Origin of the sequence: Knoellia locipacati (assembly GCF_007992835.1) — a bacterium.
GTDB lineage: Bacteria > Actinomycetota > Actinomycetes > Actinomycetales > Dermatophilaceae > Knoellia > Knoellia locipacati.
In genome coordinates, this window is record NZ_BKBA01000008.1 from 448818 (window position 1) to 559589 (window position 110772).

Consider the following 110772-nt stretch of genomic DNA (forward strand, 5'->3'; position numbering starts at 1 on the left):
GCTTCGACGAGCGCGAGCTCGTCATCACGTCGGCCTACGTCGACGAGGGCGCGACGATGAAGCGTTTCCGTCCGCGCGCACAGGGTCGCGCATCACGCATCAACAAGCGCACGAGCCACATCACCGTGGTCGTCGCGCCCAAGCCCAGCAAGGGAGGCAACCGCTAATGGGTCAGAAGGTCAACCCGCACGGCTTCCGTCTGGGTATCACGTCCGAGCACCGCAGCCGCTGGTTCGCTGACTCCACCAAGGAGGGTCAGCGCTACCGCGACTACGTCAAGGAGGACGTCGCCATCCGCAAGCTCATGTCCGAGGGCATGGAGCGAGCCGGCATCTCCAAGGTCGAGATCGAGCGCACCCGTGACCGCGTCCGCGTGGACATCCACACGGCGCGTCCCGGCATCGTCATCGGTCGCCGTGGCGCCGAGGCCGACCGCATCCGCGGCGAGCTCGAGAAGCTCACGGGCAAGCAGGTGCAGCTGAACATCCTCGAGGTCAAGAACCCCGAGACCGATGCCCAGCTCGTCGCCCAGGGCGTCGCCGAGCAGCTCTCTGCTCGCGTCTCGTTCCGTCGCGCCATGCGCAAGAGCATGCAGTCGGCGACCCGCGCCGGTGCCAAGGGCATCCGCGTCCAGGTCTCCGGCCGTCTCGGCGGCGCCGAGATGTCCCGTACCGAGTTCTACCGCGAGGGTCGCGTGCCGCTGCACACCCTCCGCGCGAACATCGACGTGGGCTTCTACGAGGCCCGCACCACCTTCGGCCGCATCGGCGTGAAGGTCTGGATCTACAAGGGTGACCTCACCGCGCGTGAGCTCGCTGCCCAGCAGGCCACCGCGCCTCGCCAGGGTCGCGGCCCCCGTCGCGACGGTGCTGACCGTCCCGCCCGCGCTCGTCGCGGCGACCGTCAGGACGCCCCCCAGGCCCAGACCGCCGAGGCGCCCGCCGAGGCCCAGGCCCCGGCGACGACCCCAGAGGGAGCGTCCAGCTGATGTTGATTCCCCGTCGCGTCAAGCACCGCAAGCAGCACCACCCGGGTCGCTCGGGCGCTGCCAAGGGTGGGACGACCATCGCCTTCGGTGACTACGGCCTCCAGGCTCTCGAGCCGGCATACGTCACCAACCGACAGATCGAGTCCGCGCGTATCGCGATGACTCGCTACATGAAGCGTGGCGGCAAGGTGTGGATCAACATCTACCCCGACCGCCCGCTGACCAAGAAGCCGGCTGAGACCCGCATGGGTTCCGGTAAGGGTTCGCCCGAGTGGTGGATCGCCAACGTCAAGCCCGGACGCATCATGTTCGAGATCTCCGGTGTGTCCGAGGAGGTCGCGCGCGAAGCAATGCGCCTGGCCATGCACAAGCTGCCGATGAAGTGCCGCTTCGTCCAGCGTGAGGGTGGTGACTTCTGATGGCAGTCGGTTCCAAGGACCTGATCTCCAAGGAGCTTCGTGGTCTCGACGACGACCGTCTTGTCGACGAGCTGCGCAAGGCCAAGGAGGAGCTGTTCAACCTGCGGTTCCAGTCCGCAACCGGTCAGCTCGACAACCACGGTCGACTCCGCGCCGTCCGCAAGGACATCGCCCGGATCTACACCGAGATGCGTGAGCGCGAGCTCGGCATCGGTTCCGCCCCGGCGAAGTCGGAGGACACCAAGTGAGTGAGAACGTGAAGGACGAGAACGTGACTGCCGAGCAGACCGAGACCGCTCGGAACTACCGCAAGACCCGCCAGGGCTACGTCGTCAGCGACAAGATGGACAAGACCGTCGTCGTCGAGGTCGAGGACCGCGTCAAGCACGCCCTGTACGGCAAGGTCCTGCGTCGTTCCAGCAAGGTCAAGGCGCACGACGAGGAGAACGTCGCCGGCATCGGTGACCGCGTCCTCATCATGGAGACCCGTCCGCTCTCGGCGACCAAGCGCTGGCGCCTGGTCGAGGTCCTCGAGAAGGCCAAGTAAGCCCCAGTTCGGCCAGGCTCTGCCCTGACGCAGAGAACCAGCACGACGTATAGGAGACAGATAAGTGATCCAGCAGGAGTCGCGAGTGCGCGTCGCCGACAACACCGGTGCCAAGGAAATCTTGTGCATCCGTGTTCTCGGTGGCTCGGGTCGCCGGTATGCCGGTATTGGCGACACCATCGTCGCCACGGTGAAGGACGCCATCCCCGGTGGCAACGTCAAGAAGGGCGACGTCGTCAAGGCGGTCATCGTCCGCACCAAGAAGGAGCGCCGTCGCGCAGACGGTTCCTACATCAAGTTCGATGAGAACGCCGCAGTGATCCTCAAGACCGACGGTGACCCCCGTGGTACCCGCATCTTCGGCCCGGTGGGCCGTGAGCTTCGCGACAAGAAGTTCATGAAGATCATCTCGCTGGCGCCGGAGGTGCTCTGAGCCATGGCGAAGTTCCGCATCAAGAAGGGTGACACCGTCCAGGTGCTCACCGGCAAGGATAAGGGTTCGACCGGCAAGGTCATCGCGGTCTACCGCGAGAACGACCGTGTCCTCGTCGAGGGCGTCAACCGCGTCACCCGTCACACCAAGGCCGGCCAGACTGCCCGTGGCAGCCAGACCGGTGGCCTCGTCGTGCAGGAGGCGCCGATCCACGTGAGCAACGTGCAGGTCGTCGACCCGTCCGACAAGAAGCCGACCCGTACCAAGACCCGCGTCGAGACCGTCGAGCGTGACGGACGCCAGAAGGCCGTCCGGACCCGCGTCGGCGTGCGCTCGGGCAAGGACCTGTGAGCCTCATGACCGAAACCACCACCACGGCTTCGCCCCGCCTCAAGCAGCGCTACGCGGACGAGATCCGCTCGGCCCTGCTCGAGCAGTTCGGCTACGCCAACGTCATGCAGGTTCCCGGCGTCGTCAAGGTCGTCGTCAACATGGGTGTCGGCGACGCGGCCAAGGACAGCAAGCTCATCGAGGGCGCGGTTCGCGACCTCACGGCGATCACCGGCCAGAAGCCGGTCGTCACCAAGGCGCGCAAGTCCATCGCCCAGTTCAAGCTGCGTGAGGGCATGCCGATCGGCACGCACACCACGCTGCGTGGCGACCGCATGTGGGAGTTCCTCGACCGCCTCATCTCGGTCGCGCTTCCCCGCATCCGTGACTTCCGTGGCATGAGCCCCAAGCAGTTCGACGGTCGCGGCAACTACACCTTCGGCCTCACGGAGCAGTCGATGTTCCACGAGATCGACCAGGACAAGATCGACCGCGTGCGGGGCATGGACATCACCATCGTCACCACGGCGACGAACGACGACGAGGGACGCGCGCTGCTCAAGGCGCTCGGCATGCCCTTCAAGGAGAACTGACATGGCCAAGACCGCTCTTGTCAACAAGGCGAACAAGAAGCCGAAGTTCAAGGTGCGCGGCTACACGCGCTGCCAGCGCTGCGGCCGTCCCCACTCGGTCTACCGCAAGTTCGGCCTGTGCCGGATCTGCCTCCGGGAGATGGCCCACCGTGGCGAGCTTCCCGGTGTGACCAAGTCTTCCTGGTGACCCAGTTCCAGAACTGAACCGAGGTATGCCGCGGGGCCCTGTCCCGCTGCGATCCTCCCCCGCCGCAGCACGCGGCCTACCCCAAGACCATCTACATCGAAGGTCAGCCGGAGCAACAGCCCCGGATGAAACCACGGTGAGAAGGGCGGAGAAGCCCAATGACAATGACTGACCCGATTGCGGACATGCTGACCCGCGTCCGGAACGCCAACTCGGCGCACAAGGACACGGTTGCCATGCCGTTCAGCAAGCTCAAGTCGCACATCGCGGAGATCCTCGAGGCCGAGGGTTACATCGCCGGCTGGACCGTCGAGGACGCCGAGGTCGGCAAGACCTTGACGATCAACCTCAAGTACGGCCCCAACCGCGAGCGTTCCATCGCGGGTGTGCGCCGCGTGTCCAAGCCCGGACTGCGCGTCTACGCCAAGTCCACCAACCTGCCCAAGGTCCTCGGTGGTCTCGGTGTTGCCATCATCTCGACGTCGTCCGGTCTGCTCACTGACCGGCAGGCCGCTAGCAAGGGTGTGGGTGGGGAAGTCCTCGCCTACATCTGGTAAGGGGATCTGACATGTCGCGCATCGGACGTCTTCCGGTTGCCATCCCCTCCGGTGTCGAGATCAACGTCGAGGGCCAGACCGTCAAGGTCAAGGGTCCCAAGGGCGAGCTCGCACACACGGTGGCTCAGCCCATCACGGTTGAGAAAAGCGATGGCGAGGTCCAGGTGTCTCGGCCGAACGACGAGCGCGAGTCGCGCTCGCTGCACGGCCTGACCCGCTCGCTCATCAACAACATGGTTCTCGGTGTCACCGAGGGCTACGTCAAGAAGCTCGAGATCCACGGCACCGGTTACCGCGTGCAGAACAAGGGCGGTTCGCTCGAGTTCGCACTCGGCTACTCGCACTCGATCACGGTCGAGCCGCCGCAAGGCATCACCTTCACCGTCGAGAACCCCACCCGGTTCCAGGTCGAGGGCATCGACAAGCAGCTCGTCGGTGAGGTTGCCGCCAACATTCGCAAGCTCCGCAAGCCCGACCCGTACAAGGGCAAGGGCGTGCGCTACGCCGGCGAGCACATCCGCCGCAAGGTCGGAAAGGCTGGTAAGTAAGCCATGGCAATGATCATCAAGCGCGCCAAGGGCAAGGTCGCCGCACGCGGCCGTCGCCACATCCGTCTCCGCAAGCACGTCGCGGGCACGGCGGCTCGTCCCCGTCTCGTCGTCTCGCGCTCCTCGCGTCACGTCTTCGTCCAGGTCGTCGACGACACCGTGGGCAAGACCGTCGCGTCGGCGTCGACCATGGAGGCCGACGTCCGCTCGTTCGAGGGCGACAAGACCGCCAAGGCCAAGAAGGTCGGCGAGCTCGTCGCCGAGCGCGCCAAGGCAGCCGGTGTCGAGGCAGTCGTCTTCGACCGTGGTGGCAACAAGTACCACGGTCGCGTCGCGGCCATCGCCGACGGCGCCCGCGAGGGTGGGCTGTCGCTGTGACCCACATGCTTTCCCAGACCAGTGTTGAAATGAGGAACATCTGATGCCAGGACCCCAGCGTCGAGGCACCGGTCCCGCTTCTGCCGGCGGCGACAACCGCAGCGACAACCGTGGCGGCGACCGTCGCGGTGGCCGTGGCGACGACCGTCGCGGCGGTGGCCGCGAAGCCGAGAAGAGCCAGTATCTCGAGCGCGTCGTGACCATCAACCGTGTCTCCAAGGTCGTCAAGGGTGGTCGTCGCTTCAGCTTCACCGCTCTCGTCGTCGTCGGCGACGGTGACGGCACCGTGGGCGTCGGCTACGGCAAGGCCAAGGAAGTTCCCGCCGCGATCGCCAAGGGTGTCGAGGAGGCCAAGAAGGAGTTCTTCAAGGTCCCGCGCATCCAGGGCACCATCCCGCACCCCGTGCAGGGTGAGGCCGCAGCCGGTGTCGTCATGCTCCGTCCCGCCAGCCCCGGTACCGGTGTCATCGCCGGTGGCCCGGTGCGTGCGGTGCTCGAGTGTGCAGGCGTCCACGACGTGCTCTCGAAGAGCCTCGGTTCGTCCAACGCGATCAACATCGTCCACGCGACCGTTCAGGCTCTCAAGGAGCTCGAGCGTCCGGAGTCCGTGGCTGCCCGCCGCGGTCTGCCGGTGGACCAGGTTGCCCCCGCTGCGATGCTGCGTGCCCAGGCCGCCGGCATCGCCGAGGCCCGTGACGCAGCCAAGGCTGGTGCGTGATGGCTCGACTCAAGGTGACCCAGACCCGTTCGGAGATCGGCGGCAAGCAGAACCAGCGCGACACGCTGCGCAGCCTCGGTCTCAAGCGCATTGGCGACGTCGTCGTCAAGGAGGACCGTCCCGAGATCCGCGGGATGGTCAAGACGGTGACGCACCTCGTTGCCGTCGAGGAGGTTGAGTGATCATGGCTGATTCCAAGTCACAGCAGGCCAAGACCGAGGGCACCGCTCTCAAGGTCCACCACCTGCGTCCGGCCCCCGGCGCCAAGACCGCCAGGACCCGTGTCGGTCGTGGTGAGGGCTCCAAGGGCAAGACCGCCGGTCGCGGTACCAAGGGCTCCAAGGCCCGCTACCAGGTTCCGGAGCGCTTCGAGGGTGGCTCGACCCCCCTCCACATGCGTCTGCCGAAGCTGCGCGGCTTCAAGAACCCGTTCAAGACCGAGTACCAGGTCGTCAACCTCGACCGCCTCTCGGCTCTCTACCCCGACGGTGGCGACGTGACGGTCGAGGACCTCGTGTCCAAGGGCGCCGTCCGCGGCGGCCAGCTCGTCAAGGTGCTCGGCACCGGCGAGATCTCGGTGGCCGTCAACGTCACCGCCGACAAGTTCTCGGCGTCCGCCAAGGAGAAGATCGAGGCCGCTGGCGGCTCGACCAACCTGGGCGCGTCTGCCTGAAGCTGAACCGCATGGTTCGTGTGCCGCAGGGCGTGGTTCCGGAGGCTGACTTCGGAACTCGCCTTGCGGCATACGTCGTTTGACCCCCTGTACGGACCGGCGTCGCTGACTGCTGCTCGGGCCGGGGTATCTTTGTTCGTCGATTGCCACACTGATGCGGCTACAGCCGCCCACCTGGAGGACCTGTGCTCACCGCCTTCGGCCGCGCGTTCAAGACGCCCGACCTGCGCAGGAAGATCCTGTTCACCCTCGCGATCATCGCGGTCTACCGGCTCGGCGCCCACGTGCCGACGCCCGGAGTGAGCTACTCGCTCATCCAGGCCTGCCAAAAGGGTGCAGGCGACGCCAACGACCTCCTGGGTCTCGCGAACCTGTTCAGCGGTGGAGCCCTGCTCCAGCTGTCCATCTTCGCGCTCGGGATCATGCCCTACATCACCGCGAGCATCATCATCCAGCTGCTCACGGTGGTCATCCCGAAGTTCGAGGCCCTCAAGAAGGAGGGTCAGGCCGGGCAGTCGAAGATGACGCAGTACACGCGCTACCTCACGATCGCGCTGGCCGTCCTCCAGTCGGCCACGTTCATCACCTTCGCGCAGAACCCCTCGCAGCTGTTTGCGAACCCGGCGTGCACCAACATCCTCACGGACGACTCGATCGTCACGATCCTCATCATGGTGCTCACGATGACGGCCGGCACCGGCCTCGTCATGTGGCTTGGTGAGCTCGTCACCGACAAGGGTGTCGGCAACGGCATGTCGATCCTCATCTTCACGTCCATCGCCGCGACCTTCCCGGGCGCCCTGTGGGCCATCCAGCAGAAGGAGGGTCGCTGGGACATCTTCCTGGGGATCATCCTCATGGGGTTCGTCATCATCGCGCTCGTCGTCTACGTCGAGCAGAGCCAGCGCCGCATCCCGGTGCAGTACGCCAAGCGCATGGTCGGCCGTCGTGTCTACGGCGGCACGTCGACCTACATCCCGCTCAAGGTCAACATGGCCGGTGTCATCCCGGTGATCTTCGCGAGCTCGCTGCTCGCGCTGCCGACGCTGCTCGCGCAGTTCAACCGCAAGGCCGACGGCTCGAGCGCCGGCTGGGTCCAGTGGATCGACGCGAACTTCGCCGGTGGCGACACCTGGGAGTACGCGCTGACCTACATCGCGCTCATCCTCTTCTTCACGTTCTTCTACGTGTCGATCACGTTCAACCCCACCGAAGTCGCCGACAACATGAAGAAGTACGGCGGCTTCATCCCGGGTATCCGTGCCGGGCGACCCACGGCGGAGTACCTGCAGTACGTCCTCACCCGCATCACCGTCCCGGGTGCGATCTACCTCGCGCTGATCTCGATCATCCCGCTCATCGCCCTCGTGCTCGTCGGCGCCAACCAGAACTTCCCGTTCGGTGGCACCTCGATCCTCATCATCGTGGGCGTCGGTCTCGAGACCGTGAAGCAGATCGAGTCCCAGCTGCAGCAGCGTCACTACGAAGGGTTCCTCAAGTAATGACTTCTCAGGGCAGGCGCCTCATCATCCTCGGGCCTCCCGGAGCCGGCAAGGGCACGCAGGCCGCCCGCATCGCCGAGCACTTCGGGATCCCGGCGATCTCCACCGGAGACATCTTCCGGGCCAACATCAAGAACGGCACCGAGCTGGGCAAGCAGGTCCAGGAGATCACCGCCTCGGGCGGCTACGTCTCCGACGACATCACCAACGCGATCGTCGAGGACCGGCTCAACGAGGACGACGCCCGTGAGGGCTTCCTCCTCGACGGCTACCCCCGCACCACGGGTCAGGTCACCGCGCTCGACTGGATGCTCGGCAAGCACGACCACGGACTCGACAAGGTCCTCGCGCTCACCGTCGACGAGGACGCCGTGGTCTCCCGGCTCCTCAAGCGGGCCGAGACCGAGGGCCGCGCCGACGACACCGAGGACGTCATCCGCGAGCGTCAGGCGATCTACCGCCGCGAGACGGCCCCGCTCGTCGAGGTCTACGCCGAGCGTGGCCTCCTCGTCGAGGTCGACGGCCTCGGCGCGATGGACGAGGTCACCGAGCGGATCATCACCGCTCTGAGCTGAGCGCCGCGCACCCGTGCGCACCGCGTGAGATGGCCCCGACACCTCGTTGTCGGGGCCATCTCGCGTCCTCGGGGCGACCTGTGGCCCCGACGTCGCAGGATCCCGGCGACAACCGCGGGGGAGGAGCGCGCTCGGACGACCGCGGCGTGGCCGGGTCGTCAGAGGACGATGTACTGGCGCCCGTCGAGGAGCTCGCGCACCACGTCGAGCTGACCGGCGTGCGTCGCCGTCTCGACGACGACGTGCTGGACGACACTGCGGACGTCGGCGAAGCGCTCGGGCGGCCACTCCGGCTCGCGCCGCAGCGGTGCCGCCTCGAGCGAGACCCCGGCCAGGATCCGGTCGGACGCGGCGATGGCCGACCGGTAGGCCGCGACGACGTCCTGCGCCGACTCGTCGGCCCCCACGCGCCAGTCGCCGCGCTCGCCCTCGGGCCACCAGTCGAGTGGGCCGCCGGCGACGACGACCTCGAACCAGTAGCGCTCGTCCGAGAGCGTGAGGTGCCGGACCAGGCCCAGGCAGGTCCAGCCGGAGGGGAGGACGGGGCGCCGCAGGGCCTCGTCGTCGAGCCCTTCGAGCTGGTCGAGCACGTGGCGTCGGGCGCCGTCGAGGGCGCGCAGCAGGGTGGGGTCTTGGGCAGGCACGTCCCGAGCCTAGGTCGGGGAGGACGAGCCGGCCCGGACGAACCGGCGGCCGGAATCGGGAATGGGCGCACGGCATACCCTGTTCGTTGAACTGTGAACAATCTCAGCATCATCGTGTCCAGTACCCGCCCCGGCCGCATCGGCGACAAGGTCACCTCCTGGGTGAGCCAGCAGGCCGACCCCGAGCAGTGGCAGGTCACCGTCCTCGACCTCGCCGAGATCGACCTGCCGTTCTTCGACGAGGAGGACATGCCCAAGAACGGCAACTACGCCAAGCCGCACACGCAGGCGTGGGCCAGCGCGATCTTCGAGTCCGACGCCATCGTCGTCGTGACCCCGCAGTACAACCGCAGCTTCCCCGCGCCGATCAAGAACGCCGTCGACTACCTCTTCGCCGAGTGGGACAGCAAGCCGATCGGCATCGTCGGCTACGGCTGGACCGGTGCCGCCGACGCCCGCGCCGACCTCGCCAAGGTCCTCACCCACGTCCACGCCGACGTCGTGGGCGACCTCGGGCTGAGCTTCCCCGAGCAGCTCACCGTCGACGGCTCCGTCGTGGACGCCGGCGCGGAGGCGACCGGAGAGCTCACCGCGATGCTCGAGGCGCTCGCCGCCAAGGTCGGCGACCTCGCCGAGGCTCCCGCCGGCTCCTGACTCCCACCGACGCCTCCCGCTCCCCACGATTCGGGAGAGCGGGAGGCGTCGCCGTAGGCTGCCGTGCATGGGACTGTTCGGACGTGAGCGCATCGAGGCCAAGACCCACGAGCAGGTGGTGCTCATGCGCGCCGCCGGCCTCCTCGTCGGGCAGACCCTCGACCTCATGCGCTCGTCGGTGCGGCCCGGCATGACGACCAAGGAGCTCGACGCGCTCGCCGAGGCGCACATCCGCGACGGTGGCGGGACCCCGAGCTTCCTGGGCTACCACGGCTTCACCGGCACCCTCTGCACCTCGGTCAACGACGAGGTCGTCCACGGCATCCCGGGGTCGCGCGTGCTCGAGGAGGGCGACCTGCTCTCGATCGACTGCGGCGCGATCGTCGAGGGCTGGCACGGCGACGCGGCGATCTCCGTCATCGTCGGCGGTCGCGAGGCCGGGCGCCCCGAGGACCTCGAGCTCATCGACGACACCGAGGCCTCGATGTGGGCCGGGATCGCCGCCCTGGCGGTCGGCACGAGCCTGTATGCCGTGGGCGCGGCCGTCGAGGACAGCCTCACCCAGGCGGGGGAGCGGCGTGGACGTGAGTACGGCATCGTCGAGGACTACGTCGGTCACGGCATCGGCACCTCGATGCACATGGACCCGCAGGTGCCGAACTACCGCGTGAGTGGCAAGGGCCCGATCGTCGTCGACGCGACGACCGTGGCGATCGAGCCGATGGTCACGCTCGGCGACGAGGCCAACCGCGTCCTCGAGGACGACTGGACGGTCGTCACCAACGACGGCTCCCGTGCCAGCCACTGGGAGAACACCGTGGCCGCGACGTCGCGGGGGCTGTGGGTCCTCACCGCCGTCGACGGCGGCGAGGCGAAGCTGCGCGAGCTCGGCGCGACGTACGCCCCGCTCGCCTGACCGAACCCCTCACGTGCGCGCCACGTCGTAGACGAGCGCGACCGCGCCGGTGCCGAAGGTCCGCTGCTCGCGCAGCGCCAGCCCCGTCGTGACACCGGTGGGCAGCCACGGCAGCCCGCCGCCGGCGACGTGCGGCACGACGTAGGCGGTGACCTCGTCGACGAGCCCGGCCCTCAGTGCGTGTGCGGCGAGGGTCGGGCCGCCGATGCTCACGTCGGTGGGGCTGTCCCGGACCAGCGCGGCGAGGCGGTCGAGGTCGAGCGTCGGCCACAGCTGCGTGCGCGGCTCGGTCGGCGGGTCGAGGGTGGTGGAGACGACGACCTTGTCGGCCGCCCTCCACATCGCGGCGAAGTCGTGGTGCTCGGGAGCCGCGCCCGGCTCGTCGTCCGCGGGGGAGTCCTGCCACCAGCGCATGGTCTCCCACATGCCACGCCCGTAGACGAGGGTCCGGACGTCGCGCTCCTGGTCGTTGACGAAGCCGTGGAGCTCGTCGTCGGGGGTGGCCCAGTCGAACGAGCCGGACGCGTCACGCGCGTAGCCGTCGAGGGAGACGAGCATCCCGTAGCGCAGGCGTCCCATCAGTCGGCCCGGCGCGTGAAGGTCAGGTGGGTCACGCCGGAGGCGGGGGAGGAGACGGACTCGACGTCGAACTGCGACTCCACCCCCTCGAGGCCCTCCCACAGCGACTCCCCGCGCCCGAGCACGATCGGCACGACGACGACGTGCAGGACGTCGACGAGACCGGCACGCACGAACTGGCGCACCGTCGTGGCGCCGCCACCGATCCGCACGTCCTTGCCGCCGGCGGCCTCCTTCGCGCGCGCCACCGCCTCCTCGGGTGAGGCGTCGATGAAGTGGAACGTCGTGCCGCCCTCCATCTCGAGCGTCTCGTGCGGGTGGTGGGTCAGCACGAAGACGGGGGTGTGGAACGGCGGGTTCGGACCCCACCAGCCCTGCCAGTCCGGGTCGGTCCACTCGCCGGGGTAGGGCCAGAACTTGCGCCGACCCATGATCTCGGCGCCGACCGAGCCGTCCCAGCCGATGGCGCCCATGGCGGCGTCGACGCCGGTCGACACTCGCTCGCCACCCGGCTCGTCCTTGAACACCCAGTGGTGCAGACGGTGGCCGGCGTGACCGAACGGCTCCTCCAGGGTCTGGGTCTCGCCCGTGGCGAAGCCGTCGAGCGAGATGCTGAACTGGGTCACGAGGACGCGTGACATGGGTGCTCCTGGGTCGTCTCGAGCGGCTGCCAGGTGCAGCCGCCACCGGCCTCCATGCTGGTGGACCATGGCAAAGTGCGCCAGCCGTTCGGGCGCTCTTGTGTGCGCAAACTCTCGTCTGGCGCACGAGGGCCCGCCGGTAGGGTGACGAGAGGTCCGCAGACCTCCCGATGCAGGTGCGGACCGCACGGACAAGCCAAGAGGAGCGGTGGATGACGGTGGCCCCGAAGCGGCCCGCGGCGATGACGCTGGCGGCACACTTCCCGGAGCGCACGCAGGCGCAGTGGCGAGACCTCGCCGCGGCCGTGGTCAACAAGGGGCGTCCGGAGGGGCAGCACCTCGGTGCCGACGAGGCCGTCGCGTCGATGCGCAGCCACCTCGCCGGTGGGATCGAGGTCGAGCCGCTCTACACCCGGCCTGCCGACCCTGCCCCGCTCGGGGTCCCCGGTGCCATGCCGTTCACCCGCGGCCGGGCGCTACGCGACGCCGATGTCCCGTGGGACGTCCGGCAGGTCCACGACGACCCGGATGCCGCCGCCACGCGCAAGGCCGTCCTCGCCGACCTCGAGAACGGCGTCACCTCCGTCTGGCTCCACGTCGGCACCGACGGGCTCGCCCCCGGTGACGTCGCCGAGGCGCTCGCGGACGTCCGCCTCGACCTCGCACCGGTCGTCGTCTCGTCGTGGGACGAGCAGGCCGCTGCCGCGGAGGCGCTGTATGCCGTCCTCTCCGGTTCGCGTGCCAGCTCCGGCAACCTGGGCCACGACCCGCTCGGTGCCGCGGCACGGACCGGAGCGACCGCCGACCTCTCGCCGCTCGCCGACGCGGTGGCGCGACTGCACGACCACGGGGAGGTGCGGGCGATCACCGTCGACACCCGCGCTCACGCGGACGCCGGGGCCACCGTGCCCGACGAGGTCGCGTTCGCGCTCGCGACGGGCGTCGCCTACCTGCGCCACCTCGAGTCCGAGGGCGTCGACGTCGTCGAGGCGTTCCGGCACATCGAGTTCCGGGTGAGCGCGAGCGCCGACCAGTTCCTCACCGCCGCCGCCCTGCGCGCCCTGCGCCGGGCCTGGGCCCGCATCGGCGAGACGCTCGACGTCCCCGAGCGCTCGCGGGGTGCGTTCACGCACGCCGTGACCTCCGGTCGCATGTTCACCCGGGACGACGCCTGGACCAACATCCTGCGCAGCACGCTCGCGACCTTCGGCGCGAGCCTCGGCGGCGCCGACGCGATCACGGTCCTGCCGTTCGACACGGTGTCCGGGCTGTCGACGCCGTTCTCGCGCCGCGTCGCGCGCAACACCCAGATCCTGCTCGCCGAGGAGTCCAACGTCGCCCGGGTGACCGACCCCGCCGGCGGGGCATGGGCCGTCGAGGCCCTCACCGACGAGGTGGCGACCGCCGCCTGGTCGGTGTTCCAGGAGATCGAACGGGCCGGTGGGATGGCCGAGGCCCTCGCGAACGGTGCTGTCGCACAGCGCATCTCAGCCGGACGGGCCGAGCGCGACGCCGCACTCGCCACGCGGGCCCAGCCGATCACCGGCGTGAGCACCTTCCCGCTCGCCGGCGAGAAGCCGCTCGAGCGCGCACCACGCCGAGAGCTCCCCGTCCAGGCGAGCGCCCTTGTGCCACAGCGCGACTCGGCCGTCTTCGAGGCGCTCCGGGACCGCTCCACGGCATACGCGACCGAGCACGGACACGCGCCGCGCGTCGCCGTGGCGACCCTCGACGTCCCCCGCGCCGCCGACCGCCGGATCGACGCGGTGAACCTCCTCACCGTGGCGGGCATCTCCGCCGTCGAGGCCGACGCGGAGTCCGACGCCGTCCTCGCCACCACCGACACGGGCTACGCGGGCGTCGCCAAGGACATGGACGTGGTCGCCTTCCTCTCCGCCCTCCTCGACGAGACGGGAGCCCCCGCATGAGCACCCCACGAAGTTCCTCCCACGCAGAGCGTGGGACCCGCGCCGCTTCGCTCCCCCAGATACTTCGCGAGGACCCCGCATGAGCACCATCCCCGACTTCAGCCAGGTCGACCTCGGTGACGGCCGCCCGGCCGCCGGCGCCGAGCCGCCGGACCTGCACGCCGGCAGCCAGACGTGGACCACGCCCGAGCAGATCGAGGTGCTGCCGCTCTACACGGAGGCCGACCTCGAGGGCCTCGACTTCCTCGAGACGATCCCCGGCGCCCCGCCGTTCCTGCGCGGCCCGTACCCGACGATGTACGTCAACCAACCGTGGACGATCCGCCAGTACGCCGGGTTCTCGACGGCCGAGGAGTCCAACGCGTTCTACCGGCGCAACCTCGCCGCGGGGCAGAAGGGGCTGAGCGTCGCCTTCGACCTTGCCACCCACCGCGGCTACGACAGCGACCACCCGCGCGTCGAGGGCGACGTCGGCATGGCGGGTGTCGCGATCGACTCCATCTACGACATGCGCACGCTCTTCGACGGCATCCCGCTCGACCAGATGTCGGTGTCCATGACGATGAACGGCGCGGTCATCCCGATCCTCGCGCTCTTCGTCGTCGCGGCCGAGGAACAGGGCGTCGCGCCGGAGCTGCTCTCGGGGACCATCCAGAACGACATCCTCAAGGAGTTCATGGTCCGCAACACCTACATCTACCCGCCCGAGCCGTCGATGCGGATCATCAGCGACATCTTCGCGTTCACCTCTTCGACAATGCCGCGGTTCAACTCGATCTCGATCTCGGGCTACCACATGCAGGAGGCCGGGGCGACGCAGGACCTCGAGCTCGCCTACACGCTCGCCGACGGGGTCGAGTACCTCCGCGCGGGCAAGGCCGTCGGGCTCGACGTCGACCGGTTCGCGCCGCGGCTGTCGTTCTTCTGGGCCATCGGCATGAACTTCTTCATGGAGGTCGCCAAGATGCGGGCCGCCCGCCTGCTCTGGGCGCGGCTCGTCGAGCAGCAGGGCGCCAAGAACCCCAAGTCGCTCAGCCTGCGCACCCACTGCCAGACCAGCGGCTGGTCGCTCACTGCGCAGGACGTCTTCAACAACGTCGTGCGCACCTGCATCGAGGCGATGGCGGCGACGCAGGGCCACACGCAGAGCCTGCACACCAACGCCCTCGACGAGGCGATCGCGCTGCCGACCGACTTCAGCGCCCGCATTGCGCGCAACACCCAGCTCGTCATCCAGCAGGAGTCGGGCACGACCCGGACCATCGACCCGTGGGCCGGCTCGGCCTACGTCGAGCGCCTCACCCACGACATCGCCGAGCGGGCCTGGGCCCACATCGAGGAGGTCGAGGCGGCGGGCGGCATGGCCAAGGCCATCGAGGCGGGCATCCCCAAGATGCGCATCGAGGAGGCGGCCGCCCGCACCCAGGCGCGCATCGACTCCGGCCAGCAGCCCGTCATCGGCGTCAACCGCTACGTCCCCGACGTCGACGAGCCCATCGAGGTGCTCAAGGTCGACAACGCCGCCGTGCGGGCCAGCCAGATCGCCAAGCTCGAGCGGCTGCGCGCCGAGCGCGACGACGACGAGTGCCGCGAGGCCCTCGCCCGGCTCACGGCGGCGGCCAAGGGTGGCTCCGACGGCTCGCTCGACACCAACCTGCTCGCGCTCGCCATCGACGCCGCCCGGGCCAAGGCGACCGTCGGTGAGATGTCGCAGGCGATGGAGGAGGCGTTCGGGCGCTACACCGCGCAGATCCGTACGATCGGCGGTGTGTACTCCGACGAGGCCGGCTCCGACGCCAACGTGCGCAAGGCGCAGGACCTCGTCGAGGAGTTCGAGGAGGCCGAGGGCCGTCGACCCCGCATCCTCGTCGCCAAGATGGGCCAGGACGGTCACGACCGCGGCCAGAAGGTCATCGCCACCGCGTTCGCCGACCTCGGCTTCGACGTCGACGTGGGCCCGCTGTTCCAGACGCCGACCGAGGTCGCGCGCCAGGCCGTCGAGTCCGACGTGCACGTCGTCGGCGTCTCCTCGCTCGCCGCGGGTCACCTCACCCTCGTGCCGGCCTTGCGCAGGGAGCTCGACGCGCTCGGTCGCGACGACCTCATGATCGTCGTCGGCGGCGTCATCCCGACGCAGGACTTCGACGACCTGCGGGCCGCCGGAGCCGACGCGATCTATCCCCCCGGCACCGTCATCGCGACCGCGGCCATCTCCCTCATCGGGGACCTGCGCGCGCGGCTGCACGCCAGTGGGGCCCCCGCCGACGCCACGGGTGGCGCGTGACCGACGAGCTGTTCGACGGCCTCCGCGCGGGTGACCGTGCCGCGATCGCGCGCGCGATCACGCTCGTGGAGTCCTCGCGACCCGACCACCGCGAGCGGGCGGCCGCCCTGCTCACCGAGCTCACGGCATACACCGGTTCGGCCGTGCGGGTGGGGATCTCAGGCGTGCCCGGGGCCGGGAAGTCGACCTTCATCAACTCGATGGGCCTGCGGCTCATCGAGGCCGGGCACCGGGTCGCCGTCGTCGCGGTCGACCCCAGCTCGCGGCGCACCGGCGGGTCGATCCTCGGTGACCGCACCCGGATGGGCGACCTCAGCGCGAGCGACTCGGCGTTCGTGCGGCCGAGCCCCAGCGGACGCCACCTCGGGGGAGTGGCCCGTGCCACCCGCGAGTCGATGCTCGTCCTCGAGGCCGCGGGCCACGACGTCGTCATCGTCGAGACCGTCGGTGTCGGGCAGAACGAGATCGCCGTCTCCGAGATGGTGGACACGTTCCTGCTGCTCACCCTGGCGCGAGCCGGTGACCAGCTGCAGGGCATCAAGCGCGGCATCCTCGAGCTCGCCGACGTCATCGCGGTCAACAAGGCCGACGGCGACGGCGAGGTGCCGGCCCGCTCGGCGGCCAAGGACCTCACCGCCGCGATGCGGCTCATGCTCCCCGGCAAGGACGTCCGCCGGCCGCCGGTGCTCACCTGCTCGGCCCAGACGGGCGCGGGTCTCGACGAGGTGTGGGAGGCCGTGCTCGAGCACCGCGCGCACCTCGAGTCGGAGGGCTCGCTGGAGGCCCGGCGGGCCCGGCAGCAGCAGGACTGGATGTGGGCCCTGGTCGACGCCCACCTCGAGGACGCCGTCCGTTCGGCGCCCGCGGTGCGCGAGCATCGGGCGCGGATCGAGGCGGCGGTGCGCTCCGGCGAGCTCAGCGCCGTCGACGGCGCCGCGAAGATCCTCGACGCCTTTGGCCACTCCTCCAACTGATGGCCCCACGCCGAGGGGCGGGTGCCAGCGAGGCGCCCTCGGCCTGGGGCAATCAGTCGCGGAGGAGTCGGGGTCGGGTCAGCCGGTCGCGGGGGTGGCCCAGCCGGCCGGGGCGATGCCGCGTCGCCTCGCCAGTCGCAGCAGGACCGCCGTGACGACCACGGTGGCCACGACGTTCATCCCCGCCGACACGGGTGACCCCTGCGTGGAGCCGTCGACGTAGGACTCCTCGAGACCACCGAGCAGGATGCCGGTGACCATGATGAGGACGTTGTTGACGACGTGCAGCACGATGACCGCCTCGAGCCCTCCGGTGCGCCAGACGAGCCAGCAGCCGGCGGCCGCCAGCGACCCGAGCTCGATGACGACCCAGACGTCGGCCGACCCGTGGGCTGCGGCGAAGAACGCCGTCGACAGCACCGTGGTGACGACGAGCGCGACGACCGGTGAGTGGAACCACGCCCCCACGCCCTGCACGAGCCCGCCGCGGAAGGCGATCTCCTCGCCGGCCGCCTGCAGCGGAGTGGTGACGAGGGTGATGACGAGCAGCGCGACCCAGTGCTCGGGCCGGTCGAGCACATCCTGGTCGAAGACGAACCACGTCACCGCGAGGTAGGCCGCCCACAGCGGCGTCACGACGAGCAGGCACCACCCGAGCCAGCCCCACCGCAGCCGCCCGGTCACCGACAGCACCCGCCACGGGCTGCGGCGGAACCCCACCCACAGGCCGAGCAGCGTCGCCGGGACGAGCAGAGCGAGCACGAGGTTGAGCGAGACCGACGCCCACGGGTTGAGCGGGTTGCCCATCTCCTCCTCGGACTCGACGACGAGGAGGGCGGGCAGGGACACGACCAAGGCTCCGACCACCCACGTCCCTGCGGCGACGGCGAGCGCGACGAGCGGCCGCCACCAGCGGTGGCGCGGCCCGCGCATCTGCGAGACGTAGGTCCGCGGCTCCCGCTCGGACGCCTCGATCCTCGCGGCCTCGGCCGCGCGCTGCTCGCTGCGGAGCCGGTATGCCGCCCGCTCCCGCGCCTGCCCGACGAACAGCGCGGGCGGCTCGGTGGGGGAGACGAGGACCGGGACACCCGCGGCGTGTGCCTGCCACGCCGCCCGGCGCGCGCCCTCGGTCGCGAGGTCCTGCGGCCACGCCATGAGCCAGACCCCGTCGTAGCCCTCGAGGCTCTCCGCCCCGGGCTCGCCCGCGGTGAGGGGCTGCCACTCGAGGTCGGGGGCACCCTGCCTCGACAGGGCCCGGGCCTGGGCGAGCGACTGCTGGTCCTGGAGGTGGCCGGGGTTGCCCACGGCGGCGATGCGCACGGTCATGGGTGGAGTCTCCCCGAGCGGGCTGGACGCGGCATCGACCGGGCGTCTCGAACGGCATACGACCTTGGTCTGAGGGCCCCGGCGTCGATTTCGTGCTCAGCGCGGGCTCCCGTAGGATGGAGCGTCGGTCTCGTGTGCTCACGCATGCGCGACCACACTCCCATGGTTTCACTGGTGGCCCTCGTGCCGCACCCAGGGTGGGACCAGCAAAGGATTGAGAGGGTATGGCCAAGAAGGACGGCGTCATCGAGATCGAGGGCACCATCGTTGAGGCGCTCCCCAACGCGATGTTCCGCGTGGAGCTCACCAACGGGCACAAGGTGCTCGCGCACATCTCGGGCAAGATGCGTCAGCACTACATCCGGATCCTCCCCGAGGACCGCGTGGTGGTGGAGCTCAGCCCCTACGACCTGACCCGAGGCCGCATCGTCTTCCGCTACCGCTGACGGGCGCTCGCGTCCCAGCAGCAGCACGCTCCACCAGCACCACCCAGCACCACCGGGCGCGGCCACCGTCGCGTCAGGACGATCGACAAAGACAGCAGAGGCAATGAAGGTTCAGCCGAGCGTCAAGAAGATCTGTGACAAGTGCAAGGTGATCCGCCGCAACGGTCGGGTCATGGTCATCTGCGAGAACCCGCGCCACAAGCAGCGCCAGGGCTGACCAGATCACCAGCTCCGTCCTTGTGGACGCAGCACCTGCACGAGGCACGGCTTCGAGCACACGCACATTCATGATGAGAACGCAGCGCCCGACCCCCCTGACCGTCACCTGAAGAGGTGAGCAGGGGACGTCACCCTCGGCCCGGAGGCCGAGGACCGGGAACCACGACCGTGGAGCAAGCCCGGACCGGCGTTGCACCAGACCTCCGGAAACACAGAACAGGAACCATCACACGATGGCACGTCTCCAAGGAGTCGACCTCCCGCGCGAGAAGCGCGTCGAGATCGCACTGACCTACATCTTCGGTGTGGGCCGCTCCAGCTCGCAGAAGGCTCTCGCCGCCACCGGCGTCGACGCCAACACCCGCGTCAAGGACCTGACCGACGCCGACCTCGTCGCCCTGCGCGACTGGATCGACGAGAACCTCAAGGTCGAGGGTGACCTCCGCCGTGAGGTCCAGGCCGACATCCGCCGCAAGGTCGAGATCGGCTCGTACGAGGGTCGTCGTCACCGCTCGGGCCTGCCCGTTCGCGGTCAGCGGACCAAGACCAACGCGCGCACCCGCAAGGGTCCGAAGCGCACCGTCGCCGGCAAGAAGAAGGTTGGTAAGTAATGCCTCCCAAGGGCCGTTTGACCGGCGCCAAGAAGGTGCGCCGCAAGGAGAAGAAGAACATCGCCGTGGGCCAGGCCCACATCAAGTCGACGTTCAACAACACGATCATCTCGATCACCGACCCCACCGGTGCCGTCATCAGCTGGGCCTCGGCCGGCCAGGTCGGCTTCAAGGGCTCGCGCAAGTCCACCCCGTTCGCCGCGCAGACCGCCGCTGAGGCTGCTGCCCGTCGCGCCATGGACCACGGCATGCGCAAGGTCGACGTCTTCGTCAAGGGTCCCGGCTCCGGCCGCGAGACCGCGATCCGCTCGCTGACCGCTGCCGGTCTCGAGGTCGGTTCGATCCAGGACGTCACGCCCTCGCCGCACAACGGTGTCCGCCCGCCCAAGCGCCGCCGCGTCTGAGCGCCTGAGAAGACGGAAAAGAGAACTAGAACATGGCTCGTTACACCGGCCCCATCACCAAGAAGTCGCGTCGCCTCAAGGTCGACCTCGTCGGCGGCGACAAGAACTTCGACCTGCGTCCCTTCCCGCCCGGCCAGCACGGCCGTCGCCGGATGCAGGAGAAGGAGTACCTCACCCAGCTGCAGGAGAAGCAGAAGGCCCGCTTCACCTACGGCGTCATGGAGAAGCAGTTCCGCCGCTACTACAAGGAAGCGGCGAACCGCCCCGGCAAGACCGGTGAGAACATCCTGACGATCCTCGAGTCGCGACTCGACAACGTCATCTACCGCGCGGGCCTCGCCCGCACCCGTCGTGCGGCGCGTCAGCTCGTCACGCACGGCCACTTCGAGGTCAACGGCAAGCGCGTCGACGTCCCGTCCTACCGCGTCGAGCAGTACGACATCATCACCGTGCGCAAGCAGTCGACGGAGAAGCTGCCGATCCAGCTCGCTCGCGAGACCTTCGGTGACCGCCCGACCCCGGCCTGGATCCAGGTCGTCCCGGGCTCGCTGCAGATCCTGATCCACTCGCTCCCCGTGCGGGCGCAGATCGACTCGATCCTCACCGAGCAGCTCATCGTCGAGTTCTACTCGAAGAACTGAGCACCACCGACGTATTGCCCGTGCGGGACGACGAGCGTCAGCGAGTTGTCCCACACGGGCAATAGGTCGGAGCCGGACGCACGAAGGTGCGCACCCGGCATACCGCATGCGTGTCCCGGTCACAGACAGAGGTGGCCCGGGCGGCCGGGTCCACCCGGCAGTTTCACGAGGCGTCATATAGCGGTCGCCCGTGGGAAGGAACATCACCGTGCTCATCGCACAGCGTCCACTCCTCTCCGAGGACGTCATCTCCGAGAACCGGAGCCGGTTCGTCATCGAGCCCCTGGAGCCCGGCTTCGGCTACACGCTCGGCAACAGCCTGCGTCGCACCCTGCTCTCGAGCATCCCGGGTGCCGCGGTCACGAGCATCCGCATCGACGGCGTGCTCCACGAGTTCTCCACGATCCCCGGGGTCAAGGAAGACGTCACCGAGATCATCCTCAACATCAAGGGCCTCGTCGTCTCCTCGGAGCACGACGAGCCGGTCGTCATGTACCTGCGCAAGCAGGGTGCGGGCGCCGTCACCGCCGCGGACATCGCGCCCCCGGCCGGTGTCGAGGTCATCAACCCCGACCTGCACATCGCGACGCTCAACGACAAGGGCAGCATCGAGATGGAGCTGACCGTCGAGCGCGGCCGCGGCTACGTCTCCGCCGCCCAGAACAAGTCCGGTGACCAGGAGATCGGCCGCATCCCGGTCGACTCCATCTACAGCCCGGTCCTCAACGTCACCTACAAGGTCGAGCTGACCCGAGTCGAGCAGCGCACCGACTTCAACAGCCTCGTCCTCGACGTCGAGACCAAGCAGGCCGTCTCCCCGCGTGACGCGCTCGCCTCCGCCGGCAAGACCCTCGTCGAGCTCTTCGGCCTCGCCCGTGAGCTCAACGTCGAGGCCGAGGGCATCGACATGGGCCCGTCGCCGACGGACGCCGCGCTCGCCGCGGACCTCGCCCTGCCGATCGAGGACCTCGACCTCACGGTCCGTTCCTACAACTGCCTCAAGCGCGAGGGCATCCACACCGTGGGTGAGCTCGTCGGTCGCAGCGAGGCGGACCTGCTCGACATCCGCAACTTCGGTCAGAAGTCCATCGACGAGGTCAAGGCCAAGCTCCACGGCATGGGCCTGGCGCTCAAGGACAGCCCCGCCGGCTTCGACCCGAGCCAGATCGCTTCCTACGACGACGAGTTCAGCTTCTCCGACGCCGACGACGCCGAGGACGCGTCGTTCGCCGAGGACGAGCAGCTCTGACGCTGACCCACATCAAGGAGTAATGACATGCCTACCCCCACCAAGGGTCCCCGTCTCGGAGGCGGCCCGGCTCACGAGCGGCTCATCCTGGCCAACCTCGTGACCTCGCTGTTCGAGCACGACTCGATCACGACGACGGAGTCCAAGGCCAAGCGCCTTCGCCCCCTCGCCGAGCGCCTCATCACGTTCGCCAAGCGCGGCGACCTGCACGCCCGTCGCCGGGTCATGACGGTCGTCCGTGACAAGGGCGTCGTGCACCGCCTCTTCGTCGAGGTCGCCCCCGACATGGCCGAGCGCCAGGGTGGCTACACCCGCATCACGAAGATCGGCGCCCGCAAGGGCGACAACGCCCCCATGGCGGTCATCGAGCTCGTCCGCGAGCCCGTCGCCAAGAAGGCCACCGTCAAGGAGGCCGAGGGCGCGACCAAGCGCGCCGTCAAGGAGTCCAAGGCCGCTGAGGCCGAGACCTCGGAGGCTCCGGCCGCCGAGGCGACCGAGGCTGCTGCCGTGGTCGAGCTCCCCAAGGGCGCTGTCGCCGCGAACGAGGACGGCTCCGCTCCCGAGGGCTACTCGGTCAAGGGCAACGCCGACTCCGGCAAGTACCACGTCGAGGGTTCGCAGTGGTACGACCAGACCGAGGCCGAGTTCTGGTTCGCCTCGGCCGACGACGCCAAGGCTGCCGGCTTCGAGCCGGCCGGTGGCGAGGCCAAGCAGGCCGAGGGCGACGACGCCTGACCTGCTGCACCACGGCATACGCACAGGGCCGGTCACTTCCCGCGGGGGGTGACCGGCCCTGTCGTATGCCGTCCGCCGCGGGGCCGTGGGCTGCCGGTTCGTCGGTTGGGGCCATGGCTCCGTAGGCTGGCGGCATGGACTGGAACGCCTACGACGCTGCCCTTTTCGACCTCGACGGGGTACTGACGCCGACGGCGGAGGTGCACATGCGGGCCTGGGACGAGATGTTCAACGCCTACCTGTCGTCCAAGGGCGTCTCGCAGCCCTACACCGACCAGGACTACTTCGACCACGTCGACGGTCGGCCGCGCTACGACGGCGTGCGCGCGTTCCTCACGTCGCGCGGCATCGACCTGCCCGAGGGGGACCCGTCGGACGGCCCCGAGGCCGAGACGGTGAGTGGGCTGGGCAACCGCAAGAACGACGCGTTCAACGCGGTCCTCGCGCGTGACGGCGTGGAGGCGTATGCCGGCTCGCTGCGGCTGCTCGACGCCCTCGCCGAGCGCGGCACGAAGATGGCCGTGGTCTCGTCGTCCAAGAACGCACCTGCGGTGCTCGAGGCAGCCGGGATCGCCGACCGCTTCCCCGTGGTCGTCTCGGGCGCTGTCGCGGCCGAGCTCGGGCTCGCCGGCAAGCCATCGCCCGCGACATTCCTGCACGCGGCCGAGCAGCTCGGCGTCGACAAGGACCGGGCGGTCGTCCTCGAGGACGCCACCTCGGGTGTCAAGGCCGGGCGCGACGGGGAGTTCGGTCTCGTCGTCGGCGTGGACCGTGGCGCCGGTGCCGAGGGCCTCACCGACGCCGGTGCGGACGTCGTCGTGACCGACCTCGAGGAGCTCCTTCCGTGAGGCTCGACTTCGACGGCTCGGACCCGCTCGACCGCGAGCGCTTCCCGGTGGACGAGTGGCGGCTCGTCGAGGCCTTCCCGAGCGATGACGACCTCGGTCTCACCGAGACCCTCTTCGCGATCGGCAACGGCTACCTCGGCATGCGGGGCAACCCGCCCGAGGGCCGTCCCTCGGCGACGCACGGGACGTTCGTCAACGGCTTCCACGAGACGTGGGACATCCACCACGCCGAGCAGGCCTACGGGTTCGCCCACACCGGGCAGACGATCGTCAACGTGCCCGACAGCAAGGTCATGAAGCTCTACGTCGACGACGAGCCGCTGCTCCTGTCGACGGCCGACCTCATGGAGTACGAGCGCTCGGTCGACTTCCGCGACGGGATGCTCCGTCGGCACCTCATCTGGCGCACCCCGTCGGGCAAGATCGTCCAGGTCGACACGACCTGCATGATCTCGTTCACGGAGCGGCACCTCGCCATCATGACGATCAAGGTGACGATGCTCGGTGGCAGCGCCCCGGTCGTCATCTCGAGCCAGGTCCTCAACCGCCAGGACGGCGCGGACGAGTACCAGGACCGCGAGGCGATGGCCAAGAAGGAGGGCTGGGACCCGCGCAAGGCCGGCTCGTTCAGCTCGCGCGTCCTCGAGCCGCAGGGCCACTGGCACAGCGATCGGCGGATGATCCTGGGCTACAAGTGCGCCCGGTCGGGCATGACGCTGGCCGTCGGCGCCGACCACACCATCGAGACCGACAACGTCGTCGAGGAGCTCATCGACACGCAGCCCGACCTCGGCAAGAAGGTCTACCGGGTCGATGCCACCGAGGGCGAGACGATCACGATCACCAAGGCCGTGGCCTACCACTCGTCCCGTGGCGTGCCCGCGCGCGAGCTCTTCGACCGGTGCCGCCGCACCCTCGACCGTGTCCGCCGTGACGGCATCGCGCGCGAGCTCGACCAGCAGCGCGACTGGGTGCAGAAGTACTGGGACAACGCCGACGTCGAGGTCGAGGGCCACCCCGAGGTCCAGCAGGCCGTGCGGTGGAACCTCTTCCAGATCGCGCAGGCCTCGGCCCGGGCCGACCAGCTCGGTGTCGCGGCCAAGGGTGTGAGCGGCAGCGGCTACGAGGGCCACTACTTCTGGGACACCGAGATCTACGTCGTCCCGTTCCTGGCCTACACGTTCCCGACGGCTGCCAAGAACCTCCTGCGGTTCCGGGTCAACCTGCTTGACCACGCCCGGGCCCGTGCCCGCGAGCTCGCCCAGCGCGGTGCCCTCTTCCCGTGGCGCACGATCAACGGGCTCGAGGCCTCGGCCTACTACGCGGCCGGCACCGCGCAGTACCACATCGACGCCGACGTGGCGTATGCCGTGGCGCGCTACACCGACGCCACCGGTGACGAGGACTTCCTGCGCCGCGACGGTGCGGAGATCCTCGTCGAGACGGCCCGCATGTGGGCCGACCTCGGGTTCTGGCGCGTCGACGGTGGGCGCACGTTCCACATCCACGGGGTCACCGGACCCGACGAGTACACGACGGTCGTCAACAACAACCTCTTCACCAACGTCATGGCCCGCTTCAACCTCGAGCGGGCGGCCGCGGCGGTGCGCGAGATCCGCGAGGGTGACCCGACGGCATACGCGCGGCTGCGGTCCCGGCTCAACCTCCAGGACGAGGAGGTCCAGGAGTGGGAGGAGTGCGCCGCGCACATGGCGGTGCCGTTCGACGAGGGCCTGGGCATCCACCCGCAGGACGAGAACTTCCTCGACCGCGAGCTGTGGGACCTCTCGCGCACTCCCGCGGACAAGCGGCCGCTGCTGCTCAACTACCACCCGCTCGTCATCTACCGCTTCCAGGTGCTCAAGCAGGCCGACGTCGTGCTCGCCCTGCTGCTCCAGGGCGACCGGTTCTCGCTCGACGAGAAGCGGCGCAACTTCGAGTACTACGACCCGATCACGACGGGTGACTCCTCGCTCAGCGCGGTGGTGCAGTCGATCATCGCGGCCGAGGTCGGGCACCACAAGCTCGCGATGCACTACTTCCTGTCGGGGCTCTACGTCGACCTCGCCGACCTCCACGGCAACACCGCCGACGGGGTGCACATCGCCTCGGCCGGCGGGGTGTGGAACGCGCTCGTCTACGGGTTCGCCGGCATGCGCGACCACGGCAAGGGCCTCACCTTCGACCCGCGGCTGCCGGACACCTGGCCGCGCCTGTCGTTCCCGCTGCGGGTGCACGGGACGCGGCTGCGCATCGTGCTCGAGCAGGACGCCATCACCTTCACGGTGGTCGAGGGCGACCCGACCACGGTGAGCGTGCGCGGCGAGAGCCACGTCGTCGGCGGCGACGGGCCCGTGCGGGTCGAGCTCGACGGGCAGGGGCCGCGGCTCACGCACCTCGTGCCGCGCCAGCCGGCGCCGGTCGTGCGTGCCGACGGCACGGTCATCACCGCCGGCGTGCCCACCGACCCCGAGACGCTCGCCCAGGAGGCCGCCCTGCAGGCGGTCTCGGCGGCTCAGTCGAGCGCGACCGTCCCTCCGGCGCGCCAGTAGGTCCCGTCGCGCCGGTCGAGGAAGCCTTCCTCGACGAGGTAGCGCCGCAACGCCGCGTGGTCGGGGTGGCGGCGCTGCAGGATCTCGTTGACGGAGGCCTCGGGATAGATCTCACCCAGGGCGAAGTCCTGGGCGAGGAGGTCGAGCACGACGAGCCGCTTGGCGATCCGCGTCGGGATCGAGGAGAGCCGACCGTCGGCGCCCACGAAGGCGCGCAGCACGACGTCGCGCTGCTTGAGGGCGTCGGTGAGGGCGGGGCGGTCCATGCCGTCGAGCCTACGAACCGGGTGCGTCGGACGCGAGCGACTTCTCGTGCGGGGTGGCCGTCCGCCGCGCCGGGCCGGCGAAGTGGCGGGCGAGCGGGACGAGCGCCAGGACGAGGACGAGCGGCACGGCATACCCGATCCGCAGGTTGCCCGCGCCGATTGCTCCGGTGAGCACGGCACCGAGCAGCGCGCCGAGGTAGTTGAACTGGTTGAAGCGCGCGATGGTGGCGTCGACCCTCGCCCGTCGGGCTGCGTCGTCGCCGGTGCCGGGGTCGGTCGCGTCGCTCGCGATCCGGGCGGCGGCCGAGAACGCGAGGGGTGCGATGACCGCGACGCCGAGGCCGACGACGAAGAACCCGAGGATGGCGACCTGCCACGTCGAGCTCGGTGCGAACACGACGACGAGGAGCCCGGTGAAGGCGAGCACGGCGCCGACGCGCACGACCGCGGTCGGGCCGAAGCGGGCGGTGAGGCCGTCGCCGAGGAGCCGGGCCAGCAGGGTCGCCGCGAGGTAGGGGAGCGTGGCGAGCGCGAACATCGCGCTGCTCGTCGGTGGGTCGTCGAAAACGGTGTCGCTGCTGAGGTAGGTCGGACCCCACGCCGTGGCAGCGGTGTCGACCATGTAGAAGAGCACCAGCGCCACGCCGACGAGGGCGATCCGGCGCCACGGCAGCCCGAGCTCCTGCACCGAGGGCGGGGTGGTGCTGCTGGGGACGTCGCGCCGCAGGAGGGGCGTGGCGAGCACGGCGAGAGGGGCCAGCACGAGCAGCCAGGCCATGACGGGGAACGACACCGGGACGAACGCCAGACCCGTGGCCAGTAGGCCGCCGGCGGTCCAGGCGGCATGGAACGACGGCAGCACGGGGCGCCCGAGCCGGTGCTCGAGGGTGACGGCCTGCATGTTGCTCGCGGCGTCGTTGGCGCCCAGGCCCAGGCCGTAGCAGGCCACGCCCGCGACGAACGCCGCGAACGTGCCCTCGCCGCGGACGCCCACACCGATGACGACGAAGCCGAGGGCGATGAGCACCAGGGCGAGGCGGAGGGTGCTGGCGCTGTCCGTGCGGGCGGCGAGGCGCTCGGCGACGACCGAGCCGACGCCGGCGAGCAGCACGAGCATGAGCATGAGCCCTGAGAGCGCGAGCTCGGACAGCGCGAAGAGGTCGCGCACGACCGGCAGTCTCAGTGTGAGCGAGATGAAGAGCAGCCCCTGGACGAAGAAGGCTGCGCTGATCGCGGCTCGGGAGGGGCGCAGGTCCACCCGTGCAGCGTGCCACGCGTGGCGGGTGCGGGGGCGGTTTCCGCCGGGGCGCAACGAAGGTGCTCGGTGCAGGAGTGTCTGTGCTTCGCCCCGTGAGCCAAGGGCACCTCGAGAGCCTCACCCTGCGGTGCGGTCGCCAGGCGCCCGGCACCGAGCACCCGGGCCGGCGGGACGGCCCCTCCGGCTGGCTAGGCTGCGGAGCCATGACGTTGTTGCGGGTGCGGATCGACCTGGCCTACGACGGCACCGGCTTCTCGGGCTGGGCCGCGCAGCCGGGTCGTCGCACGGTCGAGGGAGAGCTGTCGGCCGCCCTGACGACGTTGCTCCGGTCGCCGGAACCGGTGCGGCTCACCGTGGCCGGGCGCACGGATGCCGGGGTCCACGCGCGCGGCCAGGTGGCCCACGCGGACGTCGACGCCACGGCATACGCCGCGGTGCCGGGCCGGTCCACCCGCTCACCGGAGGACGCGGCGCGCACCCGGCTGGCCGGCATCCTCCCTGCCGACATCGTCGTGCGGGAGGTGTCCCGCGCACCCGAGGGCTTCGACGCACGGTTCTCGGCGACGCAGCGGCGCTACCTCTACCGGATCTGTGACCGCATCGGCGGCCTCGACCCGCTGCGGCGGCACGACACCGTCGTCGTCAAGGACGAGCTCGACGTCGCCGCGATGGGCGAGGCCGCGACCCGGCTCGTGGGGCTCAACGACTTCGCGGCGTTCTGCAAGAAGCGCGAGGGTGCGACGACCGTCCGGACGCTGCTCGACTACTCGTGGAGCCGTGCGGCGGACGGGACCGTCGAGGGCTCCGTCGTCGCGGATGCGTTCTGCCACAGCATGGTTCGTGCGCTCGTCGGCTCCGTCGTGCCCGTGGGGCTGGGCCGGGCGCCGGTCGGCTTCCCGCTCGACGTCCTCACCGCGAGGGCGCGCGACCCGCGCGTCACGGTCATGCCCGCCCACGGCCTCTCGCTCGAGGAGGTCACCTACCCGGCCGACGCGGACCTCGCCGCGCGCGCCGAGGAGGCCCGGGCCACGCGTTCGCTCGACGACTGACGGGCCGTCAGCGCGCGCGATGCCTCACCGGCGGGCCTCAGGGCGAGACGGTGACCTCGGCGCCACGCAGGTGTGCGCGAAAACCGTTGGCCTGCACCGAGACCGACGTGAGGGCCATCCCCTGGGGGACGCCCTCGATCGTGTGCCGGATGGTGACGAGGCGTCGCACGATCGACGAGGCCGCAGAGTCGAGCCAGTCCGGACCGTCGAGGTCGATCGTCTGCGGCTCGATGACGAGCTGTCCGCCCTGGGCGCGGACGACACCGGTGGCCCGCACCTCGACGTTCTGGCCGAGGACGCTGACCTGCCGCCGCAGCCCGGCGAGACCGTCGGCGGCGGCGAAGAGCGTGACCCCGCCGCCGATCTGCGAGGCTGCCGTCGCGAACGGGAGCGAGGCGTCGATGTCGAGGCGGGAGGCGCGCAGCCCGTCGCCGGTGAGCGTCACGCCGGAGCCGATCGCGGTGACGTCCGTGAGACCGCCGTCACCGGTGACCACCTGGCTGCTCGTGAGCCGGACGTCACCGAGCCACGTCTCACCCTTGCCGAGGTCGGTCGGTGCCGTGGGCCGGGTCGTCGGTGCCGTCGTGGGCACGGCGACGTCGGCGCCGGACCCCGGGCTGCCCACCGACCAGACGAGGGCGAGGGCGGCGACGAGGAGCGCCACGAGCATGGTGACCGCACCGAGGAGGAACTGCTTCACACAGCCCATCCTGCCCTGCGCGGGCACCGTGACCGGGCGCGCCGTCCGCTCCCGGTCGCGGTGACGGCCCGCAGAGATGGTCCGGCTCCGGGCTTCATGTAAAACGTTTACGCAGATAGCCTCCAGCGCAGACCTTTCAGCCGCGAGCCGACGATGGCGCCGCGGGGAAGCCCCGGAGGAGCAACGATGCCCAGTCCACGCCGCCGCCTGTATGCCGTCGCAGCGGGTGCCGCTGTCGCCCTCGTCCCGGCGCTGGGGGCCTCGCTCCCCGCCTCGGCCGACACCACGACCGTCGCCCTCGTCGGGTCGCTGCAGTCCGAGATCGGCTGCCCCGAGGACTGGAAGCCCGAGTGCGCGGCCTCGGAGCTGACCCGGGTCGGGGACACGACGGCATACCGCAAGACGTTCACCGTGCCGGCCGGGACCTACGAGTACAAGGTCGCGCTCAACGACGGCTGGACCGAGAACTACGGCGCGGGTGGCGTCCTCGACGGCCCGAACATCCCGCTCGTCCTCGAGGGCCCGGCGAAGCTGGAGTTCACCTACGACCACGCGAGCCACGTGGTGAGCCTCGTGCCCAAGACGCTCGCGCGCAGCACCTCCCGCGACGACGCACGGCTGGCCGCCGACTCGCTGCGCTCCCCGCTCACCCGTGAGCGGTTCTACTTCCTCATGGCCGACCGGTTCGCCAACGGCCGCACCGACAACGACCGCGGTGGGCTCACCGGCGGGCCGCTCACCACCGGTTTCGACCCGACGCACAAGGGCTTCTACCACGGTGGCGACCTCAAGGGCGTCATGGACAAACTCGACTACATCAAGGGCATGGGCACGACGGCGATCTGGCTCACGCCGAGCTTCAAGAACAAGCCGGTGCAGGGCAAGCCGGGGGAGGAGAGCGCGGGCTACCACGGCTACTGGATCAACGACTTCACCCAGATCGACCCGCACCTCGGCACCAACGCGGAGATGAAGGCGCTCATCGCGGCCGCGCACAAGAAGGGGATGAAGGTCTTCTTCGACATCATCACCAACCACACGGCCGACGTCATCGACTACAAGGAGCAGCAGTACACCTACCGCTCCAAGAAGAACTACCCCTACAAGGACGCGTCCGGCGTCGCCTTCGACGACCGCGACTTCGTGAACAAGGCGTTCCCGGCGATGGACCCGTCGGTCTCCTTCCCCTACACGCCGTTCCTCCACGCGGGTGACGAGAAGGCGAAGACCCCGGCCTGGCTCAACGACCCGCTGATGTACCACAACCGCGGTGACTCGACCTTCGCCGGGGAGTCCTCGACCTACGGCGACTTCATCGGGCTCGACGACCTGTTCACCGAGCGGCCCGAGGTCGTCGACGGCATGGGCGAGATCTACAAGAAGTGGGTCGACTTCGGCATCGACGGGTTCCGCATCGACACCGTGAAGCACGTCAACCTCGAGTTCTGGCAGAAGTTCGTGCCGGCGATCCTCGGCGAGGCCAAGGCGGTCAAGAACGACGACTTCTTCGCGTTCGGCGAGGTCTACGACGGCAATCCCGCGGTGATGTCCGAGTACACGACGCGCGGCAAGCTCCAGGCGACGCTCGACTTCGGGTTCCAGCAGCAGGGCGTCGACTTCGCCAAGGGCAAGCCCGCGAACGTCCTCGCCGACTTCTTCAGCAAGGACGACTGGTACACCGACCAGGACTCCAACGCCTACCAGCTGCCGACGTTCCTCGGTAACCACGACATGGGCCGCGTCGCGATGTTCCTCAAGGAGGGCACCAAGAGCGAGGCCGAGCACCTGGCGCGGGTGAAGTTCGCCGAGTCACTGATGTTCGCCACGCGTGGCAACCCCGTCACCTACTACGGCGACGAGCAGGGCTTCATCGGCACCGGTGGCGACCAGCTCGCCCGCGAGGACATGTTCGCGAGCAAGGTCGACGTCTACAACACCGAGGACGTCCTCGCCGGACCCGAGGGGTCTCGCGACCGCTACGCCACGACGCACCCGCTCTACGAGCACATCAAGGCCCTGTCCGCCGTGCGGGCGAAGCACCCCGCGCTCGCGGACGGTGCCCAGGTGCAGCGCTTCGCGGCCGAGGGTGCGGGCATCTTCGCCGTCTCGCGGATCGACGCCAAGCAGAAGGTCGAGTACGTCGTGGCCGCCAACAACGCCACCACCGCGTCGCGGGCGACCATCCCGACCTGGAGCAAGGGCAAGGGCGTGGTGTTCACGCCGGTGTCCGGGGCCAGGCGTGCGGTCAAGGCCGCGGCGGACGGCTCGATCACCGTCACGGTGCCGCCGCTCTCGGTGAGCATCTGGCGCGCCAACAAGCCCGTCGACACCACCGGTGCGGCGCCGAAGGTCACCGTCTCGACCGGCGAGGCCCACACCGTCGCCGACCGCGCCGAGGTGTCGGCGGACGTCTCGGCGAGCACGTTCGCGCAGACGACGTTCCTCTACCGTCCGGTGGGGACGACGAAGTGGCGCACCATCGGGACCGACGACAACGCTCCCTTCCGCGTGTTCCACGACGTCTCCGGTATGCCGTTGGGCTCGCTCCTCGAGTACCGCGCGGTCGTGCGCGACGCGGCCGGCCGGGTGGCCGCCAGCGGGTCATGGGCCTCGGTGGTGGCGCCGAAGACCGGCGGCTCCGTCGAGGGCGAGATCGGTGACTCGCCGGCGACCCAGCCCACGACCGTCGGGACGACGGGCACCCACAACTCCGAGATGGGCTGCAGCAAGGACTGGGACGAGCTCTGCGACGCGTCGCAGCTCGCGCTCGACCCGGCCGACAAGATCTGGAAGAAGGCGTTCACGCTTCCGGCGGGTCCCTACTCGTACAAGGCGACGCTCGACAAGTCGTGGACCGAGAACTACGGCGAGAAGGGTGTGCGCGACGGCGGCAACATCTCGTTCGAGACCGCCGACGGCCAGGTGACGTTCTTCTACGACCCGACGACGCACTGGGCGACCTCGGACGAGGAGACCGAGATCATCACGGCGCCGGGCACCTTCCAGTCCGAGCTGAACTGCCCGGCGGACAACCGGGCGGACTGCATGCGTCCGTGGCTGCAGGACAAGGACGGTGACGGCGTCTTCACCTGGGCCACGACGAAGATCCCTGCGGGCACCTACACGTTCGTCATCGCGCACGACCGGTCGATGTCCGAGACCTACGGCGACGGTGGCGCAGCGGGTGGCGCGCCGATCACCCTCACGGTGCCGAGCGACGGGGCGCGGACGAACTTCGTCTACGACTCGGCGACCCACCGCACCACGGCGACGAGCGCGGTCGCTGCTCCCTGACACCCCACCCACCCGACAGCGTCTGCGGGGATGGTCGCTCTAGCGACCATCCCCGCAGACGCTGCGTCGGGGTCAGGCGACGGGCGCGGAGGCCGAGGCCTTGAGCGCGCGCTCGCGCCCCCGGGCGGGCAGGAAGCAGACGAAGCCCACGATGCTCACCACACCCGCCACGACCATGGCCGTCGAGATCGACGTGCGGGCGGCGAGCTGCCCCAGCAGGGGACCGGTGACCGCGCCGCCTGCCTGCATCACGAGGGAGCTCATCGACAGGACCGTGGCACGGTTCTTCGACGAGGCCTCCCGGTGCATGAGGCCCGTGTAGGCCGGGCTCGCCGCGCCGTGCATCGTGTAGGTGAAGAGGTAGGCGACGAGGAGCGCGGCCGGGCCGAGCACCAGACCCATGACCACGACGCCGAGCCCGTTGACGACCCGGCCGAGGATCGCGGCACGGACGAGGCCGAACCGGTCGGCGAGTCGGCCACCCAGCCAGGAGCCGAACGAGAACAGCGCCCAGCCGCCGGCAGCGGCGGGACCCATCCACACGCCCGCCCGGGTCTCGGAGCCCAGCAGCTCGGCCAGCCGCAGCGGCATGAGCGTCTCGTAGGCCATCATCCCCGTGACCCAGAACAGCTCGACGAGCACGAGGTTGCGCAGCACGGCGTTGGAGCGCAGGAGACCCAGGCCGTCACGGATGGCCGTCGGCGTCTCGCGCACCGAGGACGCCAGGCGGGTCCCGAGGCGCCCCTCGCTGCGGGGGGTCTCGTGGAGCAGCGCGAGGGTCGCCACGAGGTGGACGACGCACAGGGCCACGAAGACCTGGATCGGCAGCAGCAGCGCGCTGGACTGCGTGAACGGGTGCCACGCGACGAGGGCGCCGGACACGAGCGCCCCACCGCCCATGCCGACGCCGACGAGGACGCCCTGGATGGACATGGCGCGGTGGACGTCGGCGCCCGGCTCGCGCTCGTGGACGGTGTCGACGTACCACGCCTCGAGCGGGCCCGAGTCGAGCGCGCGGTAGACCCCCATGAGCCCCGCGGCGAGGGCGAACGTCCAGAACGACTGCGCGAAGAGGTAGGCGAACCCCGCGACGATGTTGACCAGACCTGCGGCGATGAGCACTGGTTTGCGGCCGAGGACGTCGGCGAACCCGCTCGTCGGCAGCTCGAGCAGGAAGACCATGATCCCCTGCGCGGTCATGTAGAGGGTGATCTGCTCGACGGAGAGGCCGCGCTCGCGGGCGACGAGGGTGAAGATCCCGACGACGAAGCCCACCGGGAGCCAGCGGGTGGTCGACAGGAGATAGAAGACGCGGCGTGCCGCGGTGGGGGAGAGGTGCGTGGTCATGCGTCCTCACCTCGCGGGATGCGGTCGAGGTCGAGCGGGTAGGTGACGCTGTAGACGGCGAGCCGCCGGGCAGCGGGGTTGCCCTGCCCCACACGGCGGTAGCGCGCGATGACGTCGTCGATCTCGGCCTTCATCTCCTGGAGCTGGGTCGGGGTGGCGATGACGTAGGAGTCGTTCATCCCGGCGGCGTCGCGCCACGGAGCCGGCCACGCGGCCTCGACGTCGAGCCACTTCTCGAACTGCTCCGCGAAGTGCCGGGTGTAGTCGCGCACGAGCCAGTTGAGCGCGGTCTCGGAGTCCTCGTCGCCCGCGAAGTCGCTCGGCTCGAACTGGTGGCTCTCGGTGGCGGCGCGCCAGAGCCGGCGCTTGCCCTCGCCCTCGCCGGTGTCGGCGACGAGGCCCACGGACTCGAGCTTGCGCAGGTGGTAGCTCGTCGCGCCCGAGTTCGTGCCGAGGGCGGTGGCGAGGTCGGTCGCGGTGGCCGGGCCGCCACGACGCAGCGCGGAGAGCAGGCGCGAACGCAGCGGGTGCGCGAGCACCTTGAGCGAGGCCGCGTCGAGCCGGATCCCGGTGAGGTGGTCCGCGGAGAGGGGGGTGTCAGGAGCCATGCGTGCACAATACCTCTGCACACTCTGTTTGCACAACTATTGTGTATGCCGTGTGCGCGAGTGCGTCCGCGCAGGTCAGGGGCGGTTTCTGGGTCCCTGGAGGCAGATTTGGGTGCGGGGCGGGTTCTCCGTAAACTTGAGGACTGTTGTGCCGTGCGCCCTTCCCGGGGTGGCCCGAGAGGTGAGAACCCTGGCGGGAGCACACGGCATACCCCCTGCGGTTGCGTCCTCGACGAGGCCGACAGGTCCTCCCGTTCCATTCACACGTTAGGCAACATCGTGCGTACCTTCACCCCGAAGCCGGGCGACATCACGCGGCAGTGGCACGTCATCGACGCCACCGACGTCGTGCTCGGTCGCCTCGCCAGCCAGGCTGCGACCCTCCTGCGCGGCAAGCACAAGGCGATCTTCGCCCCCCACGTCGACACCGGCGACTTCGTCATCATCATCAACGCCGAGAAGGTCGCCCTCACCGGCGCCAAGGCGGAGCAGAAGAAGGCCTACCGCCACTCCGGCTTCCCGGGTGGTCTGCGCAGCCGCAACTACGTCGAGATGCTCGACAAGTTCCCCGAGAAGGCCGTCGAGAAGGCCATCCGCGGCATGCTTCCCCGCACGTCCCTCGGCCGTCAGCAGCTGACGAAGCTCAAGGTCTACTCCGGCTCCGAGCACCCCCACGCTGCCCAGCAGCCCAAGCCCTTCGAGATCACCCAGGTGGCCCAGTAATGACCGAGAACACCAGCATCGACCAGGTCGAGGAGCTCGGCACCGACGCCGACGACCAGGAGATCTCCGAGTACACCTCGGAGTCCTCCGGCGAGACCGCCGGCGAGCCGGCCCGTCGCCCGTCCGCGTCCGCCCCCGGCGCCGCGACCGGTCGTCGCAAGCAGGCCGTGGCCCGCGTGCGCATCGTCCCCGGCACCGGTGAGTGGAAGATCAACGGCCGCACCCTCGAGGCCTACTTCCCCAACAAGGTCCACCAGCAGATCGTCAACGAGCCGCTCAAGGTCCTCGAGCTCGACGGCGCCTACGACGTGCTCGTCCGCGTGCACGGTGGTGGGCCCTCCGGCCAGGCCGGCGCCGTCCGTCTCGGTGTCGCCCGCTCGCTCAACGGGGTCGACGAGGAGCTGAACCGTCCGACGCTCAAGAAGGCCGGCTTCCTCACCCGTGACGCCCGCGTGCCCGAGCGCAAGAAGGCCGGTCTCAAGAAGGCCCGCAAGGCGCCCCAGTACAGCAAGCGCTGATCGCAGCCGCCCCTCACCGGGGCCCTGCACCGAAGGCGGCATCCCTCACGGGGTGCCGCCTTCGGCGTCCGGGGGATAGGTTGTCTCGTCGGCCTCTTCCGGAGCGCCACGCACGTCGCACACTCGAAGCACCACGAAAGGCACGGCACACGTATGTCACGACTGTTCGGGACCGACGGAGTCCGGGGGCTCGCCAACGTCGACATCACCGCCGACCTCGCACTCCAGCTCGCCGTGTCGGCAGCCCACGTGCTCGGCCGCGAGGCACGTGAGACGGGGCGCAGGCCCAAGGCCGTCGTCGGGCGTGACCCGCGCGCCTCGGGCGAGTTCCTCGGGGCGGCCGTCGTGGCCGGTCTCGCCTCGGCGGGTGTCGACGTGCACAACGTCGGGGTCCTCCCGACACCGGCCGTCGCGTTCCTCACCGCCGACATGGACGCCCACTTCGGCGTGATGCTCTCGGCGTCGCACAACGCCATGCCCGACAACGGCATCAAGTTCTTCGCGTCCGGCGGTCACAAGCTGCCCGACTCCGTCGAGGACCAGATCGAGGCCGGTCTCGGCCAGGAGTGGGAGCGTCCCACGGGTGCCCAGGTCGGCCGGGTGCACCAGAACCGCGCGGGCCAGGCCCGCTACGTCGCCCACCTCCTCGAGGCCCTGCCCAACCGGCTCGACGGGCTGACGGTCGTCATCGACGGCGCCCACGGCGCGGCCTCCTCGGTCTCGCCCGAGGTCTTCCGCCTCGCCGGTGCCGAGGTCGTCGAGATCGGCACCGAGCCCGACGGGCTCAACATCAACGACGGTTACGGGTCGACCCACCTGGGTCACCTCAAGGACGCGGTCGTCAAGCGCGGCGCCGACATCGGCATCGCCCACGACGGCGACGCGGACCGCTGCCTCGCCGTCGACGCCGACGGCAACGAGATCGACGGCGACCAGATCATGGGCATCCTCGCCGTCGACATGAAGTCGCGTGGCGCGCTGCACGAGGACACCCTCGTCGCCACCGTGATGAGCAACCTCGGCCTGCTCCAGGCGATGGAGCGCGAGGGCATCCGGGTCAAGCAGACCGGCGTCGGCGACCGCTACGTCCTCGAGGAGATGCGCGCCAGCTCCCACTCCCTGGGTGGCGAGCAGTCCGGCCACGTCATCATGCTCGAGCACGGCACGACCGGCGACGGCGTCCTCACCGGGCTCATGCTCGCCGCACGCATGGCGGCGACCGGCAAGACGATCGCCGAGCTCGGCACCGTCATGAGCCGCCTCCCGCAGGAGCTCATCAACGTCAAGGGCGTCGACAAGGCCCGCGTCGAGACCGACGAGGGTGTGCAGGCTGCCGTCGCCGAGGAGACCGCGCGTCTCGACGGCTCCGGCCGGGTGCTGCTGCGGAAGTCCGGCACCGAGCCGGTCGTGCGAGTCATGGTCGAGGCGGCGACCGCCGACGAGGCCAAGGCCGTCGCCGACCGCCTCGTCAACGTCGTCAAGGAGCGCCTCACCCTCTGAGGCGCCTCAGCCTTCGCGCACGCGGAGGAAACCTTGAGGGTCCGGACGGAAATGTTCCGTCCGGACCCTCACGGTTCCCCCACGGGGAGCAAAAGTTGTGCCAGTGGCGGGCGTCGTGTGGGGGTCAGCCGAGTCCCGCGCCCCCGCCGTAGTGGCCGTGAGTGTCCATGGGCTTGACGAAGTTGTCGGCGGTGGACTCGGCCTCGTGGCGCTTGGCGTATGCCGTGTCCTCGGCTCCGGGGTCGACGTGGGTCGGGTCGAGCACGCGCTGGAGGAAGACGCGGGTGCGCTCCTCCTTGGGCTCGCCGATGACCTGGCTGGGGGCGCCCTCCTCGACGATGTTGCCGCCGTCCATGAAGATCACCCGGTCGGCGACCTCACGGGCGAACGCCATCTCGTGGGTGACCACGAACATCGTCATGCCCTCCGTGGCGAGCCGGCGCATGACCGAGAGGACGTCGCCGACGAGCTCGGGGTCGAGCGCCGACGTCGGCTCGTCGAAGAGCATGAGCTTGGGGTCCATCGACAGGGCCCGGGCGATGGCCACGCGCTGCTGCTGGCCGCCCGAGAGCTGGGCGGGGTAGGCGTCAGCCTTGTCGGAGAGACCGACCTTCTCGAGGTTCTCGCGAGCCTTGGCCTCGGCCTCCTCCTTGCTCCGCTTGAGCACGGTCGTCTGGGCGACGGTGCAGTTGGAGAGGACCGAGAGGTGGGGGAAGAGGTTGAACTGTTGGAAGACCATGCCCATGTTGCGGCGGATGGCGTCGATGTCGCAGTCCGGGTCGGTGACCTCGTCGCCGCCCACCTTGATCGAGCCGCTCGTCGGCTCCTCGAGCAGGTTGATGCAGCGCAGGAAGGTCGACTTGCCCGACCCGGACGGGCCGATGACGCAGACGACCTCGCCCTGGTGGATCGTGGCGTCGAGGCCCCGGAGGACGTGGTTGGCGCCGAAGGACTTGTGCAGGTCGGTGACCTCGACGACGGGGGCTGCCGTCCGGGTGGCTGACGTGGTCATGCTCAGCGCTCCTTCTTCTGACGGGCTTCCATCCGGCGCACGATGATGGACAGCGGGAGGGTGATGATGAGGTAGCAGAAGCCGGCCACCACGAGGGGGGTGAGGTTGACGTTGTCGCTGGACAGCTGGCGTCCGTACTTCGTCAGCTCGTAGCCCGTCGCCGACAGACCGAGGACATAGACGAGCGAGGAGTCCTTGACGAGGAGGATCAGCTCGTTGGTCAGGGGCGGGGTGATGACCCTGAACGCCTGGGGGAGCACGATCTTGCGGGTGGCCGTCCCCGACGGCATCCCGAGTGAGCGGGCGGCTTCGACCTGCCCCGGCGGGACGGCCTGGATCCCCGCGCGGATGGTCTCGGCCATGTAGGCCGACGCCACGAGCCCGAGGGCGATCCAGACGGTGCCGTAGGGGTCGTAGGGGATGACGAGGCCCTCGAAGGCGAGCGGCAGGAGCCCGAACGCGATGAAGACGATGATCGCCGGCAGTCCTCGGAAGAACTCGATCCAGACCGTGGCGATCCAGCGGTAGGGGGCGACGGAGGACAGGCGCATGAGCGCCAGCACGGTGCCGAGCACCAGCCCGATGACGAACGCGCCGGCGGTGTAGACGACGGTGTTCTTCAACGCCGTGCCGACACCCTCGGTCAGGGTGTTCTTGATGAGGTCGGTGCGGAAGAAGGTCCTCTGGATCTGACCCCAGTCCGCGACCAGGGCGATGACGAGCACCACCACGGCGAGGAGTGCGTACTGCGCCCAGCGGATCCGCTGGGCACGCCGGCGCGGTGAGAGCTTCTTCTTCGGTGGCGCTTCAGTGGTGGTGCTCATGGGATCTCCTGCCGACCTGTAGGTCATGGGCCGCAACGCCGAGGGGCGGCGGCCGGTCGAAACCGTACCGCCGCCCCCGACGTAGCGGAAGGGTCACTTCGGTGCGTCGACGCCGAACCACTTCTTGTAGATCGTGTTGTAGGTGCCGTCGGCCTGGGCAGCCTTCATCGCCTCGTTCGCGGCGTCCACGATCTTCTGGGCGTTGGGGTCGTCCTTCTTGACCATCAGGCCGTACTTCTCGCCGGTCTGGAACTCCTTGACGACCTCGGTCGACGGGTTGTCCTTGACGTAGTCGAAGAGGGGGCCGTTGTCGTTGATCGCGCCCTCGACGCGACCGGCCAGCACCCCGGCGAGCTGCGTCGGCAGGTCGTCGAAGACGACGGTGGTGTAGCCGTTGGCGCCCTTGTTGTCCTCGGCGTAGCTCTGGCCGGTGGTGTCGGTCTGGACGCCGATCTTCTTGCCCTTGAGACCGGGCAGGTCGGTGATGCCGGAGCCCTTCTTGACGATGAGCGCCTGGGTGGCCTCGAAGTAGGGGTCCGAGAAGAGGACCGCCTTCTTGCGCTCGTCGGTGATCGTCGTGGCGCCGTAGCCGATGTCGCACTTCTTGGCCGCGAACGCGGCACCCGAGGTGATCGTCGCGAACTCGATGTCGACGACCTCCTGCTCGAGCCCGAGCTTCTTGGCGACGAGGTCCGTGAGGTCGACGTCGAAGCCGACGACCTTGGACCCCTCCTTGAACTCGAACGGCTTGTAGGAGAGGTGCGTGCAGGCCTTGAGCTTGCCCTTGGTGATCGTCGTGACGCCACTGGCGTTGGTGGCGGCGGCGTCGCCGCCACCGTCGTCGCTGGAGCCACAGGCCGCGAGGCCGAGAACGGAGATGAGGGCCGCGGCGGCGAAGGCGCCGACCCGACGGGGGCGTGAGGTGCTCACGGGTACTCCTTGTTGACTGTTGGCGTGGGGACCCACGACCGACTGGCGCCGACCCTACCCAGAGGCGCACGGCATACGACCGTTTTTCCCGTCTCAGGGCCGAAATCGTGACCTGTGTTGCGACCGTGTGACGCGGCTCAGCCGTGGTGGGCGGCGATGATCCGGGCGTACTCGTGGCCGGAGTCCTTGACCGTGCGCTTCTGGGTGTCGTAGTCGACGTGGACGATGCCGAAGCGCTTGCTGTAGCCGAACGCCCACTCGAAGTTGTCCATGAGCGACCACGCGAAGTAGCCGCGGATGTCGGCCCCGTCGTCGATGGCCTGCTTCACGGCGTCGAGGTGGCCGTGCAGGTATGCCGTCCGGTCCGGGTCGTGGACCGCGCCGTCCTCGCTCACCTCGTCGGGCCACGCGGAGCCGTTCTCGGTGATGTAGACGGGCAGCCCGCACTCCTGCGCCGAGCGCATGAGGATGTCGTGGTGACCCTGCGGGGAGATCTCCCAGCCCATGTCGGTGAGCGGCGGGTGCGGGTCGGTCTCCTCGACGCCCTCGCCGCCAGGGAGCGGGTGGACGGCGCCCTCGGTGTGCTTGACCCGCGTGGGGAAGTAGTTGTTGACGCCGAGGTTGTCGAGCGGGGCGCTGATGACCTCGAGGTCGCCGTCGTGGATGTAGGAGTGGTCGGTGAGGTGCGCGGTGTCGTCGAGCAGCGACTGCGGGTAGGCGCCGTGGAAGAGCGGGCCGAAGAAGATGCCGTTGAGGGCGTTGTCGGCGCGTCGCACCGCGTCGGCGTCAGCCTCCGTCGCGTCGTCGGGGCCGTAGACCTGGGTCGGGTTGAGCGTGATCGACACCTCGGCGCCCGGGCAGTTCTCGCGGATCGCCGGGACCGCGGTGCCGTGGGCCAGCATGAGGTGGTGGGCCGACACGAGTCCCTCGACCGGGTCCGTGTGTCCGGGTGCGTGGTGGCCGAGCGAGTAGCTGAGGAGCGAGGAGCACCACGGCTCGTTGAGCGTCGTCCAGTGGGTGACGCGGTCGCCGAGGTGGCTCACGACCGTCTGGGTGTACTCCGCGAACCAGTCCTTGATGTCGCGGTTGAGCCAGCCGCCGCGGTCGTCGAGCACCTGGGGGAGGTCCCAGTGGTAGAGCGTGACGAACGGCCGGATGTCGTGCTCCAGCAGGTCGTCCACGAGGCGCGAGTAGAAGTCGATCCCGGCGGGGTTGACGGCCCCGGTGCCGGTGGGGATGACGCGGGGCCATGCCACCGAGAAGCGGTAGGCGTCGAGGCCGAGCTCCTTCATGAGGACGACGTCCTGCGGCATGCGGCGGTAGTGGTCGCAGGCCGGGTCACCCGTGTCCTTGTTGACGACCTTGCCCTCGATCTCGCAGAAGGTGTCCCAGATGGACGGGCTGCGACCGTCGGCGGTCGTCGACCCCTCGATCTGGAAGGAGGCGGTCGCCGCGCCCCACAGGAATCCGTCGGGGAACCTCGTGTCGAACGTCATGGACCCAACCTAGTCCGGCCGTCCTTTGTGGGGCAGGGTGTTCCCATGCCCCATGAAGCGATCACCACCCCCCTCTACGTCACCGCGGCCACTGCCAAGGGTGGCCGGCAGGGACACGTCACGAGCGAGGACGGCGTCATCGACCTCGTCCTCGGCAAGCCCGGGAGCAAGTCCAACCCCAAGGCCAACCCCGAGACCCTCTTCGCCGCCGGGTACGCCGCGTGCTTCGGCAACGCCCTCATCAGCGTCGCCGCGAGCGAGGGCCTCGACGTCAGCGAGTCCACGGTGACCGCCAGCGTCACCCTGGGCCGCACCGACTCCGGCGTGGGCCTGGCGGTGGCCCTCGAGGCGGTCATCCCCGGCGTCGACGACGACACGGCCCAGGAGCTCGTCAACGCCGCCCACCAGGCCTGTCCGTACTCGAAGGCCACGCGCGGCAACATCGACGTCACCGTCACGGTCCGGGGGTCCTGACCGTGGCCGCCGTGACGATCATCGGTGGGCACGGCAAGGTCGCCCTGCGCGCCTCCCGCCTCCTCTCCGACGCCGGGCACGAGGTCACGTCGTGGGTGCGCAACCCCGACCACGCCCCCGACGTCGAGGCGACCGGGGCCACCGCTGCGGTGCACGACGCCGAGCACATGACGAGCGACGAGATGGCTGAGGCGCTCGCGGGCGCCGACGTCGTCGTCTGGTCGGCCGGCGCCGGTGGTGGCTCTGCCGAGCGCACCCGCGCCGTGGACCACGAGGCCGCGGTGCGCTCGATGGAGGCCGCCGCGACGATCGGCGACCCTCTCTATGTCATGGTCTCCTACTTCGGCGCGAAGCCGGATCACGGTGTGCCGCAGGACAACGCGTTCTTCGCCTATGCCGAGGCCAAGGCAGCGGCCGACGAGCACCTGCGTGGCTCGGACCTGCGCTGGGTCGTCCTCGGCCCGAGCACTCTGAGCGACTCGGCCGGCACCGGTCGCATCGAGGTCGACGTCGCGGACAGCGGCGAGGTGACACGCGACGACGTGGCAGCGGTCATCGCGCACGTCGTCGACCACCCCGACCTCGCCGGCCGGACGATCCGCTTCAACAACGGCGACACCCCGGTCGCCGAGGCGCTCGACGCCCTCGCCTGACCAGTCGATGCCGCGACCGGCTCAGCCGGGCGTGACGTCGTCCCCGACGCGCACCACCCCGGTGCCGTCGGGGACGAGCTGGACGGCGAACCACGTGGCGCCGTCCCAGCGACGGTGGCGGGCCAGGGTGCGGATGGGCTCCTTTCCCGTGGAGAGCGAGTCGAGGTCGATCGTCGTCATGACGCAGCGGTCGACCGGCTTCGCTACCCGGAACGGCACGTCACCGAGCCGGACCGTGCCCCACGAGTCCTCGACGAACGGCTCGAGCTCGCCGTCGACGACGACGTTGGGCCGGAACCTCTCCATCGGCAGCGGCTCGGGCACGCTCTCGCCGCGCTCGACCGCGGCCTCGGCGATCCAGTCGTTGAGCCTGGCCAGTGACGTGCGGCTGGCGAGCGTCACGGGATAACCGTCGGCGTATGCCGTGTGGTCGCCCTCTCGGCTGAACGCCGGGTTGAGGGCGCGGGCCGTGGGGTCGACGCACCGCACGAGGCGCAGGCCGGGACGGCCCACCGCCTCACTCACCCAGGCATCGGCCTCTGGGGAGACGAGGGCCCCCGTGAGGTCGTGCCGGTGGAGGCGGACCTCGACGACATCGCCTCCCCCCGCGACGTCGGGCACGTGCAAGGAGGGGAGCCCGGGCGCACTCAGCCGCAGCCCGTCCGGCACGTCCCCGCTCGTCGTCGGGGTGTCGGGGACGACCGAGAACAGCCGGTGGACCTCACGCGCCGAGACGAGTCGCGCGTCGGCGTCGACGACCATCCAGCGCCGGTCGTCGGCGAAGCCCGCCCGCTCGACGGTCGCGGTCTCGACCGGCCGGATGGCACAGCTCTTGACCGGGTGCACGTTGAGCGCGACGACGTGAGGTGACGACACGGCATACCCCTTCTCTTTCTCGACTGATTGCCCTGCCGGGACAGCTCGCTGGCGCTCGCCGTCCCGGCAGGGCAATCAGTCGAGGCTAGATGCGGCGGTCGAGCAGGCCGCTGTCGACGTCGTAGAGGAAGCCGCCGACGGCCACCGTGTCGGGGATGAGCGGGTGCGACCGCACGGCCATGACGTCGGCCTTGAGCGCGGCCTCCTGGTCGGCGATGACATGGAAGCCCTGCCACGACGCGTCGGTGCCGGACTTCTCGCTGATGACCTCGCGGAGCTCGGCCTCGGAGTGCTTGGTCATGGCGCAGCGGGTGTGCGGGACCACGAGGATGCGCTGCACGTTGAGCAGGTGCACCCCGAGGACGAGCGCCTCGAGCGCGGCGGCCGTGACGCGGCCACCCGGGTTGCGGAAGATCTTGGCGTCACCGGGGGAGAGGCCGAGCATCCCGAGGGGGTCGATCCGCGAGTCCATGCAGGTGACGAGGGCGACGCCGGCCTTGGCGATGCCGTCGAAGCCACCGAGGTCGAAGGTCTGCGCGAATGCGCGGTTGGCCTCGAGGAGGTCGTCGAAATCGCCTGTCGCAGTGGGGTTCTCGCTCACAGCAGTCCTGCTCTCTTGGGGATGGTCATGGCCAGCGGCTTGGTCACGGAGGCGAAGAAGTCGTTGCCCTTGTCGTCGACGACGATGAACGCCGGGAAGTCCTCGACCTCGATCTTCCAGATCGCCTCCATGCCGAGCTCGGGGTACTCGAGGACCTCGACGCTCTTGATGCAGTCCTGGGCGAGGCGGGCTGCGGGACCACCGATGGAGCCGAGGTAGAAGCCGCCGTGGGACGCGCAGGCGTCGGTGACGACCTTGCTCCGGTTGCCCTTGGCGAGCATGACCTTGGAGCCGCCGGCAGCCTGGAACTGCTCGACGTAGGAGTCCATCCGTCCTGCGGTGGTCGGCCCGAACGAGCCGGACGGCATGCCCTCGGGCGTCTTCGCGGGGCCGGCGTAGTAGACGGGGTGGTCGCGCAGGTAGTCGGGCATCTCCTCACCGGCGTCGAGGCGCTCCTTGATCTTGGCGTGCGCGATGTCGCGGGCGACGACGAGCGGGCCGGTGAGCGAGAGGCGGGTCTTGACGGGGTAGGCCGTGAGCTCGGCGAGGATCTCGTCCATGGGGCGGTTGAGGTCGACCTCGACGACGGCACCCTGGCCGGTCGACCCGGCGCCGGTCGCCTCGTCGTCGTGGGACTCGAGGCCGGCGTGCGTCGTGTCCGGCAGGAAGCGCGCGGGGTCGGTCTCGAGCTGCTCGATGAACACGCCCTCGGGGGTGATCTTGGCGAGCACCTGCCGGTCGGCCGAGCACGACACGGCGATGGCGACGGGCAGCGAGGCCCCGTGGCGCGGCAGGCGGACGACGCGGACGTCGTGGCAGAAGTACTTGCCGCCGAACTGCGCGCCGATGCCGAACTCACGCGTCAGGCCGAGCACCTGCTCCTCGAGCTCGGTGTCGCGGAAGCCGTGCCCGGTGGCCGCGTCGCCGCTCGTGGGGAGGGTGTCGAGGTACTTGGCGCTGGCGTACTTCGCTGTCTTGAGGGCGAACTCGGCGCTCGTGCCGCCGATGACGATGGCGAGGTGGTAGGGCGGGCAGGCCGCCGTGCCGAGGCCGCGCAGCTTCTCGTCGAGGAAGCGCATCATCGCGGTCTCGTTGAGGACGGCCTTGGTCGCCTGGAAGAGGAACGACTTGTTGGCGCTACCGCCGCCCTTGGCCATGAAGAGGAACTTGTATGCCGTCTCGTGCCCGGGGGCGGTGTCGGCGTAGAGCTCGATCTGGGCCGGCAGGTTGGACCCGGTGTTCTTCTCGTCCCACGTCGTCACGGGCGCCATCTGCGAGTAGCGCAGGTTGAGCGTCGTGTAGGCGTCGTAGATGCCGCGCGAGAGGGCGCGCTCGTCTGCTCCTTGCGTGAGGACGTGCTGCCCACGCTTGCCCATGACGATCGCCGTGCCCGTGTCCTGGCACATCGGCAGGACGCCCCCGGCCGCGATGTTGGCGTTCTTGAGCAGGTCGAGCGCGACGAACTTGTCGTTGTTGCTCGCCTCGGGGTCGTCGAGGATGTTGCGGAGCTGCTGGAGGTGGGCGGGGCGCAGGTAGTGCGCGATGTCGTGCATCGCGGTCTCGCTGAGCAGGCGGAGCGCCTCGGGTGAGACCTCGAGGAACCGGCGACCGCCGGGTCCGTCGACGACCTCGACGCCCTCGGTCGTCAGCAGCCGGTATGCCGTGTCGTCACTGCCGATCGGCAGCAGGTCCTCGTAGGCGAAGTCAGCCATGGTGTCCTTCAGATTTCCTCTCGGGTGGGTGCGTAGGCGCCGGAGCGGCCGACCGTGACGGCGCTCGTGCCGAGGGCCCGGTCGACCGCGGGGGCGACGGCGTCGAGGTCGGCTGCCCGGAGCCGGGCGCGGGCGTCGCCGTCGCCGAGCAGGCCGGCGTCGAGCAGGCCGGACACGAGCCCGGCCATGAAGGAGTCGCCGGCGCCGACGGTGTCGGCGACCCGGTCGACGCGGGCCGGCGCCTCGGCGACGTCGCCGGTGGAGCTCACGCGGTAGGTGACGCCGTCGCCGCCGCGGGTGATGACGACGAGCCCCGGGCCCAGCCGTCCCCACGCGGCCATGACCTCGGGAAGTGAGCGCCCGGCATACAGCCACTCGACGTCGTCCTCGCTGGCCTTGACGACGTCGCTCACGGTGATGAGCTCCTCGATCCGCACGCGGACCTCGTCGACCGAGCCCATGATCGTCGGGCGGACGTTGGGGTCGTACGAGACCGTCGCGTGCTCGCGGGCGTCGGTGAGCGTCTGCGTGATGACCTCGGCGCCGGGCAGCAGCGTCGCGGCGATGGATCCGGTGTGCACATGGCCGAAGCGGTCGAGGTCCTCGACCGGGCGCAGCTCCCAGTGGAGGTCGAAGTCGTACTCGGCGGCGCCCGAGTCATCGAGCGTGGCGACCGCCGTGGAGGTGCCGTGACCGCCCGCGTCGAGGTTCTCGATGGCCACGCCGTGGTCGGTGATCTGCGCGCGGCAGCGCGTGCCGTGGTCGTCGTCGCCGAGGGTCGTGGCGAGCACGGTGTCGTGGCCGAGCCGGGCGATGCCCATGGCGACGTTGGCCGGCGAGCCGCCCACGTGCTCGGCGACGGACCCGTCGGGGGTGTGGACGATGTCGACGAGGGTCTCGCCGACGACGAGGACGCGGGGGGCGGTGGTGTCCGTGCTCATGTCAGGCCTCGCTCCGGGGGAGACCGGCGGTGCGGTCGAGCACGTGGTGGCTCTCGATGACGCGCACGGTGCCGGACTTGCTGCGCATGACGATCGAGTTGGTCGTGGCGCGGCCGCGGGAGTAGCGCACACCCTGGAGCAGCTCGCCGTCGGTGATGCCGGTGCCGACGAAGAAGCAGTTGTCGCTCGTCACGAGGTCGTCGGTGGTGAGGACCGCGTCGAGGTCGTGACCGGCGTCGATGGCCTTCTGGCGCTCGTCGTCGTCCTGGGGCCAGAGGCGGCCCTGGATGACGCCGCCGAGGCACTTGATCGCGCAGGCCGTGATGATGCCCTCGGGCGTGCCGCCGATGCCGAGCAGGAGGTCGATGCCGGTGGTCTCGCGGGCCGCCGAGATCGCGCCGGCGACGTCGCCGTCGGAGATGAGCTTGATCCGGGCACCGCTGTCGCGGACCTCCTGGGCCAGCCTGTCGTGGCGCGGCCGGTCGAGCATGACGACCGTGACGTCCTCGGGCTGCTGCTTCTTGGCCCTGGCGATCCGGCGGACGTTCTCGGCCGCGGGGAGGCGGATGTCGACGACGTCGGCGACCTCGGGGCCGGCGACGAGCTTGTCCATGTAGAAGACGGCGCTCGGGTCGTACATCGAGCCGCGGTCGCTCACCGCCATGACGGCGATGGCGTTGGGCATGCCCTTGGCCGTGAGCGTCGTGCCGTCGATCGGGTCGACGGCGACGTCGACCTCGGGTCCGGTGCCGTCGCCGACCTTCTCGCCGTTGAAGAGCATCGGGGCGTTGTCCTTCTCGCCCTCGCCGATGACGACCGTGCCGCGCATCTCGACGGTGGAGATGAGCGCGCGCATGGCCTCGACGGCGGCGCCGTCGGCGCGGTTCTTGTCACCCCTGCCGACCCAGCGTCCGCCTGCCATCGCGGCGGCCTCGGTGACCCGGACGAGCTCGAGCGCGAGGTTGCGGTCGGGGACGTTCGCGGACGGGGCGTCGGGCATGAGGAACCTGTCTTCCTTGACGGGGCGCGGCGCGCGCGCACCGGGCGGGCCCGGGACGCTGGGTGCGCGAGAGGTGCTCTTCGGGGGTGCGTGATCCTGCGGCCCAAACTCTATCGCCGACCCGATATGGGGAAACCGACGGTCATCAGCGACCATGGAGGGGTGAGCCAGACGCCGACCAAGAGCCGCTACTCCATGGGGTCCACCCCCAACATGGTGCGTTCCCTCGTCGTCATCGGCGCACTCATGGCGATCATCTGGTTCATGGTTCCCCGCGTCAACACCCTCGGTGGCCCCGTTGTCGACGTGCACGGCACGGCCCTCGAGGTGAAGCAGCAGAGCGGGTGGCCCATCGTCGAGGCGGTCGACCTGCCCGACGACTGGAAGACGACGAGCGCCCGCTACGTCAAGGGCACCGACGGCCTCATGACCTGGCACGCCGGCTACCAGGCGCCGTCGGGCAACTACGTCGCGGTCGAGCAGACCAAGGATGCGACCCGCACGTGGGTCGAGGCCCAGACCAACCGGGCCCGTCGCGTCGGTGAGCTCCAGGCAGCCGGTCTCACGTGGGTCAAGTACGAACGCGGCGCCAAGGTCCAGAACAGCCTGGTCAACCGCCGCACCGAGCCCGGTGAGCTCACGACCCTGCTCACCGGCACCGGGTCCTTCGACGAGATGGTGTTCGTCGCCGAGCACCTCGGCCCGGTCAAGTGAGCCGCACGCTCACTCGCTGAGCTTGGCCTCGGCCTCGTCGAGCCACTGCGCGCAGTGCGCGGCGAGGACCTCGCCCCGCTGCCACAGCCCCATGCTGTCCTCGAGGCCGACCTGGCCGTTCTCGAGGCGGGCCACGATGTCGACGAGCTCGTCTCGCGCGGCCTCGTAGCTCATCTGCGCGACGTCGGCGTTGGCGTCGTCGGCCGCCGGGGCGGCGTCGTCGGCAGCGGGGGCGGCGCCCTCGGTATCGACCGTCTCGGGCTGCGGGGTGTCCTTGGCCATGGCGAAGACCTTAACCCTCGGTCCGGACGCCGAAGTCGCCGCGAGCCACGGTGACGTGGAGCAGCTCGTCGACCTCGAGCACGGTGGGGTCGTGCACGACGGCCCCGTCGATGCGTTGGACGATCGCGTAGCCGCGGTCGAGCGTCGACTGCGGTGACAGGGTGCGGACCTGGGCCCGCAGGTGGCCGACCCCGTCCTGGTGGCGGTGGACCTGCGCCTCGATGCGGTGGCGCGCTCGCGACCGCAGGGCCACGACGACCTCGCGCTGCACGCGCAGGAAGGCGCCGGGGTCGGCCAGCACCGGCCGCGACCGCAGCTCCACGAGGCGTCGCCGCTCGTGGTGGAGGCGTCCCTCGACGGCACGCCGTGACCGGGACCGGGCCGCGTCCACGGCCTGGTGCTCCCGCTCGGCGTCCGGGACGATCGCCTTGGCCGCGTCGGTCGGGGTGGACGCGCGGTGGTCGGCGACGAGGTCGAGCAGCGGGGTGTCGACGTCGTGCCCGATGGCGCTGACGATCGGTGTGCGCGCGGCCGCGACCGCACGCAGCATCGCCTCGTTGCTGAACGGCAGGAGGTCCTCGACGTTGCCCCCGCCACGCGCGATGACGATGACGTCGACATCCGGTATGCCGTCCAGCTCGCCGAGCGCCTGGGTCACTTCGGTGACCGCGGTGGCGCCCTGCACGGCGACCTGGCGGATCTCGAAGCGCGCCGTCGGCCACCGGCGTCGGGAGTTCTCGACGACGTCCTTCTCGGCCGCGCTCGCCCGGCCGCAGATGAGGCCGATGCGGCGGGGGAGGAAGGGCAGGGGCCGCTTGCGGTCGGCGTCGAAGAGGCCCTCGCTCGCGAGGTTGCGCTTGAGGTACTCGATCCGAGCCAGCAGCTCGCCGACACCGACGGGCCGGATCTGTCGCCCGTCCATGGTGAGGGTGCCGCGCTGGGTCCAGAACGACGGCTTGGCCTGGACGACGACCCGCGCGCCCTCGGTGACCGGGGCGGCCATCGCGTCGAGGGCGTTGACGTGGATGGAGACCGAGAGCGACATGTCGACGTCCGCGTCGCGCAGCGTGAGGTAGGCCGTGCGCGCACCCGGTCGTCGGTTGAGCTGGATGACCTGGCCCTCGACCCAGACGACCGACATCTTCTCGACGTAGTCGGCGATCTTCATCGAGAGCAGCCGGACCGGCCACGGCGCCTCGGCGGTCGTGTCGGCCGCCCGCTCGGGGAGGGTCGGTCGCTGCGCGGGTTCGCTCACGCGCACACTCTAGGAGTGGGCGGTGTCAGCACCCGGCCCACCGCCCTTCTCGGACAGCCGGCCCGGCGCTCACTCGACCGAGTACCTGGACCAGGTGAAGAGCACGCCGTCGCCGAACGTCCCGGCGGCCCGGCCGAGGCCCTGGACGGCGGTGGTGGGGCCGCTCAGTGAGCCGACGGCATACAGGTGGTTGGCCCCGGTGTCGCGGTCGATGCCCGCGAGGAGCGTGCCGTGCCGTCCGCACGGTTCGGCGACCATGGCCTCGAAGCCCTGCCACGAGCGCGCCCGCACCTGCTGCACCACCGGCGCCATCGGGGTCGTGGTGGGGATCCGGACGCTGTAGAGCGCCCCGCCCGTGGTGTTCATGAGCAACGTGTCCGAGGCCGCGCCGTGCTGGACCACGACCATCGACCTCACCGACCGGAAGCCGGGGCTGCCCTGCCTGGCGGTCCAGCCGGTGCCGGACCGCCGCCAGCGGGAGAGCACGCCGTCCTTGCCCAGGGCGTAGAGGTGGGTCGTCTCCGGCGGCTCGAACGCGTAGCCGGTGACCTCCATGGCCCGCATGGCGCTCCACCCGCCGCCCATGCGGGTGAGTCGTGGTTCGCCCGGGTCCGGGGTCCCGCTGTCCGTCGTCTGGTACTCCGCGCGGAAGAGCACGTCGCCCAGGACGACCCACTGGAACACCCGGTAGCGCGCGGGGTCCGCGGACGGCCAGGTGTTGGCACGGGTGGCCATCGTCGTGGCGCCGTCGGGATACAGGTCCCGCATGGCGGTCGTCGGCGCGAAGCCCGTCGGCGGCGAGGTGCCGAGCAGGACACGGTTGAGGTGGTCACCCGAGGCGTTGATCGCTCCGACGGCGACGCCGCACCGTCCGGCGGTCGTCCTCGTGGTCGTCGTCGTCGTCGTCGGTGCGGCTGCCGCCGCCGCTGGGGTCGCGCCGGATGACGCGACCAGGGCTGCGACCACGACGGCGACGGCAGCGGCGGCCGCCCCGGACCTGTGCACGCGCTTCGACATCGGCTCCTCCTGTGGCCACCGCATCCCGATCCGGTCGACGGTACTCGCGCCGGACGGCATACAGGGGGTGTTCAGGTCCGCCCGTACGATGGGAGGCATGACCGCCACGACTGACCAGGCCACCAAGCGCGTCCTCCTGGCCGCGCCCCGCGGCTACTGCGCCGGGGTCGACCGGGCCGTCGTCACGGTCGAGAAGGCGCTCGACCTCTACGGCGCCCCGGTCTACGTCCGCAAGGAGATCGTCCACAACAAGCACGTCGTGACGACCCTGGAGAAGCGCGGCGCGATCTTCGTCGAGGAGACCGACGAGGTCCCCGAGGGCGCGACCGTGATCTTCTCCGCGCACGGCGTCGCCCCGGTCGTCCACGAGGAGGCCAAGGCGCTGGGTCTCAAGACGATCGACGCCACCTGCCCCCTCGTCACCAAGGTCCACCGCGAGGCCGTGCGCTTCGCCAGCGACGACTACGACATCCTCCTCATCGGCCACGAGGGCCACGAGGAGGTCGTCGGCACCGCCGGTGAGGCGCCCGAGCACATCACCCTCGTCGACGGGCCCGACGACGTCGACAACGTCACCGTCCGCGACCCCGACAAGGTCGTGTGGCTCTCGCAGACCACGCTCTCGGTCGACGAGACCATGGAGACGGTGCGCCGCCTGCGCGAGAAGTTCCCGCAGCTGCAGGACCCGCCCAGCGACGACATCTGCTACGCCACCCAGAACCGCCAGCTCGCGGTCAAGCACATGGCCCCCGACTGCGACCTCATGATCGTCGTCGGCTCGCGCAACTCCTCGAACTCCGTGCGCCTCGTCGAGGTGGCGCTCGAGCACGGCTCCAAGGCCGGCCACCTCGTCGACTACGCCGAGGAGATCGACGAGACCTGGCTCGACGGCGTGCGCACGGTCGGCGTCACCTCCGGTGCCTCCGTGCCCGAGATCCTCGTGCGCGGTGTCCTCGACTACCTCTCGTCTCGGGGCTTCGAGGACGTGCGCCCCGTCGTCGCCGCCGAGGAGTCGCTGATGTTCTCGCTGCCCAACGAGATCCGTCGCGACCTCAAGGCCGCGGGCCTGTCCGACAAGATGCGCCACGACGGCTCGTTCGCCGAGGCCGGTTCGCTGCACTGACGACGCGGACCGAGCGAGGGTATGCCGTGAGCGCACCCGAGCCGGTCGTCCTCGCCTACCCGTTCACGGGGCTGTGGCGGGTGGAGAACTCGCCGGCGAGGCGGGTTCCCAGCCACGGCACGTAGGCGTTCGGCGTCTCGCACGCCATCGATTTCGTCGCGGTCGACGAGCGAGGGCTGTCGGCACCGCACACGTGGCGCTCCTGACTGGGCCTCGAGGCGCCCACGGGCTTCGTCGGGTTCGGCTCTCCCGTGCTCGCGCCGGTCGGCGGGACGGTCGTGGCCGTCCACGACACGGAGCCCGACCACGAGGCCCGGCGCTCGCGCGTGCGGCTCGTGGGCTACGCGCTGGGGCAGGCCGGACGGGCTCGACGCGGCATCGTCGGGCTCGCCGGCAACCACGTCGGCATCGCGCTGGCCGACGCCGGGCCGTACGTCCTGCTCGCCCACCTGCGGCAGGGCTCGGCGCTCGTGTCGGTCGGCGAGATCGTCGCCGTCGGTCAGCAGGTGGGGGAGTGCGGCAACAGCGGCAACAGCACCGAGCCCCACGTGCACGTCCAGGTGAGCGACTCGCTCGACGGCATCGGGGCACGCGGGTTGCCCTTGGTGTTCCGCGGTGACGACGGCGTTCTCCGCGTGCCGGACGAGGGTGAGGTCGTCAGGGTCGGGGGGTGACGGCCTCAGATGGCGCAGCCGTCCGGCCCGCAGGCCGCGTCGTCCGATCCCTGTGCGCCGGTGGCGCCGGGGGCGCTGACCATCGTCAGCGGGTGCGCCTCACCCCAGGCCTGGTCGAGCACCTGGGTGAAGAGCTCGGTGGGCTGGGCGCCGCTCACGCCGTACTTCTCGTCGACGACGAAGAAGGGCACACCCGAGATGCCGTAGCGCTGGGCCTGGGCGATGTCGTCCTGCACGGACCGGGCGTAGGTCCCGTCCGCGAGGGACGTGCGGATCTCGTCGGCGTCGAGCCCGACGGACTCCCCGATGCGGACGAGGGTCTCCACGTCGCCGATGTCCTCGCCGTGCTCGAAGTGGGCGGACAGCAGGGCCTCCTTGGCCGCGTCCTGGTGGCCGTGGTGGACGGCGAGGTGGATGAGCTCGTGCCCGCGCAGGCTGTTGGCGACGACGAGCGAGTCGAAGTCGTAGGCGAGCCCCTCGCCGGCGGCCACCTGCGCCACGTGACCGAACATCTGCTCCACCTGCTCGCGCGCCATGCCCTTGCGGGTCGCGAGGTAGTCGAGCTCGGTGCCGTCGTAGTGCTCGGGCAGCGACGGGTCGAGCTGGTAGCTGTGCCATGTCACCTCCACCGACTCGCGGTGGGGGAACTGCGCGAGGGCGCTCTCGAAGCGGCGCTTGCCGATGTAGCACCAGGGGCAGGCGATGTCGGACCAGATGTCAACCTTCATGAACGGTTGAACCATCAAGGAACGCGGGATGTTCCGGGCCCTAGCCGGCGCGGGTGCCGGTCCCGTCGGTCGCTGCGGGCGGGTCGAGCAGCAGCTCGGCGCGACGATCCTCGGCGCCCACGACCTCGAGCAGCTCGACGGCGGTGAGCACCCGGGGCCCGGTCTCGACCGGGCCGAGGTCGGGGAGGTCGTCGGTGACGAGCTCGAGCTCCTGCATGCGCCGCGCGGTGACGAACACCCGGGACTCGAGCGCGCCGACGAACTGGTTGTAGCTCTCGACGGTGGCGTGCAGCGAGCGGCCCATCTTGGCGGCGTGGGTGCCGAGGGTGGCGAGACGTCGGTAGAGCTCCTGGCCCAGGGCGAGCAGCTCACGGGCGCTCGTCGAGAGCGAGTCCTGCTGCCACCCGAACGCGACGGTGCGCAGCAGCGCGAGCAGCGCACCCGGGCCCACGAGCACGACCTTGTCGGCCATGGCGCGCTCGTGCAGCCCGGGGTCGGCGGCGAGGGCCGCGGCGAGCATCGCGTCGCTCGGGACGAAGCAGACGACCATCTCGGGGGTGGCGTCGAACGCCGACCAGTAGTCCTTGGCGGCGAGCCCGTGGACGTGCTGGCGCAGCGCCCGGGCGTGGTCACGCAGGAGCTCGGCGCGCTCGTCGTCGGGCAGCTCCTCGGTCTGGGCGTCGAGGAACGCCGCCATCGGGGCCTTGGCGTCGATGACGAGCGCGCGGTCACCGGGCAGGCGCACGACGACGTCGGGCCTCACCTCCCGGTCGTGGCGGCTGCGGGCCCGGACCTGCTCCTCGAAGTCGCAGCGGGCGAGCATGCCCGACGCCTCCAGCACGCGACGCAGCTGGACCTCGCCCCACGAGCCACGCACCGACGACGAGCGCAGCGACCCGGCGAGGGACTGGGTCTGGCGGCCGAGCTGCTGGGCCTCGGACTCCACCCGGCCCATGACCGCGCGGATCGCGCCGAACTGCTCGACCCGGTCGCGCTCGAGCACGCCGACCTGGCGCTCCACCCGCCCGAGGGCGTCGCGCAGGGGAGCAAGGAGCGAGGCCGTCTCGAGGTCCTCGGCGAGCGAGGCCTCGAGGTCGAGCACCCGCTCGCGCAGCAGGTCGCGCTCGGTCGCCACGGAGGCCGCGCGGACGGCATACGCCTGCTTGAGGAGCAGGTATGCCGTCAGCGCACCGAGAAGGATGCCGCCCACCAACGCGATCCACGGGTTCATGGGCGACACCGTGCCACGCGGCGCCGACAGCGGGCCGCAGGCTAGCCTCGGCACATGGCTGACAGTGGGCGTTCGTTCATCCACGTCCTCAACGAACGGCTGCCGCGCAAGCGCAACATCGCCCAGGGGCTCCTTCGCAACGAGGACGGCGAGGTCCTGCTGTGCGAGCTCACCTACAAGTCGGAGTGGGACCTGCCCGGTGGGGTCGTCGACCCCCGGGAGTCGCCGGCAGCCTGCGTCGTCCGGGAGATCAGCGAGGAGCTCGGTGTGAGCGTCGGGATCGACGCACTGGTCACCGTCAACTGGCTGCCGCCGTGGCGTGGCTGGGACGACGCCGTGCTCTTCCTCTACGACCTCGGCACGGTGCCGCGCTCGTTCACGGACGACCTCACCCTGCTCAAGCGCGAGCTCAAGGCCGTGCACTGGGTGGCCCCGGAGGACGTCGCGGCGCACGTGGCGCCCTACAACGTGCGGATGCTGCAGCAGGTCCTGCAGGGCGAGCACGCGGCATACATGGAGAACAGCGAGATCCCCGGCGGGCTCGCGTGAGGGCGAGCGCCTTCTTCGGTGTGCTGGGCGCGATGCTCGTCGGTGCGTTCCTCCTCGTGTGGGTGGTCGTGTGCCTCGCCGCGCTCGTCTTCGCCCTCGTCGAGCGCAACGGCTCGGCCGCAGGGACCTACGCGCTCCTGCTCGCCGCAGGTCTCGCCGCGAGCCTCCTCGCGGGCTGGGCGTCGCGCCGGGTGGCACGGGCACGCGCCGCGCGCCACTAGACTCTTGTCCCCGTGGCACTCACCATCGGAATCGTCGGGCTCCCCAACGTCGGCAAGTCGACGATGTTCAACGCCCTGACCAAGAACAACGTCCTCGCCGCGAACTACCCGTTCGCGACCATCGAGCCCAACGTCGGCGTCGTCCCGCTGCCGGACTCGCGTCTCGAGCGGCTCGCGGAGATCCACGGGTCCGAGAAGATCCTGCCCGCGACCGTGTCGTTCGTCGACATCGCCGGCATCGTGCGCGGCGCCTCGGAGGGTGAGGGCCTCGGCAACAAGTTCCTCGCCAACATCCGTGAGGCCGACGCGATCTGCCAGGTCGTGCGCGCGTTCGAGGACGGCGACGTCGTCCACGTCGACGGCAAGGTCTCGCCGGAGTCGGACATCGAGACGATCCACACCGAGCTCATCCTCGCCGACCTCCAGACCCTCGAGAAGGCCGTCGTGCGCCTCGAGAAGGAGGCCCGGATCAAGAAGGAGTCCAAGCCGCTCCTCGAGAACGCGCTCGCCGCCCAGAAGGTCCTCGAGGAGGGCAAGACGCTGTATGCCGCGGGCGCGGCTGCCGGTGTCGACCTCGACGGGGCGCGTGGGCTGGGTCTGCTCACCACCAAGCCGTTCATCTACGTGTTCAACCTCGACGAGGACCAGCTGACCGACGCGGACCTGCAGTCGTCGCTGCGCGCGCTCGTCGCGCCTGCTGACGCGGTGTTCCTCAACGCCAAGCTCGAGATGGACCTCATGGACATGTCGCCCGAGGACGCGCAGGAGATGCTCGAGGGGTTCGGCGCCACCGAGTCCGGCCTCGACCAGCTCGCGCGCACCGGTTTCCACACCCTCGGGCTGCAGACCTACCTCACCGCAGGTCCCAAGGAGTCGCGCGCCTGGACCATCGGGCAGGGCTGGACCGCGCCGCAGGCCGCCGGTGTCATCCACACCGACTTCCAGCGCGGATTCATCAAGGCCGAGATCGTCTCCTTCGAGGACCTCGACTCGGCGGGGACGATGGCCGTGGCCAAGGCGGCGGGCAAGGTTCGTATGGAGGGCAAGGACTACGTCATGCAGGACGGCGACGTCGTGGAGTTCCGCTTCAACGTCTGACCTGCCGGTCCGTCTCGACGAGGTCCCACGGATCGCGGCATAGAGGTCGCGATCCGTGGGACCTTGTCTCGTTCAGTCGGCGAGCAGGGACCCGGCGGTGATGAGCTGGTACCCCCCACGGGCCACCGTCTCGGCGTCGCCGGCCATCCCGCCCGCACCGCCGGACGGCATACGGGAGTCCCTCGTCAGCGGTTGCGTGGGTGGTTCCTCGCCGTGCGCTCGTTGCCGTGCCGGTAGTTGCCGGTGACCCGCGCCATGAGCTCCTGGTCGTCGCCCGACTCCGCGTCCTCGACGAAGTCCGTGGCGCGACGCCCACGCAGCACCGTCGCCACCTGCCCGTGGTGCGTGATGACGACGCTGCCGTCCTTGCGCTCGGACCACTCGAAGCCGGAAGGGGTGCCCACGAGACGCAAGGTTCGCAGGACGGCATACGGGCATGCAACGGGGTTTGGGCTCCGAACTCGACACGAATCGAGGCGGCGCGTCCGTGTGACCTGGAGCACTCCGACCCCTAATGTTGCGCGGTGGTGCGCTCAACGGTGCCCGCATCCGAGACGAAAGAGGTTGTTCTCGTGGACGAACACGAGGTCGTGGACCATGACACGGTCCCACCCGCCAACAAGGGGCTGCTCGCTGCGGCCGGGGTGCTGCTGGCCATCCCGATCGTCGCGCTGATGTGGGTCAGCTCCTACAGCAAGATCGAGCCGAAGCTCTGGGGCTTCCCGTTCTTCATCTGGTACCAGTTCCTCTGGGTCTTCCTCTGCTCCGCGATGACCTGGACCGCCTACAAGCTCGTCCTCAAGGCGCGCCCGCACCGCCCGATGGGCGAGGCACAGCGACGCCCGCACCGCCCGCACGGCGGGCGTGGCCACCGTGGCGCAGCGACGATCGGTGACTCCACCGACGCCGACCTGCACGACGGACAGCCCTTCGACGCCGATGGAGGCCAGCGATGAGCAACGTCAACTGGACCGCCCTGGTCATCCTCGTGCTGCTCTTCGGCACGGTGACGATCATGGGCTTCATGGCCACGCGGTGGCGCCGCCCGACGAGCATGGAGTCGCTCGACGAGTGGGGCCTCGGCGGTCGCTCGTTCGGCACGTGGATCACGTGGTTCCTCCTCGGAGGTGACCTCTACACGGCATACACGTTCGTCGCCGTCCCGGCCGCGATGTTCGCGACGGGTGCCGTCGCGGGCTTCTTCGCCGTGCCCTACACGATCGTGCTCTACCCGATCATCTTCATCTTCATGGCGCGTCTGTGGTCGGTGAGCCACCGCCACGGCTACGTCACGCCGGCCGACTTCGTCAAGGGTCGCTACGGCAGCCGTCCGCTGTCGCTCGCGGTCGCCCTCACCGGCTTCCTCGCGACGATGCCCTACATCGCGCTCCAGCTCGTCGGCATCCAGGCCGTGCTCGAGGTCGTCGGGCTCGGCGGCGGGGACAACCTCCTCGCCAAGGACGCGCCGCTGTTCATCGCCTTCGCCCTGCTCGCGGCCTACACCTACAGCAGCGGCCTTCGCGCGCCCGCCGTGATCGCTTTCGTCAAGGACACGCTCATCTACCTCGTCATCATCGTCGCGATCATCTACCTGCCCTCCAAGGTCGGTGGCTGGGACGCGATCTTCAGCGCGGCCCAGGAGAAGATGGCCAAGCCGAGTGCGGCCGACCCGGCCAAGCCGACCGGCGCCTTCATCCCCGGCAGCCAGCAGATGTGGGCCTACGCGACCCTGGGCCTCGGCTCGGCGCTCGCGCTCTTCATGTACCCCCACTCGATCACCGCGAGCCTGTCGGCGAGCGGCCGCAACGTCATCCGGCGCAACGCGGCGATCCTGCCGGCGTACTCGTTCGTGCTCGGCCTCCTCGCCCTCCTCGGGTGGGTGGCCATCGCGGCCGGCACCAAGCCGATCGGCCTCGACGGCAAGCCCAACGCGCAGCTCGTCATCCCGCAGCTGTTCGAGGACATGTTCCCGAGCTGGTTCGCCGGCGTGGCGTTCGCGGCGATCGCCATCGGTGCGCTCGTGCCGGCGGCGATCATGTCGATCGCGGCGGCCAACACGTTCACCCGCAACATCTACAAGGAGTGGCTCAAGCCGGGCGCGACCCCCAAGCAGGAGGCCAAGGTCTCCAAGCTCGTCTCGCTCGTCGTCAAGGCGTTCGCGCTGGTCTTCGTGCTGCTGCTCGACAAGCAGAACGCGATCAACTTCCAGCTCCTCGGTGGCATCTGGATCCTCCAGACGTTCCCGACGATCGTCTTCGGCCTCTACACCCGCTGGTTCCACCGCTGGGGCCTGCTCGCGGGCTGGGCGGTGGGCATGGTCTACGGGACGTACACGGCATACAACGTCATCAACCCCGTGACCAAGGGCCACTTCGGCGGCTCGCTCAGCATGATCCCGGGGCTGGCGCAGCTGGGCTACATCGCGATGACGGCGTTCGTCATCAACGCCGTCATCGCCGTCGTCGTCAGCCTCGCCCTCAACCTCCTCAAGGTGCCGAACGGCGCCGACGAGACCATCAAGGGCGACTACTTCGCCGACGCGGGCGACCCGCGCGTCGAGAAGCTCGACGTCGGCGTCCACGAGACCACGGCCAGCCCGTGACCTGACCGGACCCGTCCACGACGAGGGGCGTCACCGCACACGCGGTGGCGCCCTTCGCCGGTCCGGGGTGGTGGGCAGGCAGGATGGGCGCGTGACCTCCACCGCGCCGTCCGCCGCCCTCGTCGAGCTCGCGCACGCCCATGGCGTCGCGACCGACTTCCACGACTGGCTCGGTGCGCACACGGTCATCTCGGAGACGACGCTGCGCACGATCCTGGGCGCGCTCGGTGTCGACGCCGGCTCGGAGGAGGCGGTCGCGGCCTCGCTCGCGGACGCCGAGAACCGTCCGTGGCGGCGCACCCTTCCCGCAACCGTCGTATGCCGTGAGGGCTGGACCCCGTGGGTCCTCGCCCACGTGCCCCACGGGGGAGCGGTGCGCCTCACCGTCGAGCTCGAGGACGGTGGCACGCGGGAGGTCGCGCAGGTTGATCGCTGGGTCGACCCGCGCGTCGTCGACGGGCGCGAGATCGGCGAGGCGACGTTCGAGCTGCCTGGCGACCTCCCCACCGGGTGGCACCGGATCGTCGCCCACCTCGACCAGGCGCCGGTGGCGGAGGGGACCGAGACGGCGACCCTCGTCGTCACGCCGCAACGCCTCGAGCTGCCCGAGGTCGTGCGCCACGGCGGCGTCACCGGACTCATGACGCAGATCTACCAGGTTCGCTCGGCGCAGTCCTGGGGCGTCGGTGACCTCGGTGACCTCGGTGAGCTCGCCTCGTGGGCCGCGACCGACCTCGGCGCCGAGTTCGTGCTCGTCAACCCGCTGCACGCAGCCGAGCCGATCGCGCCGATGGAGGCGTCGCCCTACCTCCCGACGACGCGTCGCTTCGTCAACCCGCTCTACCTGCGGATCTCCGACATCCCCGAGACGGTGCGGCTCGACGACGCCGACCGGGCCCGGGTCGACGCCATCGCCGAGTCCGTCCGCGCGCTCGACACCTCCGACACGATCGACCGCGACGCCGCCTGGGCGGCGAAACGTGAGGCGCTCGGACTCGTCCACGCCCTCGGGCTCGAGGGGCGTCGGGCCCGTGACTTCGAGCGCTTCCGGGAGCGCGAGGGCGACGGCCTCACGACGTTCGCCACGTGGTGCGCGCTCGCGGAGCGGCACGGACTGCCGTGGACCCAGTGGCCGGTCGAGCTGCACGACCCGCACTCCCCGGCCGTCGCCGAGTTCGCGGAGGCGCAGCACGACCTCGTGCAGTTCCACATGTGGCTGCAGTGGCTGCTCGACCGCCAGCTCGGCGAGGTGCAGCGCGAGGCGAAGGACGCCGGCATGTCGCTCGGCGTCGTCCACGACCTCGCCGTCGGTGTCCACCCCCACGGGGCCGACTCGTGGGGGCTCGCCGGCGCCCTCGCCACGGGCGTCACCGTCGGAGCACCGCCGGACCAGTTCAACCAGCTCGGCCAGAACTGGTCGCAGCCGCCGTGGCACCCAGAGCGCCTCGCCGAGCTCGGCTACTCACCGTTCCGCGACATGGTCCGCACCGTCCTGCGTGACTCCGGCGGCATCCGCGTCGACCACGTCATCGGTCTCTTCCGGCTCTGGTGGATCCCGCAGGGCGAGGGCCTCACGCCCGCCGACGGCACCTACGTCACCTACGACCACGAGGCCCTCATCGGGATCCTCTGTCTCGAGGCCCAGCGCGCCGGCGCCGTCGTCATCGGCGAGGACCTCGGCGTCGTCCCGGCCAACGCCCGCGACTACCTCCACGAGCGAGGCGTCCTCGGCACGAGCATCATGTGGTTCGAGAACACCGACGACGCCCCCACCCCGCCCGAGGACTACCGCGAGCTGTGCCTGTCGTCGGTGACGACACACGACCTCCCGCCGACGGCCGGCTTCCTCGCCCTCGAGCACGTCGCGATCCGACAGCGGCTGGGGCTGCTCACCCGCCCGGTCGAGGAGGAGCGCGCCCACGAGGAGCAGTCCATCGCCAAGGTCCGCGACGCCCTCGTCGCCCGCGGCTGGCTCGAGCCCGGCGCCGGTCCGTCCTCCGTGGTCGAGGCGATGCACCGCTGGATCGGCCACACCCCGAGCGTGCTGCGCGCCGTCTCGCTCTCGGACGTCGTCGGCGACCGCCGCGCCATCAACCAGCCGGGCACCGAGGACGAGTACCCCAACTGGCGCCTGCCGCTCGCAGGCCCCGACGGCCAGCCGCTCTCGCTCGAGGACGCCATGCAGTCGGCGCTCGCCGAGCCCCTGTTCCGCGCCACCGACGGCGACTGAGCGCCGCTCCACGCAGGACCTCGCGTCGGGTCGCCCCTCGCGTCCCGCGGGCTGGCGTCGCCCCTCGCGTCCGCGGGCTGGGGTCGCCCCTCGCGTCCGCGGGCTGGGGTCGCCCCTCGCGTCACGCGGAACGCGAGGGGCACAGGCGCGTGGAGCCGGGGGTTCACCAGCGCGTCACGCGGAACGCGAGGGGCACAGGCGAACGACCGCTGCGAAGGCGTCGGCGACGGCATACCCGGTGGTGCGGTTGGCCTCGCGTCGGGACTCCATCTGCGCGAGCCAGGTCGCGGGGGAGTCGGGGGCCTCGTGGGGCTCGGGTCGGAAGTCGGTCATCCAACCCTCGAAGATCTCCGGCGTCGTCTCCGGGTGGAACTGGACACCCCAGGCGCGAGGGCCGAAACGGGCGGCCTGCACGGAGCCGTCGGGTGCGGTCGCGAGGCGTTCGGCGCCGTCGGGGAGCCGGCTCACGACGTCGCCGTTGTAGTGCACGACGTCACGCCCCGACAGGCCGCCGAGGAGCGGGTCCGCGTCGCCGTCAGCGGTGAGGGACAGCGGAAACAGCCCGCTCGTGCGGCCGCGCGGGTTGAGCACGACCTCGCCGCCGAGGGCGGACACCATGAGCTGGTGGCCCAGGCAGACGCCGAGCGTCGGCACGCCCTGCGCCACGGCTGCGCGCAGCAGCGCCTTGGTCGGCGCGAGCCAGGGGTACGTCTCGTCCTCGTCGGCGTTCATCGCGCCACCGAGGACGACGAGCGCGTCGTGCTCGAGCCGGGTCGGGACGGTCTCGAACAGGTCGCCGCGCACGGTGTCGGCGGTGATGCCGAGCTGGGTCCAGCGCTCGGTGAGCCAACCGCCGGGTGCCTCGGGCTCGTGCTGGACGACGAGGAACCTCGTCATCAGACCTGCGTGCCCACGAGCGAGCCGATGGCATAGGTGACGGCCATGGCCAGGATGCCGCCGAAGACGTTGCGGCGCACCGCCGGTGGGATCGGGGCGCCACCGAGCCGGGCGCTCGCCCAACCGGTGAGGAACAGTGCGACGACGACCGCGGCGACGGTGACGGGAACCCGGGCGGAGACGCCCGAGAGCACGATCGCGACGAGCGGGATGAGGGCGCCGATGGTGAACGCGATGAACGAGGCCCAGGCGGCGTGCCACGGCTTGGTCAGGGCCTCCGGGTCGATGCCCAGCTCGGTCTCGGCGTGGGCGGCCAGGGCGTCGTGGGCGGTGAGCTGGACCGCGACCTCCTGCGCCAGCTCCGTGCTGAGCCCCTTGGCCTCGTAGAGCTCGGCCAGCTCCTGGAGCTCGGCCTCGGGCTCCTCGCGCAGCTCACGCCGCTCCTTGGCGAGCAGGGCGATCTCGGCGTCGCGCTGGGTGCTCACCGAGACGTACTCGCCGACGGCCATGCTCATGGCGCCGGCGGCGAGACCCGCGAGCCCGGCGGTGAGGATCGCGCCGCGGTCGCTCGTCGCGGCGGCGACGCCGATGACGAGGCCGGCGGTCGAGACGATGCCGTCGCCGGCGCCGAGGACGCCGGCGCGCAGCCAGTTGAGGCGTGCGCCGAAGGACTGGTCGTGGGGCTCGTCGTGCTCGACGAGGACCTCTGCGGGCTCAGCCATCGATGACGACCCCGTGACGACGGGCGATCTCGATGATCCGGTGGGCCTGCTCGATGTCGAGCTGGGTGAGACCACCGGCGTCGTGCGTGGTGAGCAGCCACGAGGTGGTGCGCCACCGGATGTCGATGTCCGGGTGGTGGTTCATCTCCTCGGCGACCTCGGCGGCCTCGCCGACGATCGCGATAGCAGCAGGGAAGTCCGGGGCCTCGATGGTTGCGACGATGGCGTCGCCCTCGCGGGTCCACAGGGGGAGGTCGGCGAGCTGGCGCTCGATCTCCTCGTCGGTCAGCTGACGGCTCATGGTCCCAGCCTGTCCCTCGCGGCGGCGACCGTCCAGCAAGGCGCGCCTACCCGAAGCGACGGGTGCGGGGTGGCCGCGCCCCGAGAGGACGGCATACGGGCTCTCGTATGCCGTGAGGCCGGCTCCGCGGATGCGGAACCGACCTCACCGGGCGAGCGGCGCCTGCTCAGAGGGCCTCGGAGATCGACGCCGGGCCCATGAGGGACGCGTCGCCGTCGAGGAGGTCGCTGAGGTCGGTCGCCTGCGGGGCCACCTCGTGCGGGGTGATCTCGCCGGCCTCGATCTGCTCGGTCCAGTGGCACGCCACGCGGTGGCTCTGGCCGACGCCGGGGATCTCGGGGACGCGGAGCACCGGGCGCTCGGTGTCGCACTTGGTCTCCTGGCGCCACGGGCACCGCGTGTGGAACCGGCAGCCCGTCGGCGGGTGCGACGGCGAGGGCAGGTCGCCGGTGAGCAGGATCTGCTCGCGGCGGTCCTCGATGACCGGGTCCGGCACCGGCACCGCGGACATGAGCGCCCGGGTGTAGGGGTGCAGGGGAGCGGCATAGAGGTCGTCGGCCTCCGCCTCCTCGGCGAGCGCCCCGAGGTACATGACGCCGATCCGGTCGCTGATGTGGCGGACGACGGCGAGGTCGTGCGCCACGACGAGGTAGGTCAGTCCGAACTCATCCTGGAGGTCCTCGAGGAGGTTGATGACCTGCGCCTGCACCGACACGTCGAGGGCAGACACCGGCTCGTCCGCGACGATGAGCTTGGGGTTGACCGACAGCGCGCGGGCGATGCCGATGCGCTGTCGCTGGCCACCCGAGAACTCGTGCGGATACTTCGCCAACGCGGCCTCGGGGAGTCCCACCGCGTTGAGCAGCTCGACGAGCCGCGGCCGCGCCTCCTTGGCGTTCTTGGCAATGCCGTGCGCCTTCATGCCCTCGAAGAGCAGGGACTCGACCGACTGGCGTGGGTCGAGGCTCGACAGCGGGTCCTGGAAGACCATCTGGATGTCCTGGCGCTTCTTGCGCAGCTCCTCGCCCTTGAGGGTCGCGATGTCGACCCCGTCGAAGACCACCGACCCGTCGGTCGGCGGCTCGAGGTTGAGGATCGCGCGACCGAGCGTGGACTTGCCACACCCGGACTCGCCGACGAGGCCGTAGGTCTCACCCCGACGGATCTGCAGGTCGACGCCGTCCACGGCGTAGACGTGGCCGATCGTCTTGTCGAAGATCACGCCCCGCTTGATCGGGAAGTGCACCTTGACGCCCTTGGCGTCGACGAGGACGTCACTGCCGTCGTATGCCGTGCGCTCCGTCTCCGCGGGAGCCGTCGCCTTCTCGTCCGGCTGCGTGGGCTCGCTGGTCGGGTCGGTCATCGGGACACCTCCACGGGGTTGAAGCAGCGCAGGGCACGCTGGTGGTGCTCCTCGAGCTCGGGCATCTTCTGCGTGCAGACCTCGATCGGCTGCGAGCAGCGCGGGGCGAACGCGCAGGCGCTCGTCCACGGCAGGTTGTCCGACACCGAGCCCGGGATCGGCACGAGCCGCTGTCCGCGCGGGGCGTCCATGCGGGGGATCGAGGCGAGCAGGCCGTTGGTGTAGGGATGGCGCGGCTGCGCGAAGAGGTCGTGCCGGTCACCACGCTCGACGATGCGGCCGCCGTAGAGCACGTTGACCTCGTCGCAGAGCCCGGCGACGACACCGAGGTCGTGCGTGATCATGACGAGGGCCGTGCCGGTCTCCTCGACGAGCTCCTTGAGCAGGGCGAGGATCTGGGCCTGGATGGTGACGTCGAGCGCGGTGGTCGGCTCGTCGGCGATGAGCAGCCTCGGCTGGCAGGCCAGCGCGATGGCGATGAGCGCGCGCTGGCGCATGCCGCCCGAGAGCTGGTGCGGGTAGTCCCTGAGCCGCCGGTCCGGGTCGGGGATCCCGACCCGGTCGAGCAGCTCGCGCGCGACGGGCGTGGCCGCCTTGCGGGACATGCCGCGGTGCCTCTCGAGGACCTCGGTGACCTGGAGGCCGATGGGGATGACCGGGTTGAGCGAGGACAGCGGGTCCTGGAAGACCATCGCGATGTCCTTGCCCCGCTTGTCCCGCATCTGCTGGTCGGACAGCTCGAGGAGGTTGGTGCCCTCGTAGTCGACGGTGCCACTGACCTTGTTGCCGCGCTCGGGCAACAGGCCCATGATCGCGAGCGAGGTCACGGACTTGCCGCAACCGGACTCGCCGACCAGACCCACGGTCTGGCCGGGGTGGACGTCGAAGGACACGCCCTGGACGGCCTCGAAGGGCTCGGCTCCCTGGCGCTGGAACGTCACCCGCAGGTCACGCACCCTGAGCAGTGGCTCGCTGCCGCCCTCGCGCCAGCGGCGCGCCTTGTCACGGTCGGCGACGTTGGTCGTGTCCGTGCCCGGGTCGGTCGTACTCGATGCAGTTGCGTTGCTCATGCGCGGATCACCTCCGGCTCTTGGGGTCGAGGGCCTCGCGCAGCGACTCGCCCATGAGGGTGAAGCCGAGCGCGACGACGATGATGCACGCCGCCGGGTAGAAGGCGAGGTGCGGGTAGTCCTGGATGAGGCCTTGGGCAGCGCCGAGCATCTGGCCCCACTCGGGCTGGCGGTCGTCGGGGTTGCCGAGCCCGAGGAACGACAGCGCAGCGGCGTCGATGATCGAGGTCGCGAGGACCAGGGTCGACTGGACGATGACCGGCCCGAGCGAGTTGGGCAGCATGTGCCGGAACACGATGGAGCTCTGCTTCACACCGAGGGCCCGTGCGGCCAGCACGTGGTCGCTGCCGCGTTGCGCGAGCATGGACCCGCGCAGGAGCCGGGCGAAGATCGGCACCTGCACGGTCGCGATGGCGATGATGACCGTCCACTGCGACGGCTTCGGGGCGAGGGCAGCGATCGACACGGCGAGCAGCAGCGACGGCACCGAGAGCATGACGTCGACGACGCGCATGACGAGCGAGTCGACCCAGCCGCCGAAGGCGCCGGCGAGGGTGCCGAGCGCGATGCCGCCGGTGAGGCCGAAGAGCGTCGCGAAGACGCCGACGATGAGCGTCTGCCGGGCGCCGACGATGAGCCGCGACAGCAGGTCGCGCCCGAACTCGTCCGAACCCAGCGGCGACCCGGACATGGGCCCGGGGATGTTGCCGGGGGTGAGGTTCTCGAGCAGCTGGGGCAGACGTTTGCTCGCGTCGTGCGGGGCGATCAGGGGCGCGAAGAGCGCGAGCAGGACGAAGACCACGGTGATGGCAGCGCCGATGAGGAAGACCGGGTTGCGGCGCAGGCGGCTCCAGGCGCTCGCGATGAGCGAGACGCCACCGGTGTCCTTGACCTTGCCGGCCGCACCGACGTGGACGTCCTTGACGGCGGTGGCCGTTGCACCGGAGCCGCCGGCGGTCTGCGCCAAGGAGTCGATGCGGTCCTTCTTCGCGTTCGGGCGTGGATCCATGGGGGAGGGGGTCATCGCGGTCACCTCGTCCGGACTCGGGGGTCAATGACGGCATACATGATGTCGACCAGCAGGTTGACCAGCACATAGATGGCAGCGGCCGCGAGGATGAGAACCTGCAGCACGGGGTAGTCCCGGCGTTCGAACGACAGGGCCAGGGCCTCGCCCAGTCCACCGAACGAGAACACACGCTCGGTGAGGACCGCCCCGGCGAGCAGGGCGCCGATCTGGAGCCCGATCGTCGTCGTCACCGGGAGCATCGCGTTCCGCAGGATGTGGCGACCGCGGATGACCCGGTTGGTGAGGCCCTTGGACTCGGCGGTGCGGATGTAGTCCTCGTCGAGGACGTCGAGCACTGAGGCGCGGGTGATCCGGAAGATCACCGCGAACGGGATGCTCGCGAGGGCGATCGAGGGCAGGACGAGGTGCTTGAGCGCGTCCCACGACGCGTCGAACTCACGGGTGATCAGGCCGTCGATGACGAAGAAGCCGGTGACCCGGGTCGCGTCGACGTCGCCGGACTGGCGACCGGAGACGGGCAGCCAGCCGAGCTTGATCGCGAAGACGTACTTGAGCAGGAACGCGAGGAAGAAGACCGGGATCGCGATCCCCACGAGCGAGAAGATCACCGACGCGTTGTCGAGGAGGCTCGCGCGGCGGCGGGCGGCGAAGTAGCCGAGCGGGATGCCCAGCGCGATCGCGATGAGCATCGCGAAGAAGCTCAGCTCGATCGTCGCGGGGAGCCGCTGGAAGAAGATGGTCAGCGCGTCGGTGCCGGGGAGCACGCTGGTCGAGGGGCCGAAGTCGCCCTGGAGCACGCGACCGACGAACTTGCCGTACTGGACCCAGATCGGCTGGTCCAGACCGAACTGCGCCTCCATGGCGGCGCGGGACTGCGGGGTGGCGCGCTCACCGAGGATCGCCGAGACGGTCCCTCCGGGTAGGGAGCGCAGCCACAGGAACAACAACAACGACAGGACGACGAGCACGCCGACCATCTGCACCAGGCGTCTGACGATGAACCTCAGCACGAGTTCCTCCTTGCATCATGGCGGTGGCCGCCCCGGCGATCCTTCGCCGGGACGGCCACCTCCGTCAACGGTTGAGAGCGGTCAGGCTCACTTGCCGCCGACGGTCACACCACTGAACTCCTCCGCGGTGAGCGGCGAGGCGACGATGCCCTCGACGCCCTCACCGACGACGAGCGCCGGCGGGGAGTGGCTGATCGCCAGAGCCGGGAGGTACTCCTCCTGGATCTGCTGGTTGAGCTTCTCGTACGCCTTGTCGCGCTCGGTCTCGTCGACGATCGAGTCCGCCTTGGCGAGGTCGGCGACGAGGGTCGGGCCGAAGGACTGCTTCGCGAGACCGAAGTTGTTGGCGTCCATGTTGCCGAAGAAGGTGCCGATGAAGTTGGCCGCCGAGTCGTAGTCGCCGGTCCACCCGAGGAGGAACGCGTCGAAGGCGTTGGCGTCGACACCGTCGAGGTAGCCACCGTTCCACGGCTTGGTGACCGTGTTGACCTTGATGCCGGCGGCCTCGAGGTCACCCGCCATCGCCTGGTAGAGCTTCTGCGGGTTGGGCATGTACGGACGCGACACCTCGGAGGGGTACGCGAACGTGAGCGTGAGGCCACCTGCTGCGGTGATGGCTGCCTTGGCCGCTGCCGGGTCGTACTTCACGGCCTCGAGCGACTTGTTGTAGCCGCTCACGGTGTCGGGCATCATCTGGGTCGCGACCTTGGCGCCCTCGGGGAGCTGGGTCTTGACGAGCTCGTCGCGGTTGAGGGCCTGGTAGATGGCCTTGCGGACCTTGATGTCGGTGAGTTTCGGGTTCTTGGTGGGGTTGAGGCCCATGTAGAACACGTTGAAGGGCTTGCGGACCTCGACCTTGTTGCCTGCGGACTCCAGGCCCTTCCAGTCAGCGGGGTTCGGCAGGTCGTAGCCGTTGATGCTCTTGGCCTCGAGCTCCTGACGACGGGTGCTCTCGTCGGGGATGATCTTGAAGACGACCTTGGCGTTCTTGGCCTTGTCGCCCCAGTAGTCGTCGTTGCGCACGAGCGTGACCGTCTTGTTGGCCTCGTCGTACTTGTCGAGCTTGTAGGGGCCCGTGCCGACCGCAGCCTTGGAGTAGGCGGGGTAGGTGAAGCCCTCGCCCTGGGCGACGACGTCGTTGGCCTTGCCCGCGTCCATCGCCTTGGGCGACTGCATCGAGAGGGCGTCCAGCGAGAGGAAGGTCGGGAACCCGGAGGTCGGGCGCGTGACGGAGAGGACCACCGTCTTCTCGTCCTTGACCTCGCAGCCCTTGTAGAGGGACTCCGCGGCCTTGGCCTTGAACGCACCGAAGGTCGTCGCCCAGTACTCGGCGGCGACCTGGCCGGCCGGGTTCTGGTCGAACATGCGGGTGAAGTTCTTGCACACGGCGTCGGCGTTGAACGGCTCGCCGTCGGTGAACTTCACGCCCTCACGCAGGGTGAAGGTCCAGTTGGTGCCGGAGGCGTCCGGCTCCCACTTCTCGGCGAGCTCGGGCTCGACCTCGGCGCTTCCGGCCTTGATGCCGACGAGACCCTCGAACATCTGGCGGGTCACGCGGAAGGTCTCGCCGTCGGTGGCGTAGAAGGGGTCCATCACCTTGGGAGCGCCGGCGGCGCCGAAGGTGAACGTGGACGTGCCGCCCCCGGAGGAGCCGGAGTCCGACCCGGAGTCGTCACGGTCGGACTGGGCGCAGGCCGTCAGGGCCAGCGCTGCAACCGTCAGCACGGCGAACGGCGTCGCCTTGCGCTTGAACGTCATCGATACCTCGCTTGGATGTGCGAACCTCGGAGCCACGGTTGGCCCCCGGAGGGTGGTGCGACCAGGCAGTCGGGCACGGGTGTCGTGCTTCGCTGCTACGGACGGGTTGACCCTAGCGACATTCATCGCCGTCTCGACCGCACACTGGATTTGTTTATCGGAGTGAGACCCGGGACCGGGAAGGATTCGCGGCATGCCCCTGGACGAGCCGAACGACCCCGTCGAGGTCGTCGCCGCCGCCCTCGTCGACGACCTCGCGGAGCCGACCCGGCTGCTCGCCGCGAGACGGACCGAACCACCGGCGCTCGCGGGTGGCTGGGAGCTCCCCGGCGGCAAGGTGGACCCGGGGGAGGAGGCGGTCGAGGCGCTGCACCGCGAGCTCCGCGAGGAGCTCGGTGTCGAGGTCGCCGTCGGCGACCGGGTGGACGGCCCGCTGGCGCGCGGACGCTGGCCGCTGGGCACGGCATACGCGATGACCGTGCACCTCGCGGTGGTGACCGAGGGCACCCCCGAGCCCATCGAGGACCACGACGCGCTGCGCTGGCTCACGGCGGAGGACCTGTATGCCGTGCCGTGGCTCCCGGGCGACCTCCCGATCGTCGACGCGCTGGCCGCGCGCATGGCGGTTCCCCGCCGTTTTCGTCCCTGAGCGAAATCCTGAGAGAATGGGCATCATGCCCATCACTACACGCGACGACATCAGAAACGTCGCGATCGTCGCGCACGTCGACCACGGAAAGACCACGCTGGTCGACAAGATGCTCTGGGAGGCCGGCGCCTTCGAGGCCCGAGCCACCGTCGAGTCCACCGGCGAACGCGTCATGGACTCCGGTGACCTGGAGCGTGAGAAGGGGATCACGATCCTCGCCAAGAACACCGCGGTGCACTACGCGGGCAAGGCGGCGGCCGACGCCGGTCTCACCGACGGCCTGACGATCAACATCATCGACACCCCCGGTCACGCCGACTTCGGTGGCGAGGTCGAGCGCGGCCTGTCCATGGTCGACGGCGTCGTCCTCCTCGTCGACGCGTCCGAGGGCCCGCTGCCCCAGACGCGCTTCGTCCTGCGCAAGGCGCTCGCCGCCAAGATGCCGGTGATCCTCTGCATCAACAAGGTCGACCGCCCCGACTCCCGCATCCAGGAGGTCGTCGACGAGGTCTACGAGCTCTTCATGGACCTCGAGGCGACCGAGGACCAGATCGAGTTCCCCATCGTCTACGCCTCCGCCAAGAACGGCCGCGCCTCGATGGAGCGCCCGGACAACGGTGGCCTGCCCGACGGTGAGGACCTCACCGCCCTCTTCCAGACGATCATCGACACCATCCCCGCGCCGACCTACGACACCGAGGCGCCCCTGCAGGCGCACGTCACCAACCTCGACGCGTCGAACTTCCTGGGTCGTCTCGCCCTGCTCCGCGTCTTCAACGGCGAGATCAAGAAGGGCCAGCAGGTGGCGTGGTGCAAGCACGACGGCACCATCGAGCGCGTCAAGATCACCGAGCTGCTCATGACCGAGGCCCTCGAGCGCAAGCCGCTCGAGGAGGGCAAGTCGGCCCGCCCCGGTGACATCATCGCCATCGCCGGCATCCCCGACATCATGATCGGCGACACCATCGCCGACGCCGAGAACCCCGTCGCGCTCCCGATCATCACCGTCGACGAGCCCGCCATCTCGATGACCATCGGCACCAACACCAGCCCGATGGTCGGCAAGGTCCGCGGCTCCAAGGTCACGGCCCGCATGGTCAAGGACCGCCTCGACAAGGAGCTCGTCGGCAACGTCTCGCTCCGCGTCCTGCCCACCGAGCGCCCCGACGCCTGGGAGGTCCAGGGACGTGGCGAGCTCGCGCTGGCCATCCTCGTCGAGCAGATGAAGCGTGAGGGCTTCGAACTCACCGTCGGCAAGCCGCAGGTGGTCACGCAGCAGATCGACGGCAAGCTCCACGAGCCCGTCGAGCGCCTCACGATCGACACCCCGGACGAGTACCTCGGTGCCATCACCCAGCTCCTCGCCGCGCGCAAGGGCCGCATGGAGCAGATGACCAACCACGGCACCGGCTGGGTCCGCATGGAGTTCCTCGTCCCCTCGCGTGGCCTCATCGGCTTCCGCACGCAGTTCCTCACCGACACCCGTGGCGCCGGCATCGCGCACCACGTCTTCGAGGACTACGAGCCGTGGTTCGGCACCATCACGACCCGCACCTCGGGGTCGCTCGTCGCCGACCGCACCGGCCCGGTCACCGCCTACTCGATGGTCAACCTCCAGGAGCGCGGCACGCTGTTCGTCGAGCCGTCGACCGAGGTCTACGAGGGCATGATCGTCGGCGAGAACTCGCGCGCCGACGACATGGACGTCAACATCACCAAGGAGAAGAAGCTCACCAACGTGCGCGCCTCCTCCGCCGACAACTTCGAGAAGGTCGTCCCGCCGCGGCGCCTGACCCTCGAGCAGGCCCTGGAGTTCTGCCGTGAGGACGAGTGTGTCGAGGTGACCCCGGAGGCCGTGCGCATCCGCAAGGTCGAGCTCGACCAGACCGTGCGTGGCCGTTCGGCCTCGCGGGCCCGCAAGAACTGAGGCGTCGCACCGGCGACGTCCCCACCCAGGAAGTACCCCGCGCGTGAACACCCGTAGCAGCCGGCACCGCCCACGACAGCAGCGCAGCAACCGCGTCTGGGCGATGCTGGCTGCTCTCGTGGTCGTGCTCGTGTCCGGCATGGCCGGGTGCAGCGTCATGGGTGGCGACGGTGACGGCGACTCGCAGACGCCGCAGGTCGCTGCGGCCCACGACCGCGTCGACGAGCGCGGCGGCACGCTCAAGGCGCTCTCGCTCGGCCCGGTCCTGAGCTGGGACCCGCAGCGGATCAGCGCCCGCGACGACGCCGCGTTCGCCGGTCGGACCTTCCTGCGGACGCTCACCGCCTACCAGCCGAGCACCGACCCCCGCAACCAGTCGCGGATCGTCGGCGACCTCGCGACCGACGCGGGCACGCCCAACAAGGACCTCACCGCGTGGTCGTTCACGCTGCGCGAGGGCATCGCCTGGGAGGACGGCTCGCCCGTCACCTGTGAGGACGTCCGCTACGGCATCTCGCGCACCTTTGCGTCGAGCGTCATCACGGGCGGCTCCACCGACGCGCTCGCCGTCCTCGCCGTCCCGAAGCTCCCGGACGGCAAGCCGGTGTATGCCGGCCCCTACGCGACCGGTGCCACTGCGGCAGCCGGCCTCGCGGCATACGACAAGGTCGTGGCCTGCAAGGGCTCGACGATCACCTTCACGCTCAGCTCGCCGGTGAGCGACTTCAACGAGATGGTGAGCCAGCCGGCGTTCGCCCCGGTGAAGAAGTCCGCCGACAAGGGCAAGGACGGCACCTACGAGGTGTTCTCCAACGGCCCCTACAAGCTCGCGTCCCCGTGGCGGGCCTCGACCGGCGGCTCGTGGGAGCGCAACCCGCACTGGAAGGCCTCGACCGACGAGGTGCGCCGGGCCTACCCGGACCGCATCGACTACCAGGAGGGCATCGAGACCCAGACGGTGGCGCAGCAGATCATGGCCGACGGCGACAACTCCCGTGAGGCCGTCTCGCTCGGCTCCGCGCCCCCCGCCATCCAGCAGCACATCGTCACGGTCGACGCGCTCAAGGAGCGCTCGGTCACCGCCGCCACGGGTCTCGTCGACTACCTCGCCCCCAACCTCACCAGCCCGATCTTCGCCAAGGTGCAGGCGCGTCAGGCCCTCGCCGTCGCGACCAACCGCGAGGCCTACGTCACCGCTCTCGGCGGTGCGACGACGGGCCGGCCCACGAGCACCCTCATCCCGCAGTCGCTCCCGGCGCACCACGACGAGGACCCGCTCGCCGCGGGCAACCGTGGGGACGCCGACCGCGCCAAGGTCCTGCTCGGCCAGGCCGGCCTCAGCCTCCCCGTGCCGCTGCGGGTCGTCTACCGGTCGAGCCCCGTGGCCGACAAGGCAATGGCCGCGCTCGTCGCCGGGTGGACCGAGGCCGGCTTCGCGCCGACGCTCACCCCGCTCAAGGACGACTACTTCGCCACCATCGGGCAGCGCTCGGCCGCCAAGAGCTACGACGTGTTCTGGTCGAACTGGGCGCCGGCATGGGCCTCGGCCAGCACGATCCTGCCGGCCCTGTTCGACAGCTCGATGAACATCTCCGCGGCCGGACCGGGGCGCGACTACGGCTACTTCACGTCCACCGCCACCAACGCCGAGATCCAGGTCATCGGCGCGATGGCCGACCGGACCAAGCGCGAGGAGGCGTGGGCCGCGCTCGACGTCAAGCTGCTCGAGCAGGGGGCCTACATCGGCCTTGCCGAGCGACGCGCGCTCTACATCGCCGGCAGCGACGTGAGGAACCTGTCGGCCAACGAGGTCATCGGCGGTGTCGTGGAACTCGCCGACATCGCGGTCCGCCAGTGACGCGACTGCTCTTCGTGCACGCGCACCCCGACGACGAGACGCTCGCGACCGGGGTGGCGATCCTGCACCACGTCGAGCGGGGCGACGACGTCCACGTCCTCACCTGCACGCTGGGCGAGGAGGGCGAGGTCATCCCGTCCGGGCTCGCCCACCTCGAGGGCGCCGAGGGTGACCCGCTCGCCGAGCACCGTCGCGGTGAGCTCGCCGGCGCCGTGGACGCACTCGGCGTGACCTCGCACCTGCTGGGCGCGACGGCGCACGGTGGGCACACGGCATACCGGGACTCCGGCATGGTCGGCTCGGCCGCGTTCGCGCACCCTCGTGCCTTCGCCGGCGCCGAGCTCGCCGAGGTCGCGGCGCTCGTGCGGTCGACGATCGAGGAGATCGACCCCGACGTCGTCGTGACCTACGACCCGCAGGGTGGATACGGCCACCCCGACCACATCCGCGTCCACGAGGCAGTCCGTGCGGCCTTGGCGCAGATGCCCTCTGCGCCAATGCTTTTCGTCACGCTGACCCCGAGGTCGTGGGTGGGCGAGGACCGGGTCTGGCTCGCCTCCCACCTGCCTGCCGGCAGCCCGTATGCCGTCCCCTCACCGACCGACCCCATCGCGCCCTCCGTCGTCGACGACGCCCTCGTGACGCACGCCGTCATCGACCCCTCGGTGGTGGGGCGGCAGCAGGAGGCCCTGCGCTCGCACGCCACCCAGGTGGTCGTCGGCGACGGCTGGTTCGCCCTGTCCAACGACGTGGCCTCTCGGCTGTCGGGCCGCGAGGGCTACGCCGTGATGGACCCGTCGACCGGTGAGGTCCTGCCAGGCGGTGCTGCTGGCTCCGCTGCGGGCGGCGACATCGCGCGCCCCGGTCTGCTCGGAGCCCGGCTGTGACGACGGGGGAGGGGGCGGCGCCGGAGGTCGACACCGACCTCTACCGCCACGTCGTGGGGCGTCTCGCCAAGGGGGTCTCGGTCGTCACGACCACGGCGTCCGGCCACCACCACGCCCTCACGGCCGACTCCGTCACGAGCGTCTCGCTGGACCCGGTGCTCCTGCTCGTGTGCGTCGAGACCGACGCCCGCTTCCACGACGCGGTGATCGAGTGCGGTGCCTTCGGCGTGAGCGTCCTCGCCGCCGACCAGCGGGCCACGGCCGCGTGGTTCGCCACGCCCGGGCGTCCCCTGCCGGGGCAGATGGACCGCGCGCCCCACACGCTCACCCCGTCGGGCATCCCGCTGCTCGACGGAGCCCTGTCGACGCTGGAGTGCACGGTGCGGGACGTTCACCCCGCCGGCGACCACAGCATCATCGTGGGGGAGGTCCGCGACGCCCGCCTTGGCGGGGATCCGAAGGCCGCCCTCGTACACTTCCGCGGACAGTACTCCGCGCTCCCGTGACCGACGACGCAGCACATCCACACCACCGAGGACAGTCATGACCAGCGAATTCGACCCGCACCCGGGCCAGGCACGACGCAAGCGCGTCGCCGTGGCCTCGATCCTCGGGGCGTTCGTGCTGCTCATCGGCGGCTACGTCGGGGCCGCGGCCTGGACGAGTGGGCGTGCCCCCAGCGACACCACTGTCGGCGGGGTCCAGGTCGGTGGCCTGCAGCCGGCGGCGGCCCGGGCCGCGCTGGCCAAGGGCGTCGAGAAGCGCGCTGCCACGCCGGTCACCCTCACGGCGGGCGGCAAGGACGCCACGTTCACCCCGGCGGAGGCCGGGCTCGAGGTCGACCTCGACGCCTCGGTCGCCGACCTCACCGGCTTCAGCCTCAACCCGGTCAAGGTCGTCCGCCACCTCACCGGCGGCTCCGACCGCCCCCTCCAGACCAAGGTCGACGACGCCAGGCTCAAGGCTGCGGTGACCAAGGCCGCCTCGGAGCTGGCCGTCGCGCCCAAGGAGGGCTCGATCTCGGTCGCCGGTGGCAAGGTCGCCGTCGTCCAGCCCGTCACGGGCCAGGAGGTCGAGGTCGACCCGACCGTCGAGACCATCGCCTCGGCGTGGCCGCGCTCGGCCCCGTTCGTCGCCCCCATCAAGGAGAGCGCGCCCAAGGTCACGGGCGAGGAGCTCGACCGCGTCAAGACCGAGTTCGCCGACAAGGCGATGTCGGGCCCGGTCGCCGTCAAGGCCGGTGACAAGACCTTCGACATCCCCGCAGCCGTGCTCGCCCCGGCCATCTCGTTCCCCGCGGACGCCGAGGGCAAGATCACCCCCAAGCTCGACGACAAGCTCCTCGTCGCCGCCGTGTCCGCGGCCGCCAAGAAGGCCGGCGCCGTCGTCGACGCCAAGGACGCCTCGGTGACCTTCTCCAACGGCCAGCCCGCCGTGGTGCCCTCGCGCACGGGTGTGGCGCTCGACGCGACCAAGATCGTCGAGCCGATCACGACCGCGCTCACCTCCGAGGAGCGCGCCGCGATCCTGCCCGTCACCGTGTCGCAGCCGAAGTTCACGACGGCCCAGGCCAAGGCCACGCTCCCCAAGGGGCAGATCTCGACGTTCACGACCTATTTCGCCGCCAACGGTGGCGGTCGCGTCAACAACATCCGGGTCGCGGCCCGCACGCTCAACGGCACCTACGTCCCGCCGGGCGGCACCTTCAGCCTCAACGGCGTCCTCGGTCGGCGCACGCCCGACAAGGGCTACGTCAAGGGCGGCGTCATCTCCGAGGGACGGCTCAGCGAGAACTACGGTGGCGGCATCTCGCAGGTCTCCACCACCTTGTTCAACGCCGCGTTCTTCGCCGGGGTGGAGTTCAAGGAGTACATGGCCCACGGGTTCTACATCTCGCGCTACCCCGAGGGTCGCGAGGCGACGATCTCCTACCCGTACCCCGACAACCGCTGGGTCAACACCACCGACGGCGGCATCTACATCCGCGCCAGCTCGACCGGTGGCCAGATCACGGTGTCGTTCTACGGCACGAAGAAGTGGGACATCGCGGCGACCAAGAGCCCGCGACGCAACATCGTCGCGCCCAAGAAGATCACCGACCCCTCGCCGGCCTGCATCACGCAGGCGCCGACGCCGGGCTTCGACGTCACGGTGACGCGGATCTTCCGCCAGGCGGGCAAGACCGTGCGGACGCAGGCGTTCAACACCCACTACAACCCCGAGGACGACGTCACCTGCACGCACCCGCAGGCGAAGTAGCCCTGCTCAGCGGCTCGGCGACGTGAGGTAGACGTAGGTCGAGTGCCGCTCGAACCCCAGCCGCTCGTAGAGCGCGATGGCGGTCTCGTTGTCGGCCTCCACCTGCAGGTGGATGAGCCGTATGCCGTCCGCCCGCGCCACCTCGGCCAGCCGGGTGGTGACCCGGGTCGCCAGACCGCGTCCGCGCAGGGTCGGGTCGGTCCAGACGGCGGCGAGCCCGGCCCAGCCCCCGGCCACCGCCAGGCGCCCGATGGCCACCGGGCGCGGGTCACGGGAGCCGGGCGTGCTGAGCCCGACCTGCTGGGCCAGCCCGCCACCGGCCCTGATGGCGGCGAAGTGCTGCACCGGGCTCCCCGCGAGCACCTGCGCGGCCACGTCGCCCACCATCGTCCTGGTCTGCGCATAGGCGTCGAGCCAGGCCTCGTCGAGGTCCTCGCTGACGTCGACGCCCACCCCGCCGGGGCTCGCGGCCGCCACGGTGTCGGTCGACGCGGTGAGGTTGAGGGTCCGGTCGCCGCTGGTCCAGCCGCGCGCCAGCAGCTCGGCGCCGAGCGGGTCCTCGCCCGGTTCGAAACCGACCGGCCCGGCGAGGGACACGCGGGCAGGGAGGCCGCGAGCGGCATACCAGGCCTCGATCCTGTCGACCGCCTCGGCGAGCGGGACGCCCGGCTCGCCCACGGGCAGAACCGAGTTGCCCCGCTGGGTGAACCCCTGCGAGGCGCGCAGCTCCCAGTCGCCGAGGCTCTCGCGCTCGATGGCGCCCCACGCCGGCCCCATGACCCGCTGGAGGTCGGCGACCGAGAGGGCCAGGTGGGCGGCCCCGCGGCGGCTCGGGCGCGGCGGCACCTCCTTGGCGGCGACGATGCGGTCGCGGGCGATGGTGACGTCGCCGTGGCGCGTCGCGACGACGACCTCGGTCGCGGTGCGGGAGACGAGGGTGCCGACGCTGTCGGTCATCGACGGGCCGTCGGAGGGCGCCTCGCCGCGGGGGAGGAGGCGCGATCTGACGACGACGCGCGCGCCGATACGGACGGCGTCGAGAGGGGCGGGCACGAGCGGCATACTATGGCCGCATGACGTACGTGATCGCGCAGCCTTGTGTCGACCTCAAGGACAAGGCCTGCATCGAGGAGTGTCCTGTCGACTGCATCTACGAGGGTGAGCGGTCGCTCTACATCCACCCCGACGAGTGCGTCGACTGCGGCGCCTGCGAGCCGGTGTGCCCCGTCGAGGCCATCTACTACGAGGACGACACCCCCGAGCAGTGGGCCGACTACTACAAGGCCAACGTCGAGTTCTTCGACGACCTCGGCAGCCCCGGCGGTGCGGCCAAGATGGGCCTCATCCCCAAGGACCACCCGCTCATCGCGGCGCTGCCCCCGCAGGAACACGACGAGTGAGCCTCGCGCTCCCCGACTTTCCCTGGGACTCGCTCGCTCCGGTCAAGGAGCGGGCGAGTTCCGTCGCCACACCGGACGGTCTCGGACTCGTCGACCTCTCGGTGGGCACCCCGGTCGACCCGACCCCCGAGGTCGTCCAGGAGGCGCTGCGCTCGGCGTCGGACGCAGGCGGCTACCCCCAGACGTGGGGGACGCCCGCGCTGCGCGAGGCCGTCGCCCAGTGGTTCGCCACGAGGCGCGGGGTCCCCGACCTCGACCCGGCCGGTGTGCTGCCGACGATCGGCAGCAAGGAGCTCGTGGCGTGGCTGCCGACCCTGCTCGGGCTCGGCCCCGGTGACATCGTCGGCTTCCCGTCGGCGGCCTACCCGACCTACGACGTCGGTGCGCGGCTCGCCGGTGCGACCCCGAAGGTCGTCGACGGCCTCGCCGCCCTGGGCCCGCTGACGCCGTCCACGACGCCGAAGCTGTTGTGGCTCAACAGTCCTGGCAACCCGACGGGTCAGGTCCTCGGCGTCGAGCACCTCGCCAAGGTCGTCGCCTGGGCGCGCCGCAACGGTGTCGTCGTGGCGAGTGACGAGTGCTACGCCGAGCTCGACTGGCGCACCGAGCGTGGCTCCGAGACGTCCCCGACGACGCCCTCGATCCTCGACCCGCGGGTCACCGGCGGCTCGCACGAGGGGCTGCTCTGCGTCTACTCGCTGTCCAAGCAGTCCAACCTCGCCGGCTACCGCGCGGCGTTCGTCGCCGGCGACCCGGCGCTCGTCGGCCGGCTCCTCGAGGTGCGCAAGCACGCGGGGATGATCGTGCCGTGGCCCGTCCAGGTCGCCCTCACGGCCGCCCTCGGGGACCCCGCACACGTCGAGGCGCAGAAGGCCGTCTACGCCGCCAGGCGCGCGACGCTGCTCGAGGGCGTGCGCGCCTTCGGGCTCGACGTCACGCACAGCGACGCCGGTCTCTACCTGTGGGCGACCGCGGGCGAGGACGCCTGGACCACGCTCGGCCGGCTGGCGGAGCGCGGCATCCTCGCCGCCCCCGGGACCTTCTACGGTGCCGCCGGTGCGCAGCACGTCCGGATCGCGCTCACCGCCTCCGACGAGCACATCTCCGCTGCCGCCGCCCGGCTGTCCGCCGGGTCCTGATCGCGAACGCGCTTTTCGTCGTCGTGAGCCTCTGAGGTAGCGTCACTCGTGCGCGAGCGGCGCCCACTGCGAGCTCGCCCGAGACGTGAGGATTGAAGAGACGATGAGCACCGACGCAGCCGCTGCGACGTTCCAGGTCCGTGACCGGGAGCTGAGCTTCCCCCTCGTGAAGGCCACCGAGGGCAACAACGGATACGACATCTCCGCCCTGCTCAAGGAGACCGGCGACACCACCCTCGACATCGGGTTCGTCAACACCGCCTCGTGCAACAGCGCGATCACCTACATCGACGGTGACGCGGGCATCCTGCGCTACCGCGGCTACCCGATCGAGCAGCTCGCCGAGAAGTCGAACTTCCTCGAGGTGTCCTACCTGCTCGTCTACGGCGAGCTCCCCACCGCGTCCGAGCTCGAGGACTTCACCTCGCGGGTGCGCCAGCACACGATGCTCCACGAGGACCTCAAGGCGTTCTTCAACGGCTTCCCGCGCGACGCGCACCCGATGCCCGTCCTGTCGTCGGCGGTGTCCGCGCTCGGCACGTTCTACCAGGACAGCCTCGACCCGTTCGACAAGGAGCACGTCGAGATCTCGACGATCCGCCTCCTCGCCAAGCTGCCGACGATCGCGGCCTACGCCTACAAGAAGAGCATCGGCCAGCCGTTCCTCTACCCGGACAACGAGCTCTCCCTCCAGGAGAACTTCCTCCGGATGACGTTCGGTGTCCCGGCGACGGACTACGACATCGACCCCGACATGGTCACGGCGCTCGACCAGCTCCTCATCCTCCACGCCGACCACGAGCAGAACTGCTCGACGTCGACCGTGCGTCTCGTCGGCTCGGCCCACGCCAACCTTTTCAACTCCGTCTCCGCAGGCATCCACGCCCTCTCCGGGCCGCTGCACGGTGGCGCGAACTCGGCGGTCCTCGAGATGCTCGACGGCATCCTCAAGGACGGCGGCGACGTCGACACCTTCGTCAAGAAGGTCAAGAACAAGGAGGACGGGGTCAAGCTCATGGGCTTCGGCCACCGCGTCTACAAGAACTACGACCCGCGCGCCGCGATCATCAAGAAGACGACCGACACCATCCTCAACAAGGACGGGGTCCGCGACCCGCTGCTCGACATCGCCCTCCAGCTCGAGCAGCGCGCCCTCGAGGACGACTACTTCATCGAGCGCAAGCTCTACCCGAACGTCGACTTCTACACCGGTCTCATCTACAAGGCGATGGGCTTCCCGACCAAGATGTTCACGGTCCTGTTCGCCCTCGGCCGCCTCCCCGGCTGGATCGCCCAGTGGCGCGAGATGATCGAGGACCCCGACACCAAGATCGGCCGTCCCCGCCAGATCTACACGGGCGAGACCGAGCGCGAGTACCGCGCGATCAGCGGTCGCTGACGCGCGACGCCCGCCGGCTGCCCGGCATACGCAAGAGCCCCCGACACCCGCGATGCGGGACGGGGGCTCTCGCGTGTGCGAGCCCGCTCAGGCGTGCCGGCTCCCGGCGGTCTCGAGCTCGTGCTCCCCGCCGAGGTCGGACGCGGCCGGCCGGCCCGGACGGCCCAGCTTCTCGCCCTCGACGTCGACGTCGGGCAGGATCCGGTCGACCCAGCGCGGCAGCCACCAGGCCTTGTCGCCCATGAGGTACATGAGCGCCGGGATGAGGGTCATCCGCACGATGACGGCGTCGAAGAACACCGCGGCCGCGAGGGCGAACCCGATCGACTGGATGAGCGGCTCGTCCTGCAGCATGAACGCGGCGAACACCGAGATCATGATGGCCGCGGCCGCGGCCACGACCCGGGCGCCGTGGCGGAACCCGTCGACGACGGCCTCGCGGGCGGTGTCGCCGTGGACGAACGCCTCACGCATGCGCGTCACGAGGAAGACCTGGTAGTCCATCGCCAGCCCGAACACGATGCCGATGACGAGGATCGGCATGAAGCTCATGAGCGGTGCCGGCTCGAAGAGCCCGCCCACGCCCTCCTGAAAGACGAGGATCGTCGTGCCGAGCGTGGCGAGCACCGACAGCAGGAAGCCCAGCGTGGCCGTGAGCGGCACGAGCACCGAGCGGAAGACCACCATGAGCAGGAGGAACGCCAGCCCGACGACGACCGCGAGGTAGGGGAGCAGGGCGCCCTGGAGCTTCTCGGAGACGTCGGTCTGGATGGCGGTGAGGCCGGTGACGCCGACCGTCGTGCCGGTGTTGGCCTCGATCTCGGCGCTCGACCCGCGGAGGTCCTCGAGGAGGGTGAGCGTGGCCTCGTCGTCCGGCCCGCTCCTGGGGGTGATGAGGACCTGCGCCCCGGTGCCGGCCTCGTTCGTGCCGACGACCTGCGCGTTGGCGACGTCGCCCTGCCCCGCGGCCCAGGCGACGACCTCGCCGTATGCCGCGGAGCGCTCGGCGGGGTCGCTCACCTTCCGTGCGTCGACGACGAGGACGAGCGGGCCCTGGCGGCCGGGCCCGAAGGCCTCGGTCATGAGGTCGGCCGCCTTGCGCTGCGTCGTCTCGCTCGGGGCCGTCGAGTCGGAGGGCAGGGCGAGGTGGAGGTCCTTCATCGGGACGGCGAGCGCACCGAGCACGACGACGGCCACGGCGGCGACGAGGGCCGGTGCGCGGCCGACGAGCCGGCTCCAGCGGACGCCGTTGCCCACGGTCTCGCCTTCGTCGGACGTCTCGCGTCGCACGCGACCGGCGAAGGCCTTGCCCTTGAGCATGCCGAGGATGGCCGGGGTGAGCGTCAGCGCGATGAGGACGGCGACGAGCACGGTCGCGGCCGCCGCGAGGCCCATCGTCGTGAGGAACGGGATCCTCACGAGCGAGAGGGCGGAGAGCGCGATGATGACGGTGAGCCCGGCGAAGACCACGGCCGACCCCGCGGTGCCGAGCGCGCGCGCGGCCGCCTCCGCGCGGTCGTCGGTGTGCCGGAGCTCGCTGCGGTAGCGGCTGAGGATGAACAGCGCGTAGTCGATGCCGACGGCGAGGCCGAGCATCGTCGCGAGGGTCGGCGTCATCGTGCCGAGCTCCCAGAACGCCGTGGCACCGACGACGAGCAGCGAGCCGATGCCGACGCCGATGAGGGCCGTGACGATGGGTAGGCCGGCCGCGACGAGCGACCCGAAGGTGAGGACGAGAACGAGCGCGGCGATGGCGATGCCGATGAGCTCGGACGTGCCGCCCGGCGGCGCGAAGCTCTGCATGCCGGCACCGTTGACCTCGGCGGTGAGACCGGCATCGCGCGCCGTGTCGAGGGCGGCCAGGACGGCGTCCTGCGTCCCCGGCTCGACGTCGGTGACGCTGTCGACGTCGAAGCTCCACGTCATGGTCCCGATGCGTCCGTCGGCGCTCAGCGGTGACAGTGCCGCGGCGTTGGCCTCGGCTTGGTCGACCGGCTGGCCCTGCTCCTGCGCGGCCGCGACCAGCTGCTGGCGCTGGCCCTCGGCGGCGGTCACCGGGCTGACGAGCTGGGCGCCGGCCGGGCTGTCGGCGGCGGGCATCTGGGGGACGTCGCGCAGGCGGGCGATGAGGTCCTCGACCTTGGCCGCGTTCGCCGGGTCGGACAGCCGCTGCCCCTCGGGCGCGGCGACGACGACGGTGGCCGTGGCCTGGTCGAACGCGTCACCCGCGTTCGGGAAGAGCTCCTGCTGGAGGTCCTGGGCCTGCTCCGACGGGATGCCGGGGATCGAGAACGAGTCGACCATGGGCTTCGAGATGCTCGCCGCCACACCGCCGACGGCGACGAGCGCGACGAGCCAGGCCGCGATGAAGTACGGCCAGCGGCGGTATGCCGTCCGGCCCAGTCGATAGAGGTACGTCGCCATGACGGAGCTGCTCCTTGGTGGAGTGGGGGAGGTGGGGTGCGGGCGTCGGCGACCGCGAGTGGTGCGGGGGTGGACTCAGCGCAGCAGGCGGGTGGCCTCGTCGACACCAGCCAGGAAGTCGGTGGGGAAGTCGATGTCCTCGTCGGCGAGGAAGCGGGCGAGGCTGTCGTGGAAGATGCCGGCGATGATCGCGACGGCCACCCGCGCCCGCGGATGCCCGGCGGGCAGCCCCTCGCGCTCCTCGGCGGCGACCCGCACGTCGCTCACGAGCGCGTCGAAGCGCTCCTTGGCGACGGCGATGAGCCGGGGGTTGCGCTCGAAGAGGGCGTGGACGCGGTGCCAGTCGGCGCGGTCGGGGTCCTCGCGGGTGTAGGTGCTCACGACGAGGGCGGCGAGGTCCTCGAGGAGCCGGCCACCGTTGGCGTCAGTGGTGCCCCCCGCGACGAAGGTGCGGAGGACGTCGGTGTCGAGGGCGGCCGGGACGCCGAGGACGGCGGCCTCCTTGCCGGGGAAGTAGTTGAACAGCGTGCGGCGCGAGACGCCGGCCCGCTCTGCGAGGTCGTCGAGGGTGAAGCCGTCGAAGCCGTGCTCGATGGCGAGGTCCTGAGCGCAGCGCGTGATGACGCGTGAGGTCTGCTCACGTCGGGAGATTGCACTCTGGGCCACCATGGTGCAAGTTTGCACTCCAACAGGGATGAGTGCAAATCGGCCGCGGCAGCCCAGCCTGCGACCACAATCGACCAATTGGTCACGTCTGGTCATGCCTGCCGCGGACCGAAATCGACCAAGAGGTCACGTCTGGTCATGCCTTCCGCGGACCGAAATCGACCTATTGGTCACGTTTTGTCATGAGGGAGACGACCCCGGTCGTCGGCGCGTGTCGCTCAGGCGAGGTGGAGCACGACCTCCTGCGCGGCGGCGGGCGTCTCGGCCTGCTGCCACTCCCACGCCGACGAGTCACGGCTCCGGCTCCACGACCGGTCACCGATGGTGACGCCGGTGATGCCGGTGTCGACCGCCTTGGCGACCGACCACGACGCGACCGACCAGGCGATCTGGTCGCTCGGGGCACTGACCGTGAGCGTGCCGCCGGCGCCGCCGCTGGCCTTGAGCTTGTACTCGGCGTCGAGGAGTCGGCCGATGAGGGCGACGTCGGCCTCGCCCTCGGGGGCGTCGAGCCGGCAGCCGACACCGCGTGGCGAGTGCCCGGCCAGGCTCGAGGCGAGGATCCGGCCCTCCTGCTCGTGGTCGGCGTAGGCCTCGGGGTAGGCACTGCGCTGGACCTTCTGGGCCACGACGGTGATCGTGCCGGTCTCCCAGCCGTCGACCTTGACGAGGGCGTCGTAGAACTTGTTGGTCGTGTACTCGGGGTCGAGGATCTGCTCGACGGTGCCCCAGCCCTGGGAGGGCCGCTGCTGGAAGAGCCCGACCGAGTCACGGTCGCCGTAGCGGATGTTGCGGAGCTTGGACTCCTGGATCGCGGTGGCCAGCGCGATCGTCGCCGCACGCGCCGGCAGCCCACGTCGCAGCGCGATGGCGGTGATCGTCGCGGCGTTGCTCATCTGCTCGGGGTCGAAGTCCACCGAGCTGCCGGCGGCGGTGGCCTGGCACCGCGGCCCCAACACGCTGTGGAACAGCGTGCGTCCACCCAGCCACGCTCCCAGTCCGACGAGCGCGACGAGGGCGAGCACGAGCCCGCGCGCGACCCACCGGGCGGGCCCGCGACGCGGGCGCTCCTCGGCGAGGGGAAAGGCGCGGCGGCTCGGCCCCATCAGTCGTTGGCGTGGAGCACGGAGTTGAGGACGATGCCGTGGCCGTCACGCGGACGGGCCTCGACGGTGCCAGTGACCGAGTTGCGCAGGAAGAGCAGGTTGGACTGGCCCGAGAGCTCGCTCGCCTTGGTCACGGTCCCGTCGGGCAGCGTGACCTTGGTGCCCGCGGTGACGTAGAGCCCGGCCTCGATGACGCAGTCGTCGCCCAGCGCGATCCCCAGACCCGACTCCGCGCCGAGCAGGCACCGCTCGCCGATCGACACGCGCTCGGTGCCGCCTCCGGAGAGGGTGCCCATCGTCGAGGCGCCTCCACCGATGTCGGAGCCGTCGCCGACGACGACCCCCTGGGAGATGCGGCCCTCGACCATCGAGCTGCCCAGGGTGCCGGCGTTGAAGTTGACGAAGCCCTCGTGCATCACGGTGGTGCCGCTGGCGAGGTGGGCGCCGAGACGGACGCGGTCGGCGTCGGCGATGCGCACGCCGGAGGGCACGACGTAGTCGGTCATCCGCGGGAACTTGTCGATCCCGAACACCTGCACCGGGCCACGCGCGAGGAGGGCGAGGCGGGTGGTCTCGAAGCCCTCGACGGCACAGGGTCCGTGGTTGGTCCACACGACGTTGGTCAGGGCGCCGAAGAGCCCGTCGAGGGAGACCGAGTTGGGCGTGACGAGCCGGTGGGACAACAGGTGGAGCCTCAGCCACGCGTCGGCCGCGTCGGCGGGGGCAGCGTCGAGGTCGGCCTCGACGAGACGCACCTCACGCGTGACCCCACGAGCCTCGTCGGCCACGGCGAGCGCGGAGAGTCCGGCGGGCTCCTCGGCGTCGCCGGCCCCACCCAGGGTCGGCGACGGGAACCACGCGTCGAGGACGGCGTCGCCGTGCAGGGTGAGGAGGCCGTAGCCGTGTGCCGCGCGCGAAGTCATGCCCGCAAGCCTAGATGTCGCGCCTGAGGGGAGCTCACAGCCTCCGGTGCCCGTCGTGTTCACGCAGGTCGACGCCGGTCGACCCGGCGCGTCGGGCGCCTGCGCGGTGCGTCGGTAGGGTTCGCCGTATGCCGCTCGACCTCACCTCAGACGTTGTCACCCTCACCGCCGCCCTCTGCGACATCGAGTCGGTGAGCCAGGACGAAGCCGCCATCGCGGACGCCGTCGAGGCCGCCCTCACGCCGCTGGAGCACCTCACCGTGACCCGCATCGGCAACACGGTCGTCGCCCGCACCGAGCAGGGTCTCGGCGAGCGCGTGGTCCTCGCCGGCCACATCGACACCGTCCCGCTCACCGACCCGCCGAACCTCCCCACCCGCCGGCTGCCCGGGGGCGAGGGTGAGGGCGAGGTCCTCTGGGGCCGTGGCACCGTCGACATGAAGGGCGGCGTCGCCGTCCAGCTGCGGCTCGCCGCAACGGTTGCGGCCCCGAGCCGCGACGTGACCTACGTCTTCTACGAGGGCGAGGAGATCGAGAGCGAGTTCAACGGGCTGCTGCACGTCCAGCAGCAGGCGCCCGAGCTCATCGAGGACGCCGACTTCGCGGTGCTGCTCGAGCCCACCGGCGCCATCGTCGAGGGCGGGTGCAAGGGCACCATGCGGATCGACATCACGACCAAGGGCGCAGCCGCGCACTCGGCCCGGCCGTGGAACGGCCACAACGCGATCCACGACGCGGCCGACATCCTGGCGCGGCTCACGGCATACGAGACGAGGACCGTCGTCGTCGACGGGCTCGAGTACCGCGAGGCACTCAACGCGGTGAGCATCAGTGGCGGCATCGCCGGCAACGTCATCCCCGACCGCTGCACGGTGAGCGTCAACTACCGCTACGCGCCCGACCGCAACGAGGAGGAGGCTGTCGCGCACATGCACGAGGTCTTCGACGGGCTGACCTTCGAGGTCACCGACAACGCCGGGGGAGCGAGGCCGGGTCTCGACCTGCCCGCCGCGAAGGCGTTCGTCGAGGCGCTCGGTGTCGACGTCATCGCCAAGCAGGGCTGGACCGACGTCGCCCGCTTCCAGGCGATGGGCGTGCCCGCCGTGAACTTCGGTCCGGGTGACCCCAACCTCGCCCACCACGACGAGGAGCGCTGCCCGGTCGACCAGCTCGTGTCGGCGGAGGCCGCGATGCTCAGGTGGCTCGCCTAGGTTGGTGCCGTGAGCGACGCAACCACCGACGCAGCGACCGACGAGCCGGCCGACGGGCAGGAGCCCTGGGACGTGACGCAGGACTACTTCCAGGGTCCGGTCGTCATGCGCCGCTCCCGCGTGCCGCACGAGACCACCGACCAGCGGCTGCTCGACAGCCGCGGGCCGGCCGACTGGGTCCACGCCGACCCGTGGCGGGTCATGCGCATCCAGTCCGAGTTCGTCGAGGGTTTCGGCGCGCTGGCCGAGCTCGGCCCGGCCGTGAGCGTCTTCGGTTCGGCCCGCACCAGCCCCGACGACCCGACCTACGCCCTCGGTGAGCGCCTCGGCGCCGGGCTCGTGGGTGCGGGCTACGCCGTCATCACCGGTGGCGGCCCGGGCGCGATGGAGGCGGCCAACAAGGGTGCCTGCCAGGCCGGTGGGACGTCGGTCGGCCTGGGCATCGAGCTGCCCTTCGAGACCGGCCTCAACGAGTACGTCGACCTCGGCGTGAACTTCCGCTACTTCTTCGCCCGCAAGACGATGTTCGTCAAGTACGCCCAGGGCTTCGTCGTCCTCCCCGGCGGCTTCGGCACGCTCGACGAGGTGTTCGAGGCGATCACGCTCGTCCAGACGCAGAAGGTCACGTCGTTCCCGATCGTCCTCATGGGCTCGGCCTACTGGCAGGGCCTGCTCGACTGGCTGCGCGGCTCGGCGCTCGCGGCCGGCACGATCAGCGCGACGGACCTCGACCTCATCACCGTCACCGACGACGTCGACGAGGCCATCGCGATCATCGTCGAGTCCGACCGGGCGCTGTCGGCCGAGCCGCCCGAGGGCACGGGCACCCACGCGGAGTGACCTCCCCGGAGATCCCCACGCCGGGTGAGCCACGTGGCGTGGGGCCCGCCTAGGATCGGCGACGTGGAATGGGTCGCGCTCGCACTGCTCGCCGCCGCCGTCGTCACGGTGACGGTGCTCGTCGCGACGGGCAGGTTGCAGCCGGCCCTGCTCAGCGAACCGACCCGGACGGTCCCACCCCTCGAGCTGCCGGACGCTCCCACGAGCTCCGACGTCGACCGGCTCAGCCTGGGCACCACCGTCTACGGCTACGCCGCCGACGACGTGGACGCCGCGCTCGACGGCCGACGCCAGCGGCTCGCCGACCAGGAGCAGGCGCTCGCCGACCAGGAGCAGGCACTCGCGAACCGGGACGGTCATGTTCACCCTCACGCGTGAGAGCCGGCTGTCGCCGGACGAGCTCTGGGCACGGGTCGCGGCCCTCGCCGACCACGCCGACACCGTCCCCCTGACGACGACGCTCGCCGACCCGGGCGAGCCCGGGGTCGGCTGGCACTTCACCGTGCGCACCGCCGTGGGCCGCCTCCACTTCGACGACCCGATGGTCGTCGAGGTGTGGGAGGCGCCCCGCCGCTGGCGGATCCGCAAGACCGGGCCGCTTCGTGGGTGGGCCGAGGCGGTCGTCACGCCGTATGCCGGTGGGTCCCGTCTCACGTGGACCGAGGAGCTGTGGTTCAGCGGTGTCCCCGGGCTGCGCCGGGTGACGCGTCCGGTGGCCGACGTCGCCGGTCGCGTCGTCTTCGGTCGGGTCGTCGACCGCCTCGTCGGGGGAGCGCCGTGACCTGGGCTCTGCTCCTGAGCCTGCCCGTCATCGCCTGCGCCGCCGCGATCGCCGGGGTGTTCGCCCGCCGAGAGGTCGTCGATCGACCCGGTGAGGACCCCTTCCGGATGCAGCTCGTCGGCTACCCCACGGACCGGGTCGACGAGGCCCTCGCGCGGCTCGACGCGCAGATCGCCGCCAACGACGCCCTGCTCGCAGGTGGGCCGCACGACGGAGCCGCGCGGCCGGCATACGCGACGTCGTCCCCCGCCGTCGCTTCCTCCACAGCTGCACCCGTTGCGTCCGCAACGGTGGCGACCCCCGCGACCACATCTGCGGACGCAGGCCGCGAAGGTGGCGTCGGCTGGGGGATGGTCGACCTCGTCGTCGTCGCTGTCTACGTCGGCACCGCACTGCACGTCCTGTCCAACCTCGTCGGCAGGATGTCCTCGGGCTACCTCTCGCAGGGCGTCCAGGACCACCAGGCGTTCGAGTGGTACTTCGGTGCGTCGGCCCACAACGTCGCCACCCTGTCGAACCCGCTCTTCAGCGACCGGCAGAACTTCCCCGACGGCGTCAACCTCATGGCCAACGCCGCCGTGACCGGGCTCGGCATCCCGCTGGCGCCGCTCACCCTCGTGCTCGGCGCCCACGTCACGTTCTTCGTCGTGGAGCTGCTCGGCCTGGCCGGCACCGCCGCGGCCTGGTACTGGTTCATGCGACGGCGTGGGCTCGTCCGCCCCGCGGCAGCCGTCGGTGGCTGGGTCACCGGCTTCGCGCCGGCGATGGTGTCCCACGCCAACGGCCACCCCAACTTCGTCGCGCTGTTCCTCATCCCGGTGATCCTCGACCGCCTCCTCCGGCTCGCCGAGGGCAGGCGCCGGGTGCGCGACGGCATCGTCCTCGGCCTGCTCGTCAGCTGGCAGATCTTCATCGGCGAGGAGCCGCTCCTCCTCGCGGCGATGGGGATGCTCGTCGTCGGGATCGTCCTGCTCGCCCACCGTCGCCTCGACGTGGCGCGGATGCTCCCCGGCGTCGCCGTGGGCGCCGGGCTCTCCCTGCTGCTCGTCGCCGTACCGCTCTGGTGGCAGTTCACGGGGCGGCAGAGCTACACCTCGATCTACCACCTGCCCGGTGGCAACGACCTCGCCGCCCTGTGGGGACGAGCCACCCGGACCATCGGCACCGACCCCTGGTCGTCGGCCGCGCTGTCGATGAACCGCACCGAGGAGAACGCCTTCTTCGGCGTCCCGCTCTGGGTGCTTGCCGGGGCCATCGCCCTGGTCCTCGTGCGACGGCCCGTCGTGCGGGCGCTCGCCGTCCTCGCCGTCGCCGCCTCCTGGCTCTCGCTGGGAGAGGAGGTGGTCCTGCGCGGCCGGCCCACCGGCATACCGGCTCCGTGGGCCCTGTTCGACGAGCTCCCGGTGCTCGAGAACGTCCTGCCGACGCGGTTCGCGATGATCGCGATCCCCGCGCTCGCCGGGCTGCTCGCCATCGGCATCGACGCCGCCTTCCGGGCCTCCCCGCTGGGGGCGGACGACGCGGTCGAAGCCGAGCTGCCCTCGTGGCACCCCCGTGTCGGCGGGTGGGTCGTCACCGCGGCCGCCGCCGTGGCGCTGCTCCCGATCCTGCCGACCCCGCTGCAGGTCGACCCGCGGCCCGTCGTGCCGACCTTCTTCACCGGCGACGCGTGGCGCGACTGGAGCCACGGAGGGTCGATCCTCGCGGTCCCGCCGACCGACATCGTCGACGCGCGCGCCTTCGACTGGCAGCTCGCCGCGGACACGCTGGCCTTCCCCATCGTCGAGGGCTACTTCGTCGGGCCGAACGGCCAGGCCGACCGCGGGGGACAGTACGGCGCCACCCGCCGCCCCCTGTCGCTGTGGCTCTACGACGTCAACGCCGCCAACGTCGCCACGCCCGCGACCGAGGCCCAGCGCGTGCAGTTCCTCGCGGACCTCGGCGCCTGGCGCACCGACACCGTCGTGCTGCCGATGCGCGACCAGACCGCCGCCCTCCGGGACTCGCTCGTCACGGTGCTCGGCGAGCCCCAGCAGGTCGAGGACGTCTACGTCTGGGACGTGCGAGGGCTGAGGACGTGACGACGACGACGGAGTCGACCGGGCCGGCGACGGCGCGATCCTCCATGTCGGTCCTCACCGTCGCTGGTCGGCGTCGCCTCGGCAGGGTCGCCCTGACCCACCCGGTGCGCTCGGTCCTCCTCGTCTACGTCGTCTCGCGGATCGTCGCGCTGGTGGCGATGTGGGTGGCGGCCACGTGGTTCCAGAACCCGGCCGGCGTGGGCCACCTCGCGCCCAACGTCGGCGACCTCATCTCCCTCTGGGACGCCGAGTGGTACGAAACCATTGCGACACAGGGCTATCCGGTCCCACTCCCCGCCGACCCCGACACGGGGAAGCTCACCTACAGCGCCTGGGCGTTCTATCCGCTCTTCCCGTTCCTCGTGAAGGGCCTCATGGCGCTGGGGCTGCCGTTCACCGTCGCCGCCGTCGGCCTCAACGTCGTGCTCGGCGGGCTCGGCGCCGTCCTCATCTGGGCGATCTTCCGTCACGGCCTGCACGCGCAGCCGCAGCCGGGCCGCGAGCGGCTCGCGCTCGTCGCCGCGAGCCTCTGGTGCTTCTATCCGGCGACCGGCGTCATGCTCAAGCCCTACACCGAGCCCCTCGCCGTCGTCCTCGTCGCGGCCTCGCTGCTCTATCTCATGAGACGCCGGTATGCCGTCGTCGCAGCCCTCGCTGTCCCGCTCGGCTTCACCCGGGGCGTGGCCGCGGCGATCGGGTGCGCGGCACTCATCCACCTCGTCGTCCGCATCCGCGAGGAGCGGGAGGCAGGCGTCGCGCCACTGCGGGGTGCTCGGTGGGCGGCCGCGCTCATGCTCGTCGTCACCGGGCTGTCGGGCATCGCCTGGCCGGTCATCGTCGGCATGGTGAGCGGCATCCCGACGGCGTTCTTCGACGTGCAGGAGGCGTGGGGCCAGAAGCCCGCCTCGGGTCCCTTCATCCTCTGGATCCAGTGGGCGTGGGAGGCGCGCGGCCTCGCGGGGGTCCTCGTGCTCGTCGCGCTCGCCGGCACCTACATCGCCCTCATCCTCGGACGCCACGGGCGGTGGCTCCCGGTCGAGGTGCGCGCCTGGGCGGTGGCCTACCCCGTCTACCTCTTCGCGGTGGTGCGCCCGATCACGAGCATGTGGCGCTTCCTCCTCCTCGACTTCCCGATCGCGGCCCTGCTCGCGAGCGTCGCCATGAGGACGTCGACGGGCGAGCGCATCGTCACCCACTGGCGTCGACGGGTGGCCGTGCTGCTCGTCCCCGTGGGTCTCGGACTGGTCTGGTGGACATGTGCCCTGCTCACGTACACGCCGTGGGGCTCGCGCCCTCCGTGACGCGTGCGGGGGACCCGATTTCGTCACGCCTGCGGGACCGGGGATAATGGACGCGAGACCGGTGCGCCAACACCGGGACGCGAACACGTGACGCATGACCATGCGCTACGCCGACGAAGGGAACACCCATGGCGGCAATGAAGCCCAGGACGGGCGACGGCCCTCTCGAGGTCACCAAGGAGGGGCGCGGCATCGTGCTGCGCATGCCTCTGGAGGGTGGTGGCCGTCTCGTCGTCGAGATGACTCCGGACGAGGTGCGTGCGCTGGGTCAGGCGATCGACGACTGCGAGGCGCTGAAGAAGTGACCGTCCGCCGTTGACGTGACGAGAGGGCCCCCACCGACGTGGTGGGGGCCCTCTCGCCGTCGGTAGGGTCGAGGCCGTGCCAGCCGAAGACCTCCTTGCCCCCACCGTCCCCTCCTGGTCCGCGAGCGACGGACCCCTCGTCGACGTCCTCGCCGACCGTGACCCGGGCGACCTCGCGCTCGTCGCAGGACTCCTCGCCGGGGACGAGCCGTGGGACACCCGCACGCGCGAGTCGCTCGAGAGCGCGGGCTTCGACCCCGACGCGCTCGTGGAGACCCACGAGCCGGGCGGCTCGGCCGGTGCCTCCACCCTCGTCCGTATGCCGCGTGGCGAGCAGGCTGCGCGCGTCCTCGTGCTCGTCGGGCTGGGCTCGGGGTCGCCGGCCGACCTGCGGGCGGCGGGAGCCGCTGCGGGCCGCGCCGTCCGTGGCCGCGCCGAGGTCGTCGTCGTGGCGCCGTCGTCGGACGAGACCGGCCACGCCGCACTCGTCGAGGGCGCGGTCCTCGGCGGTTGGGCCCCGGCCCGCTTCACCGACGGTGGGTGGACGGCGGGAGCCGAGGTCGCCGGCAAGGTCGTGCTCGTCGGCGCCGAGGCCGACGTGGTCGAGCGGTCCGTGCGCCGGGCGGGGGCCACGCTCGTCGCGCGCAACCTCGCCAACACCCCCTCGAACATCAAGAACCCGGCCTGGATGGCCCGGCAGGCACGCACGGCCGCGTCACGCTCGGGCCTCGAGACGCGGGTCTGGGACGACGCCGCGCTGCGCAAGGGCGGCTTCGGCGGCCTGCTCGCCGTGGGTGGCGGGTCGGCCACCCCGCCCCGGCTCGTCCAGCTCGGCTACACGCCGGAGGGTGCGGACGCGAGCACCCCGCACGTCGTCCTCGTCGGCAAGGGCATCACCTTCGACTCCGGTGGCCTGCAGGTCAAGCCCCCGGAGGGCATGCTCGCCATGAAGACCGACATGTCGGGTTCGGCGATCGTCCTGGCCGTCCTCGCCGCCTGCCGAGACCTCCAGGTGCCCGTCCGCGTGACCGGCCTGCTGGCGCTCGCCGAGAACATGGTCGACGGCGCGGCATACCGTCCGGGTGACGTGGTGACCCACTTCGGAGGGCGCACGGCCGAGATCGGCAACACCGACGCGGAGGGGCGGATCGTCCTCGCCGACGCTCTCGCCTACGCCGATGCCGAGCTCGACCCCGACGTCGTCGTCGACATCGCGACCCTCACCGGAGCGGCCCGGGTCGCCCTCGCCCGGAGCATGGCGCCGGTCTACGCCACCGACGACGAGCTGTCGTCCCAGCTCCGCGACGCCGGTGAGACAGCAGGTGAGACGCTGTGGCCCTTCCCGCTGGTCGCCGCCTACCGTCAGGCACTGGAGAGCGACGTGGCCGACATCAGCCACATCGCCCCCTCAGTCGGAGGTGGGTCCATCACCGCGGCACTGTTCCTGCGCGAGTTCGTGGGGGAGCGCCGGTGGGCACACCTCGACATCGCCGGTCCAGGCCGGTCCGATGTCGACTCCGGAGTCCACGGCAAGGGTGGGACGGGGTTCGGCGCCCGCCTGCTGCTGCGATGGTTGGAAGGTCTGCGATGAACGCCGGATACGGACTGGCTGTGCGCTGGTCGCTCGAGAACGCCCCCGAGGACGCCCCCGACCGTCTGCGCGAGTACGTCGTCGGCACCTCGATCGCGAAGTTCATGTTCCTCGACGGCCTCGCCTTCAAGGTGTGGCGCATGCGTGAGGGCGAGTGGTTCGAGGGGACCTACGTCTTCGACAGCGAGCAGGAGCGCAAGGTCTTCCGCGAGGACTTCGAGGCGACCGCCGCCGAGTCCAAGGGCTCCGAGCTCATCGGCTCCTCACCCATCAGCATCGAGGACTTCGAGGTCGTCGCGATCGCCGAGGGCCCGGCGGGCTTCCGGCGTGGTGCCGGCCCGCACGTCGACGCCCACGCCTAGCCGACGAGAGCTGGGGGCGGGCGCACCTCGCGGCTCGACCCGACTTCCTCTCGCTCGACCCCGGAAGCCAACTCGGGTCGAGGTCAGCATTATCGGGTGACCCGATAATGCTGGCGGCGGGGTCAGCGCTTGACGGCGACGAAGAGGCCGTCGCTCACGGGGAGCAGGCTCGGCACGAGCTCGTCGTTGTCGCGCAGGGACTTGCCGAGGTCGCGCAGCGTCGTCGTGTCGGCGTCGCGGGCCGCGGGGTCGGCGACCTTGTCGTGCCAGAGCATGTTGTCGAGGGCGAGCACGCCGCCGCTGCGCAGCAGCCGGATCCCGTGCTCGACGTATGCCGGGTAGCTCGCCTTGTCGGCGTCGATGACGACCATGTCGTAGGCGCCGTCGGTCATGCGCGGCAGCACCTCGGTCGCACGACCGGTGATGACGCGGGTGCGCTGCGTCGGGTAGCCGGCGCCGGCGTAGGCCTCACGGGCGGCGCGCTGGTGCTCCGGGGAGATATCGATCGTCGTGAGGACGCCGTCGTCGGGCATCCCGGCGAGCACCCACAGGCCGGACGTGCCGGCACCGGTGCCGATCTCGATGACGTGCTTGGCGCGGATGGCCGCCGCGAGCATGCGCAGCGTCGCGCCGGCACCCGTCCCGACCGGCGAGGCCGCGTCGAACGCGAGGCCGCGGGCGCGGGCCTGCTCCATGGCCTCGGGCTCGGGGACGAAGTCCTCCGCGTAGGTCCAGCTCGCCGGCTTGAGGGTGCTCATGACCCGGAACCCTACTCGTGGGTGGAGCCGTCCACGGACTCACAGCCGCCGTACAGGATCCTCCGGAACATTTCCCGGCTCCGGGACGTAGACATCGGTGTATGGACAGCCACGGGGCAACCGAGCAGGGGACGACGATGACCACCGACGCAGGTGCGGCCACGGGGGAGTGGACGCCGCCGACCTGGGAGCAGATCGTCGAGGAGCACTCCGCCCGCGTCTACCGGCTGGCCTACCGCCTCACCGGCAACGTGCACGACGCCGAGGACCTCACGCAGGACGTCTTCATCCGCGTCTTCCGCTCGCTGCACACCTTCCGCCCCGGCACGTTCGAGGGCTGGCTGCACCGCATCACGACCAACGTCTTCCTCGACAAGATGCGTCGCAAGCAGCGCATCCGCTTCGACGCGCTCTCCGACGAGTCGGCGGCCCGCCTCCCCAGCCGTGAGCTCGGCCCGGAGCAGAGCTACGCCGACACGCACTTCGACGACGACGTCCAGCGGGCGCTCGACTCCCTGGCACCCGACTTCCGGGCCGCGGTCGTGCTCTGCGACATCGAGGGGCTCTCCTACGAGGAGATCGCCGCGACCCTCGACGTCAAGCTCGGCACCGTCCGCTCCCGCATCCACCGTGGCCGCGCCCAGCTGCGCGAGGCCCTCGCACACCGGGCTCCCGAGGTCCGCCAGGCCGCCGCCGGCTCCTCGATGCGTCCGGGCCTGCTGACCCCCGCCCGGGGGGCCGTGTGATCCCGTTCTCGCGCTCCGTGCGCTGCCGCCTCGACGAGGTGCCCGACTACGTGTCGGGGCACCTCTCGGAGCAGCGTGCCGCCGCGTGGGACCGTCACCTCATCTCGTGCGTCAACTGCCAGCATGCCGTCGCCGGTGAGCGTCGCCTGCAGTCGCTCCTGGCGTCGGGGTGCCCCTCGATGCCCGGCAGCCTCCACGCCCAGCTCGTCGCGCTCGCCTCGTCGATGGCCGGACCGGCGGTGCCCCAGACGGCCGAGCGCGCCCCGCTCGAGATGGTGCCTCCGTCGGCGCCCCCGGCCCACCGCAGCCCGCTGCGGTCCGCCGCCTTCGCCACGGCCGCCGCCGGCGCCACCGCGGCCGTCGCGTGGACCCTGAGCGTCTCCGGGACGGGAGCCCTCACGACGTCGGTCACGCCGGTGGGTGGCTCGACCCCCGCAGTACGTCCTGCGTCCGGGAGTCCGAGCGCGCCCACCGGCACCACACGCCTGCGCGTCGTCTCGACGGCATGGACGGGGAGCACCTCCGTGCGCAACCTTGACCTGTGCGAGGCAGAATCTCGGACATGACCGAGGACAGCCCCCACCGCCCGGACGGCGAGCAGCCCGGCGTCGACCCGCAGCACACCACCGAGGTCGAGATCGACCGGACCCAGGCGTTCGGCCCGGCTCCCGGTCAGCCGCCGCTCCTCCCGCCGCAGGAGCCGGAGGCCCCCTCGTGGTGGACGGACGCCGGCTCGGCGCCTGCCGCCCAGCAGGCTGCGCCCGCGCCGGGTGGGCACGCACAGGGTGGGCCCACGGCATACGACCCCTACGCGACCACGACGACGGCCAACCCGTATGCCGTGTCGTCGACTCCTCGTCCCTCGACCTCGCGCGGTGGTCCCGGCTGGCTCGGTGTGTTCCTCATCGCCGGCCTCGCCGCGCTGCTCGCGGGTCTCGGCGGCGGGCTCCTCGGTGGCTGGGTCGGCTCGACCGACCGCTTCGACGGCCTCGACCTCGGTCGCGGCTCGGACAACGGCTCGGCGCCGCAGCCCGGCGCGGGTGCGACGACCCGTCCCGAGGGAAGCGTCGCCAACATCGCCGCGAACGCCACCCCGAGCGTCGTGACGATCCGCGTCCAGGCCACCGGCGGCGACGGCACCGGCTCGGGTTGGGTCCTCGACGACAAGGGCCACGTCGTCACCAACAACCACGTCGTCTCCTCGGCGGCCAACGGCGGCGAGATCACCGTCGTCCTCTCCAACGGCAAGCAGTCCAAGGCCAAGATCGTGGGCCGTGACGTGTCCTACGACCTCGCCGTCCTCAAGGTCGACCGCACCGACCTGCGGGCACTGCCCCTGGGTGACTCCAGCAAGGTCGTCGTCGGGGACCCGGTCATCGCCGTCGGTGCGCCGCTCGGGCTCGAGTCGACCGTCACCACCGGCATCGTCTCGGCCCTCAACCGGCCGGTGACCCCGGGTGAGGCCAACGACCAGTCGTTCATCAACGCCATCCAGACCGACGCGGCGATCAACCCCGGCAACTCCGGCGGGCCACTGCTCGACATGGACGGCCGCGTCATCGGCATCAACACCGCGATCGCGCGCGTGGCCGGGTCGAGCATCGGCGGACAGAGCGGCAACATCGGCGTCGGCTTCGCCATCCCGAGCGCGCAGGTCAAGATCACCGTGGACCAGCTCATCCGCACCGGCAAGGCCGAGCACCCGATCATCGGGGTCGTGCTGGACCGCACCTACCAGGGCGAGGGCGTCAAGATCAGCGAGGACACCGACCAGACGCCGGCCGTGACCCCGGGTGGTCCTGCCGACAAGGCCGGTCTCGAGGCCGGCGACGTCATCACCGCCTTCGAGGGTCGTCCCATGGGCAACCCCGACGCGCTGGTCGTGGCCATCAGGTCCAAGCCCGTGGGCTCGACCGTGTCACTGACGGTGGTGCGCGACGGCAAGCCCCGGGATGTCAAGATGGTCCTCCAGGGCAGGAGCGACTGACGCGCCCACGGCGCACGAGAGGACCGCGTGTTCGGGATCAACGGCTGGGAGATCGTCCTCCTCGCTCTCATCGCTGTCTTCGTCCTCGGGCCGGAGCGGCTCCCCGAGTACGCCCAGAAGCTCGCGCAGATGATCAAGAAGGCCCGGGTCATGGCCGAGGGCGCCAAGGGGCAGCTCAAGGACCAGCTCGGACCTGACTACGAGGACATCAACTGGCGCCAGTACGACCCGCGCCAGTACGACCCCCGGCGGATCGTGCGCGAGGCCCTCATCGAGCCGCTCGAGGACGCCGCGTCGACCCTCAAGTCCGGCGGCACCAACGACGACATCACCGAGGCGCCGGCCGACGGTGGCGAGCCGTGGATCCAGACGGGCCCGACGGGCTGGGACCCGATGCGGCCCACGCCCTACGACGTCGACGCCACCTGACGCCACGACTGCATTGCCCCGCCGGACACGCTTCGTCGGCCGAAGGCCTCTCAGCGTGTCCCGACGGGGCAATGAGTCGGGTGGGAGGACGCGGAGTCAGCGACCTGCCGGCGTGAGGCCGAGCGAACGACCGGCCAGGCCGCGCGAGCGGCTGCCGAGCTCACGCGCGATGCCGCGCAGGGCGACGGCCGCAGCCGAGGTCGGGTCGCCGAGCACGACCGGGCTGCCCTGGTCGGCACCGATGCGCAGCGCCGTGTCGAGCGGGATCTGGCCGAGGAGCGGCACCGGGGCGCCGATCGTGCGGGTGAGCGAGTCGGCGACGACCTGGCCGCCACCGGAGCCGAAGATCTCCTGACGGGTGCCGTCGGGCAGCTCGAGCCACGACATGTTCTCGATGACCCCGGCGACGCGCTGGTGCGTCTGCACCGCGATCGCGCCGGCGCGCTCGGCCACCTCGGCAGCGGCCTGCTGCGGCGTGGTGACGACGAGGATCTCGGCGCCCGGGATGAGCTGGGCCACCGAGATGGCGATGTCGCCCGTGCCCGGCGGGAGGTCGAGGAGGAGGATGTCGAGGTCGCCCCAGAAGACGTCGGCGAGGAACTGCTGGAGCGCCCGGTGGAGCATCGGACCACGCCACACGACGGGCTGGTTGCCGGGCACGAACATGCCGATCGAGATGACCTTCACGTCGTGCGCGATGGGCGGCAGGATCATCTCGTCGACCTGGGTCGGCTTGTGCTCGACGCCGAGCATGCGGGGGATCGAGAAGCCGTAGATGTCGGCGTCGACGACGCCCACCTTGAGGCCCTGCTCGGCGAGGGCGGCCGCGAGGTTGGCGGTCACCGACGACTTGCCGACACCGCCCTTGCCGGAGGCGACGGCATACACGCGGGTGAGGCTGCCGGGCTGGGCGAAGGGGATCTCCTTCTCGGCTGCACCGCCTCGCAGGTTGGTGCGCAGCTCGGCGCGCTGCTCCTCGGACATGACACCGAGGGTGACGTCGACGGCCGTGACGCCGGGCACCTTCATCAGGGCCGCGGTCGTGTCCCTCGTCAGCGTCTCCTTGAGGGGACAGCCGGCGATCGTCAGCAGGATGGTCACGGCCACCCGGCCCGCCTCGTCGCACTCGACGGACTCGACCATGCCGAGCTCGGTGACGGGCTTGCGGATCTCGGGGTCGTTGACGGTGGCGAGAGCGGCGCGCAGGGCCTCGTCGCTCACGGGTGCAGCGGTGTCAGGCATTGCTCCATGCTAGGTCGCTCGGTGCGATCCGCCCTCATCGGTCCGGGCGTTGAGGGTGTCTGACGCGTCACGGTCGTCGGGGGCGAGCCGGCCGATGACGAGACCACGCTCCTCGATCTCGTCGAGGAGGTCGCGCAGCTCTCCACGGACGAAGTCACGGGTGGCGTTGTCACGCATCGCGATCCGCAGTGCGGCGACCTCGCGGGTGAGGAACTCGGTGTCGGCGAGGTTGCGCTCGTCGCGGGTGCGGTCCTGCTCGAGCATGACTCGGTCACGGTCGGCCTGCCGGTTCTGAGCGAGGAGGATGAGCGGTGCGGCATACGAGGCCTGGAGGCTGAGCATGAGCGTGAGGAAGATGAACGGGTACTCGTCGAAGCGCCAGTCCTGCGGTGCGAGGAGGTTCCACAGCACCCACACGAGCACGAAGAACGTCATGCCGATGAGGAAGTAGGCCGTCCCCATGTAGCGGGCGAACTTCTCGGACAGGACGCCGAAGGCCTCCTCGGTGAGGGCCTCGGGCCTGCTGATGAACTGGCGCCTCGCCTCGCGTGGCTGGTCGAGGCGAGGCGCGCGGTCGCGGCGCTCAGCCATGCGGGATCACCTCGTGCGACGACGTCGTGACCTCGTGGCGGTCCTCGCGCCAGTCGTCGGGCAGCAGGTGGTCGAGCACGTCGTCGACGGTGACCGCCCCGACGAGCAGGCCGTTCTCGTCGACGACCGGCAGGGCGACGAGGTCGTAGGTCGCGAGCAGGCGGGTCACCTGGCCGGTCGTCGCGTCGGTCGTCACGGGCTCGACGTCCTTGTCGAGGATCGTGCCGATCGAGGCGTGCGGGGGCTCACGCAGCAGCCGCTGGATGTGGACCATGCCGAGGAACTTGCCGGTCGGGGTCTCGAGCGGCGGGCGGCAGACGAAGACGGTGCAGGCCATCGTCGTGGACAGCTCCTGGCGTCGCACGACGGCGAGGGCCTCGGCGATCGAGGCGTCGGGTCCGAGGATGACCGGCTCGGTGGTCATGAGGCCACCGGCGGTGTTCTCGTCGTAGGTGAGCAGGCGGCGCAGGTCGGCGGCCTCGTCGGGCTCCATGAGCTGGAGCAGCTCCTCCTGGCGGGCCGTGGGCAGCTCGGCGAGGAGGTCGGCGGCGTCGTCGGGCTCCATCGCCTCGAGGACGTCGGCGATGCGGTCGTTGCCGAGGCCGGCAATGATCTCGACCTGCTCCTCCTCGGGCAGCTCCTCGAGGACGTCGGCGAGCTGGTCGTCGGCGAGGGCGGCGGCGACCTCTGCTCGGCGCTTGGCCGGCAGGTCGTGGATGGCCTCGGCGAGGTCGGCCGGCCTGAGGTCCTCGTAGTGCTCGAGCAGGCGCGCCGCGCTCTGGACGTCGGCCGAGTCGCGCAGGCCCTTGACGTCCTCGACGGGCACGACGAAGGTCTCGCCGCGGCGGCGACCCAGACGCGAGAGCGAGCCGCGGGCGGAGGCGCGACGGACGAACGCACGGGTCACCGACCAGCTGCGCGCGTGGTTCTGCTCGAGCCCGATGTCCTCGACCGTGGCCTCGACGACCTCGCCGCTCTCGTCACGGACCGTGACCCGGCGCTCGATGAGCTCGGCGAGCACGAGGGTCTCGTTGGGGCGCTGCTCGAAGCGGCGCATGTTGACCAGCCCGGTGGTGATGACCTGACCGCCGTCGACCGAGGTCACACGCGTCATGGGCACGAAGACCCGGCGACGCCCGGGGACCTCGACGACGAGGCCGATGACGCGCGGTCTGGTGCGCTGGGCGCTGAAGGTCACGACGACGTCCCGGACGCGACCGACGGGGTCGCCCAAGGGGTCGAAGACGGCGAGCTCGGCCAGTCTGCCGACGAAGACGCGGGTGCTCGTGCTCACACCCGACAGGTTAGTCGGGTCGACGGGTGGCGCTGCCGCCCGTCATGCATCGGGGTCCGTCGCGTGTCCCGGTCCCGGTCAGCGGCGCCCTCGTCCGCGCCAGTGCCACGGGCGCCACGTCGCCGTCGTGCCCCGCGCAGGGGTGACGGTGACGCGGCCGTGCTCCGCGGCATACGAGCCCGGCGACTCGTCGGGACGGCCGTGCGGGGTGAGGACGTGGATGACGCAGCCCTCCCGCCACCGCGCGACGACGTCGCCGGTCGCGTTGAGGCGCTCCGCCCGCAGCACCTCGGCGGCCTGCTCCCACTCCGGCGTCGCCGGGTCCAGCTCCCTGGCGCCGGCCCTGAGGGTGAGCAGCCGGGCGCCGCTGTCCTTGCTCCGGAAGATCACGCCCACCTCGTCGGGCAGGTGTGGCAGCCGTTGCTCACCGATCCCCGAGACGACGTATGCCGCAGGGCCGGCTCCGCGGGGGTCCTCGTCGTCGTGCCAGACGAACCAGACGGCGTGGGCGCCCTTGTCGGGCACCTCGATCCACATCACGCCGGACTTGCTCGCCGCCTCGGCGAGCAGGCGCGTCACGTTGACGGGGGAGGGTGTCTCCGGAGAGCCGCTCACGGCGTGAACTGTCTCATAACGCACGGTGCCCGCGCACTGCTAGCGTCCGGCACCATGCGCTCACCCAAGGACTTCTTCGGCCCTCTCGCGGTCGGCGCCCCGGCGCCGGTGCGTGAGGTCCCTGCCCGCCCCAGCCGGATGATCCACTTCTTCGACCCGAGCAACGAGAAGATGGCCGCGAAGGTCCCGGGGATGGTCGGCACCGTCGACGTCCTCCTCGGCAACCTCGAGGACGCGGTCAAGGCCGACCGCAAGGAGGCGGCGCGCCAGGGCCTCGTCGACATCGCGAAGGCGACCGACTTCGGTGACAGCACCCAGCTCTGGACGCGCGTCAACAGCCTCGACAGCCCGTGGGTCCTCGACGACCTCATCACCCTCGTCACCGAGATCGGCGACAAGCTCGACGTCATCATGGTGCCCAAGGTCCAGGGCCCCGAGGACATCCACTACGTCGACCGGATCCTCGCCCAGCTCGAGGCCCGCGCCGGCCTCACCCGGCCGATCCTCGTGCACGCGATCCTCGAGACGGCCCGCGGCATGGCCAACGTCGAGGCCATCGCCGGCGCCTCCCCGCGCATGCAGGGGATCAGCCTCGGGCCGGCCGACCTCGCCGCCGACCGCCGGATGAAGACCACCCGCGTCGGTGGCGGCCACCCGGGCTACCTCGTGCGGCAGGACCCGGCGACCGACCTCGGTGAGGGCGTGGACCCGGTCACCGCCGAGCGCACGACCTACCAGCAGGATCTGTGGCACTACACGATCGCCCGCATGGTCGACGCCTGCGCGATGCACGGGATCTTCCCGTACTACGGCCCGTTCGGGGACATCAAGGACGTCGTCGCCTGCGAGGACCAGTTCCGCAACGCCTTCCTCCTCGGCTGTGTGGGCACGTGGTCGCTGCACCCCGTGCAGGTCGACATCGCCAAGCGCGTTTTCAGCCCGTCCGCCGAGGACGTGGCCCACGCCCGTCGGGTCAAGGAGGCGATGGGTGACGGCACCGGCGCCGTGATGCTCGACGGCAAGATGGAGGACGACGCCTCGCTCAAGCAGTGCCTCGTCATCCTCGAGCTCGCGGAGCGCCTCAGTGCGAACGACCCGGAGCTCGCGGACCTGTATGCCGTCGACGCACCTGCCGCCGAAGGTGAGGGGTCCTGATGGGTGGGCAGACGGCATACACGCCTCGTCGTTCGGTCCTCTACATGCCGGGGTCGAACGAGCGGGCCCTCGAGAAGGCCAAGACGCTGCCCGTGGACGCCCTCATCCTCGACCTCGAGGACGCGGTCGCGCCGGACGCCAAGGAGGGTGCACGCGAGAACGTCTGTGCGGCAGCGGTGTCGGGCGAGTACGGCAACCGTGAGGTGACGATCCGCGTCAACGGCACCGGCACGCAGTGGCACGACGCCGACCTCGCCGCGGCGGCACAGGCCGGTCCCGCCGGCGTCGTCGTGCCCAAGGTCGGCTCGGCCGACGAGGTGCGCTCGCTCGTGTCCGCCCTCGAGGCCGCCGGCGCTCCCGAGCACACGAGGCTCTGGGCGATGATCGAGACGCCCGAGGCGATCCTCAACGTGCGCGAGATCGCCGCCGCCTCGCCGCGGCTGGCCGTCCTCGTCATGGGGACCAACGACCTCGTCAAGGAGCTGCGGGCCGACCACGTGCCCGGTCGCGGACCCCTCGTCACCTCGCTCCAGCTGTCGCTGCTCGCCGCGCGCGAGTCGGGGATCGCGATCCTCGACGGCGTCTACAACGACGTCAAGGACGCCGAGGGCTTCGAGGCCGAGTGCGTCCAGGGCCGTGACTTCGGCTTCGACGGCAAGACCCTCATCCACCCGGGGCAGGTCGAGGTGTGCAACTCGACCTTCGCCCCGAGCGAGGCTGCGGTCGCCGATGCGCGCGGCATCCTCGAGGCCTGGGAGGCGGGCGCCGGCAGCGGTGTCGTCACCCACAACGGCCGGATGATCGAGAACCTCCACGTCGAGATCGCCGAGCGGGTGATCGCGACCCACGACGTCATCGCGGGTCGGCGGTAGGATCCTTCCACTCCCCGCGACGCAACCACCTGGGCCTCGCGCGTCTGTGCGGACACGGGAGATACGTGAAAGCAGGGGAACGATGGAGATCACTGGTCACCACGTGTCGCGACGCGCGGCGCTCATGGGGGGAGCCGGGGCATCCGTGCTGGGTGCCAGCGCCCTCGCCGCCTCGAGCGCGGAGGCGGCGGGTCGCCCCGTCCTCGTGCTCGGGTCCACGGGCAGCGCCGTCAAGGAGGCGCAGACCCGGCTCCGCGCGCTGGGCTACTGGGTGGGCACGCCCAACGGCTCCTTCGGCCACGTGACGCAGCAGGCGGTCTGGGCCCTGCAGAAGGCCGCGGGGGCGCGACGCAGCGGCCGCGTCGACCTCAGCGCCTGGGGCCTGCTCGCCCGCGGCGTGAAGCCCCGCCCGCGCTCGACCTCGGGCTCGCTCATCGAGGTCGACATCAAGCGCCAGCTGCTCATGGTCGTGAGCAACGGCAAGCTCCTCTACACGCTCAACACGAGCACGGGCAGCGGCGAGCGCTACTACTCCGGCGGCTCGTGGAAGACGGCGCGCACGCCCACCGGCAGCTACTCGATCTACTACCGCTACCCCGGCGGGTGGCAGAACGGCCGCCTCGGTTCGATGTGGCGCCCGACCTACTGGAAGGGCGACTTCGCCATCCACGGCTCGTCGTCGATCCCGCCCTACCCCGCGTCGCACGGCTGCTGCCGCGTGAGCACCCAGGCGCAGGACATGCTCTGGTCCACGGGCTGGGTCAACATGGGTCGCAAGGTCTGGGTCTACTGACCCGCCCGACGCCGCGTCACCACGTCGACCCGGCTGCCATCGACGCGGCGTCACCGAACACGAGGTCGGCGTCGACGTCGAGCCCACGCCGGACGAACCAGCCGCACATCGTCCGGATGTCGCGCTCGAGGAACTCGAAGCCGTGCGGGTTGCCGACGACGTCGACGATCTGCGGCCAGTCGATGACGACGAGCCGGTCCTCGTGCAGGAGCACGTTGTAGGGCGACAGGTCACCGTGCGCCCAGCCCTCCTGCGCGAGGGTGAGGACGACGTGGCGGAACTGCTCGAACAGCTGGGCGAGCAGCGCCGGTGACGGCTTGGTCTGCACGAGCCGCGGTGCGGCGGTGCGCCCGGTGCCGATGAACTCCATGAGCATCTCGGCCTCGCTGAGCTGCACCGGGTAGGGCACGGGCAGCCCGAGCTCCCACAGCCGGGCGAGCGCGTCGAACTCGGCCGCCGCCCACTGACCGGCGATCATCGCCCGGCCGAACTCGGTGCGCCGGGCCATGGCGCGCATCTCGCGGCTCTTGCGGAGCCGGCGGCCCTCGAGGTAGCCGCTGTCCCGGTGGAACAGGCGGTTCTCGCTGCCGCGGTAGCGCTTGGCGGCGAGGAGGCTGTCGACCGCGGGCGCGGTGGTGCCGTCGGGCAGCCAGCGCCGGAGGAGGTGGACGTCGGCCTCCTTGCCGGTCTTGAGGACGCCGAGGTCCTCCTCGACGGCGCCGAGGGCGGTGATGACCCACTCGGGTCGGGGCTTGGGCCCGTGCATGGCGCCGTCCCAGGAGGACCAGCGCTCGCCCTCGGGCGGGGCGTCAGGGCACGTGGTGCTGGCGAACAGCGGCGACTCGGTCGCAGCGTCGTGAAAGGTCATTCGTGGACTCCGAGGTGTGAAGGATGTGGGCACGGGAACGGCCCAGGACAGTCGTGGACATGTCACGCCTCCTCGGAGTCGGTGCACGGGCATCGGTATGCCGTGCGGCTGGGTCCCAGCGTGGCACCCCTCCTCGGGTGCGCGCCACCGAATTGTCAGCGCGGGAGGTGGGAGGACTCACACGGCTGACGGGTGGGAGCGGACTGGGGCGGACGGCATACTCGACAACGTCTGTCCCCCACTCACGAAGGCGGCTTCCACGCATGTCTCGGCTCCAGCGCACCGAAGGTCTCACCGACGAGCAGAGCGAGCTCATCAAGCTCGTGCGGCAGTTCGTCGAGGAGCAGATCATCCCGGTCGCGCAGGACCTCGAGCACGCCGACGAGTACCCCACGGACATCGTCGAGGGCATGAAGGAGATGGGGATCTTCGGGCTGATGATCCCCGAGGAGTACGGCGGGCTGGGGGAGTCGCTGCTCACCTATGCGCTGTGCGTGGAGGAGATCGCGCGCGGCTGGATGTCGGTGTCCGGCATCATCAACACGCACTTCATCGTGGCCTACATGCTGCTGCAGCACGGCACCGAGGAGCAGAAGCAGCGCTACCTGCCGCGGATGGCCACGGGTGAGGTGCGGGGCGCGTTCTCGATGTCGGAGCCGGGGCTCGGGTCCGACGTGGCCGCGATCAAGTCCAAGGCGGTCGCCGGCGAGGGCGAGGGCGAGGACCAGAAGTGGACCGTGAACGCGCAGAAGATGTGGCTCACCAACGGTGGCTCGTCCAACCTCGTCGCGGTGCTCGTCAAGACCGACCTGGGCGAGAGCGACAGCCCCTACAAGAACATGACGACGTTCCTCGTCGAGAAGGAGCCGGGCTTCGGGCAGACCGCTCAGGGCGTCACGGTGCCGGGCAAGATCGAGAAGATGGGCTACAAGGGCGTCGACACGACCGAGCTCGTCCTCGAGGGCCACGAGACGACGTCCGCGCAGATCCTCGGCGGTGTGCCCGGCAAGGGCTTCTACCAGATGATGGACGGCGTCGAGGTGGGCCGCGTCAACGTCGCGGCCCGGGCATGTGGGTTGTCCCGCAGGGCTTTCGAGCTCGGCATCGCCTACGCGCAGCAGCGTGAGACCTTCGGCAAGCAGATCGCCCAGCACCAGGCGATCATGTTCCGCCTCGCCGACATGGCGACCAAGGTCGAGGCCGCGCACCAGATGATGGTCAAGGCGGCGCGCATCAAGGACAAGGGCGAGCGCAACGACCTCGAGGCCGGCATGGCGAAGTACCTCGCGGCGGAGTACTGCGCCGACGTGGTCGAGCAGAGCTTCCGGATCCACGGCGGGTACGGCTACTCGAAGGAGTACGAGATCGAGCGCCTCTACCGTGAGGCCCCCATGCTGCTCATCGGCGAGGGCACTGCGGAGATCCAGAAGATGATCATCGGCCGCCGCCTCCTCGAGGAGTACGCACTCAAGCGGTGAGCTCGTTCCTCGCGCACCTCTCGAGTCGCAGCTCAAGGGCCGAGCACCGCGTTCGTATGCCGGTCAGCGGGCTCCCAGCCTTCATCCAGTCCGGGGTGCGAAACTAGGGGCATGAGCACCCAACCGACGCGCGGACTGGGTCCGGCAGCGGCCCAGAAGCTGATGTCCCTCGACTACCCGATGTCGCTCGGGGTCCACGACACCTACGCCTCGGCCCAGAAGGTCGTCGACTACCTGTCCGACCACGAGTTCCCGGTCGAGAACGTCCTCATCGTGGGGACCGACCTCAAGCAGCTCGAGCGGGTCACGGGTCGGCTCACGCGGGGCCGCATCCTGCTCGGTGGTGTGCTCTCCGGCGCCTGGCTCGGTCTGCTCATCGGCATGATCTTCGCGCTGTTCGACACGAGCGGGTTCGCGTGGACCTCGGTGCTCATGACCGTCGTCTTCGGCGCCGTGTTCGGAGCGATCTGGGCCTTCGTCGGCTACTCGCTCACCGGTGGCCAGCGTGACTTCACCTCGGTGACCCAGGTCGTCGCGACGAAGTACGAAGTGCTCACCGAGCACAAGCACGCCGCCCGCGGGCGCGAGCTCATCGCCCAGATGGACCCGATGGCCGCCGCCCAGGCCGAGGCGCAGCGCCTCCAGGACGCCGCCCGTCGCGCCACGACGACCGAGGGCCCGGCTTCGACGAACTGAGCCTGCCCCACGGGAGCCGGGGCTAGCCTGAACGCCATGGATGCAGCCCCGTTCGACCCTCCGCTGGAGGCGTTCCCCGAGGACTTCACGTCAGTCCTGTGTGTCGTCGCCCACCCCGACGACATCGAGTACGGCACGGCGGCCGCGGTCGCGAAGTGGACCGAGGCGGGCACGACCGTGACCTACTTCCTGCTCACCCGCGGTGAGGCAGGGATCGACACGATGGCACCCGACGAGGCCGCCCGCGTGCGTGAGGCCGAGGAGCGGGCCAGTGCCGCCGTCGTCGGCGTGACCGAGGTGGACTTCGGCAACCACCACGACGGGGTCGTCCAGTACGGCCTGGACCTGCGGCGCGACATCGCCCGCGAGATCCGTCGTCGCCGTCCGGACGTCGTGGTCACGGGCGACTACGGCGACCGCTTCGTCGCGGGCATGCTCAACCAGGCGGACCACCGTGCGGTGGGGCTGGCCACGGTGGACGCGGTCGCGGACGCCGGCAACCGGTGGATCTTCCCCGAGCTCGTCGACGAGGGCTTCGAGCCGTGGAGCGTCAAGGTGCTCGCGTTCTCGGGCACCTCACGACCGACGCACTACGTCGACGTCTCCGACCGCGTCGCGGTGGCGGTCGCCTCGCTCGAGGAGCACACGGCATACAACTCAGCCCTGCCGGACGACTTCCCCAAGCCGGACCAGCTCGTGCCGATGATCCTCGAGATGGGCGCCAAGGCGGCACAGGTCGAGGGCGTCACGCACGCCCTCGTCCTCGACGTCGTCAACCGCCGCTGAGGCCCCCGCGGGGTCAGACGGCGTTCTCCTCGCGGATGTCGGCGATCCACGCCTCGACGTCGGCGCTGCTGCGCGGCATCGCGGCCGAGAGGTTCTCGTTGCCGTCGGCGGTGATGACGATGTCGTCCTCGATGCGCACGCCGATGCCGCGGAAGCGCTCGGGCACCTTGAGGTCGTCGGCCTTGAAGTACAGCCCGGGCTCGACGGTGAGGACCATGCCCGGCGCGAGCTCGGCGTCCATGTACTCGGCGCGGGTGGCGAGGGCGCAGTCGTGGACGTCGAGGCCGAGGTGGTGCGAGGTGCCGTGGACCATCCAGCGGCGGTGGTACTGTCCGTGCTCGGTGTCGAGGGTGTCCTCGACCGAGACGCCCTCGGGCAGCAGGCCCCAGGCGTGCAGGTGCTCGGCGATGACGCGGATGGCGGCGGCGTGGATGTCCGAGAACTTCGCGCCCGGCTTGGCCGCGGCGATCCCGGCCTCCTGCGCGGCGTACACGGCGTCGTAGATCTCGCGCTGCGCGTCGGTGAAGGTGCCGCTCACGGGGAGGGTGCGGGTGATGTCGGCGGTGAAGAGCGAGTCGACCTCGACACCGGCGTCGAGGAGGACGAGGTCACCCTCGGCGACGTCACCGGTGTTCTTGATCCAGTGCAGGGTGTTGGCGTGGTCGCCGGACGCGGCGATCGAGTCGTAGCCGACGCCGTTGCCCTGGTGGCGGGCGTGCAGGCCGAAGATCCCCTCGATCCAGCGCTCGCCGCGACCGAGCTCGGCGGCGGTCTCGAGCTCGGCGATGACCGCCTCGAAGCCGACGTGCGTGGCTGCGACGGCCTCACGCATCTGCTCGATCTCGTACTCGTCCTTGGTGAGGCGCAGGACGGACAGGGCGTGCGCGAGAGCGTCGTCGTGCTCGGCGAGCGACTCGCGCTCGGCGCCGTTCTCGACCCGCGACTCGTCGAGCGAGGCGGTGAGCTCGCGGTCGGCGTCGCGGACGACACGCACGGTGACTTGACCGGCGTCCTTGGCCACGGCCGCCTCGAACTCGTCGATGTGGCGGGCGGTGAGGCCGAGCTCGAGCTCGATGTCGGCCAGGCTGGGGCGGGCGCCGACCCAGAACTCGCCGTAGCGGGCGTCGGCGAAGAAGTCGTCGCTGTCGCGCTCGCCGAGCGGGCGGAAGTAGAGGACGGCCTCGTGGCCGTCGTCGGTGGGCTCGAGGACGAGGACGGCGTCGGGCTCGCGGTCCGCGCCCAGGCCCGTGAGGTGGGCGAACGCGGTGTGCGGGCGGAAGACGTAGTCGGTGTCGTTGCTGCGCACCTTGAGGCCACCGGCGGGCACGACGAGCCGGTCACCCGGGAAGGCGGCGCTGACGTCCTCGCGGCGCGTCGCGGCATACGGAGCCGCAGGGGACTGCCCGGTCGCCTGTGGGCGACGCTCGGCCCAGTCCTCACGGACGAAGCCGCGGAACTCCTCGGTCGTCGGACGCGCGCGGTTCTCTGCCTGCTTCTGCTCTTCGCTCACGGCTCTATGGTGGCACGCGTGAGTGCGTACGACGGAGCCACCGTGGTCGAGCGGATGCGCAGCCACTGGGGCGGCAGCACCGACCAC

At 70.5% G+C, this 110772-nt stretch carries 120 protein-coding genes (2 of these 120 running past the window's edge); 76 read left to right on the forward strand and 44 right to left on the reverse strand.

All coding sequences use genetic code 11. The features are described from left to right. From rplV to KLO01_RS10435, 17 genes are all read left to right on the forward strand, one after another. Window positions 1-167, forward strand: partial view of a 50S ribosomal protein L22 gene (gene rplV / locus KLO01_RS10355; protein ID WP_147065245.1) — the 3' portion only. Its footprint begins 202 nt before the window's first position; 167 of the gene's 369 nt are visible here — the last part of the coding sequence; its start codon lies beyond the left edge, outside the window; it ends in the stop codon at window positions 165-167. Continuing rightward, window positions 167-988: a 30S ribosomal protein S3 gene (gene rpsC / locus KLO01_RS10360; RefSeq protein ID WP_147064756.1), complete on the forward strand. Its 822-nt coding sequence runs from the start codon at window positions 167-169 to the stop codon at window positions 986-988. The genes rplV and rpsC overlap by 1 nt, the downstream gene beginning before the upstream one ends. Continuing rightward, a complete protein-coding gene (gene rplP, locus KLO01_RS10365) occupies window positions 988-1407 on the forward strand; it encodes a 50S ribosomal protein L16 (protein WP_009775958.1) in 420 nt (139 codons plus the stop codon). The genes rpsC and rplP overlap by 1 nt, the downstream gene beginning before the upstream one ends. After that, window positions 1407-1655 carry a 50S ribosomal protein L29 gene (gene rpmC, locus KLO01_RS10370; RefSeq protein WP_147064758.1) on the forward strand — a complete coding sequence of 83 codons (249 nt, stop codon included), beginning with the start codon at window positions 1407-1409 and terminating at the stop codon, window positions 1653-1655. The genes rplP and rpmC overlap by 1 nt, the downstream gene beginning before the upstream one ends. After that, window positions 1652-1954, forward strand: a complete 303-nt coding sequence (gene rpsQ, locus KLO01_RS10375) for a 30S ribosomal protein S17 (RefSeq protein WP_275938375.1) — start codon at window positions 1652-1654, stop codon at window positions 1952-1954. Before rpmC ends, rpsQ begins: the two co-directional genes overlap by 4 nt. Window positions 1955-2018: 64 nt before the next feature. Then, window positions 2019-2387 (forward strand): 50S ribosomal protein L14, encoded by a 369-nt coding sequence (gene rplN, locus KLO01_RS10380; RefSeq protein WP_035913313.1) that lies wholly within the window; start codon window positions 2019-2021, stop codon window positions 2385-2387. A 3-nt stretch (window positions 2388-2390) separates the two neighbouring features. Continuing rightward, entirely contained in the window at window positions 2391-2738 is a 348-nt protein-coding gene (gene rplX, locus KLO01_RS10385) for a 50S ribosomal protein L24 (protein WP_035946962.1), read from the forward strand. 5 nt (window positions 2739-2743) lie between these two features. Next, window positions 2744-3310: a 50S ribosomal protein L5 gene (gene rplE / locus KLO01_RS10390; protein ID WP_147064760.1), complete on the forward strand. Its 567-nt coding sequence runs from the start codon at window positions 2744-2746 to the stop codon at window positions 3308-3310. 1 nt (window position 3311) lies between these two features. Next, on the forward strand, window positions 3312-3497 hold the full coding sequence (locus KLO01_RS10395; protein WP_035902511.1) for a type Z 30S ribosomal protein S14: 186 nt from the start codon (window positions 3312-3314) through the stop codon (window positions 3495-3497). A 158-nt stretch (window positions 3498-3655) separates the two neighbouring features. After that, the gene (gene rpsH / locus KLO01_RS10400) at window positions 3656-4054 is read left to right on the forward strand and encodes a 30S ribosomal protein S8 (RefSeq protein ID WP_147064762.1); all 399 of its coding nucleotides are present in this window, start codon (window positions 3656-3658) and stop codon (window positions 4052-4054) included. Window positions 4055-4065: 11 nt separating this feature from the next. Then, window positions 4066-4602, forward strand: coding sequence for a 50S ribosomal protein L6 (gene rplF / locus KLO01_RS10405; protein ID WP_147064764.1), 537 nt, complete (start codon window positions 4066-4068; stop codon window positions 4600-4602). Between the two features lie 3 nt (window positions 4603-4605). Beyond that, a complete protein-coding gene (rplR, locus tag KLO01_RS10410) occupies window positions 4606-4980 on the forward strand; it encodes a 50S ribosomal protein L18 (protein WP_275938376.1) in 375 nt (124 codons plus the stop codon). 43 nt (window positions 4981-5023) lie between these two features. Then, window positions 5024-5698, forward strand: a complete 675-nt coding sequence (gene rpsE, locus KLO01_RS10415; protein WP_147064766.1) for a 30S ribosomal protein S5 — start codon at window positions 5024-5026, stop codon at window positions 5696-5698. Further along, window positions 5698-5880, forward strand: a complete 183-nt coding sequence (gene rpmD, locus KLO01_RS10420; RefSeq protein ID WP_035931789.1) for a 50S ribosomal protein L30 — start codon at window positions 5698-5700, stop codon at window positions 5878-5880. The genes rpsE and rpmD overlap by 1 nt, the downstream gene beginning before the upstream one ends. 2 nt (window positions 5881-5882) lie before the next feature. Beyond that, complete coding sequence (rplO, locus tag KLO01_RS10425) at window positions 5883-6371, forward strand: 50S ribosomal protein L15 (RefSeq protein WP_147064768.1); 489 nt, start codon at window positions 5883-5885, stop codon at window positions 6369-6371. A gap of 185 nt (window positions 6372-6556) precedes the next feature. Then, window positions 6557-7873: a preprotein translocase subunit SecY gene (gene secY, locus KLO01_RS10430; protein WP_147064770.1), complete on the forward strand. Its 1317-nt coding sequence runs from the start codon at window positions 6557-6559 to the stop codon at window positions 7871-7873. After that, window positions 7873-8448: an adenylate kinase gene (locus tag KLO01_RS10435; protein ID WP_147064773.1), complete on the forward strand. Its 576-nt coding sequence runs from the start codon at window positions 7873-7875 to the stop codon at window positions 8446-8448. Before secY ends, KLO01_RS10435 begins: the two co-directional genes overlap by 1 nt. 158 nt (window positions 8449-8606) lie before the next feature. Here KLO01_RS10435 and KLO01_RS10440 read toward each other — a convergent pair whose 3' ends face one another. Beyond that, window positions 8607-9092, reverse strand: a complete 486-nt coding sequence (locus tag KLO01_RS10440; RefSeq protein WP_147064775.1) for a DinB family protein — start codon at window positions 9090-9092, stop codon at window positions 8607-8609. Window positions 9093-9206: 114 nt separating this feature from the next. Here KLO01_RS10440 and KLO01_RS10445 point away from each other — a divergent pair, with 114 nt between their 5' ends. Both KLO01_RS10445 and map read left to right on the forward strand, forming a co-directional pair. Continuing rightward, window positions 9207-9746, forward strand: coding sequence for an NADPH-dependent FMN reductase (locus KLO01_RS10445; protein ID WP_147064777.1), 540 nt, complete (start codon window positions 9207-9209; stop codon window positions 9744-9746). Window positions 9747-9813: 67 nt separating this feature from the next. Next, complete coding sequence (gene map, locus KLO01_RS10450) at window positions 9814-10662, forward strand: type I methionyl aminopeptidase (RefSeq protein WP_147064779.1); 849 nt, start codon at window positions 9814-9816, stop codon at window positions 10660-10662. 9 nt (window positions 10663-10671) lie between these two features. On the opposite strand, the gene KLO01_RS10455 is transcribed toward map, so the two are convergent. Both KLO01_RS10455 and KLO01_RS10460 read right to left on the reverse strand, forming a co-directional pair. Then, the gene (locus KLO01_RS10455; protein ID WP_147064781.1) at window positions 10672-11241 is read right to left on the reverse strand and encodes a dihydrofolate reductase family protein; all 570 of its coding nucleotides are present in this window, start codon (window positions 11239-11241) and stop codon (window positions 10672-10674) included. Beyond that, entirely contained in the window at window positions 11241-11882 is a 642-nt protein-coding gene (locus KLO01_RS10460; RefSeq protein ID WP_147064783.1) for a dihydrofolate reductase family protein, read from the reverse strand. Before KLO01_RS10460 ends, KLO01_RS10455 begins: the two co-directional genes overlap by 1 nt. Window positions 11883-12094: 212 nt before the next feature. On the opposite strand from KLO01_RS10460, the gene KLO01_RS10465 reads away from it, so the two are divergent. The 3 genes from KLO01_RS10465 to meaB all read left to right on the forward strand — a co-directional run bounded on the left by KLO01_RS10465 (window position 12095) and on the right by meaB (window position 17068). Continuing rightward, on the forward strand, window positions 12095-13810 hold the full coding sequence (locus KLO01_RS10465; protein WP_147064785.1) for a methylmalonyl-CoA mutase subunit beta: 1716 nt from the start codon (window positions 12095-12097) through the stop codon (window positions 13808-13810). Window positions 13811-13889: 79 nt separating this feature from the next. Then, a complete protein-coding gene (scpA, locus tag KLO01_RS10470) occupies window positions 13890-16094 on the forward strand; it encodes a methylmalonyl-CoA mutase (protein WP_147064787.1) in 2205 nt (734 codons plus the stop codon). After that, window positions 16091-17068: a methylmalonyl Co-A mutase-associated GTPase MeaB gene (gene meaB / locus KLO01_RS10475; protein WP_147064789.1), complete on the forward strand. Its 978-nt coding sequence runs from the start codon at window positions 16091-16093 to the stop codon at window positions 17066-17068. The genes scpA and meaB overlap by 4 nt, the downstream gene beginning before the upstream one ends. Before the next feature lie 78 nt (window positions 17069-17146). On the opposite strand, the gene KLO01_RS10480 is transcribed toward meaB, so the two are convergent. Then, entirely contained in the window at window positions 17147-18394 is a 1248-nt protein-coding gene (locus KLO01_RS10480; protein WP_147064791.1) for a CPBP family intramembrane glutamic endopeptidase, read from the reverse strand. A 224-nt stretch (window positions 18395-18618) separates the two neighbouring features. Between KLO01_RS10480 and infA the strand changes: the two genes are divergently transcribed. The 9 genes from infA (at window position 18619) to KLO01_RS10525 (ending at window position 26099) form a co-directional block, all read left to right on the forward strand. Next, window positions 18619-18840: a translation initiation factor IF-1 gene (infA, locus tag KLO01_RS10485; RefSeq protein ID WP_006946284.1), complete on the forward strand. Its 222-nt coding sequence runs from the start codon at window positions 18619-18621 to the stop codon at window positions 18838-18840. A gap of 103 nt (window positions 18841-18943) precedes the next feature. Next, a complete protein-coding gene (rpmJ, locus tag KLO01_RS10490; RefSeq protein ID WP_009775928.1) occupies window positions 18944-19057 on the forward strand; it encodes a 50S ribosomal protein L36 in 114 nt (37 codons plus the stop codon). A gap of 235 nt (window positions 19058-19292) precedes the next feature. Further along, window positions 19293-19670 (forward strand): 30S ribosomal protein S13, encoded by a 378-nt coding sequence (gene rpsM, locus KLO01_RS10495; protein WP_147064793.1) that lies wholly within the window; start codon window positions 19293-19295, stop codon window positions 19668-19670. After that, window positions 19670-20074 (forward strand): 30S ribosomal protein S11, encoded by a 405-nt coding sequence (gene rpsK, locus KLO01_RS10500; protein ID WP_147064796.1) that lies wholly within the window; start codon window positions 19670-19672, stop codon window positions 20072-20074. Before rpsM ends, rpsK begins: the two co-directional genes overlap by 1 nt. A gap of 32 nt (window positions 20075-20106) precedes the next feature. Beyond that, window positions 20107-20715 (forward strand): 30S ribosomal protein S4, encoded by a 609-nt coding sequence (rpsD, locus tag KLO01_RS10505; protein ID WP_147064797.1) that lies wholly within the window; start codon window positions 20107-20109, stop codon window positions 20713-20715. A gap of 208 nt (window positions 20716-20923) precedes the next feature. Beyond that, on the forward strand, window positions 20924-21964 hold the full coding sequence (locus KLO01_RS10510) for a DNA-directed RNA polymerase subunit alpha (protein ID WP_035947003.1): 1041 nt from the start codon (window positions 20924-20926) through the stop codon (window positions 21962-21964). Window positions 21965-21991: 27 nt separating this feature from the next. Continuing rightward, window positions 21992-22699, forward strand: coding sequence for a 50S ribosomal protein L17, sunset domain variant (gene rplQ, locus KLO01_RS10515; RefSeq protein ID WP_147064799.1), 708 nt, complete (start codon window positions 21992-21994; stop codon window positions 22697-22699). Window positions 22700-22833: 134 nt separating this feature from the next. Next, the gene (locus KLO01_RS10520) at window positions 22834-23547 is read left to right on the forward strand and encodes an HAD family hydrolase (protein ID WP_147064801.1); all 714 of its coding nucleotides are present in this window, start codon (window positions 22834-22836) and stop codon (window positions 23545-23547) included. Further along, window positions 23544-26099 (forward strand): glycoside hydrolase family 65 protein, encoded by a 2556-nt coding sequence (locus tag KLO01_RS10525; RefSeq protein WP_147064803.1) that lies wholly within the window; start codon window positions 23544-23546, stop codon window positions 26097-26099. Before KLO01_RS10520 ends, KLO01_RS10525 begins: the two co-directional genes overlap by 4 nt. On the opposite strand, the gene KLO01_RS10530 is transcribed toward KLO01_RS10525, so the two are convergent. Continuing rightward, the gene (locus tag KLO01_RS10530; protein ID WP_147064805.1) at window positions 26063-26365 is read right to left on the reverse strand and encodes a DUF2087 domain-containing protein; all 303 of its coding nucleotides are present in this window, start codon (window positions 26363-26365) and stop codon (window positions 26063-26065) included. The two genes, KLO01_RS10525 and KLO01_RS10530, sit on opposite strands and share 37 nt — an antisense overlap. Before the next feature lie 10 nt (window positions 26366-26375). Then, window positions 26376-27677, reverse strand: a complete 1302-nt coding sequence (locus KLO01_RS10535) for an MFS transporter (protein WP_345119082.1) — start codon at window positions 27675-27677, stop codon at window positions 26376-26378. A gap of 149 nt (window positions 27678-27826) precedes the next feature. Here KLO01_RS10535 and truA point away from each other — a divergent pair, with 149 nt between their 5' ends. Continuing rightward, window positions 27827-28672, forward strand: coding sequence for a tRNA pseudouridine(38-40) synthase TruA (truA, locus tag KLO01_RS10540; RefSeq protein ID WP_147064809.1), 846 nt, complete (start codon window positions 27827-27829; stop codon window positions 28670-28672). Window positions 28673-28709: 37 nt separating this feature from the next. Here truA and KLO01_RS10545 read toward each other — a convergent pair whose 3' ends face one another. Further along, on the reverse strand, window positions 28710-29372 hold the full coding sequence (locus KLO01_RS10545; RefSeq protein ID WP_147064811.1) for an LmeA family phospholipid-binding protein: 663 nt from the start codon (window positions 29370-29372) through the stop codon (window positions 28710-28712). A gap of 186 nt (window positions 29373-29558) precedes the next feature. Between KLO01_RS10545 and KLO01_RS10550 the strand changes: the two genes are divergently transcribed. After that, complete coding sequence (locus tag KLO01_RS10550) at window positions 29559-32666, forward strand: pullulanase X25 domain-containing protein (RefSeq protein WP_186828004.1); 3108 nt, start codon at window positions 29559-29561, stop codon at window positions 32664-32666. Between the two features lie 72 nt (window positions 32667-32738). Here the strand turns inward: KLO01_RS10550 and KLO01_RS10555 are convergent, their stop codons facing one another. Next, window positions 32739-34013, reverse strand: coding sequence for an MFS transporter (locus KLO01_RS10555; protein WP_147064815.1), 1275 nt, complete (start codon window positions 34011-34013; stop codon window positions 32739-32741). Next, window positions 34010-34621: an ArsR/SmtB family transcription factor gene (locus KLO01_RS10560; protein WP_147064817.1), complete on the reverse strand. Its 612-nt coding sequence runs from the start codon at window positions 34619-34621 to the stop codon at window positions 34010-34012. Before KLO01_RS10560 ends, KLO01_RS10555 begins: the two co-directional genes overlap by 4 nt. Window positions 34622-34900: 279 nt before the next feature. Here KLO01_RS10560 and rplM point away from each other — a divergent pair, with 279 nt between their 5' ends. The 3 genes from rplM to glmM all read left to right on the forward strand — a co-directional run bounded on the left by rplM (window position 34901) and on the right by glmM (window position 37362). Next, entirely contained in the window at window positions 34901-35344 is a 444-nt protein-coding gene (rplM, locus tag KLO01_RS10565; RefSeq protein WP_147064819.1) for a 50S ribosomal protein L13, read from the forward strand. Next, window positions 35344-35862: a 30S ribosomal protein S9 gene (rpsI, locus tag KLO01_RS10570; protein ID WP_147064821.1), complete on the forward strand. Its 519-nt coding sequence runs from the start codon at window positions 35344-35346 to the stop codon at window positions 35860-35862. The genes rplM and rpsI overlap by 1 nt, the downstream gene beginning before the upstream one ends. A 153-nt stretch (window positions 35863-36015) precedes the next feature. Continuing rightward, a complete protein-coding gene (gene glmM, locus KLO01_RS10575; protein WP_147064823.1) occupies window positions 36016-37362 on the forward strand; it encodes a phosphoglucosamine mutase in 1347 nt (448 codons plus the stop codon). Window positions 37363-37486: 124 nt separating this feature from the next. Here glmM and KLO01_RS10580 read toward each other — a convergent pair whose 3' ends face one another. The 4 genes from KLO01_RS10580 to KLO01_RS10595 all read right to left on the reverse strand — a co-directional run bounded on the left by KLO01_RS10580 (window position 37487) and on the right by KLO01_RS10595 (window position 41624). After that, complete coding sequence (locus KLO01_RS10580) at window positions 37487-38374, reverse strand: amino acid ABC transporter ATP-binding protein (RefSeq protein WP_147064825.1); 888 nt, start codon at window positions 38372-38374, stop codon at window positions 37487-37489. A gap of 2 nt (window positions 38375-38376) precedes the next feature. Then, entirely contained in the window at window positions 38377-39198 is an 822-nt protein-coding gene (locus KLO01_RS10585) for an amino acid ABC transporter permease (protein WP_147064827.1), read from the reverse strand. 93 nt (window positions 39199-39291) lie between these two features. Continuing rightward, a complete protein-coding gene (locus KLO01_RS10590) occupies window positions 39292-40128 on the reverse strand; it encodes an ABC transporter substrate-binding protein (RefSeq protein ID WP_147064829.1) in 837 nt (278 codons plus the stop codon). Window positions 40129-40265: 137 nt separating this feature from the next. Then, complete coding sequence (locus KLO01_RS10595) at window positions 40266-41624, reverse strand: GH1 family beta-glucosidase (protein WP_147064831.1); 1359 nt, start codon at window positions 41622-41624, stop codon at window positions 40266-40268. Between the two features lie 45 nt (window positions 41625-41669). On the opposite strand from KLO01_RS10595, the gene KLO01_RS10600 reads away from it, so the two are divergent. Together KLO01_RS10600 and KLO01_RS10605 are read left to right on the forward strand one after the other, a co-directional pair. After that, window positions 41670-42098: an organic hydroperoxide resistance protein gene (locus KLO01_RS10600; RefSeq protein WP_147064833.1), complete on the forward strand. Its 429-nt coding sequence runs from the start codon at window positions 41670-41672 to the stop codon at window positions 42096-42098. A 2-nt stretch (window positions 42099-42100) separates the two neighbouring features. Then, the gene (locus KLO01_RS10605) at window positions 42101-42751 is read left to right on the forward strand and encodes an NAD(P)H-binding protein (RefSeq protein WP_147064835.1); all 651 of its coding nucleotides are present in this window, start codon (window positions 42101-42103) and stop codon (window positions 42749-42751) included. A gap of 21 nt (window positions 42752-42772) precedes the next feature. Here KLO01_RS10605 and KLO01_RS10610 read toward each other — a convergent pair whose 3' ends face one another. From KLO01_RS10610 to glpX, 5 genes are all read right to left on the reverse strand, one after another. Beyond that, entirely contained in the window at window positions 42773-43627 is an 855-nt protein-coding gene (locus tag KLO01_RS10610; RefSeq protein WP_186828005.1) for an MOSC domain-containing protein, read from the reverse strand. An 85-nt stretch (window positions 43628-43712) separates the two neighbouring features. Then, window positions 43713-44228 carry a beta-class carbonic anhydrase gene (locus tag KLO01_RS10615; protein ID WP_147064839.1) on the reverse strand — a complete coding sequence of 172 codons (516 nt, stop codon included), beginning with the start codon at window positions 44226-44228 and terminating at the stop codon, window positions 43713-43715. After that, window positions 44225-45940, reverse strand: coding sequence for a fumarate hydratase (locus KLO01_RS10620; RefSeq protein ID WP_147064841.1), 1716 nt, complete (start codon window positions 45938-45940; stop codon window positions 44225-44227). The genes KLO01_RS10615 and KLO01_RS10620 overlap by 4 nt, the downstream gene beginning before the upstream one ends. Before the next feature lie 8 nt (window positions 45941-45948). Continuing rightward, window positions 45949-46881 carry a PfkB family carbohydrate kinase gene (locus KLO01_RS10625; protein WP_147064844.1) on the reverse strand — a complete coding sequence of 311 codons (933 nt, stop codon included), beginning with the start codon at window positions 46879-46881 and terminating at the stop codon, window positions 45949-45951. A 1-nt stretch (window position 46882) separates the two neighbouring features. Then, window positions 46883-47881, reverse strand: a complete 999-nt coding sequence (gene glpX / locus KLO01_RS10630; protein ID WP_147064846.1) for a class II fructose-bisphosphatase — start codon at window positions 47879-47881, stop codon at window positions 46883-46885. 162 nt (window positions 47882-48043) lie between these two features. Between glpX and KLO01_RS10635 the strand changes: the two genes are divergently transcribed. Next, window positions 48044-48595 (forward strand): DUF4245 domain-containing protein, encoded by a 552-nt coding sequence (locus KLO01_RS10635; RefSeq protein WP_246136146.1) that lies wholly within the window; start codon window positions 48044-48046, stop codon window positions 48593-48595. Between the two features lie 9 nt (window positions 48596-48604). Here KLO01_RS10635 and KLO01_RS10640 read toward each other — a convergent pair whose 3' ends face one another. From KLO01_RS10640 to KLO01_RS10650, 3 genes are all read right to left on the reverse strand, one after another. Continuing rightward, the gene (locus KLO01_RS10640) at window positions 48605-48877 is read right to left on the reverse strand and encodes an exodeoxyribonuclease VII small subunit (RefSeq protein ID WP_147064851.1); all 273 of its coding nucleotides are present in this window, start codon (window positions 48875-48877) and stop codon (window positions 48605-48607) included. A 10-nt stretch (window positions 48878-48887) separates the two neighbouring features. Next, on the reverse strand, window positions 48888-50132 hold the full coding sequence (gene xseA / locus KLO01_RS10645) for an exodeoxyribonuclease VII large subunit (protein ID WP_147064854.1): 1245 nt from the start codon (window positions 50130-50132) through the stop codon (window positions 48888-48890). A gap of 69 nt (window positions 50133-50201) precedes the next feature. Further along, complete coding sequence (locus tag KLO01_RS10650; RefSeq protein ID WP_147064856.1) at window positions 50202-51149, reverse strand: hypothetical protein; 948 nt, start codon at window positions 51147-51149, stop codon at window positions 50202-50204. A gap of 97 nt (window positions 51150-51246) precedes the next feature. Between KLO01_RS10650 and KLO01_RS10655 the strand changes: the two genes are divergently transcribed. After that, window positions 51247-52272 (forward strand): 4-hydroxy-3-methylbut-2-enyl diphosphate reductase, encoded by a 1026-nt coding sequence (locus tag KLO01_RS10655; RefSeq protein WP_147064858.1) that lies wholly within the window; start codon window positions 51247-51249, stop codon window positions 52270-52272. Window positions 52273-52523: 251 nt separating this feature from the next. Next, window positions 52524-52946: a M23 family metallopeptidase gene (locus tag KLO01_RS10660; RefSeq protein ID WP_307725665.1), complete on the forward strand. Its 423-nt coding sequence runs from the start codon at window positions 52524-52526 to the stop codon at window positions 52944-52946. 5 nt (window positions 52947-52951) lie between these two features. On the opposite strand, the gene KLO01_RS10665 is transcribed toward KLO01_RS10660, so the two are convergent. Both KLO01_RS10665 and KLO01_RS10670 read right to left on the reverse strand, forming a co-directional pair. Further along, window positions 52952-53674, reverse strand: a complete 723-nt coding sequence (locus tag KLO01_RS10665) for a DsbA family oxidoreductase (RefSeq protein WP_147064860.1) — start codon at window positions 53672-53674, stop codon at window positions 52952-52954. Between the two features lie 40 nt (window positions 53675-53714). Further along, window positions 53715-54905 carry a DNA recombination protein RmuC gene (locus KLO01_RS10670; protein ID WP_147064862.1) on the reverse strand — a complete coding sequence of 397 codons (1191 nt, stop codon included), beginning with the start codon at window positions 54903-54905 and terminating at the stop codon, window positions 53715-53717. 54 nt (window positions 54906-54959) lie between these two features. Between KLO01_RS10670 and KLO01_RS10675 the strand changes: the two genes are divergently transcribed. From KLO01_RS10675 to ychF, 3 genes are read left to right on the forward strand one after another with little or no spacing between them, the layout of a single operon-like run. Next, window positions 54960-55454, forward strand: coding sequence for an NUDIX domain-containing protein (locus KLO01_RS10675; RefSeq protein WP_147064864.1), 495 nt, complete (start codon window positions 54960-54962; stop codon window positions 55452-55454). Further along, window positions 55451-55675: a hypothetical protein gene (locus tag KLO01_RS10680; RefSeq protein ID WP_147064866.1), complete on the forward strand. Its 225-nt coding sequence runs from the start codon at window positions 55451-55453 to the stop codon at window positions 55673-55675. The genes KLO01_RS10675 and KLO01_RS10680 overlap by 4 nt, the downstream gene beginning before the upstream one ends. A 12-nt stretch (window positions 55676-55687) precedes the next feature. Then, window positions 55688-56773 (forward strand): redox-regulated ATPase YchF, encoded by a 1086-nt coding sequence (gene ychF / locus KLO01_RS10685; RefSeq protein ID WP_147064868.1) that lies wholly within the window; start codon window positions 55688-55690, stop codon window positions 56771-56773. Window positions 56774-56958: 185 nt separating this feature from the next. Here ychF and KLO01_RS10690 read toward each other — a convergent pair whose 3' ends face one another. After that, window positions 56959-57177, reverse strand: a complete 219-nt coding sequence (locus tag KLO01_RS10690) for a hypothetical protein (RefSeq protein ID WP_147064870.1) — start codon at window positions 57175-57177, stop codon at window positions 56959-56961. Window positions 57178-57345: 168 nt separating this feature from the next. Between KLO01_RS10690 and KLO01_RS10695 the strand changes: the two genes are divergently transcribed. The 3 genes from KLO01_RS10695 to malQ all read left to right on the forward strand — a co-directional run bounded on the left by KLO01_RS10695 (window position 57346) and on the right by malQ (window position 61605). Further along, window positions 57346-57729, forward strand: a complete 384-nt coding sequence (locus tag KLO01_RS10695; RefSeq protein WP_222611966.1) for a DUF3311 domain-containing protein — start codon at window positions 57346-57348, stop codon at window positions 57727-57729. Continuing rightward, complete coding sequence (gene mctP / locus KLO01_RS10700; RefSeq protein ID WP_147064872.1) at window positions 57726-59375, forward strand: monocarboxylate uptake permease MctP; 1650 nt, start codon at window positions 57726-57728, stop codon at window positions 59373-59375. Before KLO01_RS10695 ends, mctP begins: the two co-directional genes overlap by 4 nt. A 91-nt stretch (window positions 59376-59466) precedes the next feature. Then, a complete protein-coding gene (malQ, locus tag KLO01_RS10705; protein WP_147064875.1) occupies window positions 59467-61605 on the forward strand; it encodes a 4-alpha-glucanotransferase in 2139 nt (712 codons plus the stop codon). 174 nt (window positions 61606-61779) lie between these two features. On the opposite strand, the gene KLO01_RS10710 is transcribed toward malQ, so the two are convergent. The 8 genes from KLO01_RS10710 to KLO01_RS10745 all read right to left on the reverse strand — a co-directional run bounded on the left by KLO01_RS10710 (window position 61780) and on the right by KLO01_RS10745 (window position 69756). Further along, window positions 61780-62502, reverse strand: coding sequence for a type 1 glutamine amidotransferase (locus KLO01_RS10710; protein ID WP_147064876.1), 723 nt, complete (start codon window positions 62500-62502; stop codon window positions 61780-61782). Next, the gene (locus KLO01_RS10715; RefSeq protein WP_147064878.1) at window positions 62502-63224 is read right to left on the reverse strand and encodes a VIT1/CCC1 transporter family protein; all 723 of its coding nucleotides are present in this window, start codon (window positions 63222-63224) and stop codon (window positions 62502-62504) included. Before KLO01_RS10715 ends, KLO01_RS10710 begins: the two co-directional genes overlap by 1 nt. After that, the gene (locus tag KLO01_RS10720; protein WP_147064880.1) at window positions 63217-63525 is read right to left on the reverse strand and encodes a 4a-hydroxytetrahydrobiopterin dehydratase; all 309 of its coding nucleotides are present in this window, start codon (window positions 63523-63525) and stop codon (window positions 63217-63219) included. Before KLO01_RS10720 ends, KLO01_RS10715 begins: the two co-directional genes overlap by 8 nt. Window positions 63526-63691: 166 nt before the next feature. Beyond that, complete coding sequence (locus KLO01_RS10725; RefSeq protein ID WP_147064882.1) at window positions 63692-64888, reverse strand: ABC transporter ATP-binding protein; 1197 nt, start codon at window positions 64886-64888, stop codon at window positions 63692-63694. Continuing rightward, on the reverse strand, window positions 64885-65958 hold the full coding sequence (locus KLO01_RS10730) for an ABC transporter ATP-binding protein (RefSeq protein ID WP_147064884.1): 1074 nt from the start codon (window positions 65956-65958) through the stop codon (window positions 64885-64887). The genes KLO01_RS10725 and KLO01_RS10730 overlap by 4 nt, the downstream gene beginning before the upstream one ends. 7 nt (window positions 65959-65965) lie before the next feature. Further along, a complete protein-coding gene (locus KLO01_RS10735; protein WP_147064886.1) occupies window positions 65966-66982 on the reverse strand; it encodes an ABC transporter permease in 1017 nt (338 codons plus the stop codon). A 5-nt stretch (window positions 66983-66987) separates the two neighbouring features. Further along, a complete protein-coding gene (locus KLO01_RS10740) occupies window positions 66988-67998 on the reverse strand; it encodes an ABC transporter permease (protein ID WP_147064889.1) in 1011 nt (336 codons plus the stop codon). An 87-nt stretch (window positions 67999-68085) separates the two neighbouring features. Next, window positions 68086-69756: an ABC transporter substrate-binding protein gene (locus KLO01_RS10745; RefSeq protein WP_147064891.1), complete on the reverse strand. Its 1671-nt coding sequence runs from the start codon at window positions 69754-69756 to the stop codon at window positions 68086-68088. Window positions 69757-69949: 193 nt separating this feature from the next. On the opposite strand from KLO01_RS10745, the gene KLO01_RS10750 reads away from it, so the two are divergent. Genes KLO01_RS10750 through KLO01_RS10775 form a run of 6 tightly spaced genes read left to right on the forward strand, consistent with a single transcriptional unit; the run spans window position 69950 to window position 77336 of the window. Next, window positions 69950-70405 carry a (deoxy)nucleoside triphosphate pyrophosphohydrolase gene (locus tag KLO01_RS10750; RefSeq protein ID WP_147064892.1) on the forward strand — a complete coding sequence of 152 codons (456 nt, stop codon included), beginning with the start codon at window positions 69950-69952 and terminating at the stop codon, window positions 70403-70405. Window positions 70406-70430: 25 nt separating this feature from the next. Further along, window positions 70431-72332, forward strand: a complete 1902-nt coding sequence (gene typA, locus KLO01_RS10755) for a translational GTPase TypA (RefSeq protein ID WP_147064895.1) — start codon at window positions 70431-70433, stop codon at window positions 72330-72332. 43 nt (window positions 72333-72375) lie between these two features. Beyond that, window positions 72376-74190, forward strand: a complete 1815-nt coding sequence (locus tag KLO01_RS10760; RefSeq protein WP_246136147.1) for an ABC transporter substrate-binding protein — start codon at window positions 72376-72378, stop codon at window positions 74188-74190. Continuing rightward, window positions 74187-75077 carry an N-acetyl-1-D-myo-inositol-2-amino-2-deoxy-alpha-D-glucopyranoside deacetylase gene (mshB, locus tag KLO01_RS10765; protein WP_147064898.1) on the forward strand — a complete coding sequence of 297 codons (891 nt, stop codon included), beginning with the start codon at window positions 74187-74189 and terminating at the stop codon, window positions 75075-75077. Before KLO01_RS10760 ends, mshB begins: the two co-directional genes overlap by 4 nt. Continuing rightward, on the forward strand, window positions 75074-75583 hold the full coding sequence (locus KLO01_RS10770) for a flavin reductase family protein (protein ID WP_147064900.1): 510 nt from the start codon (window positions 75074-75076) through the stop codon (window positions 75581-75583). The genes mshB and KLO01_RS10770 overlap by 4 nt, the downstream gene beginning before the upstream one ends. Window positions 75584-75620: 37 nt before the next feature. Continuing rightward, window positions 75621-77336, forward strand: a complete 1716-nt coding sequence (locus tag KLO01_RS10775) for a VanW family protein (protein WP_147064902.1) — start codon at window positions 75621-75623, stop codon at window positions 77334-77336. Between the two features lie 6 nt (window positions 77337-77342). On the opposite strand, the gene KLO01_RS10780 is transcribed toward KLO01_RS10775, so the two are convergent. Beyond that, window positions 77343-78389 carry a GNAT family N-acetyltransferase gene (locus tag KLO01_RS10780; RefSeq protein WP_147064904.1) on the reverse strand — a complete coding sequence of 349 codons (1047 nt, stop codon included), beginning with the start codon at window positions 78387-78389 and terminating at the stop codon, window positions 77343-77345. A gap of 20 nt (window positions 78390-78409) precedes the next feature. On the opposite strand from KLO01_RS10780, the gene fdxA reads away from it, so the two are divergent. The 3 genes from fdxA to KLO01_RS10795 all read left to right on the forward strand — a co-directional run bounded on the left by fdxA (window position 78410) and on the right by KLO01_RS10795 (window position 81274). After that, complete coding sequence (fdxA, locus tag KLO01_RS10785; protein ID WP_035947089.1) at window positions 78410-78736, forward strand: ferredoxin; 327 nt, start codon at window positions 78410-78412, stop codon at window positions 78734-78736. Then, entirely contained in the window at window positions 78733-79875 is a 1143-nt protein-coding gene (gene dapC / locus KLO01_RS10790; RefSeq protein WP_147064906.1) for a succinyldiaminopimelate transaminase, read from the forward strand. Before fdxA ends, dapC begins: the two co-directional genes overlap by 4 nt. Window positions 79876-79978: 103 nt before the next feature. Further along, on the forward strand, window positions 79979-81274 hold the full coding sequence (locus KLO01_RS10795) for a citrate synthase (protein ID WP_147064909.1): 1296 nt from the start codon (window positions 79979-79981) through the stop codon (window positions 81272-81274). An 87-nt stretch (window positions 81275-81361) separates the two neighbouring features. Here KLO01_RS10795 and KLO01_RS10800 read toward each other — a convergent pair whose 3' ends face one another. The 4 genes from KLO01_RS10800 to dapD all read right to left on the reverse strand — a co-directional run bounded on the left by KLO01_RS10800 (window position 81362) and on the right by dapD (window position 86393). Then, entirely contained in the window at window positions 81362-83698 is a 2337-nt protein-coding gene (locus KLO01_RS10800; RefSeq protein WP_147064911.1) for an MMPL family transporter, read from the reverse strand. 75 nt (window positions 83699-83773) lie between these two features. After that, window positions 83774-84367, reverse strand: coding sequence for a TetR/AcrR family transcriptional regulator (locus KLO01_RS10805; protein WP_186828006.1), 594 nt, complete (start codon window positions 84365-84367; stop codon window positions 83774-83776). Between the two features lie 215 nt (window positions 84368-84582). Further along, window positions 84583-85470 (reverse strand): hypothetical protein, encoded by an 888-nt coding sequence (locus KLO01_RS10810; RefSeq protein WP_147064916.1) that lies wholly within the window; start codon window positions 85468-85470, stop codon window positions 84583-84585. After that, the gene (gene dapD / locus KLO01_RS10815; protein ID WP_147064918.1) at window positions 85470-86393 is read right to left on the reverse strand and encodes a 2,3,4,5-tetrahydropyridine-2,6-dicarboxylate N-succinyltransferase; all 924 of its coding nucleotides are present in this window, start codon (window positions 86391-86393) and stop codon (window positions 85470-85472) included. The genes KLO01_RS10810 and dapD overlap by 1 nt, the downstream gene beginning before the upstream one ends. A gap of 128 nt (window positions 86394-86521) precedes the next feature. Between dapD and dapE the strand changes: the two genes are divergently transcribed. From dapE to KLO01_RS10860, 9 genes are all read left to right on the forward strand, one after another. Further along, window positions 86522-87604: a succinyl-diaminopimelate desuccinylase gene (dapE, locus tag KLO01_RS10820; RefSeq protein WP_147064920.1), complete on the forward strand. Its 1083-nt coding sequence runs from the start codon at window positions 86522-86524 to the stop codon at window positions 87602-87604. Window positions 87605-87709: 105 nt separating this feature from the next. After that, window positions 87710-88444, forward strand: a complete 735-nt coding sequence (locus KLO01_RS10825; protein ID WP_147065255.1) for an LOG family protein — start codon at window positions 87710-87712, stop codon at window positions 88442-88444. Between the two features lie 63 nt (window positions 88445-88507). Beyond that, window positions 88508-88822: a DivIVA domain-containing protein gene (locus KLO01_RS10830; RefSeq protein ID WP_147064922.1), complete on the forward strand. Its 315-nt coding sequence runs from the start codon at window positions 88508-88510 to the stop codon at window positions 88820-88822. After that, complete coding sequence (locus tag KLO01_RS10835; RefSeq protein ID WP_147064923.1) at window positions 88803-89225, forward strand: SRPBCC family protein; 423 nt, start codon at window positions 88803-88805, stop codon at window positions 89223-89225. Before KLO01_RS10830 ends, KLO01_RS10835 begins: the two co-directional genes overlap by 20 nt. Further along, complete coding sequence (locus KLO01_RS10840) at window positions 89222-91306, forward strand: putative glycosyltransferase family protein (RefSeq protein WP_147064925.1); 2085 nt, start codon at window positions 89222-89224, stop codon at window positions 91304-91306. Before KLO01_RS10835 ends, KLO01_RS10840 begins: the two co-directional genes overlap by 4 nt. After that, window positions 91303-92607, forward strand: coding sequence for a putative hexosyltransferase (locus tag KLO01_RS10845; RefSeq protein ID WP_246136148.1), 1305 nt, complete (start codon window positions 91303-91305; stop codon window positions 92605-92607). The genes KLO01_RS10840 and KLO01_RS10845 overlap by 4 nt, the downstream gene beginning before the upstream one ends. 128 nt (window positions 92608-92735) lie before the next feature. Next, a complete protein-coding gene (locus KLO01_RS10850; protein WP_082569572.1) occupies window positions 92736-92912 on the forward strand; it encodes a DUF3117 domain-containing protein in 177 nt (58 codons plus the stop codon). A 76-nt stretch (window positions 92913-92988) separates the two neighbouring features. Then, the gene (locus tag KLO01_RS10855; RefSeq protein WP_147064926.1) at window positions 92989-94503 is read left to right on the forward strand and encodes a leucyl aminopeptidase family protein; all 1515 of its coding nucleotides are present in this window, start codon (window positions 92989-92991) and stop codon (window positions 94501-94503) included. Beyond that, the gene (locus KLO01_RS10860) at window positions 94500-94865 is read left to right on the forward strand and encodes a hypothetical protein (protein WP_147064927.1); all 366 of its coding nucleotides are present in this window, start codon (window positions 94500-94502) and stop codon (window positions 94863-94865) included. Before KLO01_RS10855 ends, KLO01_RS10860 begins: the two co-directional genes overlap by 4 nt. Before the next feature lie 122 nt (window positions 94866-94987). On the opposite strand, the gene KLO01_RS10865 is transcribed toward KLO01_RS10860, so the two are convergent. Continuing rightward, entirely contained in the window at window positions 94988-95623 is a 636-nt protein-coding gene (locus KLO01_RS10865) for an O-methyltransferase (RefSeq protein WP_147064929.1), read from the reverse strand. Between the two features lie 101 nt (window positions 95624-95724). Between KLO01_RS10865 and sigE the strand changes: the two genes are divergently transcribed. Genes sigE through KLO01_RS10885 form a run of 4 tightly spaced genes read left to right on the forward strand, consistent with a single transcriptional unit; the run spans window position 95725 to window position 98785 of the window. Next, a complete protein-coding gene (sigE, locus tag KLO01_RS10870; RefSeq protein ID WP_147064931.1) occupies window positions 95725-96369 on the forward strand; it encodes an RNA polymerase sigma factor SigE in 645 nt (214 codons plus the stop codon). Next, the gene (locus KLO01_RS10875; protein ID WP_147064933.1) at window positions 96366-96935 is read left to right on the forward strand and encodes an anti-sigma factor; all 570 of its coding nucleotides are present in this window, start codon (window positions 96366-96368) and stop codon (window positions 96933-96935) included. The genes sigE and KLO01_RS10875 overlap by 4 nt, the downstream gene beginning before the upstream one ends. Next, window positions 96932-98356, forward strand: a complete 1425-nt coding sequence (locus KLO01_RS10880) for a S1C family serine protease (RefSeq protein ID WP_147064935.1) — start codon at window positions 96932-96934, stop codon at window positions 98354-98356. The genes KLO01_RS10875 and KLO01_RS10880 overlap by 4 nt, the downstream gene beginning before the upstream one ends. Before the next feature lie 27 nt (window positions 98357-98383). After that, entirely contained in the window at window positions 98384-98785 is a 402-nt protein-coding gene (locus tag KLO01_RS10885; RefSeq protein ID WP_147064937.1) for a twin-arginine translocase TatA/TatE family subunit, read from the forward strand. 96 nt (window positions 98786-98881) lie between these two features. Here KLO01_RS10885 and KLO01_RS10890 read toward each other — a convergent pair whose 3' ends face one another. The 4 genes from KLO01_RS10890 to KLO01_RS10905 form a co-directional block, all read right to left on the reverse strand. Beyond that, window positions 98882-100027, reverse strand: a complete 1146-nt coding sequence (locus KLO01_RS10890) for an Mrp/NBP35 family ATP-binding protein (RefSeq protein ID WP_147064940.1) — start codon at window positions 100025-100027, stop codon at window positions 98882-98884. Between the two features lie 9 nt (window positions 100028-100036). Continuing rightward, window positions 100037-100618, reverse strand: coding sequence for a DUF1003 domain-containing protein (locus tag KLO01_RS10895; RefSeq protein ID WP_147064942.1), 582 nt, complete (start codon window positions 100616-100618; stop codon window positions 100037-100039). After that, window positions 100611-101912 (reverse strand): magnesium transporter MgtE N-terminal domain-containing protein, encoded by a 1302-nt coding sequence (locus KLO01_RS10900; protein ID WP_147064944.1) that lies wholly within the window; start codon window positions 101910-101912, stop codon window positions 100611-100613. The genes KLO01_RS10895 and KLO01_RS10900 overlap by 8 nt, the downstream gene beginning before the upstream one ends. A gap of 78 nt (window positions 101913-101990) precedes the next feature. Next, complete coding sequence (locus tag KLO01_RS10905) at window positions 101991-102527, reverse strand: hypothetical protein (protein WP_246136150.1); 537 nt, start codon at window positions 102525-102527, stop codon at window positions 101991-101993. 54 nt (window positions 102528-102581) lie between these two features. Here KLO01_RS10905 and KLO01_RS10910 point away from each other — a divergent pair, with 54 nt between their 5' ends. From KLO01_RS10910 to KLO01_RS10920, 3 genes are all read left to right on the forward strand, one after another. Further along, window positions 102582-103682: an HpcH/HpaI aldolase/citrate lyase family protein gene (locus KLO01_RS10910; protein WP_147064946.1), complete on the forward strand. Its 1101-nt coding sequence runs from the start codon at window positions 102582-102584 to the stop codon at window positions 103680-103682. Continuing rightward, entirely contained in the window at window positions 103682-104554 is an 873-nt protein-coding gene (locus KLO01_RS10915) for an HpcH/HpaI aldolase/citrate lyase family protein (RefSeq protein ID WP_147064948.1), read from the forward strand. The genes KLO01_RS10910 and KLO01_RS10915 overlap by 1 nt, the downstream gene beginning before the upstream one ends. Before the next feature lie 82 nt (window positions 104555-104636). Then, window positions 104637-105347, forward strand: a complete 711-nt coding sequence (locus tag KLO01_RS10920; RefSeq protein ID WP_147064950.1) for a L,D-transpeptidase family protein — start codon at window positions 104637-104639, stop codon at window positions 105345-105347. 16 nt (window positions 105348-105363) lie between these two features. Here KLO01_RS10920 and KLO01_RS10925 read toward each other — a convergent pair whose 3' ends face one another. Further along, entirely contained in the window at window positions 105364-106215 is an 852-nt protein-coding gene (locus KLO01_RS10925; protein ID WP_147064952.1) for a serine protein kinase RIO, read from the reverse strand. Between the two features lie 263 nt (window positions 106216-106478). On the opposite strand from KLO01_RS10925, the gene KLO01_RS10930 reads away from it, so the two are divergent. The 3 genes from KLO01_RS10930 to KLO01_RS10940 all read left to right on the forward strand — a co-directional run bounded on the left by KLO01_RS10930 (window position 106479) and on the right by KLO01_RS10940 (window position 109175). Then, window positions 106479-107693 (forward strand): acyl-CoA dehydrogenase family protein, encoded by a 1215-nt coding sequence (locus KLO01_RS10930; protein ID WP_147064953.1) that lies wholly within the window; start codon window positions 106479-106481, stop codon window positions 107691-107693. Between the two features lie 111 nt (window positions 107694-107804). Next, on the forward strand, window positions 107805-108389 hold the full coding sequence (locus KLO01_RS10935) for a YflT domain-containing protein (protein WP_147064955.1): 585 nt from the start codon (window positions 107805-107807) through the stop codon (window positions 108387-108389). 36 nt (window positions 108390-108425) lie between these two features. Continuing rightward, the gene (locus KLO01_RS10940) at window positions 108426-109175 is read left to right on the forward strand and encodes a PIG-L deacetylase family protein (protein WP_147064957.1); all 750 of its coding nucleotides are present in this window, start codon (window positions 108426-108428) and stop codon (window positions 109173-109175) included. Window positions 109176-109188: 13 nt separating this feature from the next. Here the strand turns inward: KLO01_RS10940 and KLO01_RS10945 are convergent, their stop codons facing one another. Next, entirely contained in the window at window positions 109189-110685 is a 1497-nt protein-coding gene (locus tag KLO01_RS10945) for an aminopeptidase P family protein (RefSeq protein WP_147064959.1), read from the reverse strand. 18 nt (window positions 110686-110703) lie between these two features. Here KLO01_RS10945 and KLO01_RS10950 point away from each other — a divergent pair, with 18 nt between their 5' ends. Then, window positions 110704-110772, forward strand: partial view of a DUF2332 domain-containing protein gene (locus KLO01_RS10950; protein ID WP_147064961.1) — the beginning only. The gene runs 966 nt beyond the window's last position; the window shows 69 of its 1035 coding nt (coding positions 1-69); its start codon is at window positions 110704-110706; the stop codon falls past the right edge of the window.

Excerpts from the sequence above, each read along its gene's own strand:
- KLO01_RS10795 (WP_147064909.1), top strand. The coding sequence starts at position 79,979 with ATGAGCACCGACGCAGCCGCTGCGACGTTCCAGGTCCGTGACCGGGAG.
- rplE (WP_147064760.1), top strand. The coding sequence starts at position 2,744 with ATGACCGAAACCACCACCACGGCTTCGCCCCGCCTCAAGCAGCGCTAC.
- KLO01_RS10600 (WP_147064833.1), top strand. The coding sequence starts at position 41,670 with ATGCCCCATGAAGCGATCACCACCCCCCTCTACGTCACCGCGGCCACT.
- KLO01_RS10735 (WP_147064886.1), bottom strand. The coding sequence starts at position 66,982 with ATGACCCCCTCCCCCATGGATCCACGCCCGAACGCGAAGAAGGACCGC.
- glmM (WP_147064823.1), top strand. The coding sequence starts at position 36,016 with ATGTCACGACTGTTCGGGACCGACGGAGTCCGGGGGCTCGCCAACGTC.
- KLO01_RS10915 (WP_147064948.1), top strand. The coding sequence starts at position 103,682 with ATGGGTGGGCAGACGGCATACACGCCTCGTCGTTCGGTCCTCTACATG.
- KLO01_RS10675 (WP_147064864.1), top strand. The coding sequence starts at position 54,960 with ATGGCTGACAGTGGGCGTTCGTTCATCCACGTCCTCAACGAACGGCTG.
- KLO01_RS10810 (WP_147064916.1), bottom strand. The coding sequence starts at position 85,470 with ATGGGGCCGAGCCGCCGCGCCTTTCCCCTCGCCGAGGAGCGCCCGCGT.
- KLO01_RS10720 (WP_147064880.1), bottom strand. The coding sequence starts at position 63,525 with ATGAGCCGTCAGCTGACCGACGAGGAGATCGAGCGCCAGCTCGCCGAC.
- KLO01_RS10775 (WP_147064902.1), top strand. The coding sequence starts at position 75,621 with ATGACCAGCGAATTCGACCCGCACCCGGGCCAGGCACGACGCAAGCGC.
- KLO01_RS10730 (WP_147064884.1), bottom strand. The coding sequence starts at position 65,958 with ATGAGCAACGCAACTGCATCGAGTACGACCGACCCGGGCACGGACACG.
- rplQ (WP_147064799.1), top strand. The coding sequence starts at position 21,992 with ATGCCTACCCCCACCAAGGGTCCCCGTCTCGGAGGCGGCCCGGCTCAC.
- KLO01_RS10805 (WP_186828006.1), bottom strand. The coding sequence starts at position 84,367 with ATGGTGGCCCAGAGTGCAATCTCCCGACGTGAGCAGACCTCACGCGTC.
- rplR (WP_275938376.1), top strand. The coding sequence starts at position 4,606 with ATGGCAATGATCATCAAGCGCGCCAAGGGCAAGGTCGCCGCACGCGGC.
- KLO01_RS10465 (WP_147064785.1), top strand. The coding sequence starts at position 12,095 with ATGACGGTGGCCCCGAAGCGGCCCGCGGCGATGACGCTGGCGGCACAC.
- KLO01_RS10580 (WP_147064825.1), bottom strand. The coding sequence starts at position 38,374 with ATGACCACGTCAGCCACCCGGACGGCAGCCCCCGTCGTCGAGGTCACC.
- map (WP_147064779.1), top strand. The coding sequence starts at position 9,814 with ATGGGACTGTTCGGACGTGAGCGCATCGAGGCCAAGACCCACGAGCAG.
- KLO01_RS10930 (WP_147064953.1), top strand. The coding sequence starts at position 106,479 with ATGTCTCGGCTCCAGCGCACCGAAGGTCTCACCGACGAGCAGAGCGAG.
- mctP (WP_147064872.1), top strand. The coding sequence starts at position 57,726 with ATGAGCAACGTCAACTGGACCGCCCTGGTCATCCTCGTGCTGCTCTTC.
- rpmD (WP_035931789.1), top strand. The coding sequence starts at position 5,698 with ATGGCTCGACTCAAGGTGACCCAGACCCGTTCGGAGATCGGCGGCAAG.
- rpsE (WP_147064766.1), top strand. The coding sequence starts at position 5,024 with ATGCCAGGACCCCAGCGTCGAGGCACCGGTCCCGCTTCTGCCGGCGGC.
- KLO01_RS10455 (WP_147064781.1), bottom strand. The coding sequence starts at position 11,241 with ATGGGACGCCTGCGCTACGGGATGCTCGTCTCCCTCGACGGCTACGCG.
- KLO01_RS10620 (WP_147064841.1), bottom strand. The coding sequence starts at position 45,940 with ATGGCTGACTTCGCCTACGAGGACCTGCTGCCGATCGGCAGTGACGAC.
- rpsI (WP_147064821.1), top strand. The coding sequence starts at position 35,344 with ATGACCGAGAACACCAGCATCGACCAGGTCGAGGAGCTCGGCACCGAC.
- KLO01_RS10715 (WP_147064878.1), bottom strand. The coding sequence starts at position 63,224 with ATGGCTGAGCCCGCAGAGGTCCTCGTCGAGCACGACGAGCCCCACGAC.
- rplF (WP_147064764.1), top strand. The coding sequence starts at position 4,066 with ATGTCGCGCATCGGACGTCTTCCGGTTGCCATCCCCTCCGGTGTCGAG.
- KLO01_RS10800 (WP_147064911.1), bottom strand. The coding sequence starts at position 83,698 with ATGGCGACGTACCTCTATCGACTGGGCCGGACGGCATACCGCCGCTGG.
- rpsH (WP_147064762.1), top strand. The coding sequence starts at position 3,656 with ATGACAATGACTGACCCGATTGCGGACATGCTGACCCGCGTCCGGAAC.
- rpsC (WP_147064756.1), top strand. The coding sequence starts at position 167 with ATGGGTCAGAAGGTCAACCCGCACGGCTTCCGTCTGGGTATCACGTCC.
- KLO01_RS10865 (WP_147064929.1), bottom strand. The coding sequence starts at position 95,623 with ATGAGCACCCTCAAGCCGGCGAGCTGGACCTACGCGGAGGACTTCGTC.
- KLO01_RS10670 (WP_147064862.1), bottom strand. The coding sequence starts at position 54,905 with ATGAACCCGTGGATCGCGTTGGTGGGCGGCATCCTTCTCGGTGCGCTG.
- KLO01_RS10925 (WP_147064952.1), bottom strand. The coding sequence starts at position 106,215 with ATGACCTTTCACGACGCTGCGACCGAGTCGCCGCTGTTCGCCAGCACC.
- KLO01_RS10555 (WP_147064815.1), bottom strand. The coding sequence starts at position 34,013 with ATGACCACGCACCTCTCCCCCACCGCGGCACGCCGCGTCTTCTATCTC.
- KLO01_RS10395 (WP_035902511.1), top strand. The coding sequence starts at position 3,312 with ATGGCCAAGACCGCTCTTGTCAACAAGGCGAACAAGAAGCCGAAGTTC.
- KLO01_RS10710 (WP_147064876.1), bottom strand. The coding sequence starts at position 62,502 with ATGACGAGGTTCCTCGTCGTCCAGCACGAGCCCGAGGCACCCGGCGGT.
- truA (WP_147064809.1), top strand. The coding sequence starts at position 27,827 with ATGACGTTGTTGCGGGTGCGGATCGACCTGGCCTACGACGGCACCGGC.
- KLO01_RS10595 (WP_147064831.1), bottom strand. The coding sequence starts at position 41,624 with ATGACGTTCGACACGAGGTTCCCCGACGGATTCCTGTGGGGCGCGGCG.
- KLO01_RS10745 (WP_147064891.1), bottom strand. The coding sequence starts at position 69,756 with ATGACGTTCAAGCGCAAGGCGACGCCGTTCGCCGTGCTGACGGTTGCA.
- KLO01_RS10655 (WP_147064858.1), top strand. The coding sequence starts at position 51,247 with ATGACCGCCACGACTGACCAGGCCACCAAGCGCGTCCTCCTGGCCGCG.
- scpA (WP_147064787.1), top strand. The coding sequence starts at position 13,890 with ATGAGCACCATCCCCGACTTCAGCCAGGTCGACCTCGGTGACGGCCGC.
- rplX (WP_035946962.1), top strand. The coding sequence starts at position 2,391 with ATGGCGAAGTTCCGCATCAAGAAGGGTGACACCGTCCAGGTGCTCACC.
- rplP (WP_009775958.1), top strand. The coding sequence starts at position 988 with ATGTTGATTCCCCGTCGCGTCAAGCACCGCAAGCAGCACCACCCGGGT.
- glpX (WP_147064846.1), bottom strand. The coding sequence starts at position 47,881 with ATGCCCGACGCCCCGTCCGCGAACGTCCCCGACCGCAACCTCGCGCTC.
- rpsM (WP_147064793.1), top strand. The coding sequence starts at position 19,293 with ATGGCACGTCTCCAAGGAGTCGACCTCCCGCGCGAGAAGCGCGTCGAG.
- KLO01_RS10920 (WP_147064950.1), top strand. The coding sequence starts at position 104,637 with ATGGAGATCACTGGTCACCACGTGTCGCGACGCGCGGCGCTCATGGGG.
- KLO01_RS10910 (WP_147064946.1), top strand. The coding sequence starts at position 102,582 with ATGCGCTCACCCAAGGACTTCTTCGGCCCTCTCGCGGTCGGCGCCCCG.
- KLO01_RS10625 (WP_147064844.1), bottom strand. The coding sequence starts at position 46,881 with ATGAGCACGGACACCACCGCCCCCCGCGTCCTCGTCGTCGGCGAGACC.
- KLO01_RS10725 (WP_147064882.1), bottom strand. The coding sequence starts at position 64,888 with ATGACCGACCCGACCAGCGAGCCCACGCAGCCGGACGAGAAGGCGACG.
- KLO01_RS10650 (WP_147064856.1), bottom strand. The coding sequence starts at position 51,149 with ATGTCGAAGCGCGTGCACAGGTCCGGGGCGGCCGCCGCTGCCGTCGCC.
- rpmC (WP_147064758.1), top strand. The coding sequence starts at position 1,407 with ATGGCAGTCGGTTCCAAGGACCTGATCTCCAAGGAGCTTCGTGGTCTC.
- rpsK (WP_147064796.1), top strand. The coding sequence starts at position 19,670 with ATGCCTCCCAAGGGCCGTTTGACCGGCGCCAAGAAGGTGCGCCGCAAG.
- KLO01_RS10895 (WP_147064942.1), bottom strand. The coding sequence starts at position 100,618 with ATGGCTGAGCGCCGCGACCGCGCGCCTCGCCTCGACCAGCCACGCGAG.
- KLO01_RS10860 (WP_147064927.1), top strand. The coding sequence starts at position 94,500 with ATGAACGCCGGATACGGACTGGCTGTGCGCTGGTCGCTCGAGAACGCC.
- KLO01_RS10530 (WP_147064805.1), bottom strand. The coding sequence starts at position 26,365 with ATGGACCGCCCCGCCCTCACCGACGCCCTCAAGCAGCGCGACGTCGTG.
- infA (WP_006946284.1), top strand. The coding sequence starts at position 18,619 with ATGGCCAAGAAGGACGGCGTCATCGAGATCGAGGGCACCATCGTTGAG.
- KLO01_RS10435 (WP_147064773.1), top strand. The coding sequence starts at position 7,873 with ATGACTTCTCAGGGCAGGCGCCTCATCATCCTCGGGCCTCCCGGAGCC.
- KLO01_RS10640 (WP_147064851.1), bottom strand. The coding sequence starts at position 48,877 with ATGGCCAAGGACACCCCGCAGCCCGAGACGGTCGATACCGAGGGCGCC.
- KLO01_RS10825 (WP_147065255.1), top strand. The coding sequence starts at position 87,710 with ATGCGCCGCTCCCGCGTGCCGCACGAGACCACCGACCAGCGGCTGCTC.
- rpmJ (WP_009775928.1), top strand. The coding sequence starts at position 18,944 with ATGAAGGTTCAGCCGAGCGTCAAGAAGATCTGTGACAAGTGCAAGGTG.
- KLO01_RS10560 (WP_147064817.1), bottom strand. The coding sequence starts at position 34,621 with ATGGCTCCTGACACCCCCCTCTCCGCGGACCACCTCACCGGGATCCGG.
- rplO (WP_147064768.1), top strand. The coding sequence starts at position 5,883 with ATGGCTGATTCCAAGTCACAGCAGGCCAAGACCGAGGGCACCGCTCTC.
- KLO01_RS10520 (WP_147064801.1), top strand. The coding sequence starts at position 22,834 with ATGGACTGGAACGCCTACGACGCTGCCCTTTTCGACCTCGACGGGGTA.
- rpsD (WP_147064797.1), top strand. The coding sequence starts at position 20,107 with ATGGCTCGTTACACCGGCCCCATCACCAAGAAGTCGCGTCGCCTCAAG.
- dapD (WP_147064918.1), bottom strand. The coding sequence starts at position 86,393 with ATGACTTCGCGCGCGGCACACGGCTACGGCCTCCTCACCCTGCACGGC.
- KLO01_RS10585 (WP_147064827.1), bottom strand. The coding sequence starts at position 39,198 with ATGAGCACCACCACTGAAGCGCCACCGAAGAAGAAGCTCTCACCGCGC.
- KLO01_RS10890 (WP_147064940.1), bottom strand. The coding sequence starts at position 100,027 with ATGCCTGACACCGCTGCACCCGTGAGCGACGAGGCCCTGCGCGCCGCT.
- KLO01_RS10750 (WP_147064892.1), top strand. The coding sequence starts at position 69,950 with ATGCCCCTGGACGAGCCGAACGACCCCGTCGAGGTCGTCGCCGCCGCC.
- KLO01_RS10835 (WP_147064923.1), top strand. The coding sequence starts at position 88,803 with ATGTTCACCCTCACGCGTGAGAGCCGGCTGTCGCCGGACGAGCTCTGG.
- KLO01_RS10665 (WP_147064860.1), bottom strand. The coding sequence starts at position 53,674 with ATGAAGGTTGACATCTGGTCCGACATCGCCTGCCCCTGGTGCTACATC.
- KLO01_RS10460 (WP_147064783.1), bottom strand. The coding sequence starts at position 11,882 with ATGTCACGCGTCCTCGTGACCCAGTTCAGCATCTCGCTCGACGGCTTC.
- KLO01_RS10935 (WP_147064955.1), top strand. The coding sequence starts at position 107,805 with ATGAGCACCCAACCGACGCGCGGACTGGGTCCGGCAGCGGCCCAGAAG.
- typA (WP_147064895.1), top strand. The coding sequence starts at position 70,431 with ATGCCCATCACTACACGCGACGACATCAGAAACGTCGCGATCGTCGCG.
- fdxA (WP_035947089.1), top strand. The coding sequence starts at position 78,410 with ATGACGTACGTGATCGCGCAGCCTTGTGTCGACCTCAAGGACAAGGCC.
- KLO01_RS10940 (WP_147064957.1), top strand. The coding sequence starts at position 108,426 with ATGGATGCAGCCCCGTTCGACCCTCCGCTGGAGGCGTTCCCCGAGGAC.
- KLO01_RS10880 (WP_147064935.1), top strand. The coding sequence starts at position 96,932 with ATGACCGAGGACAGCCCCCACCGCCCGGACGGCGAGCAGCCCGGCGTC.
- KLO01_RS10480 (WP_147064791.1), bottom strand. The coding sequence starts at position 18,394 with ATGACCGTGCGCATCGCCGCCGTGGGCAACCCCGGCCACCTCCAGGAC.
- sigE (WP_147064931.1), top strand. The coding sequence starts at position 95,725 with ATGGACAGCCACGGGGCAACCGAGCAGGGGACGACGATGACCACCGAC.
- dapE (WP_147064920.1), top strand. The coding sequence starts at position 86,522 with ATGCCGCTCGACCTCACCTCAGACGTTGTCACCCTCACCGCCGCCCTC.
- KLO01_RS10550 (WP_186828004.1), top strand. The coding sequence starts at position 29,559 with ATGCCCAGTCCACGCCGCCGCCTGTATGCCGTCGCAGCGGGTGCCGCT.
- KLO01_RS10850 (WP_082569572.1), top strand. The coding sequence starts at position 92,736 with ATGGCGGCAATGAAGCCCAGGACGGGCGACGGCCCTCTCGAGGTCACC.